This is a genomic window from Haloferax chudinovii, assembly GCF_042663345.1.
Taxonomy (GTDB): Archaea; Halobacteriota; Halobacteria; order Halobacteriales; family Haloferacaceae; genus Haloferax; species Haloferax chudinovii.
The window spans coordinates 113,279-221,846 of sequence record NZ_JBHTAB010000004.1 but is presented as its reverse complement, the minus strand read 5'-3'; the positions used below and the strand labels follow the sequence as shown (position 1 = coordinate 221,846).

The window sequence follows — 108,568 nt, the reverse complement described above, 5'->3', positions numbered from 1 at the left end:
GTTCGCCCTCGCCGTGGTAGATGTTCGAGATGATCTGCTCGTAGTCGGAGTGGTAGACGAACACCGGCGAGTTGTAGCCGTCACAGGAGATGTCCTCGACGTTGATGTCGTGTTTGATGCCGTCGATGCGCTCGTAGCCGATGAAGTCCCGCCGGAGATAGTACTGGAGCTTCCGGACTTGGTAGTCGTTCAGGTCGTCGGCGTCGTCGGCGAGGACCGCGCGCTCGGGCCGGGCGGCGATGCCGTCGATACCGCCGAGCGGGGCGTCCCCGTCGGTGTCTCGGGCGCGACTGCCGAAGACCGAGCCCAGCCCGAGACGGCTCCCGAGGCCGCCGAACCGCCCGGTGGTCGCGGCGGTCGTCGACGCGTCGGCCACCGAGTCGTTTCCGCCGCCAAAAAGACCGCCCAGCCCGAGTCGAGACGCGAACCCGGATGATTCCGCCGAGGATTCCGCCGTCACCCCGTCAGCGGCCGACTCGTCGTCGCTTCCGCCGCCCGCCGCCGATGCCGGCGGGTCGTAGAGGTCGTACCGCGAGAGCAGTTCGTACGTCTCGGCTTCGATGACCCGCCCGCGGTTGTCGCGGCCGCCCTCGACGACGCTCTCGTCGCCGTACTTGATGGCAGTCCGGAGCTTGTTCGTGAGGAACTCCGTCAGGTCGTCTTCGATGCGGTTCAGGTACGGTTCGACGACGTAGTACTTCTTTTCGTTTTCCTTGACGGAGTGGAAGATGATGACGAACGCGTAGGGCTTGTTCACCCAGTAGCGCTCGACCTCGCGGAAGTGCGTCTTCTTCTCCATCGGGACGGCCTTTTCGAGGTCGTACCGGTTCGCCAGCGTGGTCGTGCCGTCGACGCTGGAGAAAAACGCCTCCTCGTCGAACTCGGGGTCGACGTCGACCGTGCGCTCGTTGACGACCGCGTCGAGTTCCTTGCCGCGCTGTCCGGCCCGCGCCAGCGCGTTCTCGATGTGGTCGGGGTCGAAGCCCAGCGCCGCCTCCCCGTCGAAGGGGACGATTTCGCCCGCCGAATCTCGCGGGCGAGAGCCGTCGTCCTCGTAGTAGTTCTCGCGTTTGTAGTGTTCCCACAGCCACACGTCCTTGACGACGGGCGTCGTCTCGGGGTCGCAGAAGGCCTCGAACTGCTCGAAGATGTCTCTCGCGTGCGCGCCGCGTTCGCCGACGACGGCCGACACGTCGACCGGGTGACAGCCGAGGAACTCCTCGGGGTCGAGGTCGACGCGGTCCCAGTCGCCCCGAGTGAGCGCCGCGACCGCCCGGTCGTCGTCTTCCCACCGGGACGTTCCGGGCGCGTCGCGTCCCGTCCGCGGGTCGGTCCCGTAGAGCGCTTCTACGTCGTCGTCACTGCCGTATTCGTCGAGAAAATCTGCCCACGTGTACGACCCCACGTGCGCGTTCGACGCCTGCTCCGGAGCGGTGTCGTTCTCCTCGGGTGACGTTACATCACCCGTTAACGCCTTTCGGTCCCCTCCGTCGGCGTCGTCGGTTGCCATTGTGACGGGGTATTCGGGCCGATGGAAAAGTCTTTTTCTCAATCAACTCACAATTTAAGTCCTTTTTAAATCCCATTTTTATACCTGTTTATAAGTTCACGTCGTTTCGCACTCGGAGCGACGGCCGGTAAATCAGGGCTTAATCGTCGCGTGAGTCACCCATCCAGGTGACGGACCATCGTCTGAGGCCAGCGCCTCGCCCCGCCGGGGGTGGGTCGGCAGGGTGGTTGACGAACTGGTTAAAACAAAGCGACGCGGCGGGGGGAGTTCGGACGGGGCGGGCGTGACGGGAGTCCCGCGAGCGGAGCGAGTGGGACTCAGGAACGGCCGCTGGACGAACGAAGTGAGAGTAGCGGGCGTGACGGGATTGAGCAAACGCGGAGCGTTTGCGATGTACGCCGCGTCGGCCGACCGAACGAAGTGAGAGAGGCGGGCGCGGTGGGATTCGAACCCCAGTCGCTCACTCCGTTCGCTCCCTGATTCGAATCCCTCGTGCCGTTTTCACTGCTCACTTCGTTCGCAGGAAAACGGGCGTGACGGGATTCGAACCCGCGATCGAGAGGTTAGGAACCTCTCGCCCTGTCCACTAGGCCACACGCCCCACGGCGCTATCTCTCAGGACCGGTCAAAAATCGCGTGGTTCACACTGGACGGGCAGAAGAGAGAGAAAGTGAGCCGCGTTCACTTCGACGATTCGGTCGAAGCGGACTCGGTCGAAACCGAGTCAGTCGAACTCTCGTCGGTCTCGTCGTCTTCGTCTTCGTCGCCCGTCACGTCCTGCAGTTCGTCTTCGATCTCTTCGCGGCCGCGCTGGAACTCGCCGATGGCCTGCCCGGAGGACCGTGCGAGCTTCGGAATCTTGTTCGCGCCGAACAGCAAGACGACGATGAGCAGGACGACGAGTAGCTCGGGCCCGCCCGGGAGTCCCGGGAACAGTGGGGTGATGGTCTCGAACATCGCTATCTCTGCGTTACCTAGTGGCAATTATAGGCTTTTTGCCTTCTACGGGTTCTGGAAAGACGGAATGTCGTCGCCTCGGAACTCCCGGATCGGCCGAATCGACGCGTCTGGGCGCGTCACTCCTACGAAAAGCTTGTGGCCGGTCGTCGGACGCCCTCGCTCGTGCCGATGTTGGCGACCGTGTCGGGCCGTCACCGGCGGTCCCCCTGAATTTCCGCCGACGGTGATATAATGTGGACGGAGTCGAATGCCACCCGTATGGTCTCAGTTGGCGACGCCGCCCCGGACTTCACCGCACCGCTTACCGATATCGACGGCGACATCGAGTCGTTCACGCTCTCGGAGAACCTCGACGACGCGCCACTCGTCCTCGCGTTCTTCCCCGCGGCCTTCACCGGCACGTGCACCACCGAGATGTGCACCTTCCGCGACCAGATGGCCAACTTCGAGGACGTCGGCGCGACGGTGTACGGTATCAGCATCGACACGCCGTTTACGCTGACGGAGTTCGCCGAGCAGAACGGCCTCAACTTCGGCCTCATCAGCGACACGAACCGCGAACTCGTCGACGCCTACGACGTGGCGATGGACTTCGCGAGCCTCGGCGTCAACCGCGTGGCGAAGCGCGCAGTGTTCGTCGTGGACGGAGACGGCGAGGTCACCTACGCGTGGGTCAGCGACGACCCCGGCGTCGAGCCCGACTACGAGGCGGTCGAGGCCGCCGCCGGGAAACTCGAAGAGCCGAGCGAGGCCGCGTAGAGCCGACCCGCCGCGCGACACGGTAGCGTACCTGATTCGGAGCCCAAGTTCTTTTCTCTCCGTGCGACCACCTTGCGGGTCATGAGCGATACCGAAGACACGCTGAACGGCGGCCGCGTCTACGACCCCGAGGCGGACCACGCCTTCCCCGACGAGAAGCTCAACGAGGTGCTCCCTGTGCTCCTCGACGACGAGGAGGTGACGACGCTCCTCGAAGCGCAGAACGTGAATGCGGTGACGCGCAAGGGCTACAACGACCACGGCCCGAAGCACATCGAAATCGTTCTGAACCGCGCGCTCCGGCTGTACGACCTGCTCAAGGCCGGCGGCTGTGAGTTCAACGGCGCGGCCGAACAGGGGCTCGACGAGGCCGACGAGGCGGTCATCATCGCTCTCGCGGCCCAGCTTCACGACATCGGCCACATTGTCCACCGCGACAACCACGCCTACTACTCCATTCCGCTCGCATCGGACGTGCTCGACCGCTTCCTCCCCGAGTTCTACGACCTCGCCGACGCGGTCCGTATCAAGGCGGAAGTCCTCCACGCCATCCTCTGTCACCACCGCGAGGAGGACCCGCTCACGCTCGAAGCCGGCGTCATCCGCGTCGCCGACGCGCTCGACATGGAGCGCGGCCGGTCGCGCATCCCCTACGAGAAGGGCGGTCGCGGCATCAACACGCTCTCCAGCCGCGCCATCAACAACGTCGTCCTGAAGCCCGGCGAGGAGTCGCCCGTCCTCGTCGAAATCGAGATGGTCAACGCCGCCGGCGTCTATCAGGTCGACAACCTCCTGAAGGCGAAACTCGACGGCTCCGGCCTCGAAGAACACGTCCGCATCGTCGCGGTCAACACGAAGTCTGAAGACAGGCTCGTCGAGCGCATCGAACTGTGAACTACCCTACCCTACTCGCTCCCGGCTGACGCCGTTCGCTCCTTGAGGGTAGGGCTTCCTGCTTCCACGACGCGCTTTGCAGATACAGGTGTATCCACAGGGAGCGCAGTCTCCACAGGCGTTGATTCGGAGTATCCCATTCCTACGTCTTCGAGGCCACGAGAAAGAATGTTCCACGCTGCGTTCGCGTCCCTGTCCGCCTCAAACCCGCAGACGGGACAGGAATGTTCACGGACCCACAACGGCTTCTCCGTCGAGACACCGCACGACGCACACTCTTTGGTCGTCCCTTTCGGGTTGACTGCGACGAAGTGCGTTCCCTCCCGTTCACACTTGTATTCGAGCAACGAGAGGAACGTCCGCCATGCTGCCGACGCCGTGTTTCGACTGTTCGACGGAGACTCCATCATCCTCTTCACGTTCAGGTCTTCGACCGCCACGAAGTCGTACTCCCGAGCGTAGTAGTTCGAGAGTTTGTGCAAGAAGTCACGGCGCTTGCGTCGGAGGTCAGCATGACACTCTGCGACCTGCCGTCGTTGCTTCTCGTAGTTGTTTGACCCGTGTTGCTTCCGCGAGAGCTTCCGTTGCTCGCGTTCCAAGCGGTCGCGTTCGTCGGAGAGGTCGAGCGACCCGACCGCAGTGCCGTCGGTGTCGTGGGCATACTTGAGAATCCCTACGTCGATACCGACGCACCGCTCGGGATTCTCAGGCGGTTCGGGTGGCTCACAGTCCATTTGGACGCCGAACGTGGCGAACCACTCGCCCGTCGGTTCCTTCTTGACCGTGACCTGCTTGAGTGTCGCGTCGTCGGGGATGGTGCGGTGGAGCCGAATCGGTATGTCTGCGAGTTTCGAGAGTGACAGGACAGTCTGACCGCCCTTCTTGTCGAGCTTGAAGCCAGACTGACTGTACGTGAAACTACAGAACTCTCGTGGCGGCTTCCACTTGAGTTGACCGACGCCGTAGCCGTTCTTCTTGAGCGCCGAGAGTCCTTTGAGGTTGTCGAACAGGCGTTCCACGACGGTTTGGAGAACCTTCGAGTACACGTCCGAGAGGCCGTCCCACCACTTCTTGAGGTCGGGCAGTTCCGACCGTAGTGTGGTCATGGACGGCAGTTCACCGTGTTCGTCTTGGTACTCGTTGAGGCGGTAGAGCGTGTGGTTGTAGAGTTGCCTACAAATATCTCGGTGGCGGTCCAACTCCTCACGGTGGGCGTCGGACGGCTTGAGACGGTACTTGTAGGCGTAGTACATTCTACTCGCGTTGGTTCTCGACGTACTGTTTCAGCACATCCAGTGACACCTGCCCCGTCGAGATGAGGCAGTACGAGTCGTTCCAGAACGAGTCTCCCCACAGTTCGGTCTTCAGTTCGTCCGCGTACTCGTTGCGGATACGGCGGGCGGTCGCGCCCTTGACCGTGTTGATGAACTTCACGAGGTCTGTGGTTGGTTTCGCTCGGAACAGGATGTGTACGTGGTCGTCCTCGCCGTCGAGGTTTGTCAGTTCGACACCGTAGTTGTCCGTGAACCCGTTGATGACCTCGTGAATGAATTGGGTTCGCTCCTCGGTTAGCACTCCGCGCCGATACTTAGTGGTGAGTATCAGGTGGTAGTGCAGTGAATACGTTGAGTGCGCTCCCGAGTCGAGGTCGTATTCCATTGGGTTCGGTCAATATTATGCTACCCTACTGCAAAAACATTGCGACTACGTGGGTCTGTGGGCCTGCAACCGTAGAGTGTATGAGAACCGTGCGGCGCTGTATCCCCTCCCTGCTCGCGCCCTTCCTTCAGTCGGCGCTCGCTGAGGAAGGGGGCTTAGCGCCTACTTTCAGCTAAGCGACACGTCCGGAGTCAGAAAAATCGGGTCGGCCGTGCGGGCGACCGCCGCAGGTCGGTCCCGCGGTCGGCGCTGTGTTTCTCTCAGTCGTTGGACTGCACGAGGCGGTCCATCCCGCCGACCGAGAGCTCGCCGCTGAGGGTGCGGTTCGGGTAGGGAATGTCGATGCCCTCCTCGTCGAACCGCTCTTTGACGGCGGTGACGTACTCCCCGCGGGTCTTGACGAAGTCGGCGCGGCTGGGCTGGGAAATCCAGATGCGCGACTTGAGCGTGACCGACGAGTCGCCGAGTTCGGTCAGTCTGACCGAGGGTTCCGGCGTCGTCATGATGCCGTCGTGCGCTTCGGCCTCGTCGAGGATGATGTCGGTCGCCTGCTGAATGTCGTCGTCGTAGCCGATGCCGAACGGCACCTGCAGGCGGAGTTTGTCCTTCGCGACGGGGTTCTTGATGACGCCGTCGGTGAGTTGCGAGTTCGGCACCGTGAGCAGTTCGTTGTCGAACGTGCGAACCCGCGTGACGCGGAAGGAGATGTCCTCCACGACGCCGGAGTTGCCGTCCCATTCAATCCAGTCGTTGATGCGGAACGGCTTGTCGGTGAAGATGAAGATGCCGGCGACGAAGTTGGCGATGACGTCCTGCATCGCGAAACCGATTGCGAGCGTCGCGGCCGCCCCGATGGTGGCGAGCGACTGCAGGATGTTGCCGAGGCCGGCGAACGCGAATCCCGCGGCGAGGGCGACGAACGCCACGACGAGGGTCGCGATCTTCATCAGGGGCTTTTTCGCGTGTTCGTCCGCGCCGCGTCGGTCGAGGACGCGGTTGAGCGCGGACGACACGACCGCCTTGCCGACGATGTAGATGACGGCGAAGCCGAGAACGAGACCCAGGAGCGTCCCGAGCGTCTCGGCGTACGGAACGTTCTGCTGGGTGAGGAGTCGGCCGATAGTACCGCCGTCACCCTGCAGTTGGAGCGGGAGTGCGAGCGCGTTCATCGGTGGTAGACCGCGGTCTTCCCCCTTGTCTCTATCAACTCGGCGTTCACCCGGTCTGCGAGGTCCGCGGCCGCCTCGTCGACCGTCGTGCCCCCGAGCGCCGCCCGGAGGAACTTCGCTTTCACGAGGTTCCGGTCTGCCAGCTGGTCGTTGAGTTCGCCGACCACCGCTTCGATTCCGCTCTTACCCACCCAGACGGTCACGTCGAGGTCGTGGGCCTCTTTTCGTAGCTCCTGCGTGTTCATTCGTGGCCTCCACTATGTGCCGGAGGGCTTCAATAGTAAGGCTTTGACGGCTGTTTGGTTGTCGTGCACACGCAGGAACAAGCTGATTTTGCCGGAATCGCCGCAGGGCGGTCAGTACGGGTAGCGTTTCGTCGCCCCGCAGTCGCATCTGACGACGACGTGGCCGCCGGCGCGGGTCCGGACGCGGGCGTTGACGCCCGGGAGGAGGTAGGCGTCGCAGTCGTCGCAGGTGAACCGGCGAAACGCCTTCGGGAGGCCACAACGGTTCCGCTCCGCGACGCGACGGGCGAGACGGACGTACTCGCGGGCGCGCTCGTGGTCGCGGTCGCTCGCCGCCTCGCGGGCGAGGCCGTGGAGTCGGTCGATGCGCTCCGCCGCGATGTTCATACACGTTCGGGCGAGCGGCCCGGACAAAGACGTTCCGAACCGCGACGCGGGACCGACACCGGGGACCGAAGCCGGTACTGTGATACCCCGGCCCGAAAAACGGCGACTGTGCGCGTCCTGAACTACCTCGAGTTCGCCTCGCAACTCGACCGTAGCGGCATCGGAACCGCCACCGACCAACAGCGGGCGGCGCTCGCCACGACCGACGTGGAGGTCGTCACATCCCCGTGGCCCGAGTCGGTCGCCGCGGGTGCCGCGAGCCTCCTGCGGGGCGACGGGGTCGTCCGCGACTACGACGTGGCCCACTGCAACCTCATCGGCCCCGGCTCGGTCGCCGTGGCCAGACACGCCAAACGCAACGACATCCCGCTCGTGCTCCACTCGCACGTCACCCGCGAGGACTTCGCCGAGAGCTTCCGCGGGTCGACCGCGGTCGCCCCCGCCCTCGGGAAGTACCTCAAGTGGTTCTACTCGCAGGCCGACGTGGTGCTCTGTCCCTCCGAGTACACGAAACGAACCCTCGAATCCTACCCGGTCGACGCGCCGATTCGCGCCGTCTCGAACGGCGTCGACACCGACGCGCTCGACGGCTTCGAGGACCTCCGCGACGAGTACCGAGCGGAGTACGACCTCGATGGGATGACCGTCTTCACCGTCGGCAACGTCTTCGAGCGCAAGGGCCTGACGACGTTCTGTACGCTCGCCCAAGAGACCGACTACGACTTCGCGTGGTTCGGCCCCTACGACACCGGTCCGCACGCCTCGAAGACGGTGCGGTACTGGGTCGAAAACGCCCCGGAGAACGTCACGTTCACCGGCTGGATAGACGACATCCGCGGCGCGTTCGGCGCGGGCGACGTCTACCTGTTCGCGACGAAAAACGAGAATCAGGGCATCGCGGTCCTCGAAGCGATGGCCTGCGGGAAGGCGGTCGTCCTCCGCGATATCCCGGTGTTCGAGGAGTTCTACACCCACGGCCACGACTGCCTGAAGTGTTCGACCGACGCGGAGTTCCGCCGGGCGCTCGACCTGCTCGCCCGCGACCCCGATCTCCGGCGGCGACTCGGCGAGAACGCCCGCGAGACGGCCGCCGAACACAGCCTCGACCGCGTCGGCGACAGGCTCGTCGAGACGTACGAGGACGCGCTGGCCGGGCGACTCGCCGACTGACGGGCGAGATAACCGGCTATCTGGGAATGGGCACGGTAACACACGACACCCCTGCGGGAAGTCACAACGGTTTATCCCGTCGGGGTCGCACGAACGGCCATGCAGTCGGTCGCCGCGTTCACCGACACGTACTTGCCGACCGTCAACGGCGTCGCCTACACGATTCAGACGTGGCGCGAGCGGTGGCGCCGCCGCGGCGGCCGCATGGACGTGGTGTTCCCGGCGGACGACGACTACGACCCCGAACCGGGCGAGTACGGCGTTCGAAGCCTTCCGTTCCCGTTCTACGAGGGGATTCGAATCGGCGCGCCGCGGATTCCGGCGGCCGTCGACGACGTCGACGTCGTCCACGCCCACACCCCGTTCGGCCTCGGACTGGCCGGCCTCCGACTCGCCCGCCGGCGCGACCTCCCGCTCGTGGCGACCTACCACACCCCGACCGGCGAGTACGCCGAGTACCTCAGCTCCGTCGGCGCTATCGAGCGCGGCGTCGAGCGCACCGCCGAGCGGTACGAGCGGTGGTTCTTCGACCGCGCCGACGCGGTCATCGTCCCGAGCGAGGACGCCGAGCGCCGCCTCGCCGACGAGGTCGGCGTCGCGGCCGAAATCGTCGTCCTCTCGAACGGCATCGACGTCGAGCGGTTCGAGCCCGTCGAGGGCGACGACTTCCGCCGGCGCTACGACCTCGGCGACGGGCCGCTCATCGGCTACACGGGGCGACACGGCTACGAGAAGCGCCTCGACGAACTCGTCCGCGCCGCGGCCGACCTCGACGCGACGCTCGTCTTCGGCGGCGACGGTCCCGCCCGCGACGAGCTGTCCGCCCTCGCCGACGACCTCGGCGTGGACGCTCGCTTCCTCGGCTTCCTCGACCGCGAGGAACTGCCGGCGTTCTACTCCGCGCTCGACGTGTTCTGCTTTCCGAGCCCGGTCGAGACGCAGGGACTCGTCGCCTTGGAGGCCAACGCCTGCGGGACGCCCGTCGTCGGCGTCAACGAGGGCGCGCTGGAAGACACCGTCCTCGACGGCGTGACCGGCTACCACTACGAGTCCGGTAATTTGGACGGGTTCCGACGCGGGATTCGGCGGGCGCTCGCGGAGCGCGAGGCACTCAGCGCGCGCTGTCTCGACCGCCGAGACGAGGTGAGCGTCGACCGCTCTGTCGACCGACTCGCGGCGCTCTACGACCGATTGGCGTCGGAATAAAAGAACGAGACCGACTGCGAAACCGCGTCAGTCGCGGTCTTCGAGCGCGTCGGCGATGCGGCGCAGTTCGCGGTTCACGTCGCGGACCTCGTCGCGGAGCTGTCGGACCTCGCGGACGAGCTGTTCGTCGCTCCCGCTTCCCTCCTCGGGGTCGCGCGGGCCGCCGCCCATACCTCCGGGGCCGCCACCCATACCGCCGCCGCCCATGCCGCCGGGGCCGCCGCCGCCCATCATGCCGCTCATCATCTGCGCGAAGGGGTTGCCGCCGCCGCCACCCATGCCGCCGGGGCCGCCGCCGCCCATCATCTCTTCGGGGTTGGGGCGCTCGCCCTCTTCGCGCTCTTCCTCGCGGCGCTGTCGAATCTCTTCGACCCGCTCGCGGAACGACTTCTCTTCTTCGCCGTCGTCGCCCTCGTCGGGCGTCTGCGTCTCGTCTGCGGGTTCGTCGTCAGCCATGAGAGCGAATTGGCCGTCCTCCCGGAAAGTGCTGACGGTCTCTGAAATTCGTGACTCTCACCCGAACGCGCCGAGGCTCGACTGGAGGTCGCGGTCGGTCCCGCCGTCGTCGAGTTCGTGGCCGACGAGGTCGCGCAGGTCCACCGCGTAGGTCGTCCCGCGGTGGTCGAGGACGAGCACGCGCCCCTTCACGCCGCGGACGGTTCCCGTGGCGACGGTTTCTGCGACCGGCGAGCCGTCGAGGTCGAGGCCGTAATCGAACGCGAACGTCTCGATGGGGTCGAACCGGGCGAGGAGGGCGTCCCACGCCGCGGCGTCGACCGACCGGCCGAACCCCTCGATTTTGGTCGGGACGCGGATGCGGTCGGGAATCTCGGTCGCCAGTTCGGCCTCGTACTCGCGGGCGACGCGGCCGTCCGAGACCGTTCGGACGTGGGCCGCGCGGTCCGCGCCCTGCTCGCGCAGGCGGGTGTCGAGCCGCCACTCGCGGGTGACGCCGACCTTGAACGTGTCGGGAGCGAACGCGGCGAGGTAGACCGCGTGGTCCTCGTAGCAGTCCATCTCGTCTTTCAGACACGTCCCGGTACACTTCGCGCAGACCCACGTGTGACGGTGGTCAGCGCAGTAGGGCGCGCGGTCGTTGTCGCAGGAGACGTGGCGGTCGTCGTGGACTGTGCCCGCGCAGTGGCGGTCGCCGAGGCGGTAGTCGAGTTCGGTGCCGGGGGCGAGCGCGACCGAGTCGATGCCGTCGCTCGCGCTCACGAACAGCGCGGGGGTACCGGTATCGTAGCCGACGACCTGCACGCTCCGGGGTAGGGAGTCGCGGTAGAAAGGTGGCTCGCTCCGGGGCGGCCTGTCGGGGTCGCCCCGGGCGTCGACCGCGGGTCACGGCCGTGGTTGTTGGCCGTAGTTGTTGGCCGTAGTTGTCGGCCGTGGTTGTTGGCCGTGGTTACTCGTATTCGGCGCGAAGCTCCTCGGCGAGTTCCTCGGCGGCGCGGCGGACGGCCTCGTCGCTCGACCCGTCGGGCTCCCAGCCGAGCGCCGAGAGCTTCTCGATGGAGAGGCGCATCTTCGGCACGTCGCCGGTCCAGCCGCGGTCGCCGCCGGTGTACTCGAACTCGGGGTCGAGGTCGAGCACGTCGGCGACGATGTCGGCGATGGTCGTCACGGAGGTGGTCGTCCGCGTGCCGAGGTTGTAGACGTTGTAGTCGCGCTCGGCGTGTTCGACGACGTGGCACATCGCGTCGATGCAGTCCTCGACGTGGAGATAGGACTTCTCTTGGCGGCCGTCGCCGAGGATTTCGAGCGTCTCGGGGTCTTCGAGGAGTTTCTCGATGAAGTCCGGGATGACGTTGCCGCGCTGGTTCGGGCCGACGATGTTGGCGAAGCGGTACATGTAGACCGTGAAGTCGTAGGAGTGGGCGAACGTCGAAAGCAGGCCCTCGTCGGCGAGCTTGGAGGAGCCGTAGATGCTGATGGGTTCGAGGGGGGCGTAGTCCTCGGGGGTCGGCCGCGGGGCCTCGCCGTAGATGGTCGACGAGGACGTAAAGGCGATGTTCGACACGCCGACCTCTTGCATCCGTTCGAGGACGTTGTAGGTCATCTCGGTGTTCTCCTCGAACAGCTGACGGGGGTTGCCGTAGTTCGTGTCCGTGTAGGCCGCGAAGTGGAAGACGATGTCGAGGTCCTCGGTGACGGCCTCGGCGACGTCGTCGGGGTCGGTCATGTCGGCCTGTACGAACTCGACCCCGTCGGGGACCCGCTCTCGGTCCCCCTTCGAGAGGTCGTCGGCGACGACGACGTGGTTGTCCTCGGAGAGGCGCGCGGCGAGGTGAGACCCGACGAGACCCGCGCCCCCGGTCACGAGGACGCGCTTGTCGGAGAGTTCCAGCGACATGGCTCAGATGATTCGGCCGAGTGATAAGTCCGTTTCCCCTCCGCGCCGCTCGGTCGGGCCTCGGTGACGGCCGTCACCCCGGCCCCGGTTATCGCCGCCCGCGTTCCGAAAGCACCACTTCCCCCCGCCGTCTTCGGAGAGACATGCACAACGAACCCGAGGTCGCCGTCCTCCGGTACGGACACCGACCGGGGCGCGACGACCGGATGACGACGCACGTCGGCCTGACGGCCCGCGCGCTCGGCGCGGACCGGGTCATCTTCCCGGACAACGCCGGCCACTCGGTGGAGACGGTCGAGGACATCACGGGCCGGTTCGGCGGCCCCTTCGAGGTCGAACTCACCGAGGCGCTCAACGGCGTCATCCGCAACTGGGCGGGCACGGTCGTCCACCTCACGATGTACGGCGAGCGCGTTCAGGACGTGGAAGCCGACATCCGCGAGGCGCACGCCGAGGAACCGCTTCTCGTCGTCGTCGGCGGGGAGAAGGTCCCCTTCGAGGTGTACGAGGGAGCCGACTGGAACGTCGGCGTCACGAACCAGCCGCACTCGGAGGTCGCCGGCCTCGCGGTGTTCCTCGACCGCCTGTTCGACGGGCGCGAACTCGACCGCGAGTGGGAGGACGCCGAAAACCGGGTCGTCCCGATGGCGACGGGCAAGAAGGTCGTGCCGGCCGACGAGGAGTAATCGGAGGCGTCGGCGCGCCCGCTGGCGGTTCTCCACTGTCCGGGAGTAATAAGACTTAATGGCGTTCCTGACGCCATTTCGCACAATGGCTTTTGAGGAGTTACTGAACGACCCTGTTATCCAGAAGTACCTCCACGAGTTGGTCGGGCCAACCGGGATGCCGGTCGCGGCGGCACCCCCGGACGGCGAGGTCACCGACGAGGAACTCGCCGAGGAACTGCGGCTCGAACTCAACGACGTGCGACGCGCGCTGTTTATCCTCTACGAGAACGACCTCGCGTCGTACCGCCGCGTTCGCGACGAGGACTCCGGCTGGCTCACCTACCTCTGGACGTTTCACTACGAGAACATCCCCGAGAACCTCGAAGAGGAGATGTACCGCCTCCTCGACGCGCTCGAAGAGCGTCTCGACTACGAGCGCAACCACGAGTTCTACCTCTCGGAGCCCGCCGGTATCCGCTTCGAGTTCTCCGAGGCGATGGAACACGGCTTCCAGTGCCCCGAGACGGGCGCGCCGCTCGAACCGATGGACAACGACGACCTCGTCGACGCGATGGAGCGACGCATCGAAGAGCTCCGCGACGAGCTCAACGTCGAAGTGACGGGGACGAACTGAATGGTCGTTCTCGCAACGAAGTGCTACATCGACGGCGACGCCCGCGAGCGGGCGCTCGACAGCCTCACCTCGCTCGTCGCAAACGACATCGGCGACCTCGACGTCGAGTACGACATCGGCGTCCGCGACGACGGCTTCATCTCCGTGACGGTCTCCGGCGACGACGAGACGGTCGCGCGGAACGTCCTCCGCGAGGAGTGGGGCGAGGTCACGCCGCACCTGTCGGCGGGCGAGACCTACGTCGGCACCCTCGAACACTGGGATGACGACGGCTTCGTGCTCGACGCGGGCATCGAGGTGCGCATCCCGACCGAGGAACTCGGCCTCGGCCGCGGCTCCGCGACCCAGGTTCGCGACCGCTTCGGCCTCGTCCAGCACATGCCGCTGACGTTCGTCTACGGCGGCGACGAGGAGCCCTCGCGGCTGGCCGACGAGCAGATAGACCGCCTCTACGACTGGACCCGCGGGAGCGGTCGCGTCAACGTCAACAGCGCGACCCGCGGCGAGGTCCGCGCGACGGTCAACCGCGCCGGCCACGCGAAGGACATCGTGACCGTCGAGCGACTCGGCCTCCTCGAACAGAGCATCGTCTGCCGGGACGAGACTGACCCGCCGGGCCTCCTCGCGAGCATCGGCTCGTACCTCCCGTCGGAGCTGAAGTGCGTCATCGGTCAGTAAGAGGATGAACAGGCGACTCCTCGTCGGTATCGCCGCGCTCGCCCTCCTCCTCGTGACCGCCGGCTGTCTCGGCGGCACCGCCAGCGTCTCGAACGACCGTCTCGACGCCGCGCCCGACGGCGACTACGCGTGGACCGCCGAGACCGACGCGCACATCACGGTACAGGACAACGGCCGGTTCCGCGCGGTCTACGAGGTGAACAGCTCCTCGGTCGAACTCTACCGGTTCGACGGCTTCGGCAGTCGGACGCCGCTTTCGGTCGAGGCGGTCCGCTACCGCTACGAAAACGGCACCGTCGTCAACGGGACCGAACTGAAAGCCCGCGGCGGCGACGTGACGCAGAACGACCGCATCACGAACGTCACGCTCCCCGCGGACGCCGAGAACGACGGCAAACTCGCGTTCAGTTCGCCCTCGACGCCCAAGCGGTTCTCGCTTCCCGTCTTCGTCGAGGGGAGCTACGAGGTCGTCCTGCCCGCGGACCGCCGCGTCGACTTCCCGATATTCGGGTCGGTCCGACCGTCGGGCTACGACACCGAGGTCGTCGACGACCGACTCCACATCCGGTGGGACGAGGTGACCGATGGGAACGTCGTCGTGCAGTTCTACCTCCAGCGCGACCTCGGCATCTTCGCGGCCGTCGCGGCCGTCTCGGTGCTCGTCGGCGGCGCGGGGATACTCTACTACCGCCGGCAGATTCAGGCGCTCCGCGACCGCCGACAGGAACTCGGCTTGGACGTGGAAGACGACGACCGCTGAGCGACCCCACTGGAACCCAACCCGGACCCCGCTCCCGCTCTCGGCGTCGGCCGGGCGACCCGGTTCGCCGGTGTGAACGCTTTTTTGCCTCGCAACCCGCTAGCTCGGGGTATGAAAGTCGCCGTGGTCACCGTCGGGGACGAACTCCTCGCCGGCGACACCGTCAACACGAACGCCGCGTGGCTCTGCGAGGAACTGACGGCGCGGGGCGTCTCCGTCGAGCGCGTGACGACGGTCCCCGACCGCGTCGCCGACATCGCCCGCGTGGTCAACGAGTACCACGCCGAGTACGACGCCGTCGTCGTCACCGGCGGGCTGGGGCCGACCCACGACGACGTGACGATGGAGAGCGTCGCGGCCGCGTTCGGGCGCTCGCTGGAGCGCAACGCCGACGCCGAGGAGTGGCTGGAGACGAACGGCGGCTACTCCGCGGCCGACCTCGTAGAGGGGACGACCGACCTCCCCGCGGGGTCGCGGATGCTCCCGAACGACGAGGGCGTCGCGCCCGGCGCGGTCGTCGGGTCGGTGTACGTGCTCCCCGGCGTCCCCGGCGAGATGAAAGCCATGTTCGCCCGGGTCGCCGACGAGTTCGACGGCGAGCGGACCCACGTCCGATTCGTCCACACCTCGGAGCCGGAGAGTTCGCTCATCGAGCGGTTCGAGGCCGTCCAATCGACGTTCGGCGTGACTGTCGGGAGCTACCCCGGCGACCACGTCAGAATCAAGCTCGCCGGAGCCGACGAGGAGACCGTCGAGTCGGCGGCCGCGTGGCTCGAAGCGCGGGTCGACCTGTACGAAGAATAGGGGCGGTCGGGCCGACGGTCAGCGCTGGAGGTACCAGAGCCACCCGGCGGTCATGAGGATACCCACGAGAAGCACGGTCGCGGCCGTCTCCGAGGTCGGCAACACCTGCTCGCTGGCTGATAGCGGAATCATAGGTGACAGTTCCCACGTCCGGTTCTTAAACGGTGAGGTTCTGGCGACAGTTGTCGCGGCGTGTCCGTCCGCGAATCCGTGGGGGCGCGACCCGGTCGCCTCTTGCCGGCTACTCTCTCGCCAGCTACCGCGTCGCTTTTCCCCGGGGCGCGGGTTCGTTCAGTCATGCGAATCGGTGTCGTCGTCAACCCCGTCGCGGGGATGGGCGGCCGGGTCGGCCTGAAGGGAACCGACGGGAAAGTCGCGGAGGCCAGAGCGCGCGGCGCGGAGCCGCGGTCGCCAGAGCGGGCGCGACGGGCGCTCGACCGACTCTTCGAGGCCGCCCCCGAGGCGGAACTGCTCGCGTGGGGCGGTGAGATGGGCGCGGCGGTCGCCCGAGGCGCGGGCTTCGAGCCCGACGTGCTCGGCGAGCCGTCCGGCGACGAGACGAGCGCGGCCGACACTATCGCCGCCGTCGAAGCGTTCGTCGATGCCGACGCGGACCTCGTGTTGTTCGTCGGCGGCGACGGCACCGCGGCGGACGTGGCCGAGGCGCTCGACGGAACCGACGTGCCGATGCTCGGCGTTCCCGCGGGCGTGAAGGTCTACTCGTCGGTGTTCGCCGTCTCACCCGAGGACGCCGCCCACGTCGTCACGTCGTTCGAGCGGACCGAGGCCCGCGAGGTCATGGACATCGACGAGGACGACTACCGCGCCGGCGAGGTCAGACCGGAGCTTCGGGCGGTCGCGCACGTCCCCGTCGCCGAGGACCTCCAGTCGTCGAAACAGACCGGCGGCGGCACCGTCGAAGCGCTCGCCGCGGGCGTCGCCGACGACATCCGCGCGACGACGGGCGTCACCTACGTCCTCGGCCCCGGAAGCACCGTCGGCACGGTGAAAGCCGAGCTGGGCATCGACGGGTCGCCGCTCGGCGTCGACGTCTACCGCGACGGCGAGGTGCTCGCCCGCGACGCGACGGAGGCCGAAATCCTCGATAACCTCGGCGAGGAGAACGTCATCGTCGTCACCCCCATCGGCGGACAGGGATTCGTCTTCGGCCGCGGCAACCCCCAACTCTCCCCGGCCGTGATTCGCCGCTGTGACGTGTCGGTCGTCGCTTCCCGGTCGAAACTCGACGCGATTCCGGTCCTCCGGGTCGACACCGACGACCCCGACCTCGACGCCGAACTCCGCGGATGGACGAAAGTCCGCGTGGGCCGCGTCGAGCGCCGGATGATGAAAATCGAGTGACCGGGTCGCGTCTTCCCGGAGAGCCCGCGGATGCGTCCGGTGGCTCACCGGACCCGTAGTGATTTAATATTTAGTATCATCTCCAATGAACACCACCACCCATTATTCATAGCGGGTGTAATATAGTGAGATTTAAGGTCATTGGATGGGTTCTGACTGGCATGGAGACCCGGAAAGTCCAGCGTCTCGGTCCCTCCACGCTGGCGATGACGCTTCCAGCGGAGTGGGCCAAGGAACACAACGTCGAGAAGGGCGACGAGGTGACCATTCGGACGAGCGGGAAAGGAACGCTGACCGTTCTTCCCGAATCGGTCAACACCGAAGATTCGAAGGCGACGATTCGCGCCGACAGTCTGAACGCGGAGGCGCTCGAACGCGCCATCGTGGCGCAGTACGTCCTCGGGCGGCGCGTCATCCACATCGAGAAAAGCGAGGGCGCGCTCGACTCGGACCACATCAACGCCGTCTACAAGGCCGAAACCCAGCTCATGGGCCTCGGCGTCATCGAGGAGACGCCCGAGCGAATCGCGATTCGCTGTTCGGTCGACGCGGAGGACTTCACCCTCGACAACCTGCTCGAACGCCTCGAAAACACGGGCAGTACGATGCGCGGCGAGGCCGTCAAGGCGCTCGCCCACGGCAACCCCGACCTCGCCCAGCGAGCGCTCAACCGCGAGCGGCAGGCGAACAAGATTTTCGTCCTCCTGCTTCGGCTCATCTTCACGTCCTACCAGAACCCCAACCTCGCGCGGGCGGTCGGCCTCGACTCCGGCTTCCCGCTCATCGGCTACCGCTCGGTGGCGAAGAACCTCGAACTGACCGCCGACAACGCAGAGGACATCGCCAACATCGTCATGGACGCCGAGGGCCACACCATCGACGTCGACCAGTCGACGATGCGGCGCATCCGCGAGTTCACGGACCACGTCGACGAGATTACGACGACCGCGGTGCGGGCGGTCGTCGAGCGCGACTACGACCTCACTATCGAGTGCCGAGAGCTGTTCCGCGAGATAAGCGACCGCGAGCGCGACATCCTCAACGACCTCCCGGAGATGGAAAACCAGAAGCTCCTCCAGATTCGCGAGGTGCTCGTGAGCCTCCAACAGACCGCGCAGTACGCGATGCGGAACGCCGAAATCGCGTCGAACCTCGCGCTCAACGAGGAGTCGGACCACGTCACCATAGAGTGAGGTACCGAAAAGCGGCCGCGGCCGTCTCGCTCAGTCGGCGACGACTTCCATCGCCTCGTTGTTCTCGGTCTCGGACGACTCTTTTTCGCCCGTCAGCGGGTTCCGACTGGCGATACGGCAGTCGAACGCGGGATGCTCGCCGACGTGCCGGAGTATCATGTGGCGGCGCGACCCGGTGATGCCGGTGCGCCCGATGTCCTCGGCGGTAAAGCGCTCGGGCAGGCGGTCGTACAGGCGGCGCAGTTCGTCGAAACTGGTGAACACCTTCGCGTTGCCGGTGGAGTCCGCGCCGCGGCGGGAGACGACGTAACTGCCGTCTCGGCGGTACTCGCCGGCCGTGCGGAAGAACTCCCGTTTCTCGGTCAGCGCCGAACCGATGGCCTCCTGTAGGTCGGCGGCGGCGTCTCGGGACAGTTCACAGGACTGGTCGCCAAAGGAGACGACGATGGTTTCGTCGTCGCTCTCGACGGACACAGGGTTCTCATTACGGGAGAAGAACTCGATCAGGAGCGTGGGTACTCCGTGTCATATCATCGAATATCTCGGCCGACGATAAAGAGTTGTCGGCTGGGTCAGGAATCACCGAGGATTCTTCGACGGAACGGGGCAGGGCAGGACGAGGCGAACGAGGGGAGGTACCTCCGTCATGACCGCCCAGTTCGCCGCGACCGCTACAGCAGGCCGCCGTCGGTCGTCGTGGTCCCGCCGTCTGACGACGTCGCCGTTGCGGTCGTTGGGGCGTCTGTCGAAGTCTCGGTTGCAGTCGCGGCTTCGGTCGTCGCCGCGGTTTCGGTCGTCGTCGCGGTTTCCGTGCTCGTCTGGGTCGCCGCCGACTCGGTCGCCGCCGCCTCGGTCGCCTCGGTCGTCGTCTCGGTCGCCGTTCCGTTCTCTGCGTCCGACGCCTTGTTTCCGAAGATGTCCGTCTCGAACGTCTTCTCGTAGGTCAGTGGGTCGAGCGGGACGCGAAGCGTCGTGCCGCCGGCGTCGAGGTTCGCGTAGAAATCGATGCGCAGGTCGGTCGTCTGGTCGCGTTCGAGGTGCGTGACCCACCACTCGTCGAGTCTGTCGTTTTCGATGTGGGTCGTCGCCTCGATGGTTTCGGTCGACCGCGGGGAGATGACGTACCCGGAGTTCGTCGTTCCCGCTCCGACGGCCACGTCGTTCATCGAGATGTCGTAGCCGAGTTCCGAGACCGCGACCGGGTACGGCTTGGGGTTGTGGACGACGAACGTGAGTTCGAGCGCCGTGCGTTCGCTCGTGGACTCGCCCCACTCGGCGCTCGTCTCGTTGACGTACAACACGGGGTCGGAGACGACCGGCGACCCCGCGTTTATCTCGCGGGTTTCGGTGGAGTTGAACGCCGACAGCAGGTCGGTGTCGATGCTCCGGGATATCTCGGGCGCTTCGAAGGTCCGCCCGAGCGTCTCCGAGGTGACGTTGGCGTCCACGGCGAGGTCGGTGTGCTCGCCGTTCTGGATGTGCGAGACCCACCACTCGGGGATGCGCTCGTTTTCGAGCGTGGTCCGGAGCGGGACCGCCGAGGTCCCCCGCCCGACAGCGACGCCTTCCTTCTCCCCGGTCGCCATCCGAATCCCGTTCATCTCGACGCCGTAGTCGACTTCGAGCCCCGAGAGGTTCGCCGAAAGCGGGTTCGGATTCGAGACGTACAGGTCGGTGTCGATGACAGTCGCCGTCTCGTTGACGCCGGCGAACCGATTGTCGACCCGGTCGACGCTCGGCGCGCCGATGACGCCGGTCGCGTACGCCCCGCCGACGCCGGCCGCGACGAGCACCAGCGCGACGAGTGCGACACGGAGTTTGCCGCCGAACAGCGCGGATGTCAGACCCATCGTTGTGGACACACGAGACTGGTGGTACATATGTCGAACGGCCGAGCGCGACGCCGGCTCATGGGACCGTTCCGCACGCTCGCGCCCCGCCATACCGCCCCACGGCAGGCGGTGTCGAATGAACTAAGTGCGCACCCGCGAAGGTCGGAAGCATGGCAACCAAGACGGTGCAATCCGACAAGTCCATCGGCTTTGCGGCGTTGTTCGGCGCGCTCACGCTCGTCGGCGCAGGGCTGATGGTCGCCGGACCGGACCAGTTGACGAAGGCGCTCGGGTTCATGGTGGCGATTATCGCGGCCTCGCTGGCCGTCTCCGGCGCGCATCTGTTCCAGTAATTATCGACGCTGAGGAACACGGGTAACCGTTAATAACGCCCATTCCCTAGACGGCCCGAGGATGACTAAGTACACCGACGAGGAACAACGCATTCTCGCCTATCTCCGCGACAGCGTTAGCCGCGGTGAGGGCTACTTCCGGGCGAAGAACATCGCCGAGGCTATCGGTCTCACCGCGAAACAGGTCGGGTCCCGCCTGCCGCGGCTGGCCGAGAAGTCCGAGGACGTCGAAATCGAGAAGTGGGGGCGCGCCCGCTCGACGACGTGGCGCGTGACCCGAAGCTGAAGCGATTCCACGGCTTTTTACTGTGGAGGTGTGATGGTATCTCATGACCGTCCGCGTGAAACGAACGTTCGAGTTCGACGCTCCCGGCGAGCGCGTTTGGGAGTTTATCGCCGACCCGGCCAAGCGAGCGGGGGCTATCAGCGTCGTCGACCGCTTCGACGTGGCCGACGACGGCCGCCACGCGACGTGGTATCTCGAACTCCCGATTCCGCTCGTCCGTTCGACAGTGACCGTCGAGACGGAAGACATCGAGGTCGACGAGCCGACCCACGTCAAGTTCGTCGGCAAGTCGCGGGTGATGCGGGTGACGGGCGAACACACTATCGAAGAACACGACGGCGGGAGCCGACTCGTCAACGAGTTCATCGTCGACGGCCGTCTGCCGGGCGTCGAGGCGTTCTTCGAGCGTAACCTCGACCGCGAACTCGACAACCTCGAAGCGGCGCTCCGACGCGAGTTCGAGGCGACCGCCTGAGGCCGGCGACGGGCTCGCCGGCCGCCACCCCCGTCGGCGACCGGGCGACCGACACGGCGAGAATCGTGTTCTCACGGGGTGTGAGAACGGGTGTTGCGGTGGGTTTATACATCGCGGCTCCTTAGCGAAAGTCGCCGACGCAATAGGCGCTTTTCTCGCCAGTCGTCGGCGACTCCACATCCGCCGCACCCGCCGCAACGTTTCGGGGTCCGTTGCGGCATCCGAAACGACGTGGCCGCGTCGTTTCGCGCTCCCAAGCCCGGTGGGAGCGCACTCCCCCTCGTCTCACTTCGCCAACTGGTGACGCGAGATTCGGCGGGAGGCGAATTCGCCTCCGCCTTTTGACGACCGCTTCGCTCCGAGCGAGAGCCCCGACTGCGCCTCGACGGTGACCGCCCGACAGCCCGAGAGCGCACGCTTCTTTCCTCCGGACCTCGTGGTGCCACCATGACCGAGACGATTCGAGGCGACGTGCTGCACGCCATCCCGCCGGACGAACTCGACGAAGAGGACCTGTCGCCCGAACTCCGGGCACTGGCGGACTCGCGCCACGTGCTCGTCGTCCGGAAGGGCGGTCACCCCTCGATACTCGACCTCGTCTGGGCGTTCGTCCGCCGCGACCCCATCGAGGCGGTGACCGTCGTGACAGACCACCCGGCCGAGGAAGACGAGGAAGTGACGCTGACCGTCGAGGAGACGGACACGCCCGGTGTCTACGTCGCGGCGGATGCTCACGAGAAGATGGAGTCTACGGAGGACGGGTGAAACGACGGAACGAAAGCGTGGGACAGATGCGGGGCCGTGGTGGGTGACCGACCTTACTCGTCTTCTTTGGTTTTGATGTCGGCGGAGAGACCCTGCGCCATGCGAATCTCCTTGGAGTTGTTGAGCGTCCACGCGGTGCGCTCGGTGACGGCCTCGATGATTTCGCGGGCCGAGGGGTAGCCGTTGCCGGATTTCTTCACGCCGCCGAACGGGAGGTGGACTTCCGCGCCGATACACGGGAGGTTTCCGTAGGCGAGGCCGACCTCGGCGTTGTCCCGGAAGTAGTTAATCTGCCGGTAGTCCTCGGAGATGACGGCACCGGCCAGCCCGTAGTCGGTGTCGTTTTGAATCTCGACGGCGTCCTCGATGTCGCCGGAGTACTTCAGCAGGGCGACGTGGGGACCGAAGACCTCCTCGTGGGTACAGCGGAGGTCGTCGTGCGGGTCAGCCTCGTAGACGAACGGCCCGACCCAGTTGCCCGCCTCGTGGCCCTCGGGAATCTCGTCGGCGTCGAGTTCGGTCCGGTCGACGAGGACGTTCACGCCCTCCTTCTCCGCGAGTTCGTTGTAGTTCGTGACCTTCTCCTTGTGGCCCTCCTCGATGAGGGGGCCCATGAACGTGTCCTCGCGGAGCGGGTCGCCCACCGAGACGTTCTTCGCGTTCTCGACGAAGCGCTCCTTGAACTCGTCGTAGACGTCCTCGTGGACGACGATTCGCTCGGAGGAAACACAGCGCTGACCGGTGGTCTTGAACGACGACATCGTCGCGGAGTGGACCGCGATGTCGAGGTCCGCCTTCTCGGTGATGACGATGTTGTTCTTGCCGCCCATCTCGCAGGCGGCGAGCTTGCCGGGCTGTTGGGCCACCTTGCTGGCGACCTCGTGGCCGACCTCGGCGGAGCCGGTAAAGAGCACGGAGTCGACCCGGTCGTCGTCGACGATGCTCGCGCCGGCGTCGCCGAAGCCCTGCACCATGTTGAACACGCCGTCGGGGATGCCGGCGTCTTCGAACATCTCGGCGATAATCTGGCCGCACCACGGCGTCTGCTCGGCGGGCTTCCAGACGACGGTGTTGCCCTCGACGAGCGCGACGGCCATGTGCCAGAAGGGGATGGCGACGGGGAAGTTCCACGGGGTGATACAGCCGACGACGCCGCGGGGCTTGCGGCGCATGTAGGCGTCCTTGGCGGGAATCTCGGAGGGAATCACGTCGCCTTTGGGGTGGCGGGCGTCGCCCGCGGCCCACTCGACCATGTGGTACGCCTCGATGACGTCGGCGCGGCCCTCGGAAATCTCTTTGCCGCACTCTTTGGTGACGACTTCCCCGAGCTCTTCGGTCCGGTCGCGCAGTTCGTGGTAGATGTCCCAGAGGTACTCCGCGCGGTCGATGTGCGAGAGTTCGCGCCACTCCTCGTAGGCCTCGTCGGCCGCGGCGGCCGCGGCGTCGATGTCCTCGGGGGTGCCGCGTCGGAACGTCCCCAGCGACTCGCCCGTCGCGGGGTTCGTGCTCTCGAACGTCTCGTCGCCTGTTCCGTCCGTCCACTCGCCGTCGATGTAGTGTCGATATTCGTCCTGCGCCATATGACTCTAGACTCGTAACTGGGATTAATAACCCCGGACCCTCCCATGGAAGGGACGCGCTCGGGCCGGCGCGCCGACCCGCCCCCGAGTGACCACAGACAACATCTTACGTAGCGACGTGTTACCCGGTGTATGAGCGAGCGCACGGCAGGTGAAGGCACGCGTCTCACGCTCGACCTGTGGCATCCGAACTGTTGGGCCATCGAATCGACCAGCGAGTACGACGGCGGCATCCTCGCGCACGCCATCTACGACGCCCCCACCGCGGGCGTCGAGCGGTCGAACGGGCTGTTCACCGCCTACGGCGAGTCGCTCGAGGAAGTCGAGACGCTCCTCGACGTCATCGCCGACTCGAATCTCACGGGCGAGGTGTTGGAACTCCAAGAGCGGTTCGACTCCCGCGGGAAGCACGTCGCGCCCGGGCCGGTCGCCCGCGAGTTCTTCTTGGAGTACGACCCGAGCGACATGATGTGCCCGGAGCTACTCAAGCAGGGGTTTGTCCACAGCGCCCCCACGCGGATAGAAAACGGGCGAGAGCGGTGGGAGGTCTGGTTCGCCGGCGTACGCGAGGAGATACAGCCCCGCATCGAGACCATCATGGACGAGACCGGCGCGGAGATTCGCGTCGCCTCCATCTCCACGTCCGAGGGCGCGGAACCGGAGCGCAGTCGGCGACTCGACACGCTCACCCGGAGCCAGCGGCAGGCGTTCGAACTCGCGCGCGAAGAAGGATACTACCGCTGGCCCCGCGAGGTGTCGACCCGCGAACTCGCCGCCGAGATGGACATCTCGAAGACGACGCTCCTCGAACACCTGCGCAAGGCGGAATCGAAACTGCTCGACCCGCAGTAGCGCGGGACGAATCGGGATACCAGTCCCGGCTCAGATGCCGGCGACGGCCCGGAGCGCGAACAGCGCGTTCGACTTCCGCTCGCGGACGCGTCGGTAGAAGTAGGAGAACCACTTGTCTCCGTAGGGGACGTACTGCCACGTCTCGATGTCGGCGGCCGCGAGGTCGCGCTGACCGTCCTCGCGCACGCCCATGAGCATCTGCACCTCGTAGGGCGTCCCGTACCGCTCGTGGAGGCGGCGGGCGTGCGCGATCATGTGCGGGTCGTGACTGCCGACCGCGACGCCGTCGTCGAACTCGGTGAACATCTGTTCGAGGAGCTCTTCGTACACTTCGTCGACCTTCGACTTCTCTTTGTACGCGATGGACGCAGGCTCGTTGTACGCGCCCTTGACGAGACGGACTTTCCCCGGCACGTCGGCGAGGCGTTCGAGGTCGTCGGGCGTCCGTTTGAGGTTCGCCTGCACGCAGACGCCGACGTTCCCGCCCGTCCGGTGGCCGAGGTCGTCGACGGCGTCGAGGGTCACGTCGGTCGTCTCGTGGTCCTCCATGTCGACCCAGACGAACACGTCCTCGGCGTCCGCGGCGTCGACGATGCGGTCGAGGTTCTCCCGGAAGGCGCGGTCGCCGACGTCGAGGCCGATCTGTGAGGGCTTCACCGAGACACAGCCGTCGAGGTTCGTCGCGCCCAGTTGGCGGACGAGGTCGACGTACTCGTCGGCGTCGGCGTCGGCGTCCGCTCGGTCGGTGTAGTGCTCGCCGAGCAGGTTCAGTATCCCCGCGATACCGTCGCGGTTCAGCGACTCGACGTGCGAGACTGCACCGTCGGCCGTCTCGCCCGCCACGAAGTTGTTCGCGATGGGGGGTATCACGTCCCGCTATTGTGAGACACGTACCCTAAAGAGCGACCCTACCAAATCATTCTGAAAAATATTACTGAAATAATCTATGAACGTTCGTTCCGTCCGTCGGATTTCTCCGCCCCGACCATGGGCGGTTACAGGTATATTTACGATAGCTGGAGAGCATTGCTTGTTATGTCACCACACGACATGGACCGCAGAACGCTGCTGAAGCTGTCGGGTCTCTCGCTCGTCGGAGCGACCGCCGGCTGTCTCGAAGGGGAAGAAGAAGAAGGGACCACCGCGGCGACGACCACCGCGGAGAGCGGCGGTGGCGGCGGCGAAGAGACCACCACGGCCACCGAGGAAAGCGGCGGTAGCGGGTCGTCGTACACTATCGGCATGGTCGACTCCCTCACCGGGTCGCTCGCCCCATACGGCGAGCGCAACACCCGCGGCCGCGAACTCGGGCTCGCCGCAGTCAACGAGGTCGGAATCGGCTCCGAGGGCGCGTCCCTGAACATCTCCGTCGAGGACGACGAGAGTACGAACCAAGGCGGCGTCAACGGCGCACAGAAACTCGTCAACCAAGACGGCGTCCCGCTCCTCATCGGCTCTGTCGGCTCGGGCGTCTCCATCGCCATCCACGACAGCGTCACCAACGACGCCGGCGTCGTCCAAATCAGCCAGAACAGCACGAGTCCCGAACTCACGACGCGGCCGGAACTGCTCCGCATGAGCCCCTCGGGGGCCGCGAAGGGGCAAGCGCTCGCCGGCCTCGTCAGCGACGACGGCCACGACACCGTCGCCGTCACGTGGATCAACAACGACTACGGGACGGGGCTGTCCGACGTGTTCGCCGAGACGTTCGAGTCCGAACTCGGCGGCACGGTCGCCTACAACGAGCCCCACGACCAGGGCCAGTCGTCGTACAGCGGTATCCTCACCGAAATGGCATCGACCGACGCCTCGGCGTGGATTTTCCTCACGTACGCGAACGAGTACACCGTCATGGTCAACGAGGGCTTCGACCAGGGCTACAACACGTCCGTGGACTACTACGGCGCGGAGTCCACCGTCGCCGACTCCATCATCGAGAACACGCCCGCGGGCAGTATGGACGGGATGAAGGGCATCACCGAGAGCGCCCCGCAGGACCAGGAGAACTACCAGAACTTCGTCGCCGCGTTCGAGGAGAACTACGACGCGACGCCGACGGTCTGGTCGGCGTACGCCTACGACGCCGTGACCGTCGCGGCGCTCGCAATCGAGGCGGCCGACGAGTTCACCGGCGAGGCGCTTTCGTCGGTCGTCCGCGACGTGACCCGCCCCGAGGGCGAGGAGGTCTTCAACTTCGAGGAGGCCGCGGCCGTCCTGCGCGACGGCGGCTCGCCGAGCGACATCAACTATCAGGGTGTCAGCGGTCCGGTCGACCTCGACGAGAACGGCGACCCGCCGGGCTACTACCAGATTTACAACGTCGAGGACCACGAGTACGTCTTCGGCGACTACATCACGAGCTAACCATGCACGCACGGAACGGACGCCGAACGACCGCCGGGAGGGTTCCCGAGCCGTGATACCGCTCCAGATCAGCCCCTTCCAGTACGTCGCGAACGGCGTGGTGTTTTCGAGCATCATCGTCCTCGCGGCCATCGGGCTGTCGCTCGTCTACAGCATCGCGGACTTCGCGAACTTCGCCCACGGCGACCTCATGACCGTGGGGGCGTTCTCCGCGCTGTTCTCGGTCGGCTTCCTCCGACCGATGCTGGGCGACGCGGGCGTGTTCGGCCTGCCGCTTTGGTTCTTTCTCGCCCTCGCGTTCGGCATGGGGGCGGCGGCGGTCATCTCCGTCATCACCGACCGCGTCATCTACCAACCGGTGAAGGGGTCCGACTCCATCGGCCTGCTCATCTCCAGTATCGGGGTCGCGCTCGTCTATCGCGCGCTCGTCTTCCTGTCGTTCGGTACCGAGGCCGAGCGCTACGGCGTCCCCAGACAGGGACCGATTCCGTGGGTCCGCGAGTCGCTCGGCATCGCGGTCACGCCGCGCAACCTCGTCGTCGTGACGCTCACCGTCGTCCTCGTGGCGGCGCTGCACCTGACGCTGACGCGGACGACCCTCGGCCGGAAGATGCGCGCGACCGCCGACAACGCGGACCTCGCGCGGGTCAGCGGGATTCGGACCAGCGAGGTCATCCTCGCCATGTGGCTCATCGGCGGCGCGCTCGCCGCGGCCGGTGGCGTCTTCCTCGGACTGGAGGAACTCGTCCGCCCGCGGATGGGCTTCGACATCCTGCTCATCGTCTTCGCCGCGGTCATCCTCGGCGGCATCGGCTCCGTCTACGGCGCGATGCTCGGCGGCCTCGTCATCGGGATGGTCCACGAGCTGGTCCCGCTTTTCAACCAGTGGGGCGTCATCCCGGTCGGGTCCCGGTACGCCGCCGCGGTCGCGTTCGTCATCATGGTCGCCATCCTGCTCGTTCGCCCGAGCGGAATCGCGGGTGAGAGCGGATGAGCGCCGTCTCCTCGTGGGTGAGCGAGACGTTCGTCCGCGACGCGACAGAGCGGCGCATCTTCGCCACGCTCGGACTCATCACCGTGTTGCTCGTCGGCGGCGTCTTCGCCGGCGTCATCGGGCCGCGGTTCCTCCTGTTCCAAATCGCGCTCGTCGGGATGTACGCCCTGCTCTCGCTCGGACTCAACGTCCAGTGGGGCTACGCCGGGCTCATCAACTTCTCCGTCGCCGCCTTCTGGGGTATCGGCGCGTACTGCGCCGCGCTGTTGACCGCGCCGAACTCCCCGCTCGGACTCGGACTCCACCCGGTGTTCGGGTTCCTCGCGGCAATCGTCGTGAGCGCGTTCATCGCGGTGCTCATCGGCATCCCGACGCTCCGCCTGCGCGAGGACTACCTCGCCATCGCCAGCCTCGGACTGGCCGAGGTCATCCGCGCCATCATCCTCAACGAGCGCCAGTGGACCGCCGGATCGAGCGGTATCAGCGGCATCCCGAACCTCATGTCGTGGCTCCCGCTGACGGACGCCGCGACGACGGCCGCAATCGTGGTCGTCCTCATCGCGGTCGTCTACCTGTTCCTCCGGCGCGTCCACCGGTCGCCGTGGGGCCGCGTCCTCCGGACCATCCGGTCCGACGAGGACCTCGCGAAGGCGCTCGGCAAGGACACCTACCGGTTCAAGATGCAGGCGTTCGTCATCGGCTCGGTCATCATGGCCGTCGCCGGGGCGTTCTACGCTCACTTGAACCTCTACATCGACCCCTCTGACCTCGTCCCCCTGACGACGTTCTACATCTGGATCGCCGTCATCCTCGGCGGGACCGGGTCGAACCGCGGGGCGGTCGTCGGCGCGGCCGTCGTCATCGCCATCCGCGAGGGGACCCGCTTCCTCAACGACATCGGGTTCATCCAGACGCTCGGCATCGACTTGGCCCCGCTTCGACTGCTGTTCGTCGGCGGGCTCATCATTCTCATCATGCGCTTCCGGCAGGACGGACTCCTGCCGCCGAAGGACGAACTCATCTGGCCGGCGGCGCGGGACGGGAGCGGTGCCGACGGCGCGCCCGCCTCGGGTGCCGCCTCAGACGGCGGCACCGCCTCGAACGGGGGTGACGACCGATGAACGACGACGCCTACGAGGGTGCGCACCTCGGGAAGTCTGACGTCGTTCTGAAGACGACCGACCTGGAGAAGGCGTTCGGCGGCCTCGTCGCCACCGACAGCGTCTCCATCGAGGTCGACCGCGGGACCATCACCGGAATGATCGGGCCGAACGGCGCGGGGAAGTCCACGCTGTTCAACCTCATCTCCGGCTTCTACGAGAACGACGCCGGCCACGTCACCGTCAACGGCGAGGAGGTGACCGACCTCGAACCGCATGAGCGCGCCCGAAAGGGGCTCGTTCGGACCTTCCAGACGCCCCGGCGGCTGGAGGGGATGTCCGTCCGCGAGGCGATGCTCGTCGGCCCCGGCCCGCAGAAAGGCGAGTCCATCTTCTCGCTTTTCTTCTCCGGCTCCGACGTGACCGAAGAGGAGCGGACGAACATCGAACAGACGCGCGAGTTGCTCGAACGGTTCGAAATCGGGCATCTCATCGACCAGCCGTCGACCGACCTCTCCGGCGGGCAGATGAAGCTCGTCGAGCTCGCGCGGGCGTTCACGACGAACCCCGACATCCTGCTGTTGGACGAGCCGGTCGCCGGCGTCAACCCGACGCTCGCGAACGACATCAAGCGGTTCATCCGCGAACTCAACGAGGAGGGCCAGACCTTCCTCATCATCGAACACGACATGCCGTTTATCATGGACCTCGCAGACCCCATCATCGTTCTCGACCAAGGGAAGGTGCTCATGGAGGGCTCGCCCGACGAAGTCCGCGCTGACGACCGCGTCATCGAGGCGTACCTCGGGGGGGCCGGCCCGTGACCAACCGCGCACTCGACGTCGCCGGCGTCGACAGCGGCTACGGCGAGGTGCAGGTCCTCCGCGACCTGACGCTCCACCTCGAATCGGACGAAATCGTCTGCATCATCGGGCCGAACGGCGCGGGGAAGTCGACCGTCCTCAAGACGGTGTTCGGCCTCCTCAAGCCGTGGACCGGCTCGGTCGAACTGAGCGGGCGGGACATCACCGGCGAGGAGCCGGAGGACCTCGTCCGCGTCGGGATGGGTTACGTCCCGCAGGTGGACAACGTCTTTTCGTCTCTCACCATCGACGAGAACCTCAAGATGGGCGGCGTCGCCCGCTCCGAGGGCCTGCAGGCCCGAATCGACGAGCTGTACGACCAGTTCTCGATTCTCGACGAGAAGCGCTCTGCGAAGGCGCGGACGCTCTCGGGCGGCCAGCGGCAGGTGCTCGCGTTCGCCCGCGCGCTCGTGATGGAGCCCGAAGTGCTCCTCATCGACGAGCCGTCGGCGGGCCTCGCGCCCAACATCGTCCAGTCGGTGTTCGAGGACGTGAAGACGGTGAACGAACTCGGGACGGCGGTCCTGATGGTCGAGCAGAACGCCCGCGAGGGGCTCGGCATCTCCGACCGCGGCTACGTCCTCGACCAGGGGACCGTCGCCTACGAGGGCGACGCAGACGGCCTTCTCGACGACCCCGAAGTCTCGCGGCTCTACATGGGCGGCGCGGACTACGAGGGCGAGTAGCGCGGGGGTCGGCCCCACGTCCCGCGGGTTTCCGACAGCTCGTTGCCGACTACACCGCGTGTTTCTCGATTTCGCCTTTGAGCGCCGCGGCGTCGAAGTCGTGGTCGGGGCGGATGTTGACGAAGTCGAGGAAGTCGACGGCGTCCAACAGCGCGTCCGTCTCGTAGGAGTCGAGCGCCGCGGCGACCGCACGCTTGGGGCCGACGAGCGGTTCGAGCGCGGCCAGCCCGCAGGCGAGGTCGTACGCGCGGGCGTCGCGCATCCCCTCGTCGTTGACGTTCGTCGCGTCGATGAAGTAGATGCCGTCCTCGCGGACGAGGACGTTCTCGGCCCTGAGGTCGCCGTGAGCGAGGTGGTTGTCGTGCATCTCCGAGAGCGCCGCGAACAGCTCTGGCGCGAGCCGCGAGACCTCCTCCCGCGCGGCGGTGTCGAGGGTGTGGAAGTTCGGCAGGTATTCGAGGACGAGGACGCCGAGACCGTCCACTTCGAACGCCTCGACCGGCGCGGGCGCTTGCAGGCCGATGTCGCGGAGTCGCTTCGTCGCGGCGAGTTCGTGTTCGGCCATCTCCAGCGGCGTTCCGAAGTGGCCGAAAAAGCCCTCCGTCCCGCTGGAGAACGCGCCGAGGTTCCGCCCGGTGGTGAAGACGGCGTGGACGAGCGAGTTCTGTTTGGAGATGACTTTCACGAACCACTCGTCGTCGACGACCATCGGGGTCGAAAGCCAGTTGTCCGCCTCGAGAAATCGGATGTGGAGGCTGTCGCGGTCGTATCGCCGGGCGAGTTCGCGGGCGACCGTCTCCAGACGCGGCCACCCGAGGCGGCCGCGGACGAGCCGACGGAGGTCCATGCACCCCCGTAAGACGAGGGGCGGCTTAACCTCGTGGGCCTACGTCGAGTCCTGTCGGACGGTCAACACGGGCGCGTCGGAGCCGCGGACGACCCGTTCGGCGACGCTCCCGATGAGGTAGCGGTCGATGCCGCTACGGCCGTGGGTACCCATCACCACGAGGTCGACGTCCCGCTCGTCGGCGTGGCGGATAATCTCGCTCGCCGGCGTGCCCTCGCTGACGGCGGTCTCGACCTCGACGCCGGCCTCTCGGGCCCTCTCGGTGACGCGGTCTACCACCTGTTCGCCACTGTCGAGGAGCGCCTCGCGGACCCGTTCGAGCGAGAGCGCGGGTGCGGCGTAGCCGACCTCGCGCACGTCCGCGACGTAGAGCGCGACGAGCGTCGCGTCGTAGGTGCGGGCGTGTTCGAGCGCGTGGTCCAAAGCGGCGTCCGCGCAGTCGCTTCCGTCGGTCGGAAAGAGGATGTGAGAGTACATACGAGCGTCTCGGGTCGCGGCGCAAAAAGACCCGAACGTCCATTCCCACGCGGTGGGAGCGCCCCGGAGCGGCCCGCCGCGTTCGCCTCCACCGCACCCATCTTTCATGGTCGTTCGATTAGTTTATGTCCGACACGGCGATAGTTTGCCGCATGGACTTCGACATCCCGGCCGAACACCGGATGATTCGGGACACCGTCCGCGAGTTCTGCGAGGAAGAAATCGCGCCCATCGCGCAGGACATCGAGGACGAACACCGATTCCCCGCGGAGATATTCGACCAGTTGGCCGAGTTGGACGTGATGGGCGTCCCCATCGACGAGGCGTACGGCGGCCTCGGCGGCGACCAGTTGATGTACGCGCTCGTCGTCGAGGAACTCGGCCGCGTCTCGGGTGGTATCGGCCTGTCGTACGCCGCCCACGTCAGCCTCGGGTCGAAGCCCATCGAACTGTTCGGCACCGACGAGCAGAAAGAGCGCTGGCTCACGCCGCTGGCGACCGGCGAGCACCTCGGCGGGTGGGCGCTCACAGAGCCCGGTTCCGGGAGCGACGCCAGCGACATGGACACGGTCGCGAAAACGGACGGTGACGGCTACGTCATCGACGGCACGAAGCAGTTCATCACGAACGCGAGCGTCGCCGGCTCGGTCCTCGTGAAGGCCGTGACGGACCCCGGCGCGGGCTACGACGGTATCTCGACGTTCATCGTCGACCCCGAGAGCGACGACGGCTTCGAGGTGACGACCGAGTGGGACAAGATGGGACTCAACAGCTCGCCGACCTGCGAGCTCTCGTTCGACGACTGCTGGGTGCCGGAAGACCGCCTGCTCGGCGAGGAAGGCGAGGGCTGGACGCAGACGATGAAGACCCTCGACGGCGGCCGCATCTCCATTGCGGCGCTCTCGGTCGGGCTCGCCGAGGGCGCGTACGGCCACGCCAAATCGTACGCCCAAGAGCGCGAGCAGTTCGACCGGCCGATTGCGAAGTTCGACGCCATCCGCGACAAACTCGTCTCGATGCACCGCAAGACCGAGCGGGCGCGCCTGCTCACCCACAAGGCCGCGACGCGGTACGACGCCGGCGAGCGGGTCAGCCGGGAGTCCGCGCTGGCGAAACTCGACGCCTCGGAGGCCGCCCGCGAGGTCGCGGAAGACGCGGTGCAGGTGCTCGGCGGCTACGGCTACACGACCGACTTCGCCCCCCAGCGGTTCTATCGCGACGCGAAACTCATGGAGATCGGCGAGGGGACGAGCGAGATTCAACACCTCATCATCGGCCGCGAACTCGGCCTCTGAGGGGTATTCGGGGCCGACCGAAACTCAGTCCGCCTCGGCCATCGCCGACAGTCGGGCGACGTACGAGAAACTGCGGACGTGGTCTTCTTCGGTCGGCGCGTCTTCGAAGTCCGCGGGCACCGTAAACGAGACGACGCGCTCGCGAATCGCGTCGTGGGCCCCGTCGCCGATCCAGCCGATGTCCCGGTAGTACGACACCATCTCCAGCGCGCCGCGCCCGCCGAGTCGCTCGACGAGGTGGACACACCAGTCGAGGAGCACGCGCTCGGCCCGCGGGGTCCGCGGAACGTCGTCGAGGAACGGTTCGCCGTCCGAGGTGACCGCCGCGGTCGTCGCGAGGAGGCGCTCGTGGGCCACGTCGCGCCACGTCCGGTTCGTTGGCGGGTCCGCCCAGTCGAACGATTGGTCGCCGGTCCCGTGACGGGGCCTCGACCCGGTCGGGCCGTCGGCGTCGGCGGGGTGACGTGACTCGCGCGGCATCTATTCCTGCGTGTGCGTCCAGCCGAATTAAGCGTTCGGGCGAGCGTCCGAATCGTGACAGGTCCGTGGTCCGGCGGGCCGATGGAGTCGTCCGAACTGGTCGATTGATAATCGGATGACGGGCGAGTAGAAGATGGAACGCTAGCACGTGGCCGAGCCGTATGAGACCGCTTCGGGGAATCGTGCCGGTATCAGTATTGATAGACAGAGCGAACTCCTTAAGTTCCGAACCAGCTACACGTTTGATATCGATCCGATGTGACAGTCATCGGAAAGAACCGTTCCAAGAGAGCCACAGATGCGAGCCACGACCTACTCATGACCAGCGTCGGACAGTCTCCGCACGCGTACGCGCTGTTCGCCGCGGGCATCCTCGCAGGTGCCGTGACGCTCGTCGTTCTCGGTCGGTTCCGGCTCTACTCCCGGCGCGTCCGTCTCCCCTTTGCGCTCTTGACGCTCTCAGCGAGCATCTGGGCGACCGCGTACGGCTTCGTCTTCCTCGCGGTGACGCCGGCCAGCGAGCTGTTCTACGCGCAGTTGGCGTGGGTCGGCGCGGCCGTGCTCCCCACGATATGGCTCGTCTTCACGCTCGTCTATGCCGGCGAGGACCAACTGCTCTCCTCGCAGATGCTCGGCTTTCTGGCCGTCGAACCCGCCGTCGCTATCGCCCTCAAGTTGACGAACGCCTCGCACGGACTGTTCGGGTCGCCGCTCGACCCCTGGCGGGCCGCGAAACCGGACCGATTCGCCGTCTCCGGCGCGGACTTCCTCGGTCCGTTCGGTCCGGACCTCGCGCTCGTCGCACACGCCGTGTACGGGTTCGGCGTCGCCGTCACCGGAGTGAGTGTCATCGCACGGACCTACCTCAAGAGTTCGAACATCCACCGGCGACAGGCCGGGTTTCTCTTCGTCGCCGGCGCGATTCCCCTCGCCGCGCTCGGCGGCGAGTTCTTCTTCCCGTTCCGAATCAACCCCGTTCCCGCCTCGGTCGGCGTCAGCTCGGTCGTCGTGCTCTGGGCGCTCTTCAGACACCAGCTGTTCGACATCACGCCCATCGCCCGCGACGCGATTCTCTCGGAGATGCGCGACGCCGTCGTCGTCCTCGACGAACAGGACCGAATCGTCGAATCGAACGGTGCCGCCTCGGAACTGCTGGCGCGACCGGTCGCCAACTGCATCGGCGAGTCCGTCCTCGAAAGCGTCCGCGTCCCGGCCGAGGTTCGGACGGTGCTGGAGGGCCGCGACAGAGCCGAAGCGGTCGTCGAGGACGGCGATAGCTGTCGGTATTTCGAGGTCCGCGCCGAGTCTCTCGGCGACCGGACGCACGACCGGGCGCGCTTGCTCCTCTTCTACGACGTGACGGAGCGCCGCCGCACCGAAGAGGAGTTCCGCGCGCTCATCGAGAACTCGCGAGACGTCATCACCGTCCTCGACGCGGACGGCGAACGGACCTACACGAGTCCCTCGATGACGGAGGTGCTCGGCTATCGGACCGAGGCGCTCGTCGGCGAGTCGGTGCTCGACCTCGTCCACCCCAAAGACAGAGACCGGGTCGCCGACTCGCTCGACGAAGTCATCACCGGCGACTCGCCCGTGCTCGCGGAGTTCAGAATCCGCCACAAGAACGGCACGTGGCGGCGGTTCGAGACGGTGGGCGTGAACCTCCTCGACGACCCCGCCGTCGGCGGTGTCGTGTTGAACTCGCGGGACGTGGCGAGTCGGCACCGCTACGAACAGCGCCTCCGGGTGTTGAACCGCGTCCTTCGGCACGACCTCAGAAACGACATGAACGTCATCCTCGGCCACGCCGACCTCCTCCTCGACGAGCGCATCCCCGCCGAGTCGAAAGACCACGCCCGGACGATAAAGCGGAAGGCGTCGTCGCTGGTCGAACTCGGCGAGCAGACCCGGCACATCGACACGACGCTCACCCGCGAGTCGTCCGGCCTCGAACCCGTCGAGGTGGTCGAGCGCATCGAGACGCAGTTGGACGACGTCGAGTCCGACTACCCCGAGGCAATCGTCCATCGGAACCTGCCCGAGGAGATGTGGGTCTCCGCGGACGACCTCATCGAGTCGGCGCTCAAGCACCTCATCGACAACGCGCTCGAACACAACGACCGCGTCATCCCGGAGGTCTCGGTCACCGTCGAGCGGAGTCAGACCTCGACCGACTACGTCGAGATTCGAATCGCCGACAACGGACCGGGCGTCCCCGACGCCGAGTTGTCCGTCCTCGAATCGGGAACCGAAACGCCGCTCCAGCACATAAGCGGGCTCGGCCTCTGGCTGGTCCAGTGGATAATCGACCGCTCGAACGGCCGGCTCCGGTTCGCTGAAAACGAGCCACGGGGGACCGTCGCAGTCGTCGGCCTCCGGAGCGCCGACCGCGCGGCCTCCGTCAGCGACGACGGCACGGTGACAAGCGAGTCAGAGACGGACTGACCGACGGGCGGAGGTACGCAGAAACGGTGGGGCCGCGTACGAACGGGGAGAACGGGAACCGAGAACCGAGAAAACGAGACGACCGGAGCACCGAGCGTTCAGGCCGCGTCCCGGAGTCGCACCGCGAGCCTGTGTGCGCCCTCGGCCGCGGCGGTCGTCGGGTCGTCGGGAGCGACCATCTCGACGGGCCGGTCGAGTTCCGCGGCGAGACGCGCTTCGAGCGCTTCGACCAGTCCGGGGATGCAGGCCATCCCGCCGGAGACGACGAGCGGGCGGGCACGAGCGAGCTGATAGGTCTTCATGTGCGAGCTCGCCAACCGCGAGAAGAAGTCGCCGAGCTCGGCGACCGCGTCGTCGAGGTAGTCGTCAAGCGGTTCCATCACACCCCGTTCGACAGTGAACTCGCGTGTGCCCTCGCTCCCCTGTTCGACCGCGTCGGCGAAGGGTTCGAACCCGTCGAAGTCGGCGTGGTCCTCCTTGTACTCGCGGGCGGTTGCGGGGTCGATAGTCACTCGCCCGTCGGTCTCGGTTTCGACCGCCTCGGCGATGCGCCGGTCGACGCGGTCGCCGGACGCGTCCGCGGAGACGAACGGGAGTAGCCGCGTTCCGTGTCGGTACGCGCACGCTTCGAGGTTCGTCGCACCGAGGTTGACGGCGACGAAGACCTCGTCGACCGCCTCGATGCCGTCGCCGAGCGGCGGAATCGACGCGCACAGCGATTCGGGGACTCCGCGCGTGAGCGCCGCACCGAGACCGCACTCGCCGACCGCGGTCCCGAAGTTCGCGAGGCCGACTCTGTCGTCGACAGTCGGCATCGCGTACACGACGGCGCTCTCCGCGGGGAGGCCGTGTCGCTCGCAGAGTTCGCGGACGAACCGCTCGAACAACTCGGCGTCGCGGGCGGTCGCGGGCACGCCCGAGCGGAGCATGAACTCGCCTCGTTCGGGAGACCGTCCGACCGGTCTCTCGCCGTTGGGGCCGCTCCCGTCGCCGATGAGCGCGCCGTCGCCGTCGTCGTCATCGGCCAGACACGAAGGGAGGCAAACCGTCGTCTCCGCGTCGCAGTCGTCGAAGACGAGCGCCGTCCGGGAACTCCCGAACTTGACGCCGATGGCCGTCGGCACGTCGCGCTCGCCGGACTCGCGCGTCGCGCCGGCGCGGTTGGCCGCGGCCGCGTCGTTCGTCATACGGTATCAACTCGATTCGGACTCGGCGGGGTGATTCGCGCAGTCATGGAATTCACTCGGTTGTCGCAAGGAGAGACCGTGTTCGAGACCCGGCGGTCGGCGTCACACCATCGAGGAGAGACGGGCGACGTAGACCAGGCTCAGCAGGTGGTCGTCGACGTCGAGGTCGGTCGGTTCGTCGACGTCGGCGGAGAAGCCGAGGAGGTAGTCACGGAGCGTCTCCTCGACGCCCGGCGTGACCCAGTCGACCGTCTGGTAGTACCGGAGGGCGTCCATCGCCCGCTTGAACCCGCCTTTGAGGACGAGGAACTCCAGCCAGTCGAAGACGACGCGCTCTGCGCCGTACTTGTCCGGGAGCGAGGTGAGATACGGCTTTTCGACGCCGTCTTCCTCGCCGCGGGACTGGTGGACGAGCAGGTGTTCGAGCTGGCTCGACCGGAGCGCCTCGGACGCCTCCTGTCGGCTCCGGTCGAAAAGCGGGTTGTCGAACCGGAACGGTCCCCGGTCGTCGAACCGGCCGTCGTCGTACCGACTATCCTCGAATCTACTGTCGTCGAACCGGCCGTCGCCGTTCCGTCTGGGACGTGGGGCGTCACGCGCGATACGTCGGAGTTCGTCTGGGTCGTATTCGTCCGGGTCCAAGTACATAGGTCACCTCGTTCAAGACGGCACGACTCCCCGAGTCCCCCTGACTCAGGGCGGCGGAGAGCGCAGGGCGCTGTCCGGTGTGTCACACGTGTTGTCGTCCCGTTTCGGTGAAAGCATTCGAAGGAGGCGACATAAATCTATTCGAACCATTATCACAAATGATACCCTACTGTCTCGGCGCTCGAAATCCGTCGTCCTCACCCGACCTCGGTGTCTCCGGTCGCCTACTCGGATGCGGGACACGGTTTCGACGCAACGTGCGGAACACGGTTTCGACACAACCGCACCGAGAAGAGAGAAACCAACTCAGAGAACGTGGGTGCCGCTTTTCGCGCTCCGCACGCGGAGGTCGCCGGTCTCGCTGTCGAGTTCCAACGAGCGGCCGTGGGAGCCGCCGACGTCCTCGGCGACGACGTCGATACCGAACCCGGCGAGCGCTGTTCGCGTCGCCGCGACGTTTCGGTCGCCGATACTGCCGTCGCCGTCGGCCGAGGTGAAGTCGAACATGGTGCTCCCCCCGGCGATTTTGGCGACGATTCGGTCGGTGTCCGCGCCGACCGCCCGCATCTCTGCGAGCAGGAGTTCGACGCTGGTGTCGACGAACTTCGCCGGCTCGCTGTCGTCGTCCGCGTTCGGGAGCATGGCGTGTGCGAGACCGGAGATGCCCGTCTCGGGGTCGTACAGCGCGACGCCGATACAGGAGCCGAGACCGCTCGTCGTCAGCGTGCTCTCGTCGCTGGAGACGGCGAAGTCGGCGATTCCGACCTTAATTCGACCGGAGCGGGCCGCGGGCGTGTCCGTTGTGTAAACTTGCATTGAGTTACCTCTACGGAGGGTTCACGCGGCGGGCGAGAGTTGCTTGAGCGCCTTGCGCAGTTCCGTCTCGTCGGGGAGCGCGTAGATGTCGCAGGTGAACTCGTCGTCGTCCGTTCGGATGGTCGAGTCGATGAGGAACGCGTACTCTTGAGACTGCGCGAGGTCCGTCGCGAGCGGGTCGATGATGGCTGACCCGATGTCGTGGACGTGCTTCGGCGGCGAGATGTCGATGGTCGTCTCGAGCGCGTTGGCCCAGCCGTCGAGGAAGCCGGAGGTCGTGATGTTTCCGATCTCCTGAATCGCGCTCTGGCGCATCGCCTCGTCGCCCTCCATGCCCGGCAGGAGACTGCTGGCGATGTTCTCCGCCGACGGCTCGTCGAAGAGGATGGCGATGTAGCCGCTCGGCGTTCCGCTGAACTCTAAGACGACGCCGCGACGGACCGCGTCTGTCAACGACATCGGCACCCCCTCGATGGGGACGAAGCTCAGCCGGCTCACCTCGACGGTCGTGTCGATGCCCGTCATCGCCGTGATGTCCTCCGAGGCCTGATTCGCGCCGTCGTTTATCATCTCGGAGAAGGCGGCGAACGACTCGACCGGGAGCGCGCCGTCCTCGCCGCTCGCCTCGACGATGGTCTCGATGGAGGAGGCGGTCGGCACCATGTACAGGTCGAACTCGATAGCGTTGTCCGCGGCCTCCAACTGGTTGCGGAAGACGAGGACGTGCTCGTCGTCGCCGCCGTTTTCGAACCCCTCGGCCTCGATGTGGTCGAGCGGCCCGTCGTTCTCGTCGTCGACGTAGGTCGGCGTCGTGATGTCGACGGTGGTGTCGAGGTAGTCGGCCCAGCCGTCGATGAAGCCGCCGAGCATGATGTTCGCGACTTCCTTGAGGCTACTCTCGGCGAGTTCGCCCTCGGCGTCGGTGGCGTCGATGCCCGGCATCAACGCGTCGACCAACCGCTCTGCGGACTCGGGCGAGAACGCCAACACGGTGTGGCCGTCCAAGCCACCCGAAAAGCCGATGTGGACGCTCACGAGGTCGCGTTCGGCGAACTCGTTTTCCACGTCCGACTTCGTCCCGAGCTCGACTTTGGTGACGTTGACGTACGTGTCGATGCCCGCGAGCGTGGTCAGAGAGTCCGCGGCTTTCTCCGCACCCGAGTGAGCGAGCCGACTGAACGTGCGAAGCGACCGGACGTCGAGATTCATGCCTCTGCCTGAATCACGTCGGCGATGGCCTGGAGCACGTTCGGCTTCTGGAACGGTTTCGTGATGTAGCCGTCGGCCCCCGCCTCGACCGCTTCGCGCATCTTCTCTTCCTGTCCGACCGACGTGCACATGATGACCGATGCGCCGGCGTCGAGCGACTTGATCTCGGACGTCGCTTCGATGCCGTTTCGAATCGGCATCACGACGTCCATCGTGACGACATCGGGTTCGAGTTCGCGGTAGAGTTCCACCGCTTCGACCCCGTTTTCGGCCTCGCCGACGACTTCGTGTTCACCCTCGAGGAGCTGTTTGAGGAGATTCCGCATGAACGCGGAGTCGTCTACGACCAGTACCTTGCTTGCCATACCTCCAGATTTCCGAAAATCACACCATAAACCCTTCCTCCCCATTATCAAGGCTGATACGGAATCTGAGGCGTCAATCGCCCACGTCACGCCGTGTCGACGCCGATTCTCGGAGAGCGCTCACAGAGCGTGTCACCGTCGTCAGCGTTGACGTGGTGGGAAGGAAGCCCCCGTCTCTTCGACGGCGTCGAGGAGGTCACCGATGCTGTCGTCGCGGCCGAGTCCGTTCGCGGCCGCGAGCGCCTCGACGGCCCGACTGGGGTAGGTGACCTGAACCTCCGAGGCTAAAAGCAGGATACCGAGCACCTCGTCGGGCGGCGTGTCGGCGCTACCGACGGCCTCGGCGTACCACGAGAGAAACGAGTGGACGACTTCGGTCACGTCGTCGGAGACGGTCTCGTGTCGGGCGACCTCGCCGTCGACGAGCGCGGTAGTGACGAGCGCATGGTCCGCGCGGACCGCCCCGACGCGCTCCGCGAGCAGACGGCGGGCGAGCACGGCCCGTTTTTTCGGGTCTTTCGGGAGGACGAGCTCGGGTGCGCTGGTGCCCGCGTCTTTCTCGTCGTCGTCACCAGCCGCCTCCGTATCGGGGTGGGCGGCCTCGTCGGAGTCGGAGTCAGAGTCGGAGGGGCCACTCCCGCCACCGGCCGCGTCGTCGACCGGTGTTGGTGGCCTGTTTTCCCCCGTCGAGATAACGTACCGACCCGTGTCCAGCGCCGCGACGTGCTCGTCGCGGCTGATATCGAGTTCGTCTGTCCCGACGACCCCCTGTTCCTCTGGGTGAGTGGGAGGACGTTCGTCCTCGTCGTCCATCGGCGAATGCTCGGTGCCGTGGCATATAATCCCATCGCCACCGCGCGTGACGATCTCACTACTACGACTGAGAACGTGGCAGATAGACAACCAACACATTGACAAGCGGCGCGTACTGATGAACCTCTATCTATGGAGTCTGACAGGACCCTCTCCGCGCTGGGGAACGAATACAACCCGGATATCCTCCGTGCCGCGGACGAGCCTCACTCGGCACAGGAGTTCAGCGAGATGTTGGATATCCCCATCGCGACCTGTTATCGCCGGATCGAGGAACTGACGGCCGCAGGTCTCCTCGAACTACACGACCGGGTTCTCTCCGACGAACACCGACGGACGAACGTCTACCGCCGCGAAGTCGATGAGATAGTCGTCCGCTTCGAGGGCGACGACTACGCCGTCAGCGTGACCGAGCGCCCGGAGGTGAAGAACAAACTCGACGACGTGTGGCGGAAGATTACGCAGGACTGAACCTGCTCCGGCTCCGGTCTTTTTTCCTACGGTTTCTGATACGAGCGCCGATTCAGCCTCGCGTGAGCGTGCGAAGGACCTTACTTATCGACGCACCTACTCACCAATATCAGTCTTGATACTGAGGGCCGTAGCGTTATGTAGGGCCTCTCCAAGTTGACGAGTGACGGTTCCCCGCTCTCCACAGAGTGTGGGACCAAACCCACGAAACCCATGTTCGAAAACATCAACGAAGACCGGGGTCAGGTCGGTATCGGGACTCTCATCGTCTTCATCGCGATGGTTCTGGTCGCCGCAATCGCGGCGGGCGTCCTCGTGAACACGGCTGGCTTCCTGCAAGCCACCGCCGAGGACGCTGGACAGCAATCCGTGAACAAGGTCACCAACCGCGTCGACGTCGTCAACGCCCACGGCCTGGTCAACCAGACCGGTGAGGAACGCACCGTCGACCAAGTCTTCCTGACGGTCCGCCTCGCGGCCGGCTCCGGGAGTGTCTCTCTCGAAGACACGACGGTCAAGTACCTGAGTGAGACGACCGCACGGACCCTCACGTACAACGACACCAACGACGCCAACGACCAAGCGGACCCCGCCAACCTAACGACCGGGAACAACTTCACCGCGGGCGTTCTCGAAGACGGCGACGGCTCCTTCGAGGTTCTCAACGAGCAGTCCGACCGCGCGGAGATCGTCATCAACACCTCCACGGTCGAAGGCTCCACCGCCAACGGGACGGCCACGGGTCAGACCGTCAAGCTCGACATCACCAGCCGCAACGGTGGCACGACGCAGGTCATCCTGACGATGCCCCAGCAACTCGCCGGCAAGGACAACAACGACCCCATCGCACTCTAGGAGATTCACATGTTCGACAACATTACTGACGACGACCGCGGTCAGGTCGGTATCGGGACCCTCATCGTCTTCATCGCGATGGTTCTGGTCGCCGCAATTGCGGCGGGCGTCCTCGTGAACACGGCTGGCTTCCTGCAAGCCACCGCCGAGGACGCCGGACAGCAATCCGTGAACAAGGTCACCAACCGCGTCGAAGTCCTCAACACGCACGGCACGGTCGGCGGCGAAGAGGACATCGACAACATCACGCTCACCGTTCGCCTCGCCGCCGGTTCCGACGCGGTGGACATGAACGAGACCTCGATTAAGTACCTCAGCGGCGATAGCGTCATCACCCTGACCAACCAGACGGTGACGACCGGAGCGAACTCCGCGGGGAACGACTCCGCGGAAGGCGTCGCAGACAGCGACGAGTTCGGCCTCGACAAAGTCACCGACGACGACGGCTCGTTCGGCGTCCTCAACAGCATGAACGACCGCTACGAGGTCACCATCGACACGGCCGCAATCGAAGACAGCAACGGCGACGACACCGACCTCGTCGGCGGCCTCTCGACGGGCGAGCAGGTCAGCCTCGAAATCACCTCCCGCACGGGCGGGACGACGCAGGTCATCCTGACGATGCCCCAGCAACTCGCCGGCAAGACGCAGGGCGAGCCCGTCGAACTGTAACCCGACTCCGCGGCTTTCCGTTCATTTTACCGACGCCGACTCCCGAGCGGCGGCACCGTCGTTTGTCCGAAGTACGCGGCTCACGGCACAACTCGGCCGAGGTGACGCTGTCGGACGCCGCGCTCACTCGGCGGGCAACCGCCGCGGCGGAGTCTTGACAGTGAAACGAGACGAACTGAAGGGAGACCGTAGCCGGTGAGACAGACACGAACGACGTCGACGAGTGCGGCGCGTTCTCGTGTGCGGGGGAGTCGAAACGGTCTGACGGCGAAAACAAGAACAGCGTCGCCCAGACTGGGGTCGCCGGCCGTCGAGACCGACCCGTTACTCGGTCTCTTCGCCGAACCACGGCGGCGATTCGCCGACCATCGAGAACCCGGCCGCCTGCTCGTATATCTTGATACCGCCCTGTGCGATTTCCAGTGGGAACATCGAGTTCTTGATGCTCTGCTTGCGCATCTTCGCCACCCAGACGTAGCGGTTGCTCGTCGCGCCCGCGGGACTCTGGATGAGGTAGATGTTACCGTCGGTCAGGAAGTTTTCGAGGCCGATGTCGGTCTCGGGGAAGATGGCCGACTGCTCGGTGGTCAGAAGCGAGGTGAGACCGCTGTCCTTCAGGATGTCGATGAACTTCAGGAGGTACTGGCGCTGTTCTTTCTCGTCGTCGAAAAACAGCTGGAACATCGTCAGCGAGTCGAGGACGAGCCGGTCGTAGTTGGTGTCTTGGAGGTCGCCGAGGATGCGGTCGAGCGTCGTCGAGAAGTCACCGTCGCGAAGGAGCGTCCGCTTGTCGTAGACCTTGATCTCGCCGGACTCGACATATTCGTGCCAGCGGTCGAAGCCGATTGACTCGGCCGCCTCGCGGATGTCGTCTTCCGTCTCTTCGAAGGTGAGATACAGACCGCCCTCGTCGAACTGATCGACGCCGTTGTAGAGATACTGGAGTCCGAGGATACTCTTGCCCGTCCCGGGATTGCCGCTTATGAGCACCGCGGCGTTCTTGACGATACCGCCGTTCAGGATGGAATCGAGCCCTTCGACACCGGTCTTGACTAGTTCTGTCATGATTGTGTTAAACCGTGTGTTGGCTGTCGGAGGAACGTCCGTGCCGACGCCGGATAATTCTTCTTACCGCCGCTACGGCGTCGTCTGACTTTCATTACACGTTTATCGGTGAGAAATCCAGATCCGCTCAAATATCGGGACTGATAACTGGACGGGAACTTTCTTGTACCGACTTACGTACCTTTGCACCAATGTTACCTGCTCCCCCGAGTCCGTCGGACCTCCCCGGCCGGTCCGCCGCTCGGCCGGGTGACAGGCCGTCGCTCCAACGAGCGACCCCGCAGACGGTGCGGAGGTGCTCGCTGCGAGCATGATGGAGTGGCAGAACGACGAAGACGCGGCCGACGCCGGGGACGAAACGACGGAAGGACAACACATGTCATCAGACGATGGACTTGGATTCGAGGAGGGGGTCGACGACCTCTCAGACGAGTTTGGTGACTTCGGCGACGACCTCGACGACGGATTCGACGACGACGAGTTCGGCGGATTCGGCGACGACAACAGCGAGGAACTCGCAGAGCTCGAAGATCGCATCGGCGAACTCGAGAACGAAGTAAGCGCCATCTCGTCGGGGATGAACACCGTCCGCGAAGAGAACAAACAGATCGGTGAGACAGTCGAAGAGCTCGACGACACGATTCGCAAACTGCTCGACATCTACGAGATGGTCACCCGCGGCATCAACCCGTTCGTCGACGACGCCCGCGAGATGGGCGGTCTCGACGGCGGCGGCGCGTTCGGCCTCTTCGAGGCGGAAGCCGAGGACGAAGAGCATCTCGACCCCGAGGTGGCGAACGCCGACGCCGAGTCGTTCTTCGACGACGACTTCGGCGAACTCGACGCCGAGGAGGGCGCGAAAGAAGCGGAACTCGCCGCCGAAGACGAACTCGTAGAAGCGGAGCGCGAGAGCCCCGCTGACGCCCTCGACGACGCCGATGGCGACGACGAGACCGACGAGGCCGACGACTCGGGCGGCGCGGGTGGCGCGAGCTTCGACGACCTCAAAGAACAGTACGAGGAGGGCGGTGGTTGGGACGAAGAAGACGACGCGGAGGCGGACGACGCCGAGACTGACCTCGACGACGACCTCGACGCCGGAACGGACCTCGACGACGAATTGGCCGACCGCGGAGACGAGAGCGAAGACGCGGCGCTCGACGACGTCGACCCGGTCGAGGCTGAGGCCGACGACGGCGAGGAAGCGGGCGTCGAAGCCGCCGACGACCTCGACGCCGGAACGGACCTCGACGACGAACCGCTCGATCCCGAATCCGAGGTCGAAGACGCCGACGGCGACGTCCGCAAGACGCTCGACGAACTGGAGGCCGAGTACGCCACCGCGGCGGGGGCCAACGACGAGCTCTCGGGCGACGACGAGGCGGCCGCCGAACCCGAGCCGTCCGCGTCGGACGCCTACCTGACGGGACTCCCGTCGAACTACGTCTCCGAGGTGCTCGTGCTCGAATGGGCCGAACACCTCGTCTCCGTCGGCGGCGCGCTCGGCGCGTCGCGCGCGCTCCGCCAGTATCGGGAGCAGGACTGGATATCGCGCGCCGTCGAGAGCGAGCTGAACGCCCACGTCGGGCAGATAGCGCCGTCGGTCGAGGACGCCGACGACCACGAACTCCGCATCGACGACCACCAGACGAGCCTCGCGTACGTCTGCCGACTCGCGGAGGACGTTCCGCGGGGACAGCTGTACGACGAGCTGGTCGCCTACGGGGGGAGATTCGATGGGATTCGGTGTTAGCGGCTCGACCGCCATCATCTTCCTCGGCGTCCTCGTCGCCACGGGGACGCTGTACACAGCGACGTCCAACGCGTCGGAGAACGTGCTCGAAGCGCAGGACGCCGACGCGGAGCGGACGCTCGAACGGACGAACACGGCCATCGCGGTCACGAACGCGAGCTACGACGCGAACAACACGAGCCTCACGGTGAACCTGACGAACGTCGGCTCGGAGACGCTGTCAGTGAGCGAGACCACTCTGCTCGTCGACAACGCCTACGTCGACGTGCCGTCGGCCAACGCGACCGTCGACGGCGACGCCGCGACCGACCTCTGGTACGCCGGCGAGCACCTCTCGTTCGTCGTGGACGCCGACCCCGCGCCCGCGCGGGTGAAAGTCGTCACCGGAAGCGGCGTCGCCGCGACGGAGGTGGTGAGCTAGATGGCCGACATCTCCGTTCCGAGCCTCATCCTGTTTATCGCCAGTATCGTCGTCGCCGCCGGCGTCTCGGGTGTCCTCATCGACACCGTGACCGGTATCAGCAGTTCGGTCGACGAGCGCGGCGGCGACGTGAGCACAGAGATCAGAACCGACATCGAAGTCATAAGCGACCCGCAGGCGGGCGTCTACGACGGCGCGAGCGACAACCTCTCGATATACGTCAAGAACACCGGCCTCAGGACGCTCCCGGCGACCAGCGGTGGCTTCGACATCATCGTCGGTGGACAGTATCAGACCAACGTCACGGTGAACGTCGTCGACGGCACCGAGTGGCGGCCGAGCAACGTCGTCGAACTCACGGTGACGGACATCGCGTTGACCTCGGGCGACTACCGGATGACCGTCGTCGTCGACGGTGACGAAGAGGTGTTCGAATTCCGCGTACCATGAGCAGTCAATTCTCTCTCGGGCTATCCGGGCACGACCGTCTCGAAAAGGAACTCGGCGGCGGCATCCCAAAGGGTGCAATCGTCCTCATCGAAGGGGATTACGGCGCCGGCAAAAGCGTGTTGTCGCAGCGGTTCAGCTACGGCTTCTGCGACGAGGAAACGGTGGTGACGCTCGTCTCGACCGAGCTGGGCGTCCGCGGCTTCCTCGACCAGATGCACTCGCTTTCGTACGACATCGTCAAGCATCTGCTCGACGAGCGAATCCTGTTCTTACAGGCCGAAATCGACAGTAGCGGCGCGCTCTCCGGCGGGAGCAGTCAGGAGGAGCGCAAACAGCTCCTCCGGCGACTGATGGACGCCGAGACGCTCTGGGACGCCGACGTCATCATCATCGACACGTTCGACGCCATCCTGCGTAACGACCCGCAGTTCGAGGCGCTGGTCCGGCAGAACGACGAGCGGCAGGCCGCCCTCGAAATCATCTCGTTTTTCCGCGAGCTGACGACGAAAGGCAAGACCATCATCATCACCGTCGACCCGTCGTCGGTCGACGAGGGCTCTATCGGGCCGTTCCGCTCTATCGCCGACGTCTACTTCGAACTGGAGATGGTGGAGGTCGGAAACGACGTTCGCCGGAACATCTTCGTGAAGCGCTTTGCGGGGATGGGCCAGCAGGTCGGCGACCGCGTCGGCTTCTCGGTCCGGTCGGGTATCGGGCTCGTCATCGAGTCGAGGAGCGTGGCGTAGATGGCGACCGAACACGGCTCCGCCAAGCTGTCGGACGATCTCAAGCGCCTCGCGATGCAGTGGCCGCACCTTCGGGACCACCTCAAGCGGTTCCGCCAGATCACCGGCGAGTTCCCGATGCTCGTCGACGAGCCGGGCGACTACGAATCCCGGCGTCCGAACATCATCTACCCGCTGGGCGGTCCCGTGTTCTGCCAGATATACGGCAACTTCGGCGAGACGACGAAGTACTACACCATCGAACCCGAGATGGACGACGACGAACTCGAGGTGTTCGCTCGGGTCAAGGACAAACTGCTCGAACGGAGCGTCTCGAAGCCGGCACCCGAAGAGAGCGCCGACTACGAAGAGCGCATCGAGGAACTGCTGTCCGAAATCGTCCACATCGAAGGCGACGACCGCGGCCCGCTCGGCTCGGTGGCGAAACGCCTCGACGTGGCCGGCATCGAGGTCTCGCAGACGACCTACGACAAGATTCAGTACCGACTCGTCCGCGACATCGTCGGTCTCGGCCCGCTCGAACCCATCATGCGCGACCCGGAGAACGAGGACATTCACGTCATCGGTCCCAGTCAGGTCGACGTCGACCACGGGACCTTCGGGCTGTTGGAGACGAGCGTCGAGTTCGACGACACGGAGCAGTTCGACAACTGGCTCCGCAACATGGGCGAACGCATCGGCGACCCCGTCTCAGACGCCCACCCCATCGTCGACTCCACGCTCCCAGACGGCTCGCGTATCAACATCATCTACTCCGACGACGTGTCGCTGAAGGGGTCGTCGCTCACCATCCGTCAGGGCGACGACGTGCCGCTTTCGATCTTCCAGATTACGAAGTGGGGCACGCTGTCGCCGGAGTTGGCCGCGTACCTCTGGATCGCGCTGGAGAACGAACGCACCATCTTCGTGGTCGGCGAGACGGCGTCGGGCAAGACCACGACGCTCAACGCCATTCTCTCGTTCATCCCGCAGGACTCGAAGATTTACACGGCGGAGGACACCGCCGAGGTGCTCCCGCCGCACGACACGTGGCAGCAACTCCTCACCCGCGAGGGCCGCGGCTCCGACTCCGAAGTCGACATGTTCGACCTCGTCGCGGCCGCGCTCCGCTCTCGCCCCGACTACATCATCGTCGGGGAGGTCCGTGGCGAGGAGGGGCGCATGGCGTTCCAGGCGGCGCAGACCGGCCACCCGGTGATGCTCACGTTCCACGCCTCCGACATCGTCTCGATGATTCAGCGCTTTACCGGCGACCCCATCAACGTCCCCGAGACGTTCATGGACAACTGCGACATCGCGCTGTTCCAGAACCGCGTCCGCCGGGGCAACGACATCCTCCGTCGGGTGACGAGCGTGCAGGAAATCGAGGGCTACTCGAAGGAGATGGGCGGCGTCGTCACCCGCGAGGCGTTCTACTGGGACCCCGTCCAAGACGAGATCGTCTTCCAGGGCATGAACAACTCCTTTATCATGGAACAGAAGGTGGCGACGCTCCTCGGCTACGACGACACGCGGAAGATATACGACGACATCCAGTTCCGCGCCGAACTCGTCCGCCGGGCGATTCAGGAGAACGTCCTCGGCTACCACGAGGTGAACGAACTCATCGAAGACTACCAGCGCGACGGCGTCGAGGGACTGCCGTTCGACATGGCGAGGGTGTAGCGAGATGGCAGGGGAACAGAGCGCGTCGATGCAGGCGGTGCAGGTTCGGGAGTTCGTCAGCGACATCATCGAGTCGTACGAGCAGATGCCGATGGAACTGTCGCGCTACCTGCTCGCGGTGCTCGGCCCCGCCATCGTGTTCTTCCTCCTCTCTGTGGCCGGGGCTATCGCGCTTCCGTTCCCCCTCCTCGTCCGCATCCCCGTGTTCCTCCTCGGCGTGTTGCTCCTTGGCGGGGCCGTCCTCTACCCGCGGCTCCTCGTCGAGCAGACCCGCCGCAGTCTGGAGAACCAGCTCCATCTCCTCATCACGCACATGACCGTGCTCTCGACGACGAACATCGACCGCGTCGCCGTGTTCCGAACGCTCGCGCGCGAAGAGGAATACGGCGAGTTGGCGACCGAGATGAACCGCATCGTCCAACTGGTCGACGCGTGGAACCAGTCGCTTGACGACGCCTGCCAGCGGCGGGCGCGGGAGGTGCCGTCGAAGCCCCTCGCGGACTTCCTCGACAGGCTCGCGTACTCCATCAACGCCGGCCAGAGCATCGACGACTTCCTCCTCGGCGAGCAGAACGCGATGATTCAGAAGTACATCACCGTCTACGAGAGCGCGCTGGGGAACCTGGAGGTCATGAAGGACCTCTATCTCTCGATGATTCTGTCGATGACGTTCGCAATCATCAACGCCATCGTGCTCCCCATCCTGACGGGGACCGACGCGACGATGACCATCGGCGCGGTCATCGTGCTCTTCGTCTTCGTCCAGCTGGGTTTTTACTTCGTCATCCGGACGATGTCGCCGTACGACCCGCTTTGGTTCCACCAGCCCGAGTACCGGACGAAGGCGAACCGGCAGATAGACATCACGCTGTACGGCGCGGTCGGCCTCTCTCTCACGATGGTGCTCGTGCTCGCGTTGGGCACGTTCGACCTGACCGCCGTCGGCGAGACGGTCCGACCCATCATGATCGAACTCCCGATTCCGCTCCTCATCTCGACGCCGCTGACGCCGCTTGCGGTCCCCGGCATCGTGGCGCGTCGCCACGAAAAGCGCATCGGCGAGCGCGACGAGGAGTACCCCGGCTTCATCCGCGCGCTCGGGGCCTCGGAGACGGCGAAACAGAGCACGACCACGGCCGTCCTGAAGACGCTCAAGACCAAGGACTTCGGCGTCCTCTCGCGGGAGATATCCCGGCTGTACACGCGACTCCGGATGCGCCTCGACCCCGACCGCTCGTGGTTCTTCTTCACCGCGGAGACGAACTCTTATCTCGTCCAGAAGTTCTCCGAGATGTACAACGTCGGCCGGTCGATGGGCGGCAAGCCGAAGCTCCTCGGCGAACTCATCAGCCGCAACATGAACGAGATAATCAAGCTCCGCCGACAGCGAAAGCAGTCGACCGTCACCCTCATCGGCGTCCTCTACGGCATCACGGCCTCCGCGTCGTTCGCCTTCTTCATCGGGCTGGAAGTCGTCGAGATTCTCGCGTCGTTTTCGACGCAGATGAACCTCGACAGCCTCCAGTTCGGGACGCTCATCTACGCCGGCGTCTACGACGTACCCTTCATCGAGTACATGCTCACGCTCATCATCCTGTTTAACGCCCTCCTGTCGTCGCTCATGATTCGGATGGTCGACGGCGGGCACAAGGCGAACGCCTACCTCCACTTCGTGATGCTCGTCTGGGTCGGCTCGCTGATGGCGGTCGCCACCTCGTCGCTCGCGGGAGCGCTGATTAGTGTATGACTGACGACGGACCACAGACCCGAGATACGATGCCAGACACAGGAGGCGAACAGACCGCACAGGAGGCCCGTTCCCGCGCGCCCGAAGGGGGCGACGTGGCGAAAAGCGACCTCCTGCAGGCGTACCGCCGGAAGAAGTCCGAACCGTCGGACGAACGCGAGGAGAAAGAGCGGGAGCGCTCGAAGAAGCAGACCGAAAAGCGGACCAGCGACGGCGAGTCTATCGTCGTCGATTTCGTCGCCAACTTCGTCGCCGGCGGCAACGCCTCGTTCGAACCCGTCAAGGGCCGCGTCCTGATGAGCCAACGGCGGCTCATCCTCGCCACGTCGAAGGCGAAGACCGTCATCCCCATCACCTCCATCTTCGACATCGCCGTCGGGCAGGTCCCCCCGGAGGTCGAGGAGTTCTTCGACTACACCGTGATGGTGGGCTACATCATCGGCCGCCAGCGCCGGACGACCGTCATCGGCGGCGACCGCGAGACCATCGAGAAGTTCTCGCTGTTGCTGTTCCGCGCGGCGCTCAACGGCTCGCGCGCGCGGGTCACCCACCCGGCCCGCATCGGCGGGCGCGTCCTCGACACGGAGCGACAGCCCTCCGGCCTGCATCTCGACTACGAGGCCGTCACGTTCCCCGACGACGACGGCCCGCTCACGGAGAACGGCGAGCCGTTCCACATCGACCTCGCGAGCGTCATCTTCTTCGAGGTGCTCGAACGGACCGCCGACGGCGAAACGCGACTGGTGCTTTCGGTCCAGCACGTCAAGCAGGGACAGACGGTCACCTCCGAGATAACGCTCGACTCCCGGCGGAAGATGAACATCCTCGGGCGCTACCTCAGACTCGTCTACCACTGGATAAAGTCGGGCGTCCGCGACGTCGAGGTCACCGAACAGGGCCTCGAAGTCCTCGTCGGGCTGTACTCCGCCGGCGAGATGGCCGCAGAGGTCGACTTCAGCGAACTCCTCGGCGTCGAAGAGTCGGTCCTCGACGCGGAACTGGAGAAGCTCCACGAGGAGGAACTCATCGGCGATGACGAGCTTCCGACCTCGCTGACGCCGCAAGGCCGGTTCGTCGTCAACGAAGAAATCGAAGACGTGAACGTCTGAGAGAGACGTTTTCGAATCGACTGTCCGGTGGCGGGGGAGACCGACCACTCGGCCAACGAGTTCTGTTTCTCTGCGGCCTCGTAGTCGGCCTCATCGCTCACCGTTCGGCGACCGCACCGCAAAAATCGAACCCCGACTACTGCTCGTTGATGGCGTCCGAGGCGATACTGCGGCCGCGGGCGTTGAGTTGCACCTCGTGGCGCACGCGAATCTCCTCGACGACGTTGTGGTCGATGAGTCGCTGAAAGAGCTCTTCGACCTCGTCCACGTCGAGGCCGAGGAAGTTGGGGATGTCGAACGGCGAGACGCCGGAGTACAGCGCCGTGAGGACCTGCTTGTCCGTCTCGCTCAGGTCGATGGAGGTCTCGGAAAGCTCTTCGCCCTCTCGGAGGAGCGTGTAGAGGAAACTGATGGCGCGGTCGGAGCCGGAGATGTACGTCTGGAGGCTCGTCCCCTCGTCGTCGGAGTGTTCGACCTCGATGACGCTCCGGTGTTCGTCGACGATGGTCCGCTCGCCCGTCTTCACGTCGCCGATGTCGTCGAGGCGGATTTCGACGAACTTGCCGCCGACGGTCGCCATACTCACGGCCTCCGTCTCGACTTTGAGCCGGGATTTCTCCCACTCGGTGTTCTGGACGACGCCGCCGGCGACGGCAGGGTGTCGCGCGAGGAACTGCTCGGTGTTGAGGAGCGCGCCGAAGAAGTCCGTCTCGAACTCGTCGTAGTCGACGGGCGCGAGCAAGACGACGCCCGACGGGATGTGCACGCTGAAGTAGTCCGAGACGGTCGCGATGCGCTGGTTCACGTCGTACCGCCCGCCGAACTCCCGTATCTTCGAGAGCTGAATCGTCCGCTTGCCGCCGGTGCCGGCGAGGATGAGTCGCCTGTTCGAAAGCAGGATGCGGCCGCTCGTCCAGTCCACGTCGTGCATCTCCCGGCCGTTCTTGATGACCTGGAGGAACCGCCCGCGGGTGTCTCCGAGCTTTTGCTCACCGGGCTTCATCGCTCACCTCCCGACCGCGGTGTCGCTCGCGCGGTAGATGCGGAGTCGTTTCTCGACGGGGTCGAACTGCTGTCGACACGTCGGCGGGACGGTTTCGGTCATGCCGATGGTGAGGTAGCCGTCCGGCTTCAGCGCGGAGCCGAGCGTCTCGAAGACGGCCCGTTTCGACTCGGCGTTGATGTAGATGAACAGGTTCCGGCAGACGACGAGGTCGAACGTCCCCGGCGGCTCCTCGCGGATGAGGTCTCGCCGCTCGAAGCTGACCATGTCGGTGACGGGGTCTTTCACCCGGAAACTGTCGTCGTCGCGGTCGACGAAGCGCTCCCAGCGGCCGATGGGGTCGAGCTGTTCGGCCACGTCGTTCGTCTCGGAGGCGCGGTACTCGCCCGCTCTGGCGGCGCGGAGAATCTCGCGTTTGATGTCCGTGCCGACGATTTCGATGCGGCGCTCGTCGACGCGGTCGTCGTCGTGAGCGAGCATGCCGAGCGAGTAGGCCTCGCGGCCGTCCGAGCAGGCCGCGCTCCATATCTTGATGGGGTCGTGGCGGCTCCCCCGCGAACTCAGGTCGCGGAGCACCTCGCGGAGCGCCTCCCACACCTCGGGGTTCCGGAAGAAGCTCGTCACGTTGACCGACAGCGCGTCCAAAAGCGCCTGCTGTTCGTCCTCGTCGTCGGTGAGGAGGTCGTGGTACGTCCCGTAGTCGTCGACGCGTCGCCGCCGCATCCGGGCGGATATTCGGCGGTCGAGATAGGCGTCGTTGTACGAGCTCGTCTGGAACTGCAGGGCGTCTTCGATGTAGTCCAAGAGCCGGCCGAACGCCGGGTCGTCGGTCGCCGACGAGGGCATCAGTCGGCCGCCTCCTCGGCGGTGTCACCGAGTTGGCTCGGGTCGAACTCGCGCATCGCCTGCTCGCCGTCGGCCGGGAGTTCGAGCGTCGAGACGTCCAGAATCGGGATGACGTTCCCGTCGCCGATGACGGCCGTTCCCGACAGCCCGCCGACGCCCGACAGCGGCCCCTGTAGGGGAGTTACGACGACTTCCTCCTGTTTCGTCACGCCGTCGCAGTGGAGCGCGACCTGCCTGTCGTCGGGGCGGATGCGGACCACCATGCCGTCGTCGGGTTCCGGCGAGTCGATTTCGAGCGCCTCGCGGAGTCGAATCAAGGGGAAGATGGTCTCCTCGTGGACGATGACCTCCGCTCCGTTGACCGTCTGGACGCGGTCGCGGCGGCTAATCTCGTCGATGTACTTGATGGGGACGCCGAACTCGCGGTCTTCGACCTGCACGAAAAGCACCTTGATGATGGCGACCGACACCGGCAGGCGGATGTTGAACGTGCTCCCCTCGCCGGGTTCGCTCTCGACCGACACCGACCCATCGAGCGATTCGACGGTCGTCTTCACCACGTCCATGCCGACGCCGCGACCGGAGACGTCCGTGATTTCGTCGTTGGTCGAGAAGCCGGGATGGAAGATGTAGTCGTACACCTCGCTGTCGGGCATCTGGTCCAGTTCCTCGCGGGTCGCCACGCCCTTGTCGACCGCCTTCTCGCGGACGGCGTCGGCGTCGATACCGCTCCCGTCGTCCTCGACGGTCACGATGACAGTGTCGTGTTGGCGGCGCGCGGAGAGCCGGATGGTCCCCGTGCGGGACTTGCCGTTTGCCTCGCGCACGTCAGGGTCTTCGATGCCGTGGTCGACGGCGTTCCGGAGGACGTGCATCAGCGGGTCGGAAATCTCGTCGAGGATGGTTCGGTCGAGTTCGATATCCGCGCCCTCGACCTCGAACGAGACGCGCTTGTCCTGCTCGCGGGCGAGGTCGCGCACGAGCCGGGGGAACTTGTCGAACACCTTCTTCAGCGGGATGAGCCGCATGTCCATCACGGTGTTCTGGAGGTTCGACGAGATCTTGTCCAGTTCGTCGAGCGTGTCGAGCGCGGTCGTCTGGTCCACGTCGATGGCGTTTCTGAGCTTGATGCGACTCGTCACCAACTGCTCGACGAGCTCGTGGAGTTCGTCGAGTTGGTCGACGTCCACGCGGACGGACTTGACCGCCGAGATGGAGCGGGTCTCTTCTTTCTTCCCCGCGCCGTCGTTCGACGACTGCTCGGCGTCGTCGGTCGGTTCCTCGTCTGTCTCGGTCGACTCGGAGTCGGTCGATGCGGTCTCGGTCGGCTCGAAGTCGGTCGACGCGGTCTCGTTGGCGTCGCCTTCGGCCCCGTCGTCGCTCTCGGAAGCGGCGGCGACGTCCGCGTCGCCGTCGTCGGTGTCGTCAGCGTCGGCGGCCGGGGCGGCCTCGCCGCCGGCGGCGAGCGCGTCGGACACGTCGGTCGTCTCGACCGCGGCGACCTTCCAGAGGCCGTCGAGTTCGCTCTCGACGACCGCGGCGTCGCGTTCGGCGACGAACAGGTCGAAGCCGTCGCCGAACTCGCCGTCCTCGATGGCGTCGGGGCTCGGGTTCGCTCCGACCACGTCGAGGTCCTCGGGGATGCTACTGAGGAAGATGCCGGCGTCGACGCCCTTCATCTGGCCCGCGTCGAGTTCGACGTGGGCGTGAGTGAGCGTGGTCGCGTCGAGGGCGTCCGCGTCGACGCAGTCGGCGGCGAGCGTGTCGAGGTCGACCGACTCGCGGTCGGCCTCGTCAGACGCCGCCGTGTTCGAGTTTCCCGTGTCACCGCCGTCCTCGACGGCCGCGCGAATCTCCTCGACCGTGTCGGTCGGGTCGATGGTGGACTCGCCGTTTTCCTCGATGTCGTGGAGGATTTCCACGATGAGGTCCATCCCGTCGAAGACGAGGTCCATCCGTTCGGCCGTGACGTCGACTCGCTCGTGACGAATCTCGTCGAGGAGGTCCTCGACGGCGTGGGCGACCGTCGCGGCGTTGTCGAAGCCCATCGCGCCGAAGTTGCCCTTCAACGTGTGGGCCTGCCGGAAGATGTCGTCGATAGCGTCGGTGTCGTCCGGGTTCGACTCCAGCGACAGAAGCGAGTTGTTCAACTGCGTGATGCTCTCTTCGCTCTCGGTGATGAACGCTTGGTAGAGTTCTTCGTCCATGGTCAGGTAGTGAGCCCGCTGAGTGCTTCGTCTGCGATTCGCTCGTCGGCGGAGACGGTGTCGACACAGCCGGCCTCGACGGCCCGCTTCGGCATCCCGAAGATGGCGGACGTCTCCTCGTCCTGTGCGACCGTGTGGCCGCCCGCCCGCTTGATTCGGGACATCCCCTCGACGCCGTCGCGGCCCATGCCCGTCAGCAGGACGCCGGCCAGCGGCGCGTCGACCGCCTCCGCGGCCGACGCCATCGTGAGGTCGATGGCGGGTTTGACGCCGTGGAGCGGCTCGTCGTCGGAGAGTTCGAGCCGGAGGCGTCCGGCGCGGTCACCGGTCACGAGGAGGTGCGAGCCACCGGGGGCGATGCGGACCTGTCCGGGGCCGATTCGCTCGCCGTCTTCGGCCTCGCGGACCTCGTAGTCACAGCGGCCGTCGAGCCGGGCCGCAAAGCGCTTCGTGAACCCGGCCGGCATGTGCTGGACGACCAGCACGCGGAGCCCGGCCGCCGCGGGGAGCGCCGCGAGCAACCGCTCGACGACGTTCGGCCCGCCCGTGGACGCGCCGATGACCAGCGTCGAACCCTCGGTCGGAAGCGACTCGGCGGACGCCGCGGTCGAAGTCGTCGCCGCCGCGGTCGAGGTCGTCGCCGCCGACTGCTGTCCCGTCTTCGGCGGGCGAGAACCCCGGCGCGTCGCCGAGAGGTCGACCGCCGCGGCGGACTGAATCTTCTCGACCAGTTCCCGCTTGACGCGGGGCATCTCGGAGGTGACTTCGCCGCCCGGCTTCGTCACGAAGTCGACCGCGCCGCGGTCGAGCGCCTCGAACGTCACGTCGGCGTCCTCCTCGGCGTGCGCCGAGAGCATGAGGACGGGCGTCGGACACTCCGCCATGATGGCCTCGACCGCGTCGAGCCCGTTCATCTCGGGCATCTCGATGTCCATCGTCACCACGTCCGGTCGGTTCGACTCGACCACCGATACCGCCTCGCGGCCGTCGGCCGCCTCGGCGACGACCTCGACGTCGGCGTCTTCGAGGAGCGTGCGAATCAGCGTCCGCATGAACCGCGAGTCGTCGACGACGACCGCTCGCGTCGGCTCCGCCCCGGTGGCTGAACTCATCGCCCGCACCTCCCGGTGCGGGGACGACGGGCGCGACGGGTCGCCGAGCGGGCCTCCCGTCGAGGGGTCGGTGGATTGTTTCGTGTGCCGTTTCGTAGACCGCTCATCTACCCCGAGGTTCGGAAATCGGGTATATAAACACTCGGCGAGGATAATCACGGCTGATAATCGGGTACGTAGCTTTATAGGCTGAATCTCACCACTCTGAAGCGATCAGGTGGCGGCGCACGTCGCCGCCGGGGTTGACCATGCGACAAGATGCAATCACGACCGAGATGAGCGCGGACGAGACCGACGCGGAGGACTCCGCCGAAGAAGTACAGGTGCTGGAATTCCAACTCGGCCCGGAGACGTACTGCGTCGACATCGAGTACGTGAGCGAAATCGTCGACAAGGGCCAACTCACGGCGGTGCCGAACGCGCCGGACTACGTCGAGGGCGTGATGGACCTCCGCGGCCGGACCACGTCCATCATCAACCCGCAATCGCTTCTCAACATCGACGCCGAGGGCGAGTCGAAGCGCATCGTCATCTTCGACCCCAACAAGTTCGAAGACGAGGCGGCGACCGGCTGGCTCGTCGACGAGGTGTACCAGGTCGTGCGCGTCTCGATGGACGACGTAGAGGACCCGCCGCTCGAAAAGGACGACTCCATCGAGGGCGTCATCAAACGCGACGGCGACCTCGTCGTCTGGATATCGCCGGTGCACGCCATCGAGTAGAGCGGTTCGACGACCGACCCCGCTTTCGTTTTCGAGACGCTAGTCGGCGAGCGACTGCTCTCCCGCCGCGACGCCCCGACCGCCGGTGAGCAACACGACGACGAACGCACAGCCCACGACGACCCCCGCGAGACCGAAGGCGGCGACGTAGCCGGCGGCGTCGGCGACGAGGCCGCCGAGCGCGGAGCCGACCCCGCCGCCGAGGCTCGAAAGCGCCGTGTACGCGCCGAGGGCTTCCCCGCGAATCCGGTCGGGCGCGAGCCGCGTCACCAGCCCCGTCGCCGTCACCGCGATGACCGCCCACGTGACGCCGATGACGAGGAACGTCGCGCCGAGCGCGACGAGGCCGGCGAGCGCGGCGAACTGCGTGCCGACGACGGCGACCGCCGGGAAGGCGAGGCCGCGAGTCGCCAGCGCGCCGGCTTGGAGCCGCCGGGGGTCGTGTCGCGCCGCGAACGCGCCGACCTTCACGTAGCTCACCGCCGACCCCAGACTCGAAAGCACGAACAGGGCGAACACCTCGTCCGCGGTCCGCCCGGAGCCGACGAGGTACGCCGGGAGCGGCCCGAAGAACACCGAGAAACCGACGAAAAACAGCGTCGCGGCCGCGAGGTACCGGAGGAGTTCGGGGGTCATCCGCGCGCGGAGGTCGTCGATATCGAGGCTCTGGAGCGCCCAGTAGAGTCGCGAGGGCCCGTAGGGGACCGCGCGGACGGACCGCCCGACGAGGCCACTCTGCCGGCGGATGCTCGCCGAGACGCGGGCGAACCGCCGCGCCGACACCGTCGAGCGCTCGGGGTACCAGACGCGGACGAGGACGGCACCGAGGGCGGCGGCGACCGCGGCGGCGACGAGGAACCGTCGCTGGACCGACAGCGCGTCGAGCCCGAACAGCCGCGGGGCCGCCGCCGACCAGACCGCGCCGACGACGAGCCCGCCGAGCCAGCCGTAGCCCTGATAGTGGTTGAGGACGCCGAACCGGCGGTCCCACTCAGTCGAGGGGACGCCCTCGACGACGATGAGGTTCAACACCGGCGCGGCCGCGGCGACGACGAACCACAGGAGGGCGTTGGCGACGAGAACCGCGGCCGGCGACGATACGGCGGCCGTGAGAAAGAGCGCACCCGCGGTCGCCGCGAGCGCGACGAGAATGAACGGGCGTCTGCGCTTCGCGCGGGCCGCCAGTCGGCCCCAGAGCACCGCGCCCGGCGCGCCGGCGAAGGCGGCGGTCGCGGCGATGAGGCCGACGAACAGCGCGTTCGCACCCAGTTCGATGGCGTACAGCGGGACGACGAGCGACGACGCGCCCACCGCGGCGTAGCCCAGCGCCCAGCCGAACAGCCATCGGTCGCGACTTCTCGCCTCCGAACGCCCGTGTCGGTCGGTCACACGTCAGGAATGAGACCGGTGAAACAAAGTCGTTGCTCCCCGAAGGCGCGCGAAAAGCAGGACATATATAGTCTGAACAAAATCCTCGGACAACCATGCTCGGGAGCGAACCACCGCATACGGGGGGACGGTCGTGACGGACGACTCCTCGCCCTCCTCGTTCGTGCAGTACGGTATCGACGACAAACCACCCCTTCCGACCGCTCTCCTTCTCGGCGCCCAACACTATCTCACGATGGTGGGCGCGAACATCGCCGTCCCCCTCATCCTCGCCGGAGCCCTCGGCATGCCCGCCGACGTGGTGCCGCGGTTCGTCGGGACGTTCTTCGTCGTCTCCGGCATCGCGACGCTGATGCAGACGACGTTCGGGAACCGCTACCCCATCGTGCAGGGCGCGCCGTTTTCGATGCTCGCGCCGGCGCTCGCCGTCATCGGCGTGGCGACGGCGACCGGCCAGTCGGGCGTCGCGTGGCAGAGCGCGCTCCTGCAACTGCAGGGCGCGATTATCGTCGCGGCCGTCGTCGAGGTGTTCGTCGGCTACTTCGGCCTGCTCGGACGCCTCCGGAAGTTCATCTCGCCGGTCGTCATCGCGCCGACCATCGCGCTCATCGGGCTGTCGCTTTTCAACGCCCCGCAGGTCGCGTCGGCGACCAACAACTGGTGGCTCCTCGGCCTGACGCTCGCGCTCATCGTCCTGTTCTCGCAGTACCTCGACACCGCGCACCCGGCGTTCAAGCTGTTCCCGGTGTTGCTCGGCGTCATCGTCTCGTACGTCGTCGCCGCCGGCCTCTCGGTCGCGGGCGTCATCGCCCCCGGCGCGGCGGGCTACGTGAACCTCCAGACGGTCATCGAGGCCCCGGCGCTCATGCCCATCTACCCCCTACAGTGGGGCTTCGCGGGCGGCGCGGGGACGACGACCGTCGCGCTCCCCGTCGTGGGCTCGGTCGCGTTCGGCATCCCGCAGTTCACGACCTCCTTCATCATCGGGATGCTCGCGGGCGTCGCCGCCTCGATGGTCGAATCGTTCGGCGACTACCACGCCGTCGCCCGGCTCTCGGGCGTCGGCGCGCCATCCGAGCGCCGCATCAACCACGGTATCGGCATGGAGGGCGCGATGAACGTCTTTTCGGCCGTCATGGGCGGCAGTGGCTCGACCTCCTACTCCGAGAACATCGGCGCTATCGGCCTCACGGGCGTGGCTTCCCGCTACGTCGTCCAAATCGGTGCCGCCGTGATGCTCGTCATGGGCTTCGTCGGCTACTTCGGCCAGCTCATCGCGACGATTCCCGACCCCATCGTCGGCGGCCTCTACGTCGCCATGTTCGGCCAAATCGTCGCCGTCGGCCTCTCGAACCTGAAGTACGTCGACCTCGACTCCTCCCGTAACGTGTTCATCGTCGGCGTCGCCATGTTCGCGGGCCTCGCCGTCCCCGCCTACATGGGGAACGTCGGGAGCGCGGCGGCGTTCCGCGAGGGGATGCGACAGGTCGCGCTCGTCGGGCCCGTCCTCGGGACGCAACTCGTCGCCGACACGGTGTTCGTCATCGGCTCGACCGGCATGGCCGTCGGCGGCCTCATCGCCTTCTTCTTCGACAACACCATCGCGGGGACCCGCGCCGAGCGCGGCCTCGAAGAGTGGGAAGACACCGTCGAGGACGACAGCGACTTCGAGTCGGCGCTTGACCGCTTCCGCGGCGACGAGTCGGCGACGGCCGACTGAGCGACCGACGCACAGGCTTTTCGGCGTGCCTAAAAATCGATGCGTTTTTCTATAGTTAGGCGTGCCTAAAAACATGGACTACAGCAGACGGCGTCTCTTGCAGACGACGGGACTCGCAGTCGCGACCGCCGGACTCGCGGGCTGTAACGGGCAATCGACCGACGACACGACCGCCGCCGAGACCGATTCGGAGACGGAGGCTGGGGACGAGACGACCACCGAGGACGCCGAATCGTCGGTGAGCGTCGACGCCACCGTCGCCGTCGCGGCCGAGTGGAACGCGATGCGCGCTCGGCTCTACGACACCGTCGCGCTGGCCGCCGCGGGGCGACTGGGCACCGCCGCCCGCGTCGCCGGCGACGTGTTCGCCCGCTTCGAGCAGTCATCGGGCGAGTGGGGCGCACACGAGCAGTTGGAGGCGACGAACGAACGGAACTACGAGACGTTCGAATCGAACCTCGGCGGCGCGAGGGAGGCGTACGCCGCCGGCGACGCCGAGCGGGGTTCAGACCTCGCGGTGCAGGCGGCCGACAACCTGCTTGCGGCCCAGCGCGGCCGGGTCGACGCCGCCGTGGTCGACGCGCTGAACGTCCTGTTGTTCGGCGCTCGCGCCCGCGACGCCGGACTGCTCGCCGCGGCCGGCGAGGTCGACGCCGCGACCGAACTGGCGAACGCGGTGTACGAGGGCTTCGAAGACGCGCCCGCGCACTCGGCGCTTGAGTCCGCCTCGGACGAACTGTACGAGAGCTTCGAGGCGGCCGTCGAGGGCGCGGCCGACGCCGGTGACGCCGAGACGCTCGCCGCCTCGGCCCAGACTGCCGCCGCGGCGACGGTCGACGCGAGCTACGAGCTCGCCCCCGAGACGGTCGCGGGCGCGGGCCACCTCGCGCTCATGCAGGCGGTCGGCTTCGACGCCGAGGTGCTGGCCGGGCTCGGCGGTCCCGGCGACGAGTTCGCCCACGCGGCCGCGCTGTCGCTCTACCGCGCCCGCGCCGCCGACGTGCCCCGGTTGGTCGCCGCGGGCGAGGCCGACTTCGCCGCGACGGTGGCGAGCGACGTGTTCGCGCACTTCGAGGGCGCTCGGGCGCACGAGGCCTTAGAGGAGGCCGACCACGACGCCTACGAGGGCTTCGAGGGCGGGCTGGAGTCGCTGACTGAGGCCGCCGAGTCGGGCGACGCCGCGGCGGCCGAGGAGGCGGTGGCGACGGTGGACGAGAACCTGCTCGCGGGAATCTCGGCGCTCGTCGGCGGCGAGGCCGCGACGGTGCTCGAAGCGGCGTTCTTCCGCGCCCGCCTCGGCGACGCCCGCGAGCTGGTCGCGGTCGGCGAGACGGACCGCGCCGCCGCGGTCGGCGAATCCCTGTTCGCCCGCTTCGAGGAGAACGAGGCGAACCTCCACGAGTCAGTCGAAGAGGAGTCCGAAGAGCTCTACCACCGCTTCGAAGAGGAGCACCTCGCCGGCCTCGTCGAGGACGCGACCGCCGGCGACGCCGACGCCGCCGCGGCCCACGCCGAGGGCGCGATGGACGCGCTGTTCGAGTTCGAGGCGGCCGTCGGCGCGACCGCCGAGGTATCGGCCGCCGAGGCCGCGTTCTTCGGTGCCCGCGGGTTCGACGCCGCCGCGCTCGCCCGGGTCGGTGCGTCGGCCCGCGCCGCGGCGGTCGTCCAGTCCACCTTCGCCTTCTTCGAGGCCGGCGCGGGCGGCTACCACGAGACCTTAGAGGAGGCCGACCACGACCTCTACGAGTCGTTCGAGGGCGCGCTCGGCTCGGTCCGAACCGCGGCCGAGGAGGGCGGCGACGCCTACGGCGCGGCCAAGACCTACGGCCAGCGGGCGGTCGATTCGATGTACGCCGTCGTCGCCACCGCGGCCGCGGACGCCGGCCTCGGAGCCGCCGCCTCCGAGCGTATGAGCGGCGTCTTCCAGACGTTCGAGGAGGCTCGCGTCCACGAGGCCTTAGAGGGGGCCGACCACGACGCCTACGAGGGATTCGAGGCGGCGCTGTCGGACTACTCCGCCGCGTTAGAGGACGGAAGCGGGGTCGACGCCGCCGCGGAGACGTACGCGACGGCGACGGCCCGCGCCCAGTTCGCGGTCGTCGGCGAAGTCGGGAAGGCACCCGAGGCGGGCGACACCGAGGACGGCGGCTCCGCGGACGCCGCGCTGTCCGGCGGCCCGAACGTCGTCGAGGGCGTCCCCGAGGAGGCCGACCACGTCGTGAAGATGCGCGCCGTCGCGTTCGAGCCGGCCGAACTGACGGTGTCGGTCGGCGACACCGTCGCCTTCGAGCACGCCGCCGGCGATGCGCACTCGGTCACGGCCTCCGGCGACGAACTCCCCGAAGGCGCGGCGTACTGGGCCTCCGGCGGCTTCGAGTCCCAAGAGGCGGCCGAGACCGGCTGGGGCGAAGGCAAGGGCGCGGTCCAGTCGGGCCAGTCCTACGTCCACACCTTCGAGACGGCCGGCGAGCACCCGTACTACTGCGTGCCCCACGAGGCCGCGGGCATGACGGGTACTATCATCGTCGAGGAGTAGCGTCGTCGAGGAGTAGCGTCACTGTCGGGAAGCGGGCTCACTCCCCGTCGCGCCCGGTCCGCCCGAGCGCGACGAGCACGAGGTAGCCGACGAACCCGGCGGCGAACAGCAAGACGGGAATCACGAAGGGACCGAACGTCTCGATGAGCCCGTCCACGGGACCGAGTTGGAGCATATCCGAGCCACGGCCGCGCCGCGGATAACGTTCCCGGCGGCGACCGAAGCGCGCGCTCGTGGCGGGCGCACCCGGCGGGCGACGCCGCGCGCTCACTCGTCGTAGGCGCTGTCGTCTTCGTCCGGGTCTGCCGCCGCGTCCGGGTCCGCGACGTCGTCGGCCACCGCCTCATCGGCCGCCGCGTCGCGGGTGCGGGCCGGTCGCCGAGCCCCGCCGTTCGAGAGTCCGGCCGCGGGCGACTGCCGGGTCGCCTCGGCGTCAGCCGAGTGGACGTGGACGTCCCGCTGGGGGAACGGAATCCCGATAGCCGCGTCGTTCAGGCGCTTGTATATCTCGCGGTTGAGGTTGTGCGTCGCCTTCCCGCGTTTGAGCGGGCTGTTGACCCAACAGACGAGTTCGTACTCAAGGGCGTCGGGGCCGAACCGGCGGAACCGCGGCCGCGGTCGGGGGCTGTCGAGGACCAGTGGCTCGTCGAGGGCGATGTCGGTCAGGAGTTCCTCGAACTCGTCGACGTCGGTGCCGTAGGCGACGCCGACCGGGACCTTCAGCCGGCGGCGGCGGTTCGGCGCGGACTCGTTGATGATTTTGGCGGCGTTGAGCACCGAGTTCGGCACCGTCACGAGCAGTTCGTCGCGGGTGAGAAGCGTGGTCGAGCGGATGCCGACCTTGACGACGGTGCCCGCCTCGCCGGAGTCGAGGACGACGTAGTCGCCGATTTTGTAGGTGTCGTCGAAGTACAGCGCGATGCCGCCGAAGAAGTTGGCGACGGTGTCCTTGGCGGCGAAGCCGACGGCGATGCCGGCGATGCCCGCGCCGGCGAAAAGCGGCGTGATTTCGATGCCCCAGATGTACAGCAACGCGCCGATGGTGCCGACAGAGACTACGATGGTCCAGACGTTCGAGAAGACGGGCGCGAAGTCGTAGCGGCTTCCCTTGTCCTTGACCGCGTCGACGAGGCGGTTGACGAGGCGGTTGAGCGCCCACGCCCAGATGACGATGCCGACAGACAGCGACGGCAGGCCGAAGAAGTCGTTGAGCGTCGCCGCGTCGACGACGAGCGCCTCGGCGACCGCGGGCGCTCGGGAGAACAGGAAGACGCCGGTCAACGAGACCGTGACGACGATGGGCCACCGAAGCTCTTGGACGACGATGTTGTCGAGGGAGGTCTCGGTTCGGCTGGTGTACCGAAACAGGAGGCGGATGACCACCGTCTCCATGACGAACGCGCCGCCGACGGAGATGAGCAAGACGAGGGCCGTCACCTCAAGCGCCGACAGCCCCGAGAGGAACGACGAGAGGTGTTGGCTCATGCCGCTGAAATCGCGGCCATCGGGGATAACGATTGCTCCGCTGACGGTCGCGGCGGCCGAAAGGTTTTGTTCGCGGCGGGCGCGAGGGCACACCAGATGTACCGATTCGGTCACTGGGGCGTCTCGCTCCTCGTGTTCGCCCCGCTCGGCTTCGCGCTCGTGCAGGCCGGCCGCCCGGAACTCGCCTTCGCCGCCGGCGCGGCGATGTGCTGGCTCGCGATGCTTCCCGACTACGACATGCGCGTCCCCGGCATCTCCCACCGCGGGCCGACCCACACGGTCCTCTTTGCCGCCCTCGTCGGCGGCGTCGGCGGCGGCGGCGCGTACCTCCTCGCCAGCAACGCGGGCCAACCCGTGGCCGTGGCGACGACGCTCGGCGCGTTCGGCTTCGCCGTGGGCGCGCTCACCGTCCTCGCGCACCTCCTGGCCGACGTGCTCACGCCGGCCGGTATCCGCCCCCTGTGGCCGCTTTCGTCCCGGAAGTTCACGCTCTCGCTGTGGACCGCGGACAACACCGTCGCCAACTACGGCCTGTTCGCCGTCGGCGTGTTCGCCGTGGCCGCGGCGGCGTACCTCTCGGTCGCGCTCTGAGCACCCCGGAAGTCGGGACGGCGAGCGCCCCTCGAACCTGAGGAATCATTAAGGTCTGTCCGCGAGAGCGGAGACGCATGGACGACGACGCCATGCGCCGCTTCCCGGTGCCCGACCGCGACGACCTCCCGGCGGACCTCCGCGAGCGCATCGACGACGAGACCGACCGCGCCGGCTTCACGCCGAACGTCTTCGCCGCGTTCGCGTACAAGCCCTCGCACTTCCGGCCCTTTTTCGAGTACCACGACGCCCTCGTCGAAGACACCGACCTCGAACGCCACGAGGTGGAGATGATAATCGTGGCCGTCTCCGGCGTCAACCACTGCTACTACTGCAACGTCGCCCACGGCGCGCTGGTCCGCATCTACGCGAAAGACCCGCTCCTCGCGGACCAACTGGTCGCAAACTACCGAACCGCCGATATCCCCGAGAAGCACAAGACGATGCTCGACGTGGCGGTCAAACTCACCGAGTCGCCGGTCAACGTCGGCGAGGACGACCTCCAGCGACTCCGCGACGCCGGCTTCTCCGAGGAGGCGGTCTGGGACATCGGCGCGGTCACGGCCTTCTTCAACCTCAGCAACCGCATGGCGATGTTCGCCGATATGCGGCCGAACGAGGAGTTCCACACCCTCGGCCGAGAGCCGCGCGACGACTGACTCGCGGGAGCGCAACCAGTACCATGGTCATTGATATCAATTGCCGGAATCCTTATGCCGCCGACCGGCGAGGTTCGACACGCAATGGCGAAAGGTAAGGTTGCGTTCTTCAAGTCCTCCGGCGGCTACGGCTTCATCGAGACCGAAGACCACGACGACGACGTGTTCTTCCACATGGAGGACATCGGCGGCCCCGACCTCGAAGAGGGCCAAGAAGTGGAGTTCGACATCGAGCCGGCCGACAAAGGCCCGCGAGCGGCCAACGTCACGCGGCTCTGAGGCCGGGCGTTCCGACCGGCGACTCGACAGCGAACAGGGTTCTGCATTTTCAGCCCGTCAGCCGCGGCGCTCGGGGGTCGCGGTCGGCGGTCTCACGCGGTCGGCGGTCTCACGCGGTTGTGGTCGCGCTCAGGCGGTCGTGGTCGCGCGCAGTCGCTCCGGTCGCTCGCCTCAGAGCGTCCCCGCCCGCCCCATCCGCCGAATCTCGTCGGCCCGCGCCCGGATGGCTTCCCACTCCTCGTCGTCCTTGCGGTCGACGTGAGAGTACATGAGTCCCATCCGACCAGTCCCGCGGAGTCGTTCTTCGTTTTCCTTCAGGAAGTCCCAGTACAGCGCGTTGAACGGGCAGGCGTTCTCGCCGGTCGTCTTCGACACCGCGTAGGGACACGACGAGCAGTAGTCTGACATCTCGTTCACGTAGTTCCCCGACGAGGCGTAGGGCTTCGACGAGAGCACGTCGGTGGCGAACGACCCCATGGCGACTACGTTCGGCGTCGTCACCCAGTGGAAGGCGTCGACGAAGCCGAGGTGGAACCAGCGGTCGAGTTCCGCCGGGTCGACGCCGTAGACGAGCGCGAAGTTCGAAAGCACCATCAGGCGCTCGATGTGGTGGGCGTAGCCGTGGTCCCGAACGTGGCCCACGGCCTCGGACAGACAGCGCATATCGGTCTCGCCGGTCCAGTACGCCTCCGGGAGCGGTTCGGTCTGGTCGAGTTGGTTCGCCTCTGCCAGTTCGGGCATCGACCGTCGGTAGACGTGCCGCACGAACTCCCGCCAGCCGAGGACCTGTCGGACGAACCCCTCGACGCTGTTGAGCGGGGCGTCGCCCGCCTCGTAGGCCTCCTCGACCGCCTCGACCGCCTCGCGCGGGTGGAGCAGGCCGAGGTTGATGGCCGCCGAGAGCAGGGAGTGACAGAGCGCCCACTCGCCGTCGACCATCGCGTCCTGATACGGGCCGAACTCGGGGAGGCGGACCTCGACGAAGTGCGACAGCGCCTGTCTCGCCTCCTCGCGCGTCACCGGCCAGACGAACGGCTCGGGCGACCCCCACGCGTCGGGGTAGCGCTCGCGGACGAACTCGATGACCTCGCGCGTCGTCTCGTCCGGGTCGAACCGCGGTGCCTCGGGCGGCGTCCATCCCTCCGGCGGCGTCTCCCGGTTCTGGTCGTCGTAGTTCCACTCGCCGCCGGCGGGGTCGTCGCCGTCCATCAGGACGCCCGTCTCCCGGCGGGCGTGTCGGTACCAGTGTTCCTGTCGGTAGCTGTCGGCGTCGCCGGCCCAGTCGTCGAACTCCGCGGGCGTCGTGAGAAACAGGTCGTTCTCGACGAGCGTGAGCGACCCGCCGCGGGCGGAAACGAGTTCCCGAAGCCGCTCGCCCGCCCCGTGGCTCGGTGGGTCCATCACGACGAGGTCGTCGCCGGGCGCGGCGTCGAAGTAGCGGTCGAGCCCCTCGCCGAACGTCTCGGCTTCGACGTACGTCACCTCGTAGCCGCGCTCGCGGAGGTCGTCGCGGAAGTGCCGCATCGCCGAGAAGACGAGCGCGAGCTTCTGGGGGTGGTACGGCAGTCGGTCGCCGAAGGCGTGCGCCTCGATCATCAGCACGCGGTCGTCGGACTGGAGCGGCGCGGCCGACGGGTCGAGTTGGTCGCCGAGGACCCAGACGGTCATAGGCGTCTCTTCGGCGGCGGCGAAAAGAGCGTGTCGGCCAGTCGATGGGCCAGCGGTCGAACCCCGGAGAGGGCGTCGCGGGAGTTCCGCGTCGATGCCGCGTCAGCGACTCGTCAGTACCGCGTCAGCGACGCGAGCCCGGTTGGGAGCACCGCGTCAGCGACGCGAGCCCGGTTGGGGGTCGACGTGCGCGGGCGCGAACAGGTCCTCAATCGGTTGGTCGTCGAGCCACGACAGCAGGTGAACGAGCTGGTCGGCCGCGGCCTCGAACAGTTCTTCACCGGCCTCCGGCGAGGCGTCGGTCTGGTCGCCGAAGACGCCGTTTTCGGAGTTCTCGACGGCGTCGTAGAACGTCCGCGCGCCGTGTTCGCGGAGGTGGTCCTCGCTCAGGTCCGCGACGCCGCCGTCGCGTGCGGCGTCGAGTTCGCCCTCGCGGACGAGGTCGCGGGCGATGTGCATGATCATTGAGGTCTCCTTCGGCCCGCCGTGGGGACCGGGGTGGTCGAACAGGTCGGTCACGAGCTCCGGAATCGACTCGTCCCACATCCACTCGATGGCGTACATGGTGCCGTCGTCGCGGAGGCGGCGACCGACTTCTCGGAGGTGCTGGACGTTGCCGCCGTGGGCGTTGACGAACACGACCCGGTCGACGCCGTGGTACGCGAGGTTGCGCGTCATCGACTCCACGTAGTCGCGGAACTGCGGCGGGTCGACCCACATCGTCCCGTGAAACTGGCGGTGGTGGGGGCTGACGCCGACGTTGACGGTCGGCGTACAGAGGAAGCCGGTCCGGTCGGCCGCCTCGCGGGCCAACGCCTCCGCGATGAGGTGGTCGGTTGCGAGCGGGAGGTGCGGGCCGTGCTGTTCCGTCGAGCCGAGGGGGACGACCGCGAGCGACGATTCGGCCACGTAGTCGCCGAGTTCGGGCCACGTCTGGTCCGCGATGTACATGGGTGCCACCAGGCGACGACGCCTAAAGAAAGGTGCCAAAGGGGAAATGGGTTCCCCGGGGACGCGGCTCAGTCCCGTTCTTGTGACCGCAGTTCGATGCGTCGAATCTTCCCCGAGGAGGTCTTCGGCAGTTCCGCGACGAACTCGATTTCGCGCGGGTACTTGTACGGGGCCGTCTGCTCTTTCATGAACGCCTGTAGCTCGTCGACGAGGTCGTCTGAACCCTCGTAGCCGTCGGTGAGGACGACGTACGCCTTGACGATACTGCCGCGCTCCTCGTGGGGGCTGGCGACCGCGGCGGCCTCGGCGACCGCCTCGTGGGAGACGAGCGCGTCTTCGACCTCGAAGGGGCCGATGCGGTAGCCCGCCGAGATGATGATGTCGTCGGCGCGGCCCTCGAAGAAGAAGTAGCCGTCCTCGTCGCGGGAGGCGAGGTCACCGGTGCGGTAGTAGTCGCCCGAGAACGTTTTCTCGTCGAGGTTCGGCTTCTCGTAGTAGCCGTCGAAGATGCCGGGACAGCCGACCGGGACGGCGATTTCGCCGATTTCGTCGACGCCCACCTCCGCCTCGTTCTCGTCGATGATGGTCGTGCCGAGGCCGGGCGTCGGCTTGCCCATACTGCCGGGTTTCACGTCGATGCCGGGGTAGTTCGTGAGGAGCGCGACCGTCTCGGTCTGACCGTAGCCGTCTCGCGGGGTGACGCCGAGCGCCTCGCGGAACGCCTCGATGGGTTCGCGGTTGAGCGGTTCGCCCGCCGACAGCGCCTCTTTCAGTTGCAGGTCGTACGAGCCGAGGTCGTGCTGGGCGAACATCCGGTACTGCGTCGGGACGGCGCAGAGGCGGGTGACGCCTTCCTCCTCCATGATGTCGAGGAACGCGTCGGGTTCGAAGTCGCCGCGGTAGAGGAACTGGGTCGCGCCGGTCGTCAGGCCGACGCCGACGGGGCTCCAGAACCACTTGGCCCAGCCGGTTCCGGTCGTCGCCCAGAGCAGTTCCTCCGAGAGGTCGTCGTCGGCCGTGACGCCCCACCAGTAGGGGCCGTTGATGAGTTCGAAACACCGCATCCAGCGGTGGCGGTGGCGGACCGGCTTGGGCTGGCCGGTCGTCCCCGACGTGTAGTTGATGGACATCGGGTCTTCGGCCCGGAGGTCGGGGCCGTCGTGTGCGGTGGACTCGTCGGCGACGAGGTCGGAGAACGCGGTCCAGCCGTCGGCATCGCCGCCGAGGACGACGAAGTTCGAAAGCGGCGTCTCGTCGCGCACCTCGTCGACCATGCCGACGAGCGATTCGTGGACGACGGCGGTCGTCGCCTCGCAGTCGTTCGCGCGGAACGCGATGTCCTTGGGCTTGAGCATCGAGGAACTGGGGACGAGAAGCGCGCCGCGCTTGAGCGCGCCGAGTTGGACGGCGAACACGTCGGGGTCTCGGGGAAGCAGGTGGATGAGCCGGTCGCCCTTCTCGACGCCCATGGATTCGAGCGCGTTGGCGAAGCGGTTCATGTCGTCTCGAAGGTCGCCGTAGGTCCGCTCCGCGCGGTTGCCGTCGGCGTCGCGGAACTTCAGGGCGACCCGGTCGCCGAAGGCGTCGGCGTGCGATTCGATGACTGCGGGGATGTTGTACCCCTCGGGAATGTCCCACTCGAACGATTCCGACTCGGCCGCGTAGTCGACTGCCATGGCTCGACAAACAGAACAGACCATAATAATTGTTCGTCCGAGTTGTGCGGGAGCGCCGCGCAGTCAGGCCATCGGTGACCCCTTGTGGGCCCTCGCTCGTCCGGCGCGCTCACGCGCTCGTCGCCGTCGTCGCCGGACTCTCCGCGGAGCGCCAGCGCGAACGCGCCGAGCCCGCGAGGAGGACGACGAACTCGAGGACGCCTCCGAGCGGGACGAAATCGAGAGAGACGAATGCAGACCCCGAGAAACGGCCGGTTCGGCTGACTGTCTGCGTTCGTCATCCGGTCGTGCGAGAACCCTCGGACCGCCGACCGGTTCCCCACCGAAGCTACCGCTTGGTCCATCTTTTTGTCGGTCCCCGGAGACGTACCGATATGGAGTACACGACGCTCGGCGACACCGGCATGGAGGTCTCCCGCATCTGTCTCGGCTGTATGAGCTTCGGCACCCCGGAGTGGCGCGAGTGGGTGTTAGACGAGGAGGCGGGGCTCGAACTGGTCGACCGCGCCATCGAGCTCGGTATCAACTTCTTCGACACGGCGAACATGTACTCGAACGGCGAGTCCGAGCGCGTCCTCGGGAAGGCGCTGGAGGGCCGCCGCGACGAGGCGGTCGTCGCCTCGAAGGTCTTCTTCCAGATGGACGAGGACGACCCGAACTCCGGCGGTCTCTCGCGGAAGGCCATCGAGCAGGAGCTCGACAACTCGCTTTCCCGCCTCGGGATGGACAGCCTCGACCTGCTCCAGATTCACCGCTACGACGACGAGACGCCCATCGAGACGACGATGCGCGCGCTCGACGACGCGATTCGCCGCGGCAAGACGCGCTACGTCGGCGCGTCGTCGATGTGGGCCCACCAGTTCGCGGAGGCGCAGTACACCGCCGACTCGCTCGGGCTCGACCGCTTCGCCACGATGCAGAACCACTACAACCTGCTGTACCGCGAGGAGGAACGCGAGATGCTCCCGCTCTGCGAGAAGCAGGGCGTCGGCGTCATGCCGTGGTCGCCGCTCGCCCGCGGCTACCTCACCCGTCCCCACGAGGAGTTCGAGGCGACGACCCGCGGCCGGACCGACGAGTACGCCAAGGGCCACCCGTACTTCGAGGGCGGCGGCCGCGAGGTGAACGAGCGCGTCGAGGAACTCGCCGACGAGAAGGGCGTCAAGATGGCTCAGCTCGCCCTCTCGTGGGTGCTCCACAAGGACTGGGTGGACGCGCCCATCGTCGGCACGAGCAGTATCGAACATCTCGAAGACGCGGTCGAGGCGCTCGATATCAAGCTCTCGGACTCCGATATCGACTACCTCGAAGCGCCCTACCAGCCGGTCCGCGTCGCCGGCCACGAGTAGCGCTAAGGGAAACAGCCTTCAGCGCCCGCCGAGAGGGACGGCTGTGTACGGGACACTCGCACGAATCGCCAGCGACGAGCCGGAGACGGCGATTCTCGGCGTCGAGTCGGTCCTCGCGACCGGCGTCCTCCTCGGCGTCGCGCTGACGCTCGTCTCGCCGCTCGCGCCGGCGCTCCCGCTCGCCCACGCGGGTTTTACGCTCGCGGCCGCCGCGACGCTCCTTCTCACGGTCGTCTCGCTTCTGGCCGCGTCGCGGCGAATCGCCCTCCTCCTCACCGGCCGCGGTGGCCTGCGAATCGAGACGTTCTGGCGGCTCCTCGAACTGTTGCTCGCGTTCCTCGTCGCCGGTATCGTCGCCTTTGCGGTCCAACTCGGCGAGTTCGCGGCGACCGTCCCCGACCCGCGGGGCGGCGGCGTCTTCGTCGGCCTGTTCTTGGCGTTCGTCCTCGCGGGCGTCGGCCTCGCCGTCGTCGTCTGCCTCCGCGGGATGTGGCTCGTCGTGAACGCCGAGCTTCAGTCGGCGCTCGACGGCGTCTGAGCCGCGTCGATGCCGTCGAGCCGCTTCACCGTCCGGAGCGCGACGACGGCGATAGCCACCTCGGCGAAGCCGACGACGAGGAACGACGGAAGGTAGCCGACCGCGTCGGCGACGACGCCCCCGATGAGGAAGCCCGCGAGGAAGCCGAGGCTCCCGAAGACGTTGAAGCCGCCGAGGGCCGCCCCGCGCTCGCCCGACTCGGCGAGGTCGGTCACGAGCGCCATCGTCGCGGGCGCGACGAGCGCGCCGAAGACGCCGACGACGACCATCAGTCCGGCCGCGAGTTCGAAGGCGGGAGCGACGCCGACGGCGACGATAGACACGCCGTAGAGCATCGACCCCGCGACGACGGGAGCGAACCGACCGACGCGGTCCGAAAGCGACCCGAGGGGGTACTGCAGGAGCGCGAAGGGGACGAAAAAGAGCGCGAGCACCCCGCCGGCGACGGCGGCGTTCACTCCGAACGCCTCGCGGAAGTAGTACACCCCGACGAGGGCGAAGAAGCCGGCGGTCATGCGGTCGATGAAGCCGAAAGCGTACGGGACCGCGAACGCCGGGCGCGCGGCCAGTTTCTTGAGGACGACGCCGACGCCGACGCGGGTCGAATCGGGCGTCCGGTCGGTGACAGTCGTGACGAGCAGGGCGACGGCGGTGAGCGACGCGGCGGACGCGTACAGCGGCGCGAGGGGGTCGATAGTCGTGAGTTGGCCGCCGACGACCGAGCCGAGCGCCGCGCCGAGGCCGATGGCGATACCCGCCGCACCCATGTTCCGGCCGTTGCCTCCCGAGAGGTCCGCGAGCATCGTAATCGACAGCGAGAACGCGCCGATGGTCATCGCGCCGCCGACGAGGCGGACCGCGAGGACCGCGCCGAACGTGGCGTCGAGCCACGGGAGCGTGGCGAGCGCGAGGAGCGCGACGTAGCTGGTCGCGCCGCCGAGCGCGCCCGCGACGATGAGCCACGTCCGCCGGCCGAGGGCGTCCGAGAGCGCGCCCCAGACGCTGGAAAAGGCGACGAACGAGGCGAACTCGGCGACGAGAAACAGCATTCCCGCCGAGAGGTCGTACTCAGCCCGCCCGCCGCCGAGGGCGGTCACGAGGTCGGAAACGCCGGGATAGAGGAGCACCTGCGAGACGAGGACGCCCCAGACGGCGAGCGCGAGTGTCGCTCGTTCGCGGCGCGTCGGGTCCATACGGGGTCGGTCGGTCCCGACGAAAATAGCCCTGTCCTTGTTCGATTCGGTTGCCGTTAGCCGAGGCGGACGGGGTCGAACTCGAGGAAGGCCGTCTCGTAGCCCTCGTGGCGAGCGACCTGCGGCGGCACGTCCACCGCGAGGTCGACGGTCGCGTCGTCGCCGGCGAGCCCCGGAACCGACGCGCCGTAGTGGAAGCCGAGGTCGGCGTCGAGGCCGGGGTCGAGCCGGCCGTCGAAGCGGGTCGAACCCCCGGACGCGACGGTCGCTGTGAGGCCCAGCCGCGGGACGAGGAGTCGGTTATAGGGCGTCTGCGGGGAGACGGCGAGGTACGGGTCGTCGCCGAAGCGGTCGGCGTCGAGGGCGGTGCCGACGAGTCGGAGGCTCCCGGTCGTCGCCTCGCCGAGCGACGCCCCCGGAAGCGCCTCGGGAGCGCGGCCGAGCGGGAGACCGTCCATCTCCATCGGCTTGACAGCGCCGGGGTCGCCCTGCTTGTCGTCGAGCATCGTGTACGGGATGTCGTCGCGGTCGCCGGCGCTGTACTCGAAGTCGAGCGTCGCGGTCGCGGGCGACTCGAACCGACCGGCGAGGTCGCCGAACAGCCGCAGAGAGGGCGCGCCCACGTCCACCGTCACGTCGTAGGTGCCGTCCCCGTCGAGGCCGAAGTTCGAGCCGTAGTGGAAGCCCATCCGCTGGGAGAGCATCGCGTAGACGACCTCCTCGCTCACGAGGTCGCCGTCGCGGGCGATTTCGATAGAGAGGCCGGTGTCGGGGACGACGACGCCCGTCTCGGGGTCCCAGACGGACGCCATGAGATGCACGTCGTCGCCGGCCTCGACCGAGGTTTTCGACGTGCCGAAGCCGTCGCCCTCGTCGGCCATCACCCAGAACCGGTGGGGGTAGCTGTAGAAGACGCCCACGCGGAAGTCGCCGGCATCCGCGCTTCCGACCATGCCCATCCCCTCGGTGTGGGTCGGGACGTACACCTCGTCGGGGCGGTTCGAGACGACCGGCGGCTCGTTCGACGTGTAGAGCCGGCCGAGCTCGGCGAGACAGCCGGAGAGCCCGGCGGTCGCGACGGTCCCGCTCGCCGCGAGGAACCGACGCCGACTCGTCATGCCTCCCGGAGCGCGGTGAGGTCGTCGATGAGCGTCTGTTCGTCCGGTTGGTTGCCGCGGTAGGTCCGCTCGACGTAGCCGTCGCCGTTGACGAGCGAGACGAGGCCGAGGTGGGTGAACATGTAGTTGCCCTCGTCGTTCGGCTCGTTCTTCTCGAAGAAGACGCCGAACTGGTCTTCGACGACGGACTTCGCCTCGGCCTCGTCGGCGGGCCGGAGGAAGTGCCAGTTGCCCGCGTCCATGTCGACGTTCATCTGGTCGGCCTCCGCGCGGAAGGCGTCGGCGTCGTCGCGGGCGGGGTCGAACGTGATGGGGTAGAACGACACTTCGTCGGCGTAGCCCTCGCTGACCGAATGAATCTGGACCTCGCGGAGCGCGCTGATGAGGACCGGACAGACGGTCATGCAGTTGGTGAAAAAGTACGTGTGGAAGTGCGGCACGTCGATGTCGCGGACCGACACCTCGCTCCCCGCGATGGGGTCCGAAAGCGTCACCTCGGGGACCTGCTGGCCCCACGCCGGATACGGGAGGTCCTCGCTGGACACGTCGTTCTCGCGGTCGGGCCGCGACAGCGACACGTTCGGGTTGGCGTCGCCGCCGCCACCGAGACAGCCCGCGAGACCGACGGCCGCGCCCGCCCCGGCGGCGCGGAGATACGTTCGTCGTTTCATTGCTCTCCGCTAGAGCTCCGGTACTGAAATGCCGTTTGGTGTGCGTTTCGAACGCCAGCACGCGTGTTCTCGCTCCGCACGACCGCGGCCGAATCTTCGACGCACACACCAGAACGGACTTCCCCGCGAGGTCCCTAGCCGGGAGTATGTTCGACGGGTCTCCGTCCCGCCGGGAGTTCCTGAAGGCCGCGGTCGCCGCCGGCGGCGCGACGGCGCTCTCCGCCTGCCTCGACAGGGCACCGGACGACCCCGTCCCGGCGGGGACCGACGCGTTCGAGACGCTCCCGAGCCGACAGCACGCGTGGAACGAGTTCTGCCGCGAGGACGACCACGGCAACGCCGAGATGCCCAGCCATCAGGTGCTCCTCTACCTCGACCTCGACGGCGAGGGACCGCCCGACGAGTCCGACCGCGAGACCGTCGAGCGCGCCTTCCGCGTCCTCGACCGCGCCTACGAGCGGAGCCACGAGGGCGTCATCTGGTCGGCCGCCTACACCCCGCGGTACTTCGACCGCTTCGACGACTCGCTTCCCGACAGCGTGGACCTGCCCGACCCGCGGGCGCTGTCGCCGTTCGAGACGCCCGAGTTCGACCGGCAGGACGCGCTCGTCCACCTCGCGTCGGACCGCGCCGACGCGATTCTCGAAGCCGAGCAGGCGCTCCTCGGCGAGGCGGACGAGGCCAACGGCGTCGCCGTCGACGCCGACCTCTCGGACGTCTTCTCAGTGGACTCCCGGCGGACCGGTTTCGTCGGGGCCGGCCTCCCAGCGGACCACCAGTCCGACCTGAACGGCATCCCCGACGGGAACCCCGTCCCCGAGGAATCGCCGCTGTTCATGGGGTTCAAAGCGGGCTTCGCCGGGAATCAGGCCACGGAGGAGTACGTCACCATCGACGAGGGGCCGTTCGCGGGCGCGACCACGAAGCACGTGGCGAACATCCGCCAGCGCCTCTCGGACTGGTACGACGAGGAAGACCGCTACCACCGGGTCATGAAGCTGTTTTCGCCCGCGCACGCCGAGCAGGACCTCATCGAAGGCGTCGGCGACAACCTCGGCGACGACAGCGGTATCGACGCGATGCTGGACCGCCTCCGCGACGACGCCTTCGAGTTCGGCCACGTCGGCCACGCCCAGAAAGCCGCCCGCGCCAACCGCGACGAAGATGGCAACGTCAGACTCCTCCGCAGACACTTCGAGTCGGCGGACGACGGCGTGGCGAGCCTGCACTTCCCGTCGCTCCAGCGCGGCATCTCCGAGTTCGAGGCGGTCCGCGAGGCGATGAACGGCACCGACCTGACCGACGTGCCGACCGTCCGCCAGCGCGTCAACAACGGGATTTTAGAGTACATCTTCGTCAAGCGCCGCGGCAACTTCCTCGTGCCGCCGCGGCGGCTTCGAGCGTTGCCGACGCCGACCGGCGAGGTGCCGGGACTGGACGGCTGATTCGAGCGCCTCCGGTTACGTGTTCTGTCGGCCGCGGCCTCAGATGTGCCCGAAGAACGACAGCGCCAGCCAAATCTGCCAGAGGCCGGCGAGCACCATCACGCCCGCGGCGACCTTCTGAACCGACCCGACGTAGCCCGACAGCGACCGGATTCGGTCGCCGCCGAGCGCGGCCGCGACGGTGACGACAGCCAGCGGGAGCGCCGCGGCGGCGGCGTAGGCCCCCAGCGAGACGACCGCCTGCGCGGTCGGGAGCGCGAGCGACTGGGTGACGACACCGAGGAAAATCGGGACGACACAGCCGGCCGCCGCGAGACCGTACACCCCGCCGAAGACGCCGAAGCCGGTCACGGACGACCGGTACTCCGGGAGGACGACGTGGAGGCTCGGCGCGCGACCGGTGAAGATGAGGACGCCGAAGCCGACGAGCGCCGCGCCGACGAGCGGTTCGAGGAGCGCGAGGTGCGAGGCGATGCGGCCGCCGACGACCGCGAGGGCGCTCCCGACGGCCCCGAGGACGAGGAGGGCGGCGAGCGAGGCGACCGTCCCGCGGACGGCCGCGCCGCCGAGGTCGGCCTCCTCGCTGGAGAGGTAGTAGCCGACGTAGCCGGGCAAAAGCGGGTAGGCGCAGGGCGCGAAGAAGGTGGCGACGCCCGCGCTGACGGCGAACGCGAGCGTGCCCGCGAACCCGGGTTCGAGCCCTAGTACGGGACCGAGACCGAACCCGGGCATCAGGCGACGTCCTCGACGGCGGCGCGGAGGTTCTCTTCGCTGGCGAGGCCGCGGTGCGTCCACGCTATCGACCCCTCGGCGTCGAAGACGACGAGGTACGGGAGGCCGTTCGCGCGGACCGCGCGCATCAGGGCGCTGTCGGGGTCGTGGCCGACCGTCCAGTTGCCGTCGTGTTCGGCCCACCAGTCGCGGATATCGTCCATCGTGAGGCCGCCGCCGAGACGCTCGTTCGTCACCGAGACGAACGCCACGTCGTCGCCGAACTCCTCGTGGAGGCTCCGAAGCGACTCCATCTGGGCGACGCAGGGCGCACACCACGTCGCGAAGAGGTCGAGGACGGTCGGCGTCCCCGCCGCGGGGATTCGAACCTCGCCGGCCGACGACCCCTGCGCGTCGACGGTGTCGACGACGAGCGGGAGGTCGCCGGAGTCAGGCGACCCGGTGGCCGAGGCGGTTCCGGTGCCATCGCCCGCGGTTCCGGCGGTCGTCGCGGTCGTCTCGGCTGACCCCTCGGATGTCGAACCGTCGCCGAGACAGCCCGCGAGGCCGGCGACGCTCGCGCCCGCGAGAACAGAGAGGAGGGCGCGTCGTCTCACGGGTCGTCACCTCGCCGGAGTCGGGTGAGCGGTCGCGTCGTGTCCATAGTCGTGGCTAGTGAATCTCGCCCTAAAGCATCGCTGGTGTCGTGCACGAATCCCGCGCGAGAGGTGGTGTGGGCGTCGAACCCGATTACCGGGCGTTCTCGACGGCGCTCTGGAGGTCGGACCACCGCGGCGCGACCTGTTCGCCGCCGACGAGGACGGTCGGCGTGCCCTGAAAGCCGCGCTCGTCGACGGCCTCGGTCCGGTCGGCCTCGACGAGCGGGCGGTAGCGCTCGCGGGAGGCGGCCGCGGCGACCGAACAGCCGTCGAGGTCGGCGTCGTCCGCGAGCGACTGGAGCGTCGACAGCGAACCCTCGGCGTCGCCGCCGCCGAACGCCGACTGGTTCTCGTAGAGCGTGTGGGCGAACTCGAAGAAGGTCTCGTCGTCGGCCTCGTCCTGGACGGCGCGGGCCGCCGAGGCCCCCTTCCACGACCACCAGTCGTCGACCGGAATCGGGAAGTCGTGGTGGCGGTAGCGGACGACGCCCTCGGAGACGTACTCGGAGCGGAGTTTCGGGGCGACGTCGACCGCGAACGTCGCGCAGTGGGGACAGGCGAAGTCCTCCCAGACGTCGACGACGACGCTCGCGTCCTCGGACCCGATGACGGGCGTGGGGAGGGAACTGACCGCGTCGCGTTCGGGGACCTCGCAACCGATGGCGGCGACGGCGTCGTCGCCGGAACCGCCGCTTCCGCCGCCGAGACAGCCGGCGGTGCCCAGCGTCAGCGCACCCGCCGTGGCGGCGAGATAGGCGCGTCGTGTGTTGCGCATGGTCGGGTTCGGGGGCGAACGAACTTAGATTCACCGAGGCGAATCGCGGGGACTCGGAGGGCGTTGCCGCTTTCGGTGGTTCGGTTCGGGAACTCCGGCGACGCCCGCGGCCGCCGCGTATCCGCGATTTCCGTCGTCCCCCAAACGACACTGATTAACCCCCCTGCGGCGTCTTCTCGCACGTGCCAACCGTCCACTTCCGCGGCCGGGAAATCGAGTGCGACCGCGGGGACGTCCTCCGCGACGTGCTCCGCGCGGCCGGTGAGTCGCCGCACAACGGTCACTCGTCGTGGTTCAACTGCCGCGGCGGCGGCTCGTGCGGGACCTGCGCCGTCGAGGTCCGCGGCCCCGTGACCTACCGGACCAAAAAGGAGCGCCGCCGGCTCCGGTTCCCGCCGCACGACGCCGACTCGGGACTCCGACTGGCGTGCCAGACGGTCGTCCTCGGCGACCTCTGGGTGGAGAAGTACCCCGGCTTTTGGGGCCAACACGTCGACGACGAAGCGGGCGAGGACGCCCGCGAGGCCGATGCGCGCGACGCCGACGACGCCGACGACGCGCGCGGAACGCCGGAACAGTCCGACTGAGCCGGCGGCCCGGTCAGTCGCCGGCGACGTGGTCGTACCACGAAAGCAGGTCGTCGCGGTCGCGGGTGTCCGCCGGAAGCTCCGAGACGCGGAACCAGCGCGCGGCCGATATCTCCTCGTCGGGGTCGTTCACGCTGAGTTCGGCGGCCTCGTCGGCGCGGGCGCGGTAGACGGGCATCACACCCCACGTCTGGTGGCCGTCACAGCGGATGTCGATTCTGGTGGCCATCGCCAGGCCGCCGTAGTCGGCGCTGATACCGGCCTCCTCGGCGAGTTCGCGCCGGGCGGCCTCGGTGAAGCCCTCGTCGTCGCCGTCGACGCCGCCGCCGGGGAGGACCCAGAGGTCGACGCCCTCGTGGCGGACGAGCAGTATCTCGTCGTCGCGGCGGCGGACGACGGTGTGGACCCCGTAAGGCGTCCCCGTGGACTTCACGCGGGAGGCGAGCGTCCGAAAGTGGCGGCGGGAGACGCGGCGCGTGTGGACCGGTTCGAGGTAGTCGGCGTCGGCGTGGCTCCGACGCAAGCGGTGGTACGCCTGCTCGGCGCGCTGTCGCGCCTCGTCCGCGAGGAACCACAGGTCGTCGACCGTCATCGGCGCGCGTCCGGCGGTCGATGTGCGAGCGGGCGACTCGGCATACCCCACGGTTCGGCGCGACTCCACAAATCGGCTTCGACACGCGCCGTCGTGGGGGGGGAGCCGGTGAGTTCGCGGCCAATCATCGCCCTTTTATCCGGTGGCGCGGAACCTGTGCGTATGAGCTTCGAGAAAGACGACGCGGTCGTTCTGCACGACAAGCACAGCGAGTTCGACGGCGAGACCGGTACGGTCACGCAGGTCATCGAGAGCATGTTCGGCGAGCCGACCTACACCATCAGCTTCGACGAGGGTCAGGAGGTCGGCATCGCGCAGGACCAGCTCGAAGCCGCCGACGCCGCTGACGCCGACGACGACGAAGCCGACGACGAGTAAAGCGACCCACCGACCGACGCCTCCCAGACCCACTATGCCACGCGTTCCGTTCCACTACATCGACCTCCGAACGTTCTGCTACGAGACGGAAGACGAAAAACGGGTCGAGGAGGCGCTTCGAACGTTCCTCCCCGACGAGTTCGACGTCGACCGGGTCGAGAGCACCGGGCACCACGGCGACCGCATCATCGTCTTCTCCGCGCGCGTCGAGCGCGCCAACGACGTGCGGCACGTCCTCGACAAGATTCGCGACCTCCCCGACTTCGAGACGCTCCTCGACGAACTCGACCAGCGCGTCACGGACAACACGGAGTTCTTCCTGCGGCTGGACAAACAGGCCGCGTTCAAAGGCGAGGCCCGCCGCGGCGGGGGGCTCACGCTCCGCGCGAAAGTCGAGGCCTACCCGGCGAAGAAGGAAGCCGCGGTGGAGAACGCCCGCGAAGCCCTCCTCGGCGACGAGTAAGCCGTCCGCGAGTCGGTCGAATCGCTCGCGGTGAACTATTCTACGCGTCTTTCCACTTGATGGAACAGCCCTGCGAGGGGGACTCCTCGACGGGGATGTCGTCGCCGGCGAGGAGCGCCTCGACCGCCGTGCGCATCTCGTAGTCGGTCACGTCGTCGTCGGGACTCATGGCGTCGTCGATGCGGGAGTGGAACGCGAGTTCGAAGTCGTCGCCGGTGTTCTCGAAGAGGAACGGGTCGGGCGTGCAGACCGCGCCGTACTCGGCGGCGACTGCCTGCGACTCGTCGCGGAGATAGGCGGTGTACCCAATCGTGCCGTCGTCGACGAGTTCCCGCATCTTCTCGAAGGAGTCCTCGGGGCGGTCCTCGGCGTCGTTGGGGTTGATGCCGACGACCGCGAGGTCCTCGTAGGCGCTGGCGAGGTGGTTCAGCTCCTCGAACTTCGCCTTCGCGTACGGACAGTGGTTACACGTGAAGACGACGAGGAGGGCGTCGTAGTCGTCGAACGACGAGGGGGAGTAGGTCTCGCCGTCGGTGCCGGGGAGTTCGAAGTCGGGGGCGGCGTCGCCGCGTTCGAGCTCGGAGTCGGATTCCAAGAGAACCATGTCGGCGCGTTGGCGCGCGAGCATCAAAAGCCGTTGGCCCGCGGCAGTTCCGCGTCGCCTTCGGCGGGCTTCGTGACGCCCGCTCAATCGATGGAGACGAGGGCGATTGCGAGGACGGCGAAGGCGATACCGGCCACCTTGCGAACCGTCAGCGGTTCGCCGAGCGCGACGATGCCGACGACCGACGAGACCGCGAGGAACATCCCGAAGATGGGCGCGACGATGGAGACGGGGCCGAGCGCGAGCGCCCGGTAGTACGAGAGGATGCCGACCGCGAGGCAGGCACCGGCGGCGAGGACGTAGGGGAGTTTCGAACTCACGACCGAGTCCGTGACGCTCTGCCCGGAGACGACGATGACCCCGATGGTTCCCACGACGAGGACGGAGTTGGCGACCAGCGCGGCCACGTCGCTCGGAATCTTCCCCTGTCCCGTCGTCGCCACTTTCATCAGCGGCGCGACGAGGGAGTAGGCCCCGAGCGCGACGACCGCCCACGAGATGTAGTTCACGGATAACACCGGGGTCCGAGTCGTGTATAGGGTTACGATTTAGGGTCGAAACCGCGTGAACGAGCGGCGGTACCACGAGGACGGAACCGGCGAACTCGATTTAGAATCGGATATGAAAAACGGATTCAGGTAGACGATAAATACCATATAGTCCCCACACACGAAATTTTATCAAGTATTATCGCATAATGGTGTGTATGTCCCAGGAAGTACAACCCTCGGTCATCGCGCACACGTGGGACGACCCGACTCGGTGTCCGTTCTGTCTCGACGAACTGGAGAGCGAAGGGGAGGGGTTCATGAAGCACCTCGAAGAGAGCCCCATCTGTCAACAAGGGTTCGGCATGTGGCGCGACGCGGTCGCCGACGACGTTCGCGGCGAGTGGTCCGGGTAGGACCAAAATTCGGTTGTTTTTCGCGGTTCGGTCTACTCACTCGGGAGCGACGCCGAGTTGCGACAGCATGGTCATGATGTCGGTGCTGTTCCACTCCTCGACGCACAGGCCACCCTCGTAGCGCGCCTGTGCGATTCCCCACGTATCGAGTTTCCGGTGGGTCGCCGGGATGTCGCCGCGGGCGCTCCGGAGCGTCCCGTCGTGGGTACCGGTCAGCCGATAGCGGCCGTAGACGCTGTCGTCTCGCGCCGTCACGTCGAACAGCTCGACGTGGAAGTCGGAGAAGGCGTCGTGGTACCGCCGCGCCCACTCCTCGACCCCGTCAGTCCCGATGATTCCCTCGGGGTCCGAAAAGGCGTGAACCTCGACCAGCGGGTCGTACTCCGCTCTGATGACCTCGTAGTCGCGTTTGTTCCACAGTTCGTCCGCCACGCGCATGAACGAGTCTCGGTGCTGTCGTTCTCTCTCGGATGTTGCTGCCATTTCTACCACCGTCCGGAGAGACGACCGACAGCGGCTTAGTTATGGATTCTTGGCATCACGAACGTCGCCGGAGAAGGGAACTACGACGCGGACCGCCGACGAGGAAGGGTCACTGAGAGTACATCATCGGACTCAGAACGCCGCCGTGTGACTACCCCCGTATCCCCGATTGCGGTGTTCGTTCCGGCGCTCGTCTTCGGCGGTACGGGATTCGCGCTTCTGGGGCCGTTCGGTGCCGGAGTGGGTGCGGTCGGCGGTATCGCGCTTGCCGTCCTCGCGGGGCAAAGAGACGAGCACTGACCGCGAGGACCGGCGGGTAACCGAGCACGAACGCGCCGCCGTCAGTCGCTCGGGGCCGCCTGCGGCCGCCGCGCCGACCCGTCGACTCGCCCGAGGAGCCACCGGGTCAGCCCGAACGAGAGCAGGCCGAGGACGGCGACGACGCCGAAGGTGACGCGCACCCCGGCGAGGTCGATGAGCGCCCCGAACGCCGGGGGTGCGACGGCCCCGCCGAGCGAGATGCCGACCGTGACGACGGCGAAGTTCTTCCCGAGGTCGGCGCGCTCGGAGAGGCGGTCGGCCAGCGTCGAGCGCGCGGGTCGGGACACACTGATAGTCCCGCTGAAGGGGAGAATCAACACGACGAGCGCGAGCGGGAGCGACCCGCTCGCAAGGAGCGTCGCCACTCCGGCGAGCGCGGCGTACCCGCCGAGGGCGACGGTTCCGGGGCCGACCCGGTCGGTGAGCGCGCCGCCGACGAGAATCGTCCCCGCGCCGACGACGAGCATCGCCGAGACGAGGAGGTTCGCCGTCCCCGGCGCGAGGCCGTAGCCGGCGGTGAGCAGTTGCGGCGCGTACGTCCGGATGCACCACGCGGCCGCCGAGGTGAGAAACGAGAGGAGCGTGAGACCCATCAGCCCCGACGACGAGAGGAGTTCCGACGCGCCCCGCCGAATCCCCGCGAGCGTGGGGCGCGACGACGGGCGGTCCTCCACCGCAGGCTTTCGGATTCGCTCGGGGAAGCCGCGGGCGACCGGGAGCGCGACGAGCGCGAACGCCGCGCCGAAGACGGCGATTCCCGCGACGGTCCAGCGCCAGCCGAGGCCGACCGCGCCGACGCCGGCGGCGATGGCGTACGAGACGGCGAAGCCGAGCGACCCGCCGAGCGCGTGGAGCGAGTACGCCCGCCCGCGGTTCGTCTCCGAGGAGGCGGTCGCCAAAAGCGGGTAGTGGGCGGGGTGGTGGCCCGCGATGCCGACGCCGAGAAGCGCCTGCGAGGCGAGGAGCCACGGGTACGAGGGCGCGACCGCGGTGGCGACGATGCCCGCCGCGCCGGCGACGAGCGAGATTGCGAGGACGAGCGTCCGGCTCCGCGCGTCGGAGAGGTAGCCGAAGGGGAGTTGCAGGAGCGTCACGACGCCGCCTTGGACGCCGATGGCGAGGCCGACGGCGGCGATACTCACGCCGAAGTCGTCGGCGACGAGGCCGATAACGGGCGCGAGCGCGACCAGATACGCGTGGTTGACGACGTGCGAGCCGGCGACGAGGCCGACCACGCGGCGCTCCTGTGTCTCCGTCACACCGGTCAATGGGGAGTGATTCGTGAAAAGCCCGCGGTCCGCGGCGACGTTGGTTCGAGACGCGGGTCAGCCGCCACCCCGGCCACCGCGCCGCTCGCCGCCGAGCCGCGCGCCGAGCCAGAGGTCGGCGAACGTGTCGAAGAAATCCGCGCCGGTGTCGACGAGTTCGCGCTCGATGCCGAGCGCCTGACACCGCTCGTCGACCGCCGCGAGATGCGACTGGAGCCGGTCGGTGTACTGCCGCGCCGCCGACCCGCCGAAGTAGGTCCGGTGCGTCGCCTCGGACTCGGGGTCCTCGAAGATGGCGTCGCCCGTCGCCTCCGGGCCGAGTTCCTCCGGGGTGAGCACCTGCGCGACGAGCACGTCGTTCCGCGCGAGCGCGGCGAGGCCGGCGGCCACGTCGTCGGGGTCGAAAAGCAGGTCGCTCACGACGACTACGAGCGACCGCGAGTGGATGCTCTCGGCGTAGGTCGAAAGCGCGGCCGTGATGTCGCCGTCGCCGCCGGGCGTCGTCTCGTTGAGGCGCTCGACGAGTCGGAGCACCTCGCCGCGGCTCGACGCGTCGGTGTCGATGCGGTCGGGCAAGTCGCCGAGGAGCGAAAACCGGAAGTCGTTGTTCTCCTCGGCGGTGAGGTGACAGAAGCCGAGGCCGAGCTTCGCGCCGTACTCGAACTTGTTCGTGCCGGCCGCGCCGAAGTCCATCGACGCCGAGGCGTCGAGGAGGACGTGGACCGTCAGGTTCCGCTCGGCCTCGAACCGCTTGATGAACAGCTCCTCTGTCCGGGCGTACACCTTCCAGTCGATGAGCCGCGGGTCGTCGCCGGCGGCGTACCGGCGGTGGTCGCTGAAGGTGAGCCCCTCGCCCACGTCCGGCGACTCCTGTTCGCCCTGCCGTCGGGCGTTCGAGACGCGCTTCAGCGAGGTGTCGAAGCGGTCGAGCTCGTCGAGGAAGCCGGGGTCTATCATCGCTCGGTCACTCGTTCAACAGCCGGTGAATCACGTCGTCGGGCGACAGCCCCTCGCGCTCCGCCCGGAAGTCGAGGATGACGCGGTGTCTGATGACCGGCGGGGCCATCTCGACGACGTCCTCCCACGAGACGTGGGTGCGCCCGTGGACGAACGCCCGCGCCTTCGCGGCGAGGACGAGCGCCATGCTCGCGCGGGGGCTCGCGCCGAACTCGACCTGCTCGTCCTCGCGGGTGCTACGGACCAGTTCGATGGCCCGGTCGCGGATGTCGTCGGAGATGGGGACCTGCCGGACGAGTCGTTGGGCCGCCAGCAGGTGCGTCCGCGGCAGGACGCGCTCGACGTCGGGCGACGCCGCGCCCTCGGCGTACTGCTTGACGATGGTCCGCTCCTCGTCGAACTCGGGGTAGTCGACGAGAATCTTCATCAGGAAGCGGTCGGTCTGCGCCTCGGGGAGCGGGTAGGTGCCGCCCTGGTCGATGGGGTTCTGCGTCGCGAGGACGAAAAACGGGTCCGGAAGCTCGTAGGTCTCGCCCGCGGCGGTCACCTGCTTTTCCTGCATGGCTTCGAGGAGCGCGGCCTGCGTCTTCGGCGTCGCGCGGTTTATCTCGTCGGCGAGGACGACGTTGGCGAAGATGGGGCCGCGTTCGAACACGAAGTCCCGGCCCTCCGGCGTCTCGCGGATGATTTCGGTGCCCGTGATGTCCGAGGGCATCAGGTCGGGCGTGTTCTGCACGCGCGAGAACCCCAAGTCTGTCGCGTCCGAGAGGGCGCGCACGAGCGTCGTCTTCCCCAGTCCGGGGTTCGATTCGAGGAGCGCGTTGCCGTCGCAGAGGACGCAGACGAGCAGTCGCTCGACCACGTCGTGCTGGCCGATGATGCGCTTTCCGACCTCGTCTCTGACCGCGCCGACGCTCGCTTGGAGCTCCTCGATGCTGAGGTCGTCGTCTGTCGGGACCGCGGCGTCGCCGTCGACCGCGGTCTGCTGTCCGTCGTCTCCGAGTCGGTCTGGGTTGTCACTCATCGTCGGTCTCTCGTATCTCTAAGCTGTAGTCGCGAATCAGGTCGGCCTCTTCGAGCGTGTCGTCGGCGAGGTAGCCGGCGCGCTGGCTCTCGACGGTGCTGTCGCCGCCGTAGCCGGTGGAGTCGTAGGCCGCGGCCGCAGACTCCGGCCCGTCTCCGTCGCCACTGCCACCGGTTCCGGCGACAGTGGCGTTCAACTGCTCCGACCCGGCGGCCACGTCCTCGGGGTCGCCGAGGATGGAACTCCCGTTCTGGAGCCGCGTCTCCTCGTCGGAGAACTGGTCGGGGCGGTCGCCCGCGGAGGCGCCGTCGCCGGCGAGCCCCTCGAACTGGATGTCCGAGATGGCGACCTGAATGCTCCCCGCCGAGAGGAGCAAGGCGACCACGAGCGCGCCGACGATGCGGCGGGTCGGAAGCAGTTCCACCGACGACGACTCCCGTAGGCGGGACAGCACGTCGTCGTAGAGCGCGACCGACATGCGCGAGTCGCGGTTCGGGTTCCCGTCGTCGGCGACGAGGTCGCGGGCGGTCCGCAACGCCTCGGCGACCGACGGGTTCACCGCCTCGAACTGCTCGACCGGCGGCACTCGCATTAGGACGAGGTACTCCGCGACGCCGACGAGGAGGCCCACCGCGAGGGCGAGCAGGACGGCGGCGTGGACCGAGACGGCCGGGTCGACCCGCGGGAGGAAGCCGAGCGACACCGACGACTCGACGGGCAACTCGACGACCCGGAACGCGACGTTCGCCAACAGCGTCGCCACCGCCGCGTCGACGGCGCTGGAGACGACGGCGGCCTTCGCGGCCTCGCGGCGGACCTCGCGGACGGCGTCGGCCATCGCCTCGCGGCGGGCGGGTTCCGGGTCGTCGGGCGAACCGCCCTCGTCAGCGGCGGCGTCGTCGGGGGTCGTTTCAGACATCGCTACACACCGCCGGTTCACTGCCGTCTTGGTAGCCGGCACAGGCCTGCCGGAGTTCGGCCTGGAGTTCGTCGACCCGGTCTTCGAGACGGGAGACCTCGGAGCGGAGCGACCCGATCTGGTTCTCCAGTCGGTCGTTCGTCGCTTCGAGGTCCGCGTTGTCCGTTTCGAGGTCGTCTATCTGGTTTTCGAGCCGGTTGCGCTGTTCTTCGAGGTCGTCGAGCGTCGCCCTGAGGTCGCTGATTCGGCTACGGGCGTCTTCGAGGTTGTTTTCCGTCTCCCGAAGTTCGCCCCGCGTCGACGACAGTTCGCTCTGCGTCGACGACAGTTGTGACTCCGTGTCTTCGAGGCTGTCGGAGACCTGCGAGACGTCGCCGCGGGTGCGTTCGAGGCTGTTGTTCAACTCCCGTAGCTCCGTCCGCGTCGCCGACAGGTTCTGTCGGGTTTGCGAAAGGTCTTCCTCGAGCGCCGCGTTTCGCTCGCGCAACTGCTCGTTTTGCTGGTCGAGCGAGTCGACCGAGTACTGGTAGAACATCGTCGCGCCGACGGTTCCGGCGGTGAGGAGGACGACGATGACGACGAGACCGAGGTTCAGGGACCGACCCAGCGCACTCATATCAAACCACCTTCACTTTGCGTTCGACCCCGATACACTTGAAGACGCCGGGCGAGCACCTCGGTGAGATACAGGAGGAACGCGGCGGCGACGAACGCGACCGTCCAGTCGTCGCGCACGGGCTGGACGCCGGCGGCGTTGTCGCGGGCGGAAGCGGCGATTTCGGCGGCGTCGTTGGGGCTGTACATCGTCCCGCCGCTGTCGGAGACGGCGGCTTCGAGCGCGGCCGACCGGCCGAACCCGGCGTACTCGACGGGGTAGTTCACCGCGAAGGCGGTGTCGAGCACGTCTCGGTAGCCCGTCTCCGTGGGGACGACGGTCGCCTCGTAGACGCCGGCATCGACCGCCGAGAAGGACAGTCCCTCGACGCCCCGCGGGCGCTCGCCGCCGCGGTAGATGACCGTCGTCGGTTCACCGACGCGGGTGTCCGACACCTCGGCGACGCCGGACGCCTTCCGCTCGGGGTCGCCGATGACGTAGTTCGTGGTCTTCGTGAGCAGAAGCGAGTCGGGGCGCTGGAGCAGGCCGTCGAGCGTGCCGTCGCCCGCGTAGGCGGTGACGGTGGCGACGCGACCGAGGCCGTAGCGCCACGAGGTGACCGCGGGGGTGCCGTCGTCGGCCGCAACGAGGAAGTTCGCGCCGCTCCTGACCGACACGTCGTTGACGCTACCGGGGTTGGCAGTCAGCTCCACCCCGGCGGTGACGAAGTCGTTCTGGTCGACGACCGTGAGGCCGTCGCCGGCGTACTGGCGGTTCGCCCCGCCGAAGAGGATGCGGAGCCGGTCGGTCTCGTCGGCTCTGAGGTAGTTCCCGCCGGACGCCCGCGCGATGGCCCGGAGGGTCCGTTCGTTCGGGCTCGGCCCGGTCCCGATGGCGATGACGCGGATCCCGTCGCGACCGAGTTGGTCCGCGAGCGTCGCGGCGTCTTGGAACCGGTCGTGACCGTCGCTGATGAGGATAATCGTCCCCCGACTGTCGCCGAGTTGCTGGGCCGCGCCGTCGAGACCGACGGCGATGTCGGTCGCGCCGCCGGATTGGAGGCGGCGGATGAGGTCGCCGGTCGACTCGCGGTTCGGCCCGAGCGGGCGGAGCGGCGCGACGTCGTAGGCGCGGTAGTTGAAGCCGACGATGCCGACTCGGTTCTCGTCGCCGAGCTGGTCGAGCGCGTCGAGCGCGACCGACTTCTGGACGCGCATGCCGCTTTCCGCGCTCCCCGAGACGTCGATGGCGAAGACGAGGTTCGTCTGCTGGGACGTGCCCTCGCCGGTCGTGACCGGGAGCATCGACGCGAGGCTCGACCCGTCGTAGCCGCCGTTTTCGAACGAGTTGCGCCCGCCGGCGACCAGCAGGCCGCCGCCGTCGATGACGAACCGCTGGAGCGACTCGGTGTTGCCCACGTCCTCGGCGCGCAGGTCCTGTAAGACGACGGCGTGGTACGACGAGAGGTCCGCGGGGACGGTCTCGGCGGTCTCCACGTCGTACAACTGCGAGAGGTAGTCGCGGAACGGGTAGTCGCCGCGGGAGACGTACAGCACCCGCGGCGGCTCGACGACGCGGACCGTCTTGCGGAACACGTCGTTCGACTGGAAGCGGTCGCCGCCGTCGATGCGAGCGGTGACGCGGTGGGTGCCGGTGGTCTCGAACGTTCGCGTGAACTCGACGCCGTCGGTGGTGTTGACCGTCTCGCGGGCGACCTCCTCGCCGTCGACGTCCACGGCGAGTTCGACGGTCGCGGTCTCGACGTCGTCGGGGACGACGCCGTCGACCTGTGCGAGGAAGGCGTTCTCGACGCCGACGCTGGTCTTCGACGGGCCGCTGACGGTGACGTACTGTTCGGTCTCGGTCGGTTCGAGCCCGACCGCGCTCACCGTCGCGTTGAGGTCGCGGGCGAGCGTCGTCGCGGAGGCGAGGCTCCGCCCCGAGGTGACCCGCCCGTCGGAGACGAGGACGACCGTGCCGTCCGGTCTGAGGTTGGCCGCGACGGCGTCGCCGATGGGCGACGCGTCGCCGCGGGCGACCGTCGAGGTCGTGACGGGGACGCCTTCGTCCTCGATGTCAGCCGCGAGTTGCGACGCCACGTCCTCGATGACCGCCGCGCTGTCGGAGTCGTCGACGAGGAGCGTCACCCGCGGGTCGCCGTCGGTCATCCGCGTCGTCACGGTGTACGGTCCCGCGGCCGCGACGACCAAGCACAGGACGACGAGGAACCGGGACGCGAACAGGAGCCGCCGGGAGCGCCCGCCGGCGGTCCCGTCGGCCCCGCGGAAGATGAGCGCCCACGCGAGGAGCGCGGCCACCGGGAGCGCGACGAGGAACAGCGGGCGCTGGAGGCCGAGGGTCCGACCGGCGGCCTCGACCGTCCACGCGAGGGGCGTCGCCGTGGCGGCGGGAGCCGTGGCGGCGACGCCGACATCCACCAGCGCGGTCAGCGCGGCCGACGCCGAGCCGAACGCCGCCATCAGAGGTCACCCCGCCGGCGCAGGTAGGCCAACTCGACCATCGTCGCCGCGAGCGCGACCAGCGCGGCCCACTCGGTGAGCGGGTCCGGGACCTCGCGCTCTTCGACCCGCGTCGGGTAGTCCGCGGGGGCCGACTCGCCGTCCAGCGGCGCGGCGGCCACGTCGGACTCGGCCTCGCTGAGGAGCGACGCCGCGAACCGCTCGTCGCCGACGCGGTAGAAGCCGGCGTCGCCGAGGCGGACCTCCGGGCCGGTCGTCTCGCCGGCGGGCGTCTCGACGGTCTGGTTCGCGCCCGTCGCGAGCGACCCGCCGGTCGCCCGATTCAGCTCCGAGAGCGTCGAGCGCCCGGCGAGGTAGAACACCGAGCGCTTCCAGAACACGGGGTACTGGTAGTTGTACTTGAACGCCGAACTGTCCTCCATGAAGCCGTAGTAGAGGACGCGGCCGGCCCCGCGGCGCTCGACGGCGACGAGCGAGGTGCCGCCGGTCGTGTTCACGAGCGACTGGCCCGCCCGGAGGTCGCCCGCGATGTACTCGGTCGGCGGCGGGAAGGTGATGTCGCGGGTAATCGGGTGGCTCTCGACGGTCCCGATGGTCGGGTTCGTCTCGACGCTCCCCTGCGAGACGAGACGCAGGTCGCCGTAGTTCGGCGACTCCTCTTGGGCCTGAATCGCCACGCCGCCGCCGTCGGCGACGATTTCGCGGCCGGCCTCGACGTTGCCCGCGAGCAGGCGGCCGGGGTTGACGTTGCTGTAGATGACGACGTCGTAGTTCGGCGAGACGGCCGTCGGCGGGTTGTCCACGGTCAGAGACACCTCGGGGATGACCGACAGCGCGGCCGTCAGATAGCGGTTCTCGTCGTTCGTGAGGACGAGCACGTCCACCGAGGCGTCCTCGGGGGCCGCGACGTACAGCGCGTCGTCGGGCGGGAAGGCGTCGCCCGGCGAGAGCGCGACGCGCCCGCCGCCCGCGGGGACCGGGAGCGTCGCGGTCGCCACGTCGCCGGGGTCCATCCGGACCTCGCGGGCGGTTCCGGCGAGCGAGAGCGTCCGCGTGACGGCCGAGTCACCGTAGTTCTTCACCGTCACGGTGACGTTTGTCCCGGAAAAGCGTCGGTCGACGATGCCGACGTTGCCTTGTCCGCCGCCCGCGAACTGTCGGAGTTGGACGACGAGGCCGCGGGCGCGGGCCTCGCGGACCGCGTCGCTCCACGGCGAGTCGTCGGCGAAGTCGCTCAGGACGACGACGCGGGCGTCCTCGCCGGCGACGGAGGCGGCGGCGGTAATCGCGGAGCGGAGGTCGCCCGGCGCGTCGCTCGCCTGCAGGCCGTCGAGGGCGGCGCGGGCGTCGGTCGCGCTCCCCCGGCGGAGCACCACGTCCGCGTTCGCCCCCGCCGCGACGACTGAGGTCGTGCCGGAGACCTCGTCTCGCGCCGCGGCGAGGGCGCTGTCGAAGCGGGTCCCGCCGCCATCGCGGACGCCCATGCTCGCGCTCGTGTCCACGACGAGGACGGTCTCTTGGACCGTCTCCGACTCCGGCACCAGCACGTACGGCGTCGCCAGCGACCCGACGAGCGCGACGAGCGCGAGCAGTTGGATGAGGAGGAGCAGGCTCCGAAGCAGGCGGTCGAAGATGGGGTTCGAGGCGCTTCGCCCCGCCGCGTCCGCGAGGAACCGGAAGGTCGGGAGCGTGCGCCGGACCGGCTCCGGCCGGAGCAGATAGAGGATGACGAGCGGGACCGCCCCCAGGAGGGCCACCAACCCGAGGGGGAACAAGAAGAACTCGGAGAGGGCCATGCCCGACCCGTGGTGCGCCTGCGGTATGGCTGTTTCCCTACTTGTTGACACGTTCCGCATTCTCGACCTATCGGAATGCGTGAACGTCCGGGTCGCTCGCGCGGGTCGATTCGGCGAGAGGATTACTACCGCGCATTTGATTGTCAGCTAAAAGTACGTCATTGCATAACAATGCACTCAAATCATAACACGACACAATTTTATGCTCTAAGGTTATTTATCGAACTACGATGGGAACTGATAGGTACACACCGCGGTCGTACGACGACATCGCCCCAGACCAGCGTCCGACGCTGAAACAGGCGCTCGTTCCGGTGCTCGGACTCGTCGCGTTCCTCGGTCTCGGGTCGGCGTGGCTGGGACTCGACCCGCACATCCCGCTCGTCTGGAGTATCGCGCTGGTCGGCCTCCTCGGCCGGTTCGTCTGGGGCTACACCTGGGAGGACCTCTACGAGGGCATCGAACGCAGTCTGGCGATGGGGCTACAGGCGATTCTCATCCTGTTTACCATCTACGGCGTCGTCTCGACGTGGGTCGCCGCGGGGACGATTCCGACCCTGATGTACTACGGCCTCGACCTGCTGTCGCCGCAGGTGTTCCTCCCCGCGACGGCGCTCCTCGTCGGCGTCGCCACCTTCGCCATCGGCTCGTCGTGGACCGCGGTCGGCACCCTCGGCGTCGCCTTCATCGGCATCGGCTCGGGGCTCGGCGTCCCCGAACCGATGACGGCCGGCGCGATTCTCACCGGCGCGTACGCGGGCGACAAGCAGTCGCCGCTGTCGGACACGACGAACCTCGCGGCCGCCGTCACGAATACCGACCTCTACGACCACATCCGCGCGATGCGGAGCGGGACGGCCGTCGCGTTCGGCCTCTCGCTCGTCGGCTTCGTCGTCCTCAGCCTCGGGATTACCGGGACGATTCCGGCCGACCAAATCGCCGAGATTCAGACCGCGCTCGCCTCCTCGTACGACATCACGCTCCTCGCGTTCCTACCGCTCGCGGTCACCTTCGGCCTCGCCGCGGCCGGCTACCCCGCGCTGACCGTCCTTCTCGCCGGCGCGTTCGCCGGCGCGTTCACGAGCATCCTCGTGCAGGGCGCGTCGTTCGTCACGGCGTGGCAGACGTTCATGAGCGGCACCGGCCCGGAGACCGGCTCCGAGCTCGTCAACAGCCTGCTCGCCTCCGGCGGCGTCTCGGGGTCCGCGTGGACCATCGCCATCGTCGTCGCGGCGCTGACGCTCGGCGGCCTGCTCGAACAGACGGGCGTGCTCGCCGTGCTCGCCCACCGCCTCCAGCGCGGGATTCGGAGCCCGCGCCTGCTCGTCGCCTCCACCGGCGTCTCGGCGATGCTGACCAACGCGCTCACCGCCCAGCAGTACATGAGCATCGTCGTCCCCGGCATGACGCTCCGCGACACCTACGACGAGTTCGGCCTCGACAGCTCGGACCTCTCGCAGGCCATCGAGTCCGCCGGGACCCCGACCGGCGCGCTCCTCCCGTGGCACGCCGGCGGTGCGTACATGGCCGGCGTCCTCGGCGTCTCGACGCTCCAGTACGCCCCGTACTACATGTTCGGCTACCTCTCGCCGCTCGTGCTGTTCGCCTTCGTCCTCGCGGGCGTCGGCTTCTCGGGGAACAGCGCGGCACGGCCCGGCCCCGCCGCTCCCGCGTCGGACGACGACTGACGCGACGCGAACCCGCGCCGCGATACCGACCCGAACACGACCGTTTTTCGTTACCGCTCTACCGCCGCTCTGAGCGCCCGCACCTCGTCGCGGACGGCGGCCCACTGCTCGACCGTGCCGGGGAGGTCGCCGCGGTCGTCGCGGCCCTCGATTCGGTCGCGCACGGCACCGGGGTCGTCGACGTCATCGAAGCGGATTGCGCCGCCGCCCGCGGCCTCGACCGAGACGGTCCCGTAGCCGAACAGCGACCCGGTGACGCCCTGCGAGAGCGCGCTGTTCTGGACGCGGTCGAGGGAGACGCGCTGGACCGTCCGAGAGAGGACGCCCGTCTTCCGGTAGAGCGCCCGGTCGGTGACGACGAAACGCGTGTTGGTGACCCGGAGATACGACCACGCGGGCAGGAGGAGGCCGACGAGGCCCGCGGCCGCGACTCCGGGCGCGCCGTTCGCGGCGGCCGCGGCCGCCGCGGCGACGACGACGAAGAGCCCGACGACTGCGGCGGGGATGACGGTCTGTATCCGCGGCCGACCCTCCCAGCGGACGGTCTCGTCGTCGCCGCGTGCCAGCCAGTCGTCGATGGCCGCGACGGCCTCCGAGTCAGCCTCCGAGTCGGCCGCGGTGCTCTCTGCAGAGGGGTCGTCGGGAGTCGAACCGGCGGCGCTCGAATCGCCGCCCGTCATCGCTCGTCGGTCGTCGCGTCGAACCCGAAGTCGCTCGGTTCGAGCGCGTCGGCCGACGCGTCGGAGTCGGGGGCGGGGGCGGGTTCGTCGCCCGCTCGGTCGGGCGCGTCGTCGCTCCCGGTCGTCTCGTCGTCGCCCTCGACGGCCCGCCGAATCGCGCGGAGTTCGGTCAGGATGTCGTCGAGGACGGCCGCCTTCCCCTCCGCGTCGGTCTCCGGTCCGGAGCGGCGCTTGATTCGCTCGTTGACGAGCGTCTGGAGGGACTGCGGGTCGGCGACGTTCTGGAAGCTCATCTCGATGCCGCTTCCGCCGGCCGTGCTGATGTTGACGGAGCCGTAGCCGAACTGCGCGCCGAGGAACGTCTGGCTGTAGGAGGTGTCCTGCACCTTGTCGAACTCGATGCGCTGGACGCTCCGGGAGAGGACGCCCGTCTTCCGGTAGAGCGCGTCGGAGGTGACGACGTAGTTCGTGTTCGTGTGCGAGAGGTACGACCCGACGAGGAGCGGAATGCCCACGAGGACGAACGAGAGCGGGACGCCGACGATGAAGGAGGGCACGAGGCTGTAGGGATGCGGGGTGTCGGCCCAGAGCACCGCTTCGTCGTCGTCGAGAGTGAGCCAATCGAACTCGGTGTCCATGGCGGACAGGTTTCCGCCGGCGGTGGAATAGTGTTCCGCCGGCTAAGTCCGCCGTCCATGGGCATCGGTACCGCCTAACACGACAATTCCGCCCGGTTGGGCAAACCATTTTACGGATGCCTGCAACGGACTGTCCATGGACAAGCAGTCACTGCTCGACTTGCTGCGTCACGACGCTCGCGAGAGCGTAGATGACATCGCCCGCCAACTGGGCGCAGACGCCGAAGCAGTGGCAGCAGCGCTCGAAGAACTCGAAGCCGACGGGGTCATCCGCGGCTATCAGGCGGTCGTCGACTGGAACAACGTCGACGAGGAACACGTCCGCGCGCAGGTCGAAGTCGACGTCGAACTCGACCGCGAGACGGGCTACGAGGAGATTTCCCGCCGCATCGCGCGGTTCCCCGAGGTCGCCACGCTCAGACTCGTCTCCGGCGACTACGACTTCTTCATCGAGGTCGAAGGCGAGTCGATGCACGCCGTCTCGAACTTCGTCTCCGAGCGCATCGCCCCCATCCCCGAGGTCACGAAGACGGTCACGCACTTCGTGATGGACTCCTACAAAGAGGAGGGCATCGAACTCGGCGACGGCGACGACGACGACCGGCTGTCAGTGTCGCCATGACGCTCGGGGACCAGCTTTCTGACCGCGTCGAACAGGTGCCGCCGTCGGGCATTCGGAAGTTCTTCGAACTCGCCGAGGAGGTCGACGACGTCATCTCCCTCGGCGTCGGCGAGCCTGACTTCTCCGCGCCGTGGGCCGCCCGCACCGCCGCCATCGACTCGCTCGAACGCGGCAAGACCTCTTACACGTCGAACCGCGGGATGCGCGAACTCCGCGAGGCCATCTCGGAGCGCGTCACTCGCTACGACCAGGAGTACGACCCCGAAGACGAGATAATCGTTACGACGGGCGCGAGCGAGGCCGTCGACCTCGCGTTCCGGGCGTTCGTCGACCCCGGCGACGTGGTGGCGATTCCCCAGCCGTCGTACATCTCGTACACGCCGGGGGCCATCTTCGCCGGCGGCGAGCCGCTTCCGGTGCCGACCCGCGCCGAAGACGAGTTCACGCTCACCCCCGAGGCGCTCGAAGCCGCCGGGGCCGACGAGGCCGACGTGTTGGTGCTCTGCTACCCGAACAACCCGACCGGCGCGGTGATGACCGACGACGAACTCGCCGACGTGGCCTCGTTCGTCAGGGAACACGACCTCGTCGTGCTCTCCGACGAAATCTACTCCGACCTCCGGTACGAGGACGACCACGCCTCCATCGCCACCCACCCCGGGATGCGCGAGCGGACCATCGTGTTCAACGGCTTCTCGAAGGCCTACGCGATGACCGGTCTGCGCCTCGGCTATGCCATGGGGCCGGCGGGGGCCATCGACGCGATGAACAAGGTCCACCAGTACGCGATGCTGTCGGCGCCCACGACGGCGCAGTACGCGGCGCTCGAAGCCCTGCGGTCGTGCGACGACTCCGTCGAGGAGATGCGCCGCGAGTACGACCGCCGCCGCCGGTTCGTCCTCGCCCGCTTCGAGGAGATGGGTCTCGACTGTTTCGAGGCGAAAGGCGCGTTCTACGTCTTCCCCGAGGTCCCCGACGGCGACGACGAGGCGTTCGCAGAGGGGCTCCTCGAAGCACAGAACGTCGCGGTCGTCCCCGGGAGCGTCTTCGGCGAGGGCGGCGCGGGCCACCTCCGCGTCTCCTACGCGACGGGGATGCGCGAACTCCGCGAGGCGATGGACCGCATCGAAGCGTACGTCAGCGACTGAGCCGACCGGCCTACGCCCGCACCCCGCTTTTTTCCGAACGAGCGCCGCATCACGAGTATGCGAAGTATTCACACGTTTGGGGCGCGTACATCCAGCGATGTACGACGAAATCCTGCTCCCCGTCGACGGGAGTCCGGCGGCAGAACAGGCGTTGCCGCACGTGTTCGACCTCGCAGAGCGGTGCGACGCGACGGTCCACGTGTTGTTCGTCGTGAACACGACGCGGGACAGCGCGGGTATCGTCGGCGGGACGGTCCTCGAAACGCTGGAACAGGAGGGCCAACGCGTCGTCGACGAGGTCGTCGAGCGCGGCGAGAGCCGCGGTATCGAGACGGTCGGGGCCGTGCGTCGGGGCGCGCCGCACGACGCCATCCTCGACTACGCGACCGAACACGGTGTGTCGGTCATCGCGATGGCGACCCACGGCCGAACGGGCGTCGAGCGCGTCCTCCTCGGGAGCGTCACCGAGCGCGTCGTCCGCACCGCGCCGGTTCCCGTGTTGACTGTCCGCGCCACCGGGTAGGCGATTCGAAGCGGATGCGACGGCTCGACCGGTCGAACCGGCCGTTGACGCCGCCGGTGGTGGTGTGTGTCATCGATGGAGACACACAGCCGTACATTTCGAGAGACCAACACGCAAACTCTTATTAAATATCGTTTCATCGTGCAAAACGAATGGTTTCGGGAGGTGACGCGGACACCGCCGTAACAGATGACACGTCCACGTTCCAACTCGGGTTGGACGACCTCAAACGACGGGGGAGCGCGCTCCTCGTCGTCGGGTCGGTACCGACCGAGCTCTACTCGCGGGCGTCCAAGCAGATGCTCGGCGCTCCCGACGAGCCGCGGCGCCGCCTGCTGGCTCTGAATGACTCGACGCCGCTCGACGACCGGCTCGACGTCGACATCCAACGCACCACGGAGTGGACGCGCGTGGTGCGGTACGGGTCGCTCGAACGGAGCGCGGCGGCATCGCCGTCACCGTCGGCCGCCGTGCCGAGCGCGGTCGACGCCTGCGAGCGCCGGGTCGGCGGCGGTCTCGGCCAACTCGGCGCGGCACTCGCCAACGACGTGACCGAGTTCGACACGCTCGCCGGCGGGCTCTCTCCGGCCGAACTCCGCGTCGCGTTCGACTGTCTCCCGTCGCTCCTCTCGCGGTACGACCGTGACCACGTGTTTCGGTTTCTCCACGTCATGACCACCCACATCCGCGCGCGAAACGGGATGGTCCACGTCTGGTCCCCCGGTGAGCGCGAAGGCGAGGTCAACCGGCTGTTCGAGCCGCTGTTCGACGCTGTCGTCGAACTCGACGTCGAGGGCGCTGAGGCCCGTCAACGCTGGCATCTCCGGCAGAAGGACGTCTCGTCCGGCTGGTTCCCGTTGGAGTCGTGAACCCCTCACGACCAGTACGTTTTTCACCTTAATCGTGTCACGTAGACACAATGGAACCGACCGGGGAGGGCGAGCGGGCCGACGCGTCTTCGACGCTGGAAGTCGGCTTTTCACTCCCTTCAGATGGGGCCGGGGTAGTCGTTCGGGACAACGTCGAACGCCGCCAGTTCCTGCTCCGAACGCCGTCACCCGTCGACCCAGAACCGACAGATAGCAGTCGGTTCTCGCTTCCGACGGACGCCGCGGTTCGCATCGAAACCGACCGCATCGGGTTGGCGGCGAACACGGTCGTCTGCGTCCGCGACGAGGCGGGGTCGATGCTCGCACGGGTCGACCAACAGGGCCGCGAGGAACTCGGTGCGGGAACCTACAGCATCGAACTCTTCGGCGCGGTCAAGACGTATCTCCGCACCGACGGGCCGCTGACCGTCGACGCGCAACCGCTCGAAACCGTGCTCTCTTTCGGGGAGCCCCAGACGGTGTTCGTCGGCGCGCGGTCGTCCCACGAGAGTCCCGCGACCACGATTACGACGACCGACGACCCGCTCGACGTGATGGCGGCCGTCTCGGCGTTCAGCTCCGCGCTCAAGACCACGAGCGTCGAGCGGTCGTACCCGACGCTCCGGGGACACCCGCCGCTTCTCGAACTGGGCGACGAACTCGCGGTCCCCGATGCCCTCGACGTTCCCGAGACCGGCGTCAGCATCGAACTCCCGCCGACGCTCCGCCACGTCTTCGTGGCGACGCCGCTGGCGTACTACCTCGGCGCGCGGCTCGTCCCCGGTGACGCTCCCCGACTCGTCACGGAAGACGGGTTCGTCCACGACTTCGACGGCCCTCACGGCTTCGAGGAGGCGGTCGAACGCGCGCTCAAACGGACGTTCTTCCTCGACTGCGTCGTTCGAACGGAGGGCATCTACGACGTGCCGCTCCACGAGCGCCAGACCGTCGAGTCGCGGACGGACATCGGCGTCGAGGGGTTGTACGACGCGTCGCTCGGCGAACGGCTCTCGGCGTACTTCGAGATACCGTACGAGGAGGTCGCCGACCTCCTCCCGGAGTGGAAGCTGACGACGCACGTCGCGCCGCGGGCCGACAACATCGAGCTTCTCCCCTTCGTCACGAACGACCTCGCGGTCGTCCGGACGCCGTCGGGGACCGAAGTACACCACTCAGAGGTGCAGGCGGCGGTCGTCGACGACTTCCTCCGGGGCGACGTCGACGCCGGCACCGTCAGGAGCGCGGGCACGACGACGCCGAGCGAGACGTACGTCAAACCCAGTTCGACCGACTCGGTCGAGCAGGCGTGGATCAGCGACGGGACGCCCGTCGGCGCGAGCAAGACCACGCCCGCCGCCTACCGGAATCGGCTCCAGCGGGAGCCGACACAGGGTGACATCGGCATCACCGTCGTCTGTAACGACCCCGAGATGCTCGCCGAGACGGACATCGTCGACGAGGTGTACGGCTCGCGCGACGGGCTCTCGTTCGACGTCGACGCCCACTACGACCTCAGCAGGGCGGAGCTTCGGGAGACGCTCGCGGAGCCGACTGACTTCCTCCACTACATCGGCCACATCGATGACGACGGCTTCCAGTGTCGCGACGGCAAGGTCGACGCGGAGACGCTCGACACCGTCGGAACGGGGGCGTTTTTCCTCAACGCGTGTCAGTCGTACGACCAGGGGCTGGCGCTCGTCGAGGCCGGCGCAATCGGCGGCATCGTCACGTTCAGCGAGGTCATCAACAGTCAGGCCGTCGGCGTGGGGCGCACGTTGGCTCGACTCCTCAACGGGGGGTTCCCGCTACAGGCGTCGCTGGAGGTTGTCCGCATCGACAGCGACGTGGCACACCAGTACGGCGTCGTCGGGGACGGGAGCCTCTCTGTGGTACAGTCTGAGAGCGGCGTCGCGGTATACTGCGAAGTGTTTGACAAACCGGGCGAGCAGTTCGAAGTTTCGTACCACGCATTCAACACTTCGAGAGCAGGAATCGGGTCGCTGATTAGGCCCGCACTCACCGACAGTATGCCGTATTACCTCTCTTCTTCCGGCGTCTCGAATACAGACCTGACTGCGGACGAACTCCGGGAGTTCCTCGCGCTAGAACAAATTCCGGTCATCTATGACGATACCGTCTACTGGGACCGCGAGTTCCTTTCGTGATTACGGCCCGTAGATGACGCTGGTGTTTCCGGCCGCCACGCTTCCCGCCTGTGAGAGCAGGAGTGCGAGCGTGAACAGGACGCCCATCATGCGGGGGTTCTGACGGAGGTACGCTACCATCTGGTTGCTGTCATCGGACATGTGCACTTACCCCAAGGGCCGAGCCCAAAATATAATTTTTCGTGTATATCTGATATGAAATTAAATGAATTAACTGACCGAAACTCGCAAGTAATCGTCAGTCAGACGAACGGTACCCCTACGAGTGCGAGAGCGACCGTTAGGTGCGAGAACTACCGTTAGGTGCGAGAACTATCCGTTACCCAACGAAAACGGAGAACAGAGAGAACGGTTGGCGTCCGAAACGGGCGGGCTCGTTCAGGAGTTGTCGATGTCGGCTCCGTCGCCGATATCCCGGTACACCGCGGAGATTCCTTCGGTCTCGTCGAGCTGGCCGAGCGTCTCGTCGAGCTCACGCCGGAGCTCGGTCAGGCGGGCGGTGAGCCGCTGGTACTCCTCGTTTTCTTCGAGCGCCGCCTCGTCCTTTTCGGACTCCAACAGCGCCTTCTTCGAGGCGAGGGAAAACAGGTCCTGAATACCCACGTCGTACGCGTTTCGCAGGATGAGGTTAGAGACCGTCTCGGTCAGCGCTTCGCGCGAGACGGGCTTGACGAGGTAGTCGTCGAAGCCCATCGCGATGATGTCGAAGTCGGGTTCGACCGCGGTCACCATCGCGACGCGGCACTCGAAGCCACGGTCCCGAATCTCCGAGAGCGCCTCGTCGCCCGAGAGGTCGGGCATTCGACGGTCGAGGAGAACAACGTCAACCTCGTCGTCGAGCTTATCGAGCGCCTCGCGGCCGCCGTAGGCGACACGAACGCTGTAGTCGTTCCTAAGCCAGGTTGCGTACAGGTCGGCGAGGTCAGGCTCATCTTCAACGATGAGCACCAGTGGCTGTTCTGCGCTCATTGGTATTGTAGTGGTGTTCCGGGGACGCTCACGAAATTCAATGTCGTGCAGTGGTATATCAAAATACCTCTTGTCTAACGCCGTCCGAAACCGCGCTTGTGGGCACTAATTACCCCCCGGAGTTGTTATACATTCCGGCGAACCGAACAGATGCTACCCGTCAGGCGTCTCCGAAATCGACTTGATAGTGATGCGGTTCGCCTCGACGTCTTCTAACACCGCTCCCCACCCGCCGACGGTGTAGGTCTCGCCGTCGGCCTCGACGGTCAGACAGACCTGTCCCGCGAGTTCGGAAAACGACAACGTGTCCGTCGGCGTAGAAACGGCCGTGTAGTACACGTCAGTCACCTCACCGGTGAACTCGATGGGGTCGCGCTCGTCGGTCTCGTAGCCCTCAATGTGCGCGACGATTCGGTTCCCGTCGCGGACGAGCGGTTCCGCGTCCTGAACGAAGTGTCTGATATCGGAGTACACGAGCGGCAGTTCGTCGGTCTGGGCGTCGTAGACGACGTCCCAGACCTCCCAGAGCGCCGTCTGGAAGTACCAGTGGAAGACGTACGTAAGCGTGTAGTCGTCGACGAGGACGCCGTACTGGTTCACCGAGTTGTCGTGCGGCGCGAAACACGCGCCCGTCCGGTCGACGATGGCGACGAACGGTGTCGGCAGTGTCCGATGTCTGACTTCCGTGGCGACCCCGCGATACTCCCGCTGTGCGAGCGATTCGAGGTCGTCGGTCCGCTCGGGGTGGAGCACGACCTTCACCAGCGCGCCGTTCTCGTACGCCTCCGAGAGCGCCGGCTTGAGCTCGTCGAACTGCTCGGGGGTGACGGAGAGTTGGACCTCGCCGTCCGCCTCCCGAATCATCTCTTCGGCCCGATTGAACACCGTCTCGAAGCGCTTGACGATGCTCAGCATGTGCCGGTCGACCGCGGGCTGTTGCCAGCGCGCCTCGATTTCCTCTGCCGCTTCGTCCAGTTGGACGGCGCGGCTCTTGAGGTCCTCCATCACCGAATTCGGGTCGCACGCCCGCGCGTGAAGACTGTCCTGCTCGTAGGTCTCGATGTAGCCCTTCGATTCGAGGTCGCGGAGAACATCGTAGATGCGGGCGGTCGGTACGGCGCAGGCGTCGGCGAGTTCGGTCGCACTCGCCGCTCCGAGTTGGAGGAGCGCGACGTACGCCTCGGCCTGATACTGTGACAACCCGGCGTTCCGAAGTGCGGTGCGTAGCTCCGCGGTATCCATCGCTTGTGGATGGAGGATGTACATCCCTATTAATTATCGCATGTCCTCGTCTCGCGGCCGTTCTGGGAGCCGAGCCATCAAATTGCGACTGCGACGCGAGGGTGTGCGCGCCGTGGACCCGAGCGACCCCGAAAAAACGCGGGCGTTCGAGCGTCGCACCGGGGGCGACGAAATCGAGCGGCGCAGATACGGGAGAGATGGAGAAAATCCGAAACAGAAGAACCGACAGACGAGAGAAACGGCGGAGTCGGGAGAACGCGTTACTCGTTCGGGCTGTAGTTCGGCGCTTCGTCGGTAATCATCACGTCGTGGGGGTGGCCCTCGGTCTGGCCGGCAGATGAGACCCGGACGAAGCGAGCGCGCTCTTTGACCTCGGAGATGGTCTCCGCGCCGACGTAGCCCATACCGGACTGCATGCCGCCGACGAGCTGGTGGAGTTCGGACGCGAGCGAGCCCTTGTACGGCGTTGCGGCCTCGACGCCCTCGGGGACGTACTCCTCGTCTTCGTTGTCCTCTTTGAGGTAGCGGTCGGCACCGCCGGACTGCATCGCGCCGACCGAGCCCATGCCGCGGTACTGCTTGTACTTCTTGCCGTTCATCGTGATGACGCGGCCGGGGGCCTCGTCGGTGCCGGCGAAGTAGGAGCCGAGCATGACGGCGTCGGCACCGGCGGCGACGGCCTTGATGGCGTCGCCGGAGTAGCGGATACCGCCGTCGGCGATGACGGGGATGTCGTAGTCGGCGGCGACGTCGGCGACCTCCGCGACGGCCGAAATCTGGGGCATGCCGGAGCCGGAGACGACGCGGGTCGTACAGATGGAACCGGGGCCGATGCCGACCTTGATGCCGTCCGCGAAGTCGACGAGTTCGGCCGCGGCCTCGCGCGTGCCGACGTTCCCGACGACCACGTCCGCGTCGACGGACTCCTTGATGTCGCGGGCGGTGTCGATGACGTTGAGGTTGTGCGCGTGGGCGCAGTCGATGAAGATGACGTCGACGCCGGCGTCGTCGGCCATCTGCGCGCGCTCGGCGTCGAACGGGCCGACGGCGACGCCGCAGACGAGGCGGCCGTCGTCGTCGCGGGCGGCGTTCTCGTACTCGCGACGCTGGAGAATACCCTGCATCGTCACGAGGCCGACGAGGTGGCTCTCGTCGTCGATGATGGGGACGCGCTCTATCTTGTGGTCGTACATGAGTTCGAGCGCGTCGCGGGCGGTCACGTCGCGCTCGGCCGTGATGACCTCGTCCGTCATGGCCTCGCCGACCTCGTCGGACTCGCCGACTTCGAGGTACGGGCGGATGTCCGTGCCGGAGATGATGCCGAGGACCACGTCGTCGTCGTCGACGACGGGCGCGCCGGAGACGCCGGCGCGCTCCATCATCTCGTCGACCTCGCTTATGGTCTGGCCGGGGTTGGCCGTGACCACGTCTTCGCGGCGGATGACGAGTTCGTCGGCGCGCTTGACGCGCTCGATTTCGCGGACCATCTGCTCGGCGTTCATATTGCGGTGGAGCACGCCGAGGCCGCCCTCGCGGGCCATCCCGATAGCCATCCCGCTTTCGGTGACGGTGTCCATCGCCGCGGAGAGGATGGGGATGTTGAGTTCGACGTTCTTCGAGACGCGCGTCGACACGTCGGCGTCGTCGGGTTCGACGCGACTCTCCATCGGGCGGAGCAGGACGTCGTCGAATGTGAGGGATTCGGGTACCCGTAGCTTCTCGGTGAAGGGTTCTCGGTCAGGAACGTCGTTCGCCATATCAAGCGTGGTTGCGGCGACGACAAAAGGGTTGCGAGATAGCACGGGCGTGTCGATGTATCGCAAACCATCTCGTCAATATATACACGTGCGTGCCTACACGTCCGCCATATCGTCGTCGTCGGGCGGGGCGCGCAATCGGACGACGCCAACCGTCGCCGCGTTGGGGCCGTCGTCACGACTGTCGAGACACTCGTCCCCTCGTCACGGTGTACCGAGTGGCAAAACCATCGTGAATAATCACCATGTTCGCGAACGTGTACCACGATATTTTCGGGATTCCAGAGTACAGCCGACGAATCGTCAGCCCTATTTATAAACAGAGCAGTAGACTTTGTGCGCTGTGCGGTCGTGTCCCACACAACGTTTAATACTCCTGTCCTATTGTAACCTCGTATGGACTCCACGTGTCCCGCCGCATCGCGCATTGCCGGTCAAACGACCTCCGACTCCGGCATTCTCTTTACACCGATGTGGCAGACATTTAAACGGGAGTTCAATATCGGACGAAATGGGCTTCGCGTGCGGAGCGCCCGCACCCCGCTGTCCGAATTGCGACCCTATCACCGCTTGGGCCATGGTGACGGCCAGTAACATCGAATGAGTGTCTCACGCCACCCAGTCGCCCTTCGCCTCGAGCAACAGGTCGGGGGTGCCACCCGTCTGCTCGCCACCGTCATGGGACTGCCCCTCATCGACGGCATCTTCCCCGCGCTCATCATCGCGGGGGCGCTGACGACCACCGCGGGCGACCCCTCGGTTACGGGCATCCTCCAGACCGGCCTGCTCATCTTCGGCGGGTCGGCGACGGTCGCGGTCATCCTCGCCGAGATGGACGGCACGCGCCGCGAACAGCTCACGTCCATCCTCCTGCTCGGCGCACTGCTCGTCCCGGTCGCCGTCGCCGAAGCCGCCGTCGCCGAGACCATCGAGACGCTCCTGAACTTCGAGGTGTTCCACCGCTTCGCCGGTCTCGTCATCCTCGCCGTGGCGGCGAAGACGGCCTCCTCGAAGGTCGGCGAGTACCTCCCGTCGCCGAGCATCATCATCGGCCTCGGCCTCGTCGCGAGCTTCGAGCCCGCCGGGTTCGAACTCATCGTCACCCCCGACCCGATGCGTCTGTTCAGCGCCGGCGCGGCGGCCGGCACGGGCGTCGGCTTCGCCGGTGCCATCGCGCTGTTCGCCCCGCGGCTCCGCGGCAACGTCGACATCGACCTCTTCCGCTTCGGAAGCTCGGTCGCCCTCGGCATGCTGGCGCTCGAAGTGCTCGGCCTGATGCCGACGCAGGCACCCGTCGCACTCGGCGTCCTCGGCGTCACCGCGCTGTTCGCGTTCGACCCCGGCTCCGAGGGCGAGGGCGCTGACCTCGACGAGTTCGTCGACGACGCCCCTGCCACCGAGTCGGCCACGCCCGATGCCAACGCCGACGGAGCGGTCGCCGACGGCGGCGACGACGTCGAGACGTCCGAGGACTACGACGAGTTGGTCGACGACGACGACGACGACTCCAGTCCGGGGTACGGCTACCCCGGCGAAGAGGAGTCCCGCGCGCCCTGGCTGTAACCCGCCGGGTGACTTTTTCTCCCGGCCGACGAACTCCGTCGCATGCGACGGAGCTTCGATATCCGAACTGAGCGCCGGCTTCAGGTTGTCGACGTGACCGACGAGGTCGAGGCCGCGCTTCCACGGGAGTACGACGGCGTCTGTACGGTCTTCTCGAAACACACGACGACCGGTGTCTGCGTCAACGAGGCCGAATCGCGACTTCTCGGCGACATCGAGTCGATGCTCGCCGAGGCGGTCCCCGACGACGGCTGGGCCCACGACGAACTCGACGGCAACGCCGACTCGCATCTCCGGGCGCTCCTCGTCGGCAACGGCGTCTCGATACCCGCCGCGGACGGCGACCTCGACCTCGGTCGGTGGCAGTCGGTCCTCCTCGTGGAGTGCGACGGGCCGCGCACACGGACCGTGACGGTGGCGACGACCTGAGACTGTTCGAAGCGCGGCCTCGCGGCCACCGGGACCAGCGAAACCGACGCCGACCGCTGGCGGAGGGCTTACTTACTTCGGGACGGTTGCACGGGTATGAGCAACCGCGTCGTACAAGGACGGATGGTCACGGCCGAGACGCTCGCCGAACTCGTCGAGGGCGAGCGCCCGATGGACGCCGAACCGATTCAGGACGCCGACTTCGACTGCCCGGAGTGCGGCGAGAACGTCATCCAAGTGGGCTACATGCCGAGCGTGACGGAGTTCGTGACGGCCTACAAGTGCCAGGAGTGCGACTGGGCCGACGACGACCGCGACGAGTAGAATCGAAACCCCTTTAAGAAAAATCGCCATACGAGAGAGTGCAGACAGAACGAATCGGGGCTGTGGCCAAGCCCGGCATGGCGACTGACTCCAGAGGCTTGGCGCCCGGGACGACACTCCAGCTGATATACTGAGCGGCCGACTGATCATCGGTCGTGTTGACGACCCTCTGGAGTTCCGAGGTGCCCACCGGAGATATCAGTCGATCGGGGGTTCAAATCCCTCCGGCCCCACTCTAAACTTAATCCTTTCGTAGGGTTTTATTTAGTAGCAGAGGCGCTGTACCGCCGGTTTAGCGGAACCCGGGAGGTGCGTTCTCTGTGAGCGATTCTCCACCAGAGAAGAGCGACAGCGCCGTCGACGACGGGGACGGCGACCTCTGGTACGACGCCGAAGTCGATGAGTCGGAACTGGGGAAGAAACGACTCGATGGACTCTCACCCGTGCCGACAGAGCACGGGAGGAAAGTCGCGTTCAACGCACTTCCTCCAGAGGCGTCGCGCGGCTCGGGACGCTACGATAACTACTGGACGGACCCAGACCCGCCCTACGAGCCAAAGAGTCACGTCATCGACGGCTCCTACCGGGAACCACCAGCGAAAGAGGACAGCTGGCGGCTCATCCGCTACAACTGTGGAAGCTGTAAGAAGCGGTGTCTCGTCGACCACGCCGAGCGCGCCGCGAAGCTCCGGCAGTGTAGGGACTGCGCTCGGGTTCCCGCCCTCGACGACAAGGTGAGAGACCACCGTCTCACCAGTCTGTTGTGGGCGCACATGGCCGCCCGAGATTCCACCGCAAGGTCCGGAGAGGCGACGACCGTCCTGCCCGCGCCGAGCGCCCCGAGGCGCGGGAGGGAGGAGCCCGCCGGAAGCGAGGGCTCGCCCCTCGACCCGGAAGCCGGGCCGCACCGAGGGGTCACCGACCCCGAGGGACGTGAAAAGCCCCAGCGGCGTCTGAGCGATTACGTAGTCGCGGACGGCGGGGAGCGTGAGTAGCGATGGCGACCAGCCCACCGGAGGAGTCGAAGGGACTCAACCGGGGGCTGAGCCTTGGCCCTCCAAGGAGACTAACTCTGTAGAGGCTCAACGCGAGCGTTCACGGGACTCTAGCGAACCCGACGAACTCGTACACGAACGAGTTCTAGAGTTCGCGCAGAAGTACCCGGAACTGGCCGAGATGT

General features: G+C 67.1%; 116 protein-coding genes, 2 tRNA genes and 1 pseudogene (1 of these 119 only partly in view). 60 read left to right on the top strand and 59 right to left on the bottom strand.

Going from position 1 to position 108,568, the window contains the following annotated elements:
• The 3 genes from ACFQI8_RS10335 to tatA form a co-directional block, all read right to left on the bottom strand.
• On the bottom strand, positions 1 to 1,510 hold the start of the coding sequence (locus tag ACFQI8_RS10335; RefSeq protein ID WP_390244473.1) for an ATPase, T2SS/T4P/T4SS family. 1,778 nt of this gene lie to the left of the window's left edge; only the first 1,510 of its 3,288 coding nucleotides appear in the window; its start codon is at positions 1,508 to 1,510; its stop codon lies off the left edge, out of view.
• 528 nt (positions 1,511 to 2,038) lie between these two features.
• Positions 2,039 to 2,111 (bottom strand) — tRNA-Arg (locus ACFQI8_RS10330).
• 80 nt (positions 2,112 to 2,191) lie between these two features.
• The gene (gene tatA, locus ACFQI8_RS10325; RefSeq protein WP_390244471.1) at positions 2,192 to 2,467 is read right to left on the bottom strand and encodes a twin-arginine translocase TatA/TatE family subunit; all 276 of its coding nucleotides are present in this window, start codon (positions 2,465 to 2,467) and stop codon (positions 2,192 to 2,194) included.
• A 261-nt stretch (positions 2,468 to 2,728) separates the two neighbouring features.
• On the opposite strand from tatA, the gene ACFQI8_RS10320 reads away from it, so the two are divergent.
• Both ACFQI8_RS10320 and ACFQI8_RS10315 read left to right on the top strand, forming a co-directional pair.
• Positions 2,729 to 3,229, top strand: coding sequence for a redoxin domain-containing protein (locus tag ACFQI8_RS10320; protein ID WP_148413354.1), 501 nt, complete (start codon positions 2,729 to 2,731; stop codon positions 3,227 to 3,229).
• 81 nt (positions 3,230 to 3,310) lie between these two features.
• A complete protein-coding gene (locus ACFQI8_RS10315) occupies positions 3,311 to 4,123 on the top strand; it encodes an HD domain-containing protein (RefSeq protein ID WP_390244469.1) in 813 nt (270 codons plus the stop codon).
• An 11-nt stretch (positions 4,124 to 4,134) separates the two neighbouring features.
• On the opposite strand, the gene ACFQI8_RS10310 is transcribed toward ACFQI8_RS10315, so the two are convergent.
• The 5 genes from ACFQI8_RS10310 to ACFQI8_RS10290 form a co-directional block, all read right to left on the bottom strand.
• Positions 4,135 to 5,376 (bottom strand): RNA-guided endonuclease InsQ/TnpB family protein, encoded by a 1,242-nt coding sequence (locus ACFQI8_RS10310; protein ID WP_390244467.1) that lies wholly within the window; start codon positions 5,374 to 5,376, stop codon positions 4,135 to 4,137.
• 1 nt (position 5,377) lies between these two features.
• Positions 5,378 to 5,782 carry an IS200/IS605 family transposase gene (tnpA, locus tag ACFQI8_RS10305; RefSeq protein WP_008096025.1) on the bottom strand — a complete coding sequence of 135 codons (405 nt, stop codon included), beginning with the start codon at positions 5,780 to 5,782 and terminating at the stop codon, positions 5,378 to 5,380.
• Between the two features lie 260 nt (positions 5,783 to 6,042).
• Positions 6,043 to 6,951, bottom strand: coding sequence for a mechanosensitive ion channel family protein (locus ACFQI8_RS10300; protein WP_390244465.1), 909 nt, complete (start codon positions 6,949 to 6,951; stop codon positions 6,043 to 6,045).
• Entirely contained in the window at positions 6,948 to 7,196 is a 249-nt protein-coding gene (locus ACFQI8_RS10295) for a YhbY family RNA-binding protein (protein WP_390244463.1), read from the bottom strand. The genes ACFQI8_RS10300 and ACFQI8_RS10295 overlap by 4 nt, the downstream gene beginning before the upstream one ends.
• 111 nt (positions 7,197 to 7,307) lie before the next feature.
• On the bottom strand, positions 7,308 to 7,583 hold the full coding sequence (locus ACFQI8_RS10290) for a ribonuclease P protein component 4 (RefSeq protein WP_390244461.1): 276 nt from the start codon (positions 7,581 to 7,583) through the stop codon (positions 7,308 to 7,310).
• Positions 7,584 to 7,691: 108 nt separating this feature from the next.
• Between ACFQI8_RS10290 and ACFQI8_RS10285 the strand changes: the two genes are divergently transcribed.
• Positions 7,692 to 8,753 carry a glycosyltransferase family 4 protein gene (locus ACFQI8_RS10285; RefSeq protein ID WP_390244459.1) on the top strand — a complete coding sequence of 354 codons (1,062 nt, stop codon included), beginning with the start codon at positions 7,692 to 7,694 and terminating at the stop codon, positions 8,751 to 8,753.
• 99 nt (positions 8,754 to 8,852) lie between these two features.
• Positions 8,853 to 9,959, top strand: a complete 1,107-nt coding sequence (locus ACFQI8_RS10280) for a glycosyltransferase (protein WP_390244457.1) — start codon at positions 8,853 to 8,855, stop codon at positions 9,957 to 9,959.
• Between the two features lie 27 nt (positions 9,960 to 9,986).
• Here the strand turns inward: ACFQI8_RS10280 and ACFQI8_RS10275 are convergent, their stop codons facing one another.
• The 3 genes from ACFQI8_RS10275 to ACFQI8_RS10265 all read right to left on the bottom strand — a co-directional run bounded on the left by ACFQI8_RS10275 (position 9,987) and on the right by ACFQI8_RS10265 (position 12,312).
• Positions 9,987 to 10,415: a hypothetical protein gene (locus tag ACFQI8_RS10275; protein WP_390244455.1), complete on the bottom strand. Its 429-nt coding sequence runs from the start codon at positions 10,413 to 10,415 to the stop codon at positions 9,987 to 9,989.
• Between the two features lie 57 nt (positions 10,416 to 10,472).
• On the bottom strand, positions 10,473 to 11,219 hold the full coding sequence (locus ACFQI8_RS10270) for a DUF2797 domain-containing protein (protein WP_390244453.1): 747 nt from the start codon (positions 11,217 to 11,219) through the stop codon (positions 10,473 to 10,475).
• 145 nt (positions 11,220 to 11,364) lie between these two features.
• Positions 11,365 to 12,312, bottom strand: a complete 948-nt coding sequence (locus ACFQI8_RS10265; RefSeq protein WP_390244451.1) for an NAD-dependent epimerase/dehydratase family protein — start codon at positions 12,310 to 12,312, stop codon at positions 11,365 to 11,367.
• Between the two features lie 143 nt (positions 12,313 to 12,455).
• Between ACFQI8_RS10265 and ACFQI8_RS10260 the strand changes: the two genes are divergently transcribed.
• From ACFQI8_RS10260 to ACFQI8_RS10230, 7 genes are all read left to right on the top strand, one after another.
• Positions 12,456 to 12,998 carry a tRNA (cytidine(56)-2'-O)-methyltransferase gene (locus tag ACFQI8_RS10260; protein ID WP_390244449.1) on the top strand — a complete coding sequence of 181 codons (543 nt, stop codon included), beginning with the start codon at positions 12,456 to 12,458 and terminating at the stop codon, positions 12,996 to 12,998.
• Positions 12,999 to 13,083: 85 nt separating this feature from the next.
• On the top strand, positions 13,084 to 13,614 hold the full coding sequence (locus ACFQI8_RS10255; protein ID WP_390244447.1) for a transcription factor: 531 nt from the start codon (positions 13,084 to 13,086) through the stop codon (positions 13,612 to 13,614).
• Positions 13,615 to 14,292, top strand: coding sequence for a DUF2110 family protein (locus tag ACFQI8_RS10250; RefSeq protein ID WP_390244445.1), 678 nt, complete (start codon positions 13,615 to 13,617; stop codon positions 14,290 to 14,292).
• Positions 14,293 to 14,296: 4 nt separating this feature from the next.
• Entirely contained in the window at positions 14,297 to 15,052 is a 756-nt protein-coding gene (locus tag ACFQI8_RS10245; RefSeq protein WP_390244443.1) for a DUF5803 family protein, read from the top strand.
• 111 nt (positions 15,053 to 15,163) lie between these two features.
• Positions 15,164 to 15,856 (top strand): competence/damage-inducible protein A, encoded by a 693-nt coding sequence (locus tag ACFQI8_RS10240; RefSeq protein ID WP_390244441.1) that lies wholly within the window; start codon positions 15,164 to 15,166, stop codon positions 15,854 to 15,856.
• Positions 15,857 to 16,153: 297 nt separating this feature from the next.
• Positions 16,154 to 17,218 (top strand): ATP-NAD kinase family protein, encoded by a 1,065-nt coding sequence (locus ACFQI8_RS10235; RefSeq protein ID WP_390244439.1) that lies wholly within the window; start codon positions 16,154 to 16,156, stop codon positions 17,216 to 17,218.
• Positions 17,219 to 17,379: 161 nt separating this feature from the next.
• Entirely contained in the window at positions 17,380 to 18,411 is a 1,032-nt protein-coding gene (locus ACFQI8_RS10230) for a PhoU domain-containing protein (protein WP_390244437.1), read from the top strand.
• 30 nt (positions 18,412 to 18,441) lie between these two features.
• On the opposite strand, the gene ACFQI8_RS10225 is transcribed toward ACFQI8_RS10230, so the two are convergent.
• A complete protein-coding gene (locus ACFQI8_RS10225; RefSeq protein ID WP_390244435.1) occupies positions 18,442 to 18,885 on the bottom strand; it encodes a DUF7528 family protein in 444 nt (147 codons plus the stop codon).
• 197 nt (positions 18,886 to 19,082) lie between these two features.
• Positions 19,083 to 20,261, bottom strand: a complete 1,179-nt coding sequence (locus ACFQI8_RS10220) for an LEA/WHy family protein (RefSeq protein ID WP_390244433.1) — start codon at positions 20,259 to 20,261, stop codon at positions 19,083 to 19,085.
• 152 nt (positions 20,262 to 20,413) lie between these two features.
• Between ACFQI8_RS10220 and ACFQI8_RS10215 the strand changes: the two genes are divergently transcribed.
• From ACFQI8_RS10215 to ACFQI8_RS10200, 4 genes are all read left to right on the top strand, one after another.
• Positions 20,414 to 20,596: a DUF7525 family protein gene (locus ACFQI8_RS10215; protein WP_390244431.1), complete on the top strand. Its 183-nt coding sequence runs from the start codon at positions 20,414 to 20,416 to the stop codon at positions 20,594 to 20,596.
• A gap of 61 nt (positions 20,597 to 20,657) precedes the next feature.
• Positions 20,658 to 20,882, top strand: a complete 225-nt coding sequence (locus tag ACFQI8_RS10210) for a DUF7123 family protein (RefSeq protein ID WP_390244429.1) — start codon at positions 20,658 to 20,660, stop codon at positions 20,880 to 20,882.
• 43 nt (positions 20,883 to 20,925) lie between these two features.
• On the top strand, positions 20,926 to 21,357 hold the full coding sequence (locus ACFQI8_RS10205; protein WP_390244427.1) for an SRPBCC family protein: 432 nt from the start codon (positions 20,926 to 20,928) through the stop codon (positions 21,355 to 21,357).
• 447 nt (positions 21,358 to 21,804) lie between these two features.
• Positions 21,805 to 22,122: a DUF7526 family protein gene (locus tag ACFQI8_RS10200; RefSeq protein ID WP_390244425.1), complete on the top strand. Its 318-nt coding sequence runs from the start codon at positions 21,805 to 21,807 to the stop codon at positions 22,120 to 22,122.
• 53 nt (positions 22,123 to 22,175) lie between these two features.
• Here ACFQI8_RS10200 and ACFQI8_RS10195 read toward each other — a convergent pair whose 3' ends face one another.
• Positions 22,176 to 23,702, bottom strand: a complete 1,527-nt coding sequence (locus tag ACFQI8_RS10195) for an aldehyde dehydrogenase family protein (RefSeq protein ID WP_390244423.1) — start codon at positions 23,700 to 23,702, stop codon at positions 22,176 to 22,178.
• A gap of 132 nt (positions 23,703 to 23,834) precedes the next feature.
• Between ACFQI8_RS10195 and ACFQI8_RS10190 the strand changes: the two genes are divergently transcribed.
• Entirely contained in the window at positions 23,835 to 24,554 is a 720-nt protein-coding gene (locus tag ACFQI8_RS10190) for a helix-turn-helix domain-containing protein (protein ID WP_390244421.1), read from the top strand.
• 30 nt (positions 24,555 to 24,584) lie between these two features.
• Here the strand turns inward: ACFQI8_RS10190 and ACFQI8_RS10185 are convergent, their stop codons facing one another.
• Entirely contained in the window at positions 24,585 to 25,424 is an 840-nt protein-coding gene (locus tag ACFQI8_RS10185) for a proline dehydrogenase family protein (protein ID WP_390244419.1), read from the bottom strand.
• 180 nt (positions 25,425 to 25,604) lie between these two features.
• Between ACFQI8_RS10185 and ACFQI8_RS10180 the strand changes: the two genes are divergently transcribed.
• The 5 genes from ACFQI8_RS10180 to ACFQI8_RS10160 are packed head-to-tail and all read left to right on the top strand — an operon-like array spanning position 25,605 to position 30,561.
• Complete coding sequence (locus ACFQI8_RS10180) at positions 25,605 to 26,918, top strand: ABC transporter substrate-binding protein (protein ID WP_390244417.1); 1,314 nt, start codon at positions 25,605 to 25,607, stop codon at positions 26,916 to 26,918.
• A gap of 52 nt (positions 26,919 to 26,970) precedes the next feature.
• Entirely contained in the window at positions 26,971 to 27,912 is a 942-nt protein-coding gene (locus tag ACFQI8_RS10175; RefSeq protein ID WP_390244415.1) for a branched-chain amino acid ABC transporter permease, read from the top strand.
• Positions 27,909 to 29,033, top strand: a complete 1,125-nt coding sequence (locus tag ACFQI8_RS10170) for a branched-chain amino acid ABC transporter permease (protein WP_390244413.1) — start codon at positions 27,909 to 27,911, stop codon at positions 29,031 to 29,033. Before ACFQI8_RS10175 ends, ACFQI8_RS10170 begins: the two co-directional genes overlap by 4 nt.
• Positions 29,030 to 29,836, top strand: a complete 807-nt coding sequence (locus tag ACFQI8_RS10165; RefSeq protein ID WP_390244411.1) for an ABC transporter ATP-binding protein — start codon at positions 29,030 to 29,032, stop codon at positions 29,834 to 29,836. The genes ACFQI8_RS10170 and ACFQI8_RS10165 overlap by 4 nt, the downstream gene beginning before the upstream one ends.
• A complete protein-coding gene (locus ACFQI8_RS10160; RefSeq protein WP_390244409.1) occupies positions 29,833 to 30,561 on the top strand; it encodes an ABC transporter ATP-binding protein in 729 nt (242 codons plus the stop codon). Before ACFQI8_RS10165 ends, ACFQI8_RS10160 begins: the two co-directional genes overlap by 4 nt.
• Before the next feature lie 49 nt (positions 30,562 to 30,610).
• Here the strand turns inward: ACFQI8_RS10160 and ACFQI8_RS10155 are convergent, their stop codons facing one another.
• Together ACFQI8_RS10155 and ACFQI8_RS10150 are read right to left on the bottom strand one after the other, a co-directional pair.
• On the bottom strand, positions 30,611 to 31,408 hold the full coding sequence (locus ACFQI8_RS10155; RefSeq protein WP_390244407.1) for an RIO1 family regulatory kinase/ATPase domain-containing protein: 798 nt from the start codon (positions 31,406 to 31,408) through the stop codon (positions 30,611 to 30,613).
• Positions 31,409 to 31,447: 39 nt separating this feature from the next.
• Positions 31,448 to 31,885 carry a universal stress protein gene (locus tag ACFQI8_RS10150; RefSeq protein ID WP_390244405.1) on the bottom strand — a complete coding sequence of 146 codons (438 nt, stop codon included), beginning with the start codon at positions 31,883 to 31,885 and terminating at the stop codon, positions 31,448 to 31,450.
• A 152-nt stretch (positions 31,886 to 32,037) separates the two neighbouring features.
• On the opposite strand from ACFQI8_RS10150, the gene ACFQI8_RS10145 reads away from it, so the two are divergent.
• On the top strand, positions 32,038 to 33,180 hold the full coding sequence (locus ACFQI8_RS10145; RefSeq protein ID WP_390244403.1) for an acyl-CoA dehydrogenase family protein: 1,143 nt from the start codon (positions 32,038 to 32,040) through the stop codon (positions 33,178 to 33,180).
• A 24-nt stretch (positions 33,181 to 33,204) separates the two neighbouring features.
• Here the strand turns inward: ACFQI8_RS10145 and ACFQI8_RS10140 are convergent, their stop codons facing one another.
• Positions 33,205 to 33,660 carry a FlaD/FlaE family flagellar protein gene (locus ACFQI8_RS10140; protein ID WP_390244401.1) on the bottom strand — a complete coding sequence of 152 codons (456 nt, stop codon included), beginning with the start codon at positions 33,658 to 33,660 and terminating at the stop codon, positions 33,205 to 33,207.
• A 318-nt stretch (positions 33,661 to 33,978) separates the two neighbouring features.
• Between ACFQI8_RS10140 and ACFQI8_RS10135 the strand changes: the two genes are divergently transcribed.
• The gene (locus ACFQI8_RS10135; RefSeq protein ID WP_390244399.1) at positions 33,979 to 36,105 is read left to right on the top strand and encodes a histidine kinase N-terminal 7TM domain-containing protein; all 2,127 of its coding nucleotides are present in this window, start codon (positions 33,979 to 33,981) and stop codon (positions 36,103 to 36,105) included.
• 98 nt (positions 36,106 to 36,203) lie between these two features.
• On the opposite strand, the gene ACFQI8_RS10130 is transcribed toward ACFQI8_RS10135, so the two are convergent.
• From ACFQI8_RS10130 to ACFQI8_RS10105, 6 genes are all read right to left on the bottom strand, one after another.
• Positions 36,204 to 37,292: a hypothetical protein gene (locus ACFQI8_RS10130; RefSeq protein WP_390244397.1), complete on the bottom strand. Its 1,089-nt coding sequence runs from the start codon at positions 37,290 to 37,292 to the stop codon at positions 36,204 to 36,206.
• 102 nt (positions 37,293 to 37,394) lie between these two features.
• Positions 37,395 to 37,940 carry a FlaD/FlaE family flagellar protein gene (locus ACFQI8_RS10125; protein WP_390244395.1) on the bottom strand — a complete coding sequence of 182 codons (546 nt, stop codon included), beginning with the start codon at positions 37,938 to 37,940 and terminating at the stop codon, positions 37,395 to 37,397.
• A 306-nt stretch (positions 37,941 to 38,246) separates the two neighbouring features.
• A complete protein-coding gene (locus ACFQI8_RS10120) occupies positions 38,247 to 38,756 on the bottom strand; it encodes a chemotaxis protein CheD (RefSeq protein ID WP_390244393.1) in 510 nt (169 codons plus the stop codon).
• 21 nt (positions 38,757 to 38,777) lie between these two features.
• Complete coding sequence (locus ACFQI8_RS10115; RefSeq protein ID WP_390244391.1) at positions 38,778 to 39,965, bottom strand: chemotaxis protein CheC; 1,188 nt, start codon at positions 39,963 to 39,965, stop codon at positions 38,778 to 38,780.
• Positions 39,962 to 40,330, bottom strand: a complete 369-nt coding sequence (gene cheY / locus ACFQI8_RS10110; RefSeq protein WP_004043735.1) for a chemotaxis protein CheY — start codon at positions 40,328 to 40,330, stop codon at positions 39,962 to 39,964. Before cheY ends, ACFQI8_RS10115 begins: the two co-directional genes overlap by 4 nt.
• A 141-nt stretch (positions 40,331 to 40,471) precedes the next feature.
• Entirely contained in the window at positions 40,472 to 41,143 is a 672-nt protein-coding gene (locus ACFQI8_RS10105; RefSeq protein ID WP_390244388.1) for a DUF7500 family protein, read from the bottom strand.
• 132 nt (positions 41,144 to 41,275) lie between these two features.
• On the opposite strand from ACFQI8_RS10105, the gene ACFQI8_RS10100 reads away from it, so the two are divergent.
• From ACFQI8_RS10100 to flgA2, 3 genes are all read left to right on the top strand, one after another.
• Entirely contained in the window at positions 41,276 to 41,614 is a 339-nt protein-coding gene (locus ACFQI8_RS10100; RefSeq protein ID WP_390244386.1) for an ArsR/SmtB family transcription factor, read from the top strand.
• A gap of 213 nt (positions 41,615 to 41,827) precedes the next feature.
• A complete protein-coding gene (flgA1, locus tag ACFQI8_RS10095) occupies positions 41,828 to 42,469 on the top strand; it encodes an archaellin A1 (RefSeq protein WP_004970805.1) in 642 nt (213 codons plus the stop codon).
• A 9-nt stretch (positions 42,470 to 42,478) separates the two neighbouring features.
• Positions 42,479 to 43,141, top strand: a complete 663-nt coding sequence (flgA2, locus tag ACFQI8_RS10090) for an archaellin A2 (protein WP_390244384.1) — start codon at positions 42,479 to 42,481, stop codon at positions 43,139 to 43,141.
• A 324-nt stretch (positions 43,142 to 43,465) separates the two neighbouring features.
• On the opposite strand, the gene ACFQI8_RS10085 is transcribed toward flgA2, so the two are convergent.
• Positions 43,466 to 44,206, bottom strand: a complete 741-nt coding sequence (locus ACFQI8_RS10085) for an RAD55 family ATPase (protein ID WP_390244382.1) — start codon at positions 44,204 to 44,206, stop codon at positions 43,466 to 43,468.
• A gap of 295 nt (positions 44,207 to 44,501) precedes the next feature.
• Between ACFQI8_RS10085 and ACFQI8_RS10080 the strand changes: the two genes are divergently transcribed.
• From ACFQI8_RS10080 to ACFQI8_RS10050, 7 genes are all read left to right on the top strand, one after another.
• Complete coding sequence (locus ACFQI8_RS10080) at positions 44,502 to 45,959, top strand: flagella accessory protein C (RefSeq protein ID WP_390244380.1); 1,458 nt, start codon at positions 44,502 to 44,504, stop codon at positions 45,957 to 45,959.
• Complete coding sequence (arlF, locus tag ACFQI8_RS10075; protein ID WP_390244378.1) at positions 45,943 to 46,380, top strand: archaellum stator protein ArlF; 438 nt, start codon at positions 45,943 to 45,945, stop codon at positions 46,378 to 46,380. The genes ACFQI8_RS10080 and arlF overlap by 17 nt, the downstream gene beginning before the upstream one ends.
• On the top strand, positions 46,381 to 46,830 hold the full coding sequence (arlG, locus tag ACFQI8_RS10070) for an archaellum stator protein ArlG (protein ID WP_390244376.1): 450 nt from the start codon (positions 46,381 to 46,383) through the stop codon (positions 46,828 to 46,830). It begins immediately after the preceding gene.
• Entirely contained in the window at positions 46,827 to 47,576 is a 750-nt protein-coding gene (gene arlH, locus ACFQI8_RS10065) for an archaellum protein ArlH (RefSeq protein WP_390244374.1), read from the top strand. Before arlG ends, arlH begins: the two co-directional genes overlap by 4 nt.
• Positions 47,577 to 49,241, top strand: a complete 1,665-nt coding sequence (locus ACFQI8_RS10060; protein WP_390244372.1) for a type II/IV secretion system ATPase subunit — start codon at positions 47,577 to 47,579, stop codon at positions 49,239 to 49,241. It begins immediately after the preceding gene.
• 4 nt (positions 49,242 to 49,245) lie between these two features.
• Positions 49,246 to 50,988, top strand: a complete 1,743-nt coding sequence (gene flaJ, locus ACFQI8_RS10055) for an archaellar assembly protein FlaJ (RefSeq protein WP_390244370.1) — start codon at positions 49,246 to 49,248, stop codon at positions 50,986 to 50,988.
• 95 nt (positions 50,989 to 51,083) lie between these two features.
• Positions 51,084 to 52,097: a CheF family chemotaxis protein gene (locus ACFQI8_RS10050; RefSeq protein WP_390244572.1), complete on the top strand. Its 1,014-nt coding sequence runs from the start codon at positions 51,084 to 51,086 to the stop codon at positions 52,095 to 52,097.
• A gap of 136 nt (positions 52,098 to 52,233) precedes the next feature.
• Here the strand turns inward: ACFQI8_RS10050 and ACFQI8_RS10045 are convergent, their stop codons facing one another.
• The 4 genes from ACFQI8_RS10045 to cheB are packed head-to-tail and all read right to left on the bottom strand — an operon-like array spanning position 52,234 to position 57,265.
• A complete protein-coding gene (locus ACFQI8_RS10045; protein ID WP_390244368.1) occupies positions 52,234 to 53,100 on the bottom strand; it encodes a CheF family chemotaxis protein in 867 nt (288 codons plus the stop codon).
• A 3-nt stretch (positions 53,101 to 53,103) separates the two neighbouring features.
• The gene (locus tag ACFQI8_RS10040) at positions 53,104 to 53,946 is read right to left on the bottom strand and encodes a CheR family methyltransferase (RefSeq protein WP_390244366.1); all 843 of its coding nucleotides are present in this window, start codon (positions 53,944 to 53,946) and stop codon (positions 53,104 to 53,106) included.
• Positions 53,946 to 56,153, bottom strand: coding sequence for an ATP-binding protein (locus tag ACFQI8_RS10035; protein WP_390244364.1), 2,208 nt, complete (start codon positions 56,151 to 56,153; stop codon positions 53,946 to 53,948). Before ACFQI8_RS10035 ends, ACFQI8_RS10040 begins: the two co-directional genes overlap by 1 nt.
• A 2-nt stretch (positions 56,154 to 56,155) precedes the next feature.
• Positions 56,156 to 57,265: a chemotaxis-specific protein-glutamate methyltransferase CheB gene (gene cheB / locus ACFQI8_RS10030; RefSeq protein WP_390244362.1), complete on the bottom strand. Its 1,110-nt coding sequence runs from the start codon at positions 57,263 to 57,265 to the stop codon at positions 56,156 to 56,158.
• 248 nt (positions 57,266 to 57,513) lie between these two features.
• On the opposite strand from cheB, the gene ACFQI8_RS10025 reads away from it, so the two are divergent.
• Positions 57,514 to 57,987, top strand: coding sequence for a chemotaxis protein CheW (locus ACFQI8_RS10025; RefSeq protein ID WP_390244360.1), 474 nt, complete (start codon positions 57,514 to 57,516; stop codon positions 57,985 to 57,987).
• 39 nt (positions 57,988 to 58,026) lie between these two features.
• Here ACFQI8_RS10025 and ACFQI8_RS10020 read toward each other — a convergent pair whose 3' ends face one another.
• Positions 58,027 to 59,376 (bottom strand): MFS transporter, encoded by a 1,350-nt coding sequence (locus tag ACFQI8_RS10020; RefSeq protein WP_390244358.1) that lies wholly within the window; start codon positions 59,374 to 59,376, stop codon positions 58,027 to 58,029.
• A gap of 133 nt (positions 59,377 to 59,509) precedes the next feature.
• Here ACFQI8_RS10020 and ACFQI8_RS10015 point away from each other — a divergent pair, with 133 nt between their 5' ends.
• Both ACFQI8_RS10015 and ACFQI8_RS10010 read left to right on the top strand, forming a co-directional pair.
• On the top strand, positions 59,510 to 61,096 hold the full coding sequence (locus tag ACFQI8_RS10015) for a uracil-xanthine permease family protein (RefSeq protein ID WP_390244356.1): 1,587 nt from the start codon (positions 59,510 to 59,512) through the stop codon (positions 61,094 to 61,096).
• A 73-nt stretch (positions 61,097 to 61,169) separates the two neighbouring features.
• Positions 61,170 to 63,632 carry a DUF5059 domain-containing protein gene (locus tag ACFQI8_RS10010; protein ID WP_390244354.1) on the top strand — a complete coding sequence of 821 codons (2,463 nt, stop codon included), beginning with the start codon at positions 61,170 to 61,172 and terminating at the stop codon, positions 63,630 to 63,632.
• Between the two features lie 37 nt (positions 63,633 to 63,669).
• Here ACFQI8_RS10010 and ACFQI8_RS10005 read toward each other — a convergent pair whose 3' ends face one another.
• Together ACFQI8_RS10005 and ACFQI8_RS10000 are read right to left on the bottom strand one after the other, a co-directional pair.
• Entirely contained in the window at positions 63,670 to 63,807 is a 138-nt protein-coding gene (locus ACFQI8_RS10005) for a hypothetical protein (RefSeq protein WP_390244352.1), read from the bottom strand.
• Positions 63,808 to 63,899: 92 nt separating this feature from the next.
• Positions 63,900 to 65,117 (bottom strand): mechanosensitive ion channel family protein, encoded by a 1,218-nt coding sequence (locus tag ACFQI8_RS10000; RefSeq protein WP_390244350.1) that lies wholly within the window; start codon positions 65,115 to 65,117, stop codon positions 63,900 to 63,902.
• Positions 65,118 to 65,213: 96 nt separating this feature from the next.
• On the opposite strand from ACFQI8_RS10000, the gene ACFQI8_RS09995 reads away from it, so the two are divergent.
• From ACFQI8_RS09995 to ACFQI8_RS09985, 3 genes are all read left to right on the top strand, one after another.
• Entirely contained in the window at positions 65,214 to 65,708 is a 495-nt protein-coding gene (locus tag ACFQI8_RS09995; RefSeq protein ID WP_390244348.1) for a metal-dependent hydrolase, read from the top strand.
• A 77-nt stretch (positions 65,709 to 65,785) separates the two neighbouring features.
• A complete protein-coding gene (locus ACFQI8_RS09990; protein WP_390244346.1) occupies positions 65,786 to 66,367 on the top strand; it encodes a peroxidase-related enzyme in 582 nt (193 codons plus the stop codon).
• Between the two features lie 84 nt (positions 66,368 to 66,451).
• On the top strand, positions 66,452 to 66,646 hold the full coding sequence (locus ACFQI8_RS09985; protein ID WP_390244344.1) for a cold-shock protein: 195 nt from the start codon (positions 66,452 to 66,454) through the stop codon (positions 66,644 to 66,646).
• Between the two features lie 171 nt (positions 66,647 to 66,817).
• Here the strand turns inward: ACFQI8_RS09985 and ACFQI8_RS09980 are convergent, their stop codons facing one another.
• The 4 genes and pseudogenes from ACFQI8_RS09980 to ACFQI8_RS09965 form a co-directional block, all read right to left on the bottom strand.
• Positions 66,818 to 68,314, bottom strand: a complete 1,497-nt coding sequence (locus ACFQI8_RS09980) for a cryptochrome/photolyase family protein (RefSeq protein ID WP_390244342.1) — start codon at positions 68,312 to 68,314, stop codon at positions 66,818 to 66,820.
• Positions 68,315 to 68,470: 156 nt separating this feature from the next.
• A complete protein-coding gene (locus ACFQI8_RS09975; protein ID WP_390244340.1) occupies positions 68,471 to 69,265 on the bottom strand; it encodes a creatininase family protein in 795 nt (264 codons plus the stop codon).
• 68 nt (positions 69,266 to 69,333) lie between these two features.
• Positions 69,334 to 70,941 carry an acyl-CoA synthetase gene (locus ACFQI8_RS09970; protein WP_390244338.1) on the bottom strand — a complete coding sequence of 536 codons (1,608 nt, stop codon included), beginning with the start codon at positions 70,939 to 70,941 and terminating at the stop codon, positions 69,334 to 69,336.
• 63 nt (positions 70,942 to 71,004) lie between these two features.
• Positions 71,005 to 71,164: pseudogene (locus ACFQI8_RS09965) on the bottom strand (bactofilin family protein); the annotation flags it as partial.
• Positions 71,165 to 71,315: 151 nt separating this feature from the next.
• Here ACFQI8_RS09965 and ACFQI8_RS09960 point away from each other — a divergent pair.
• Together ACFQI8_RS09960 and ACFQI8_RS09955 are read left to right on the top strand one after the other, a co-directional pair.
• Positions 71,316 to 72,290 carry an aldo/keto reductase gene (locus ACFQI8_RS09960; protein ID WP_390244336.1) on the top strand — a complete coding sequence of 325 codons (975 nt, stop codon included), beginning with the start codon at positions 71,316 to 71,318 and terminating at the stop codon, positions 72,288 to 72,290.
• Positions 72,291 to 72,333: 43 nt separating this feature from the next.
• Entirely contained in the window at positions 72,334 to 72,828 is a 495-nt protein-coding gene (locus tag ACFQI8_RS09955; protein ID WP_390244334.1) for a hypothetical protein, read from the top strand.
• On the opposite strand, the gene ACFQI8_RS09950 is transcribed toward ACFQI8_RS09955, so the two are convergent.
• Genes ACFQI8_RS09950 through ACFQI8_RS09940 form a run of 3 tightly spaced genes read right to left on the bottom strand, consistent with a single transcriptional unit; the run spans position 72,804 to position 75,810 of the window.
• The gene (locus ACFQI8_RS09950; RefSeq protein ID WP_390244332.1) at positions 72,804 to 74,021 is read right to left on the bottom strand and encodes an MFS transporter; all 1,218 of its coding nucleotides are present in this window, start codon (positions 74,019 to 74,021) and stop codon (positions 72,804 to 72,806) included. The two genes, ACFQI8_RS09955 and ACFQI8_RS09950, sit on opposite strands and share 25 nt — an antisense overlap.
• A gap of 56 nt (positions 74,022 to 74,077) precedes the next feature.
• The gene (locus ACFQI8_RS09945) at positions 74,078 to 75,139 is read right to left on the bottom strand and encodes an iron transporter (RefSeq protein WP_390244330.1); all 1,062 of its coding nucleotides are present in this window, start codon (positions 75,137 to 75,139) and stop codon (positions 74,078 to 74,080) included.
• Positions 75,136 to 75,810: an SCO family protein gene (locus ACFQI8_RS09940; protein WP_390244328.1), complete on the bottom strand. Its 675-nt coding sequence runs from the start codon at positions 75,808 to 75,810 to the stop codon at positions 75,136 to 75,138. Before ACFQI8_RS09940 ends, ACFQI8_RS09945 begins: the two co-directional genes overlap by 4 nt.
• A 146-nt stretch (positions 75,811 to 75,956) precedes the next feature.
• Between ACFQI8_RS09940 and ACFQI8_RS09935 the strand changes: the two genes are divergently transcribed.
• Entirely contained in the window at positions 75,957 to 77,255 is a 1,299-nt protein-coding gene (locus tag ACFQI8_RS09935; protein ID WP_390244326.1) for a DUF7405 family protein, read from the top strand.
• 39 nt (positions 77,256 to 77,294) lie between these two features.
• On the opposite strand, the gene ACFQI8_RS09930 is transcribed toward ACFQI8_RS09935, so the two are convergent.
• From ACFQI8_RS09930 to ACFQI8_RS09920, 3 genes are all read right to left on the bottom strand, one after another.
• Entirely contained in the window at positions 77,295 to 77,987 is a 693-nt protein-coding gene (locus ACFQI8_RS09930; RefSeq protein ID WP_390244324.1) for a cytochrome c biogenesis protein CcdA, read from the bottom strand.
• Positions 77,987 to 78,583, bottom strand: coding sequence for a TlpA family protein disulfide reductase (locus ACFQI8_RS09925; RefSeq protein WP_390244322.1), 597 nt, complete (start codon positions 78,581 to 78,583; stop codon positions 77,987 to 77,989). Before ACFQI8_RS09925 ends, ACFQI8_RS09930 begins: the two co-directional genes overlap by 1 nt.
• A gap of 133 nt (positions 78,584 to 78,716) precedes the next feature.
• The gene (locus ACFQI8_RS09920) at positions 78,717 to 79,400 is read right to left on the bottom strand and encodes a DsbA family protein (protein WP_390244320.1); all 684 of its coding nucleotides are present in this window, start codon (positions 79,398 to 79,400) and stop codon (positions 78,717 to 78,719) included.
• Between the two features lie 182 nt (positions 79,401 to 79,582).
• Between ACFQI8_RS09920 and ACFQI8_RS09915 the strand changes: the two genes are divergently transcribed.
• On the top strand, positions 79,583 to 79,987 hold the full coding sequence (locus ACFQI8_RS09915) for a 2Fe-2S iron-sulfur cluster-binding protein (RefSeq protein WP_390244318.1): 405 nt from the start codon (positions 79,583 to 79,585) through the stop codon (positions 79,985 to 79,987).
• A gap of 13 nt (positions 79,988 to 80,000) precedes the next feature.
• Here ACFQI8_RS09915 and ACFQI8_RS09910 read toward each other — a convergent pair whose 3' ends face one another.
• Positions 80,001 to 80,579, bottom strand: a complete 579-nt coding sequence (locus ACFQI8_RS09910) for an NUDIX hydrolase (RefSeq protein ID WP_390244316.1) — start codon at positions 80,577 to 80,579, stop codon at positions 80,001 to 80,003.
• A 162-nt stretch (positions 80,580 to 80,741) separates the two neighbouring features.
• Between ACFQI8_RS09910 and ACFQI8_RS09905 the strand changes: the two genes are divergently transcribed.
• Positions 80,742 to 80,957: a DUF1918 domain-containing protein gene (locus ACFQI8_RS09905; RefSeq protein ID WP_390244314.1), complete on the top strand. Its 216-nt coding sequence runs from the start codon at positions 80,742 to 80,744 to the stop codon at positions 80,955 to 80,957.
• Between the two features lie 34 nt (positions 80,958 to 80,991).
• Positions 80,992 to 81,420, top strand: coding sequence for an RNA-binding protein (locus tag ACFQI8_RS09900; RefSeq protein WP_390244312.1), 429 nt, complete (start codon positions 80,992 to 80,994; stop codon positions 81,418 to 81,420).
• A 40-nt stretch (positions 81,421 to 81,460) separates the two neighbouring features.
• Here the strand turns inward: ACFQI8_RS09900 and ACFQI8_RS09895 are convergent, their stop codons facing one another.
• A complete protein-coding gene (locus tag ACFQI8_RS09895; RefSeq protein WP_390244310.1) occupies positions 81,461 to 82,024 on the bottom strand; it encodes a thioredoxin family protein in 564 nt (187 codons plus the stop codon).
• A gap of 83 nt (positions 82,025 to 82,107) precedes the next feature.
• The gene (locus ACFQI8_RS09890) at positions 82,108 to 82,533 is read right to left on the bottom strand and encodes an EamA family transporter (RefSeq protein ID WP_390244308.1); all 426 of its coding nucleotides are present in this window, start codon (positions 82,531 to 82,533) and stop codon (positions 82,108 to 82,110) included.
• Positions 82,534 to 82,730: 197 nt separating this feature from the next.
• On the opposite strand from ACFQI8_RS09890, the gene ACFQI8_RS09885 reads away from it, so the two are divergent.
• Positions 82,731 to 82,928, top strand: a complete 198-nt coding sequence (locus ACFQI8_RS09885) for a DUF7501 family protein (RefSeq protein ID WP_390244306.1) — start codon at positions 82,731 to 82,733, stop codon at positions 82,926 to 82,928.
• Between the two features lie 36 nt (positions 82,929 to 82,964).
• On the opposite strand, the gene ACFQI8_RS09880 is transcribed toward ACFQI8_RS09885, so the two are convergent.
• Positions 82,965 to 83,411 (bottom strand): ester cyclase, encoded by a 447-nt coding sequence (locus tag ACFQI8_RS09880; RefSeq protein WP_390244304.1) that lies wholly within the window; start codon positions 83,409 to 83,411, stop codon positions 82,965 to 82,967.
• 147 nt (positions 83,412 to 83,558) lie between these two features.
• Between ACFQI8_RS09880 and ACFQI8_RS09875 the strand changes: the two genes are divergently transcribed.
• On the top strand, positions 83,559 to 83,711 hold the full coding sequence (locus tag ACFQI8_RS09875) for a hypothetical protein (RefSeq protein ID WP_390244302.1): 153 nt from the start codon (positions 83,559 to 83,561) through the stop codon (positions 83,709 to 83,711).
• A gap of 41 nt (positions 83,712 to 83,752) precedes the next feature.
• On the opposite strand, the gene ACFQI8_RS09870 is transcribed toward ACFQI8_RS09875, so the two are convergent.
• The 7 genes from ACFQI8_RS09870 to ACFQI8_RS09840 all read right to left on the bottom strand — a co-directional run bounded on the left by ACFQI8_RS09870 (position 83,753) and on the right by ACFQI8_RS09840 (position 92,771).
• Positions 83,753 to 84,991, bottom strand: a complete 1,239-nt coding sequence (locus ACFQI8_RS09870; protein WP_390244300.1) for an MFS transporter — start codon at positions 84,989 to 84,991, stop codon at positions 83,753 to 83,755.
• A 66-nt stretch (positions 84,992 to 85,057) separates the two neighbouring features.
• A complete protein-coding gene (locus ACFQI8_RS09865; protein WP_390244298.1) occupies positions 85,058 to 85,957 on the bottom strand; it encodes a DUF58 domain-containing protein in 900 nt (299 codons plus the stop codon).
• 7 nt (positions 85,958 to 85,964) lie between these two features.
• A complete protein-coding gene (locus tag ACFQI8_RS09860; RefSeq protein ID WP_390244296.1) occupies positions 85,965 to 86,981 on the bottom strand; it encodes an AAA family ATPase in 1,017 nt (338 codons plus the stop codon).
• On the bottom strand, positions 86,974 to 87,900 hold the full coding sequence (locus ACFQI8_RS09855) for a DUF7502 family protein (protein ID WP_390244294.1): 927 nt from the start codon (positions 87,898 to 87,900) through the stop codon (positions 86,974 to 86,976). Before ACFQI8_RS09855 ends, ACFQI8_RS09860 begins: the two co-directional genes overlap by 8 nt.
• Positions 87,893 to 88,516 (bottom strand): chromosome partitioning protein, encoded by a 624-nt coding sequence (locus tag ACFQI8_RS09850; RefSeq protein WP_390244292.1) that lies wholly within the window; start codon positions 88,514 to 88,516, stop codon positions 87,893 to 87,895. Before ACFQI8_RS09850 ends, ACFQI8_RS09855 begins: the two co-directional genes overlap by 8 nt.
• Positions 88,513 to 90,975: a VWA domain-containing protein gene (locus ACFQI8_RS09845; protein ID WP_390244290.1), complete on the bottom strand. Its 2,463-nt coding sequence runs from the start codon at positions 90,973 to 90,975 to the stop codon at positions 88,513 to 88,515. Before ACFQI8_RS09845 ends, ACFQI8_RS09850 begins: the two co-directional genes overlap by 4 nt.
• The gene (locus ACFQI8_RS09840; protein ID WP_390244288.1) at positions 90,975 to 92,771 is read right to left on the bottom strand and encodes a BatA and WFA domain-containing protein; all 1,797 of its coding nucleotides are present in this window, start codon (positions 92,769 to 92,771) and stop codon (positions 90,975 to 90,977) included. The genes ACFQI8_RS09845 and ACFQI8_RS09840 overlap by 1 nt, the downstream gene beginning before the upstream one ends.
• A gap of 230 nt (positions 92,772 to 93,001) precedes the next feature.
• Here ACFQI8_RS09840 and arcD point away from each other — a divergent pair, with 230 nt between their 5' ends.
• Positions 93,002 to 94,459 carry an arginine/ornithine antiporter ArcD gene (gene arcD, locus ACFQI8_RS09835; RefSeq protein WP_390244286.1) on the top strand — a complete coding sequence of 486 codons (1,458 nt, stop codon included), beginning with the start codon at positions 93,002 to 93,004 and terminating at the stop codon, positions 94,457 to 94,459.
• Between the two features lie 50 nt (positions 94,460 to 94,509).
• Here the strand turns inward: arcD and ACFQI8_RS09830 are convergent, their stop codons facing one another.
• On the bottom strand, positions 94,510 to 95,139 hold the full coding sequence (locus ACFQI8_RS09830) for a PH domain-containing protein (protein WP_390244284.1): 630 nt from the start codon (positions 95,137 to 95,139) through the stop codon (positions 94,510 to 94,512).
• Positions 95,136 to 95,777, bottom strand: coding sequence for a PH domain-containing protein (locus tag ACFQI8_RS09825; RefSeq protein ID WP_390244282.1), 642 nt, complete (start codon positions 95,775 to 95,777; stop codon positions 95,136 to 95,138). Before ACFQI8_RS09825 ends, ACFQI8_RS09830 begins: the two co-directional genes overlap by 4 nt.
• 136 nt (positions 95,778 to 95,913) lie before the next feature.
• Between ACFQI8_RS09825 and ACFQI8_RS09820 the strand changes: the two genes are divergently transcribed.
• The 5 genes from ACFQI8_RS09820 to ACFQI8_RS09800 all read left to right on the top strand — a co-directional run bounded on the left by ACFQI8_RS09820 (position 95,914) and on the right by ACFQI8_RS09800 (position 101,104).
• A complete protein-coding gene (locus ACFQI8_RS09820; protein WP_390244280.1) occupies positions 95,914 to 96,399 on the top strand; it encodes an Lrp/AsnC family transcriptional regulator in 486 nt (161 codons plus the stop codon).
• Positions 96,396 to 97,547, top strand: a complete 1,152-nt coding sequence (locus ACFQI8_RS09815) for a pyridoxal phosphate-dependent aminotransferase (protein ID WP_390244278.1) — start codon at positions 96,396 to 96,398, stop codon at positions 97,545 to 97,547. Before ACFQI8_RS09820 ends, ACFQI8_RS09815 begins: the two co-directional genes overlap by 4 nt.
• Positions 97,548 to 97,644: 97 nt before the next feature.
• On the top strand, positions 97,645 to 98,070 hold the full coding sequence (locus ACFQI8_RS09810) for a universal stress protein (protein WP_390244276.1): 426 nt from the start codon (positions 97,645 to 97,647) through the stop codon (positions 98,068 to 98,070).
• Positions 98,071 to 98,222: 152 nt separating this feature from the next.
• Positions 98,223 to 98,939 (top strand): DUF7504 family protein, encoded by a 717-nt coding sequence (locus tag ACFQI8_RS09805; protein ID WP_390244274.1) that lies wholly within the window; start codon positions 98,223 to 98,225, stop codon positions 98,937 to 98,939.
• A 50-nt stretch (positions 98,940 to 98,989) separates the two neighbouring features.
• A complete protein-coding gene (locus ACFQI8_RS09800) occupies positions 98,990 to 101,104 on the top strand; it encodes a hypothetical protein (RefSeq protein ID WP_390244272.1) in 2,115 nt (704 codons plus the stop codon).
• Here ACFQI8_RS09800 and ACFQI8_RS09795 read toward each other — a convergent pair whose 3' ends face one another.
• The 4 genes from ACFQI8_RS09795 to guaB form a co-directional block, all read right to left on the bottom strand.
• Positions 101,105 to 101,245 (bottom strand): DUF7503 family protein, encoded by a 141-nt coding sequence (locus tag ACFQI8_RS09795; protein ID WP_167344118.1) that lies wholly within the window; start codon positions 101,243 to 101,245, stop codon positions 101,105 to 101,107.
• A gap of 237 nt (positions 101,246 to 101,482) precedes the next feature.
• Entirely contained in the window at positions 101,483 to 102,073 is a 591-nt protein-coding gene (locus tag ACFQI8_RS09790; protein WP_390244270.1) for a HalX domain-containing protein, read from the bottom strand.
• Positions 102,074 to 102,226: 153 nt separating this feature from the next.
• The gene (locus ACFQI8_RS09785) at positions 102,227 to 103,315 is read right to left on the bottom strand and encodes a TrmB family transcriptional regulator (protein WP_390244268.1); all 1,089 of its coding nucleotides are present in this window, start codon (positions 103,313 to 103,315) and stop codon (positions 102,227 to 102,229) included.
• A 260-nt stretch (positions 103,316 to 103,575) separates the two neighbouring features.
• Complete coding sequence (guaB, locus tag ACFQI8_RS09780; protein ID WP_390244266.1) at positions 103,576 to 105,072, bottom strand: IMP dehydrogenase; 1,497 nt, start codon at positions 105,070 to 105,072, stop codon at positions 103,576 to 103,578.
• 396 nt (positions 105,073 to 105,468) lie between these two features.
• Here guaB and ACFQI8_RS19475 point away from each other — a divergent pair, with 396 nt between their 5' ends.
• The 7 genes from ACFQI8_RS19475 to ACFQI8_RS09750 form a co-directional block, all read left to right on the top strand.
• A complete protein-coding gene (locus ACFQI8_RS19475) occupies positions 105,469 to 105,666 on the top strand; it encodes a DUF8099 family protein (RefSeq protein ID WP_465261709.1) in 198 nt (65 codons plus the stop codon).
• 84 nt (positions 105,667 to 105,750) lie between these two features.
• On the top strand, positions 105,751 to 106,635 hold the full coding sequence (locus ACFQI8_RS09775) for a DUF5794 domain-containing protein (protein WP_390244570.1): 885 nt from the start codon (positions 105,751 to 105,753) through the stop codon (positions 106,633 to 106,635).
• A 42-nt stretch (positions 106,636 to 106,677) separates the two neighbouring features.
• Entirely contained in the window at positions 106,678 to 107,064 is a 387-nt protein-coding gene (locus tag ACFQI8_RS09770) for a secondary thiamine-phosphate synthase enzyme YjbQ (RefSeq protein WP_390244264.1), read from the top strand.
• A gap of 96 nt (positions 107,065 to 107,160) precedes the next feature.
• Positions 107,161 to 107,388, top strand: a complete 228-nt coding sequence (locus ACFQI8_RS09765; protein WP_390244262.1) for a DUF5795 family protein — start codon at positions 107,161 to 107,163, stop codon at positions 107,386 to 107,388.
• A 56-nt stretch (positions 107,389 to 107,444) separates the two neighbouring features.
• Positions 107,445 to 107,621 (top strand) — tRNA-Trp (locus tag ACFQI8_RS09760).
• 87 nt (positions 107,622 to 107,708) lie between these two features.
• A complete protein-coding gene (locus ACFQI8_RS09755; protein ID WP_390244260.1) occupies positions 107,709 to 108,383 on the top strand; it encodes a hypothetical protein in 675 nt (224 codons plus the stop codon).
• A partial coding sequence (locus tag ACFQI8_RS09750; RefSeq protein ID WP_390244258.1) for a hypothetical protein occupies positions 108,376 to 108,568 on the top strand: 193 nt, incomplete at its 3' end. The genes ACFQI8_RS09755 and ACFQI8_RS09750, both read left to right, overlap by 8 nt.

What these genes read in the sequence shown, in the direction of transcription:
- ACFQI8_RS10210 (WP_390244429.1), top strand. Translation starts at nt 20,658, where the DNA reads ATGACTAAGTACACCGACGAGGAACAACGCATTCTCGCCTATCTCCGC.
- arlF (WP_390244378.1), top strand. Translation starts at nt 45,943, where the DNA reads ATGGGATTCGGTGTTAGCGGCTCGACCGCCATCATCTTCCTCGGCGTC.
- ACFQI8_RS10165 (WP_390244411.1), top strand. Translation starts at nt 29,030, where the DNA reads ATGAACGACGACGCCTACGAGGGTGCGCACCTCGGGAAGTCTGACGTC.
- ACFQI8_RS09795 (WP_167344118.1), bottom strand. Translation starts at nt 101,245, where the DNA reads ATGTCCGATGACAGCAACCAGATGGTAGCGTACCTCCGTCAGAACCCC.
- flgA2 (WP_390244384.1), top strand. Translation starts at nt 42,479, where the DNA reads ATGTTCGACAACATTACTGACGACGACCGCGGTCAGGTCGGTATCGGG.
- ACFQI8_RS10310 (WP_390244467.1), bottom strand. Translation starts at nt 5,376, where the DNA reads ATGTACTACGCCTACAAGTACCGTCTCAAGCCGTCCGACGCCCACCGT.
- ACFQI8_RS10125 (WP_390244395.1), bottom strand. Translation starts at nt 37,940, where the DNA reads ATGTACTTGGACCCGGACGAATACGACCCAGACGAACTCCGACGTATC.
- ACFQI8_RS09830 (WP_390244284.1), bottom strand. Translation starts at nt 95,139, where the DNA reads ATGACGGGCGGCGATTCGAGCGCCGCCGGTTCGACTCCCGACGACCCC.
- ACFQI8_RS10235 (WP_390244439.1), top strand. Translation starts at nt 16,154, where the DNA reads ATGCGAATCGGTGTCGTCGTCAACCCCGTCGCGGGGATGGGCGGCCGG.
- ACFQI8_RS09940 (WP_390244328.1), bottom strand. Translation starts at nt 75,810, where the DNA reads ATGAAACGACGAACGTATCTCCGCGCCGCCGGGGCGGGCGCGGCCGTC.
- cheB (WP_390244362.1), bottom strand. Translation starts at nt 57,265, where the DNA reads ATGAGTTCAGCCACCGGGGCGGAGCCGACGCGAGCGGTCGTCGTCGAC.
- arcD (WP_390244286.1), top strand. Translation starts at nt 93,002, where the DNA reads ATGGGAACTGATAGGTACACACCGCGGTCGTACGACGACATCGCCCCA.
- ACFQI8_RS09825 (WP_390244282.1), bottom strand. Translation starts at nt 95,777, where the DNA reads ATGGACACCGAGTTCGATTGGCTCACTCTCGACGACGACGAAGCGGTG.
- ACFQI8_RS09935 (WP_390244326.1), top strand. Translation starts at nt 75,957, where the DNA reads ATGTTCGACGGGTCTCCGTCCCGCCGGGAGTTCCTGAAGGCCGCGGTC.
- ACFQI8_RS10170 (WP_390244413.1), top strand. Translation starts at nt 27,909, where the DNA reads ATGAGCGCCGTCTCCTCGTGGGTGAGCGAGACGTTCGTCCGCGACGCG.
- ACFQI8_RS09985 (WP_390244344.1), top strand. Translation starts at nt 66,452, where the DNA reads ATGGCGAAAGGTAAGGTTGCGTTCTTCAAGTCCTCCGGCGGCTACGGC.
- ACFQI8_RS09945 (WP_390244330.1), bottom strand. Translation starts at nt 75,139, where the DNA reads ATGACGAGTCGGCGTCGGTTCCTCGCGGCGAGCGGGACCGTCGCGACC.
- ACFQI8_RS10200 (WP_390244425.1), top strand. Translation starts at nt 21,805, where the DNA reads ATGACCGAGACGATTCGAGGCGACGTGCTGCACGCCATCCCGCCGGAC.
- ACFQI8_RS10180 (WP_390244417.1), top strand. Translation starts at nt 25,605, where the DNA reads ATGGACCGCAGAACGCTGCTGAAGCTGTCGGGTCTCTCGCTCGTCGGA.
- ACFQI8_RS10275 (WP_390244455.1), bottom strand. Translation starts at nt 10,415, where the DNA reads ATGGCTGACGACGAACCCGCAGACGAGACGCAGACGCCCGACGAGGGC.
- ACFQI8_RS10010 (WP_390244354.1), top strand. Translation starts at nt 61,170, where the DNA reads ATGGACTACAGCAGACGGCGTCTCTTGCAGACGACGGGACTCGCAGTC.
- ACFQI8_RS09845 (WP_390244290.1), bottom strand. Translation starts at nt 90,975, where the DNA reads ATGGCGGCGTTCGGCTCGGCGTCGGCCGCGCTGACCGCGCTGGTGGAT.
- ACFQI8_RS10205 (WP_390244427.1), top strand. Translation starts at nt 20,926, where the DNA reads ATGACCGTCCGCGTGAAACGAACGTTCGAGTTCGACGCTCCCGGCGAG.
- ACFQI8_RS10035 (WP_390244364.1), bottom strand. Translation starts at nt 56,153, where the DNA reads ATGGACGAAGAACTCTACCAAGCGTTCATCACCGAGAGCGAAGAGAGC.
- ACFQI8_RS10265 (WP_390244451.1), bottom strand. Translation starts at nt 12,312, where the DNA reads ATGTCGCTGGAACTCTCCGACAAGCGCGTCCTCGTGACCGGGGGCGCG.
- ACFQI8_RS09970 (WP_390244338.1), bottom strand. Translation starts at nt 70,941, where the DNA reads ATGGCAGTCGACTACGCGGCCGAGTCGGAATCGTTCGAGTGGGACATT.
- ACFQI8_RS09990 (WP_390244346.1), top strand. Translation starts at nt 65,786, where the DNA reads ATGGACGACGACGCCATGCGCCGCTTCCCGGTGCCCGACCGCGACGAC.
- ACFQI8_RS09775 (WP_390244570.1), top strand. Translation starts at nt 105,751, where the DNA reads ATGGGACTGCCCCTCATCGACGGCATCTTCCCCGCGCTCATCATCGCG.
- ACFQI8_RS10025 (WP_390244360.1), top strand. Translation starts at nt 57,514, where the DNA reads ATGCGACAAGATGCAATCACGACCGAGATGAGCGCGGACGAGACCGAC.
- ACFQI8_RS09815 (WP_390244278.1), top strand. Translation starts at nt 96,396, where the DNA reads ATGACGCTCGGGGACCAGCTTTCTGACCGCGTCGAACAGGTGCCGCCG.
- ACFQI8_RS09885 (WP_390244306.1), top strand. Translation starts at nt 82,731, where the DNA reads ATGTCCCAGGAAGTACAACCCTCGGTCATCGCGCACACGTGGGACGAC.
- cheY (WP_004043735.1), bottom strand. Translation starts at nt 40,330, where the DNA reads ATGGCAAGCAAGGTACTGGTCGTAGACGACTCCGCGTTCATGCGGAAT.
- ACFQI8_RS09980 (WP_390244342.1), bottom strand. Translation starts at nt 68,314, where the DNA reads ATGACCGTCTGGGTCCTCGGCGACCAACTCGACCCGTCGGCCGCGCCG.
- ACFQI8_RS09860 (WP_390244296.1), bottom strand. Translation starts at nt 86,981, where the DNA reads ATGAGTGACAACCCAGACCGACTCGGAGACGACGGACAGCAGACCGCG.
- ACFQI8_RS10155 (WP_390244407.1), bottom strand. Translation starts at nt 31,408, where the DNA reads ATGGACCTCCGTCGGCTCGTCCGCGGCCGCCTCGGGTGGCCGCGTCTG.
- ACFQI8_RS10085 (WP_390244382.1), bottom strand. Translation starts at nt 44,206, where the DNA reads ATGACAGAACTAGTCAAGACCGGTGTCGAAGGGCTCGATTCCATCCTG.
- ACFQI8_RS10000 (WP_390244350.1), bottom strand. Translation starts at nt 65,117, where the DNA reads ATGAGCCAACACCTCTCGTCGTTCCTCTCGGGGCTGTCGGCGCTTGAG.
- ACFQI8_RS10280 (WP_390244457.1), top strand. Translation starts at nt 8,853, where the DNA reads ATGCAGTCGGTCGCCGCGTTCACCGACACGTACTTGCCGACCGTCAAC.
- ACFQI8_RS09975 (WP_390244340.1), bottom strand. Translation starts at nt 69,265, where the DNA reads ATGTACATCGCGGACCAGACGTGGCCCGAACTCGGCGACTACGTGGCC.
- ACFQI8_RS19475 (WP_465261709.1), top strand. Translation starts at nt 105,469, where the DNA reads ATGGACTCCACGTGTCCCGCCGCATCGCGCATTGCCGGTCAAACGACC.
- ACFQI8_RS10250 (WP_390244445.1), top strand. Translation starts at nt 13,615, where the DNA reads ATGGTCGTTCTCGCAACGAAGTGCTACATCGACGGCGACGCCCGCGAG.
- ACFQI8_RS09905 (WP_390244314.1), top strand. Translation starts at nt 80,742, where the DNA reads ATGAGCTTCGAGAAAGACGACGCGGTCGTTCTGCACGACAAGCACAGC.
- ACFQI8_RS10255 (WP_390244447.1), top strand. Translation starts at nt 13,084, where the DNA reads ATGGCTTTTGAGGAGTTACTGAACGACCCTGTTATCCAGAAGTACCTC.
- ACFQI8_RS10300 (WP_390244465.1), bottom strand. Translation starts at nt 6,951, where the DNA reads ATGAACGCGCTCGCACTCCCGCTCCAACTGCAGGGTGACGGCGGTACT.
- ACFQI8_RS10295 (WP_390244463.1), bottom strand. Translation starts at nt 7,196, where the DNA reads ATGAACACGCAGGAGCTACGAAAAGAGGCCCACGACCTCGACGTGACC.
- ACFQI8_RS10320 (WP_148413354.1), top strand. Translation starts at nt 2,729, where the DNA reads ATGGTCTCAGTTGGCGACGCCGCCCCGGACTTCACCGCACCGCTTACC.
- ACFQI8_RS10130 (WP_390244397.1), bottom strand. Translation starts at nt 37,292, where the DNA reads ATGACGAACGACGCGGCCGCGGCCAACCGCGCCGGCGCGACGCGCGAG.
- ACFQI8_RS09995 (WP_390244348.1), top strand. Translation starts at nt 65,214, where the DNA reads ATGTACCGATTCGGTCACTGGGGCGTCTCGCTCCTCGTGTTCGCCCCG.
- ACFQI8_RS10150 (WP_390244405.1), bottom strand. Translation starts at nt 31,885, where the DNA reads ATGTACTCTCACATCCTCTTTCCGACCGACGGAAGCGACTGCGCGGAC.
- ACFQI8_RS10135 (WP_390244399.1), top strand. Translation starts at nt 33,979, where the DNA reads ATGACCAGCGTCGGACAGTCTCCGCACGCGTACGCGCTGTTCGCCGCG.
- ACFQI8_RS09865 (WP_390244298.1), bottom strand. Translation starts at nt 85,957, where the DNA reads ATGATAGACCCCGGCTTCCTCGACGAGCTCGACCGCTTCGACACCTCG.
- ACFQI8_RS09810 (WP_390244276.1), top strand. Translation starts at nt 97,645, where the DNA reads ATGTACGACGAAATCCTGCTCCCCGTCGACGGGAGTCCGGCGGCAGAA.
- ACFQI8_RS09850 (WP_390244292.1), bottom strand. Translation starts at nt 88,516, where the DNA reads ATGAGTGCGCTGGGTCGGTCCCTGAACCTCGGTCTCGTCGTCATCGTC.
- ACFQI8_RS09800 (WP_390244272.1), top strand. Translation starts at nt 98,990, where the DNA reads ATGGAACCGACCGGGGAGGGCGAGCGGGCCGACGCGTCTTCGACGCTG.
- ACFQI8_RS09805 (WP_390244274.1), top strand. Translation starts at nt 98,223, where the DNA reads ATGGTTTCGGGAGGTGACGCGGACACCGCCGTAACAGATGACACGTCC.
- ACFQI8_RS10105 (WP_390244388.1), bottom strand. Translation starts at nt 41,143, where the DNA reads ATGGACGACGAGGACGAACGTCCTCCCACTCACCCAGAGGAACAGGGG.
- ACFQI8_RS09785 (WP_390244268.1), bottom strand. Translation starts at nt 103,315, where the DNA reads ATGGATACCGCGGAGCTACGCACCGCACTTCGGAACGCCGGGTTGTCA.
- ACFQI8_RS10060 (WP_390244372.1), top strand. Translation starts at nt 47,577, where the DNA reads ATGGCGACCGAACACGGCTCCGCCAAGCTGTCGGACGATCTCAAGCGC.
- ACFQI8_RS09910 (WP_390244316.1), bottom strand. Translation starts at nt 80,579, where the DNA reads ATGACGGTCGACGACCTGTGGTTCCTCGCGGACGAGGCGCGACAGCGC.
- ACFQI8_RS09930 (WP_390244324.1), bottom strand. Translation starts at nt 77,987, where the DNA reads ATGCCCGGGTTCGGTCTCGGTCCCGTACTAGGGCTCGAACCCGGGTTC.
- guaB (WP_390244266.1), bottom strand. Translation starts at nt 105,072, where the DNA reads ATGGCGAACGACGTTCCTGACCGAGAACCCTTCACCGAGAAGCTACGG.
- ACFQI8_RS09770 (WP_390244264.1), top strand. Translation starts at nt 106,678, where the DNA reads ATGCGACGGAGCTTCGATATCCGAACTGAGCGCCGGCTTCAGGTTGTC.
- ACFQI8_RS09840 (WP_390244288.1), bottom strand. Translation starts at nt 92,771, where the DNA reads ATGGCCCTCTCCGAGTTCTTCTTGTTCCCCCTCGGGTTGGTGGCCCTC.
- ACFQI8_RS09960 (WP_390244336.1), top strand. Translation starts at nt 71,316, where the DNA reads ATGGAGTACACGACGCTCGGCGACACCGGCATGGAGGTCTCCCGCATC.
- ACFQI8_RS10195 (WP_390244423.1), bottom strand. Translation starts at nt 23,702, where the DNA reads ATGGCGCAGGACGAATATCGACACTACATCGACGGCGAGTGGACGGAC.
- ACFQI8_RS10245 (WP_390244443.1), top strand. Translation starts at nt 14,297, where the DNA reads ATGAACAGGCGACTCCTCGTCGGTATCGCCGCGCTCGCCCTCCTCCTC.
- ACFQI8_RS10215 (WP_390244431.1), top strand. Translation starts at nt 20,414, where the DNA reads ATGGCAACCAAGACGGTGCAATCCGACAAGTCCATCGGCTTTGCGGCG.
- ACFQI8_RS10290 (WP_390244461.1), bottom strand. Translation starts at nt 7,583, where the DNA reads ATGAACATCGCGGCGGAGCGCATCGACCGACTCCACGGCCTCGCCCGC.
- tatA (WP_390244471.1), bottom strand. Translation starts at nt 2,467, where the DNA reads ATGTTCGAGACCATCACCCCACTGTTCCCGGGACTCCCGGGCGGGCCC.
- arlG (WP_390244376.1), top strand. Translation starts at nt 46,381, where the DNA reads ATGGCCGACATCTCCGTTCCGAGCCTCATCCTGTTTATCGCCAGTATC.
- ACFQI8_RS10140 (WP_390244401.1), bottom strand. Translation starts at nt 33,660, where the DNA reads ATGCCGCGCGAGTCACGTCACCCCGCCGACGCCGACGGCCCGACCGGG.
- flaJ (WP_390244370.1), top strand. Translation starts at nt 49,246, where the DNA reads ATGGCAGGGGAACAGAGCGCGTCGATGCAGGCGGTGCAGGTTCGGGAG.
- ACFQI8_RS10240 (WP_390244441.1), top strand. Translation starts at nt 15,164, where the DNA reads ATGAAAGTCGCCGTGGTCACCGTCGGGGACGAACTCCTCGCCGGCGAC.
- ACFQI8_RS10260 (WP_390244449.1), top strand. Translation starts at nt 12,456, where the DNA reads ATGCACAACGAACCCGAGGTCGCCGTCCTCCGGTACGGACACCGACCG.
- ACFQI8_RS10100 (WP_390244386.1), top strand. Translation starts at nt 41,276, where the DNA reads ATGGAGTCTGACAGGACCCTCTCCGCGCTGGGGAACGAATACAACCCG.
- ACFQI8_RS09900 (WP_390244312.1), top strand. Translation starts at nt 80,992, where the DNA reads ATGCCACGCGTTCCGTTCCACTACATCGACCTCCGAACGTTCTGCTAC.
- ACFQI8_RS10190 (WP_390244421.1), top strand. Translation starts at nt 23,835, where the DNA reads ATGAGCGAGCGCACGGCAGGTGAAGGCACGCGTCTCACGCTCGACCTG.
- ACFQI8_RS10230 (WP_390244437.1), top strand. Translation starts at nt 17,380, where the DNA reads ATGGAGACCCGGAAAGTCCAGCGTCTCGGTCCCTCCACGCTGGCGATG.
- ACFQI8_RS10220 (WP_390244433.1), bottom strand. Translation starts at nt 20,261, where the DNA reads ATGGGTCTGACATCCGCGCTGTTCGGCGGCAAACTCCGTGTCGCACTC.
- flgA1 (WP_004970805.1), top strand. Translation starts at nt 41,828, where the DNA reads ATGTTCGAAAACATCAACGAAGACCGGGGTCAGGTCGGTATCGGGACT.
- ACFQI8_RS10315 (WP_390244469.1), top strand. Translation starts at nt 3,311, where the DNA reads ATGAGCGATACCGAAGACACGCTGAACGGCGGCCGCGTCTACGACCCC.
- ACFQI8_RS10045 (WP_390244368.1), bottom strand. Translation starts at nt 53,100, where the DNA reads ATGAAGCCCGGTGAGCAAAAGCTCGGAGACACCCGCGGGCGGTTCCTC.
- ACFQI8_RS10120 (WP_390244393.1), bottom strand. Translation starts at nt 38,756, where the DNA reads ATGCAAGTTTACACAACGGACACGCCCGCGGCCCGCTCCGGTCGAATT.
- ACFQI8_RS09895 (WP_390244310.1), bottom strand. Translation starts at nt 82,024, where the DNA reads ATGGTTCTCTTGGAATCCGACTCCGAGCTCGAACGCGGCGACGCCGCC.
- ACFQI8_RS10040 (WP_390244366.1), bottom strand. Translation starts at nt 53,946, where the DNA reads ATGCCCTCGTCGGCGACCGACGACCCGGCGTTCGGCCGGCTCTTGGAC.
- ACFQI8_RS09880 (WP_390244304.1), bottom strand. Translation starts at nt 83,411, where the DNA reads ATGGCAGCAACATCCGAGAGAGAACGACAGCACCGAGACTCGTTCATG.
- ACFQI8_RS10115 (WP_390244391.1), bottom strand. Translation starts at nt 39,965, where the DNA reads ATGAATCTCGACGTCCGGTCGCTTCGCACGTTCAGTCGGCTCGCTCAC.
- ACFQI8_RS10145 (WP_390244403.1), top strand. Translation starts at nt 32,038, where the DNA reads ATGGACTTCGACATCCCGGCCGAACACCGGATGATTCGGGACACCGTC.
- ACFQI8_RS09790 (WP_390244270.1), bottom strand. Translation starts at nt 102,073, where the DNA reads ATGAGCGCAGAACAGCCACTGGTGCTCATCGTTGAAGATGAGCCTGAC.
- ACFQI8_RS09920 (WP_390244320.1), bottom strand. Translation starts at nt 79,400, where the DNA reads ATGCGCAACACACGACGCGCCTATCTCGCCGCCACGGCGGGTGCGCTG.
- tnpA (WP_008096025.1), bottom strand. Translation starts at nt 5,782, where the DNA reads ATGGAATACGACCTCGACTCGGGAGCGCACTCAACGTATTCACTGCAC.
- ACFQI8_RS09855 (WP_390244294.1), bottom strand. Translation starts at nt 87,900, where the DNA reads ATGTCTGAAACGACCCCCGACGACGCCGCCGCTGACGAGGGCGGTTCG.
- ACFQI8_RS09820 (WP_390244280.1), top strand. Translation starts at nt 95,914, where the DNA reads ATGGACAAGCAGTCACTGCTCGACTTGCTGCGTCACGACGCTCGCGAG.
- ACFQI8_RS10005 (WP_390244352.1), bottom strand. Translation starts at nt 63,807, where the DNA reads ATGCTCCAACTCGGTCCCGTGGACGGGCTCATCGAGACGTTCGGTCCC.
- ACFQI8_RS09765 (WP_390244262.1), top strand. Translation starts at nt 107,161, where the DNA reads ATGAGCAACCGCGTCGTACAAGGACGGATGGTCACGGCCGAGACGCTC.
- arlH (WP_390244374.1), top strand. Translation starts at nt 46,827, where the DNA reads ATGAGCAGTCAATTCTCTCTCGGGCTATCCGGGCACGACCGTCTCGAA.
- ACFQI8_RS09950 (WP_390244332.1), bottom strand. Translation starts at nt 74,021, where the DNA reads ATGGACCCGACGCGCCGCGAACGAGCGACACTCGCGCTCGCCGTCTGG.